Annotated in this window: 100 protein-coding genes and 1 tRNA gene (2 of these 101 cut by a window edge); 44 read left to right on the top strand and 57 right to left on the bottom strand. The window is 60.6% G+C overall.

All coding sequences use genetic code 11. From position 1 onward, the window contains the following. On the top strand, window positions 1-184 hold the final stretch of the coding sequence (gene purU / locus E3Z29_RS29035; protein WP_027610664.1) for a formyltetrahydrofolate deformylase. Its footprint begins 674 nt before the window's first position; 184 of the gene's 858 nt are visible here — the last part of the coding sequence; the start codon falls outside the window, past its left edge; it ends in the stop codon at window positions 182-184. A 204-nt stretch (window positions 185-388) separates the two neighbouring features. After that, window positions 389-1,588 carry a formaldehyde dehydrogenase, glutathione-independent gene (gene fdhA, locus E3Z29_RS29030; RefSeq protein WP_027610665.1) on the top strand — a complete coding sequence of 400 codons (1,200 nt, stop codon included), beginning with the start codon at window positions 389-391 and terminating at the stop codon, window positions 1,586-1,588. 216 nt (window positions 1,589-1,804) lie between these two features. On the opposite strand, the gene E3Z29_RS29025 is transcribed toward fdhA, so the two are convergent. Further along, entirely contained in the window at window positions 1,805-2,479 is a 675-nt protein-coding gene (locus tag E3Z29_RS29025) for an anti-sigma factor domain-containing protein (protein WP_098965968.1), read from the bottom strand. Further along, a complete protein-coding gene (locus tag E3Z29_RS29020; RefSeq protein WP_134787504.1) occupies window positions 2,476-3,111 on the bottom strand; it encodes an RNA polymerase sigma factor in 636 nt (211 codons plus the stop codon). The genes E3Z29_RS29025 and E3Z29_RS29020 overlap by 4 nt, the downstream gene beginning before the upstream one ends. 148 nt (window positions 3,112-3,259) lie before the next feature. On the opposite strand from E3Z29_RS29020, the gene E3Z29_RS29015 reads away from it, so the two are divergent. Beyond that, window positions 3,260-3,817: a DUF2780 domain-containing protein gene (locus E3Z29_RS29015; protein WP_134787503.1), complete on the top strand. Its 558-nt coding sequence runs from the start codon at window positions 3,260-3,262 to the stop codon at window positions 3,815-3,817. A 1-nt stretch (window position 3,818) separates the two neighbouring features. On the opposite strand, the gene E3Z29_RS29010 is transcribed toward E3Z29_RS29015, so the two are convergent. Continuing rightward, window positions 3,819-4,706, bottom strand: a complete 888-nt coding sequence (locus E3Z29_RS29010; protein ID WP_134787502.1) for an acyltransferase — start codon at window positions 4,704-4,706, stop codon at window positions 3,819-3,821. Between the two features lie 309 nt (window positions 4,707-5,015). Between E3Z29_RS29010 and E3Z29_RS29005 the strand changes: the two genes are divergently transcribed. The 4 genes from E3Z29_RS29005 (at window position 5,016) to creD (ending at window position 9,260) form a co-directional block, all read left to right on the top strand. Continuing rightward, window positions 5,016-5,519 (top strand): ATP-dependent zinc protease, encoded by a 504-nt coding sequence (locus E3Z29_RS29005; protein ID WP_007962587.1) that lies wholly within the window; start codon window positions 5,016-5,018, stop codon window positions 5,517-5,519. A gap of 68 nt (window positions 5,520-5,587) precedes the next feature. Beyond that, window positions 5,588-6,268, top strand: a complete 681-nt coding sequence (creB, locus tag E3Z29_RS29000) for a two-component system response regulator CreB (protein WP_134787501.1) — start codon at window positions 5,588-5,590, stop codon at window positions 6,266-6,268. Next, window positions 6,268-7,686, top strand: a complete 1,419-nt coding sequence (gene creC, locus E3Z29_RS28995) for a two-component system sensor histidine kinase CreC (protein ID WP_134787500.1) — start codon at window positions 6,268-6,270, stop codon at window positions 7,684-7,686. The genes creB and creC overlap by 1 nt, the downstream gene beginning before the upstream one ends. Window positions 7,687-7,889: 203 nt before the next feature. Then, window positions 7,890-9,260, top strand: coding sequence for a cell envelope integrity protein CreD (gene creD, locus E3Z29_RS28990; protein ID WP_134787499.1), 1,371 nt, complete (start codon window positions 7,890-7,892; stop codon window positions 9,258-9,260). Window positions 9,261-9,432: 172 nt separating this feature from the next. Here creD and E3Z29_RS28980 read toward each other — a convergent pair whose 3' ends face one another. From E3Z29_RS28980 to E3Z29_RS28945, 8 genes are all read right to left on the bottom strand, one after another. After that, window positions 9,433-10,062 carry a glutathione S-transferase gene (locus tag E3Z29_RS28980; protein WP_098965955.1) on the bottom strand — a complete coding sequence of 210 codons (630 nt, stop codon included), beginning with the start codon at window positions 10,060-10,062 and terminating at the stop codon, window positions 9,433-9,435. A 193-nt stretch (window positions 10,063-10,255) separates the two neighbouring features. Then, window positions 10,256-10,435, bottom strand: coding sequence for a hypothetical protein (locus tag E3Z29_RS28975; RefSeq protein WP_098965951.1), 180 nt, complete (start codon window positions 10,433-10,435; stop codon window positions 10,256-10,258). After that, a complete protein-coding gene (locus E3Z29_RS28970; protein ID WP_134787497.1) occupies window positions 10,432-11,556 on the bottom strand; it encodes a PepSY domain-containing protein in 1,125 nt (374 codons plus the stop codon). Before E3Z29_RS28970 ends, E3Z29_RS28975 begins: the two co-directional genes overlap by 4 nt. A gap of 74 nt (window positions 11,557-11,630) precedes the next feature. Continuing rightward, on the bottom strand, window positions 11,631-14,069 hold the full coding sequence (locus tag E3Z29_RS28965) for a TonB-dependent siderophore receptor (protein ID WP_134787496.1): 2,439 nt from the start codon (window positions 14,067-14,069) through the stop codon (window positions 11,631-11,633). Between the two features lie 217 nt (window positions 14,070-14,286). Further along, the gene (locus E3Z29_RS28960) at window positions 14,287-15,258 is read right to left on the bottom strand and encodes a FecR domain-containing protein (protein ID WP_134787495.1); all 972 of its coding nucleotides are present in this window, start codon (window positions 15,256-15,258) and stop codon (window positions 14,287-14,289) included. Further along, a complete protein-coding gene (locus E3Z29_RS28955; protein ID WP_134787494.1) occupies window positions 15,255-15,773 on the bottom strand; it encodes an RNA polymerase sigma factor in 519 nt (172 codons plus the stop codon). The genes E3Z29_RS28960 and E3Z29_RS28955 overlap by 4 nt, the downstream gene beginning before the upstream one ends. 288 nt (window positions 15,774-16,061) lie before the next feature. Beyond that, window positions 16,062-16,769, bottom strand: coding sequence for a PolC-type DNA polymerase III (locus E3Z29_RS28950; protein WP_098965946.1), 708 nt, complete (start codon window positions 16,767-16,769; stop codon window positions 16,062-16,064). Further along, the gene (locus tag E3Z29_RS28945) at window positions 16,766-18,700 is read right to left on the bottom strand and encodes a putative nucleotidyltransferase substrate binding domain-containing protein (RefSeq protein WP_305955829.1); all 1,935 of its coding nucleotides are present in this window, start codon (window positions 18,698-18,700) and stop codon (window positions 16,766-16,768) included. The genes E3Z29_RS28950 and E3Z29_RS28945 overlap by 4 nt, the downstream gene beginning before the upstream one ends. A 260-nt stretch (window positions 18,701-18,960) precedes the next feature. On the opposite strand from E3Z29_RS28945, the gene E3Z29_RS28940 reads away from it, so the two are divergent. Next, window positions 18,961-19,407, top strand: coding sequence for a response regulator (locus E3Z29_RS28940; protein WP_096797572.1), 447 nt, complete (start codon window positions 18,961-18,963; stop codon window positions 19,405-19,407). 198 nt (window positions 19,408-19,605) lie between these two features. Here E3Z29_RS28940 and E3Z29_RS28930 read toward each other — a convergent pair whose 3' ends face one another. Next, a complete protein-coding gene (locus E3Z29_RS28930; RefSeq protein WP_003228921.1) occupies window positions 19,606-21,783 on the bottom strand; it encodes a malate synthase G in 2,178 nt (725 codons plus the stop codon). 648 nt (window positions 21,784-22,431) lie between these two features. Here E3Z29_RS28930 and E3Z29_RS28925 point away from each other — a divergent pair. Continuing rightward, window positions 22,432-22,950: a glycine cleavage system protein R gene (locus E3Z29_RS28925; protein ID WP_134787492.1), complete on the top strand. Its 519-nt coding sequence runs from the start codon at window positions 22,432-22,434 to the stop codon at window positions 22,948-22,950. A 223-nt stretch (window positions 22,951-23,173) separates the two neighbouring features. Here the strand turns inward: E3Z29_RS28925 and rarD are convergent, their stop codons facing one another. The 5 genes from rarD to E3Z29_RS28900 all read right to left on the bottom strand — a co-directional run bounded on the left by rarD (window position 23,174) and on the right by E3Z29_RS28900 (window position 29,098). Then, window positions 23,174-24,061: an EamA family transporter RarD gene (rarD, locus tag E3Z29_RS28920; protein ID WP_095137447.1), complete on the bottom strand. Its 888-nt coding sequence runs from the start codon at window positions 24,059-24,061 to the stop codon at window positions 23,174-23,176. A 194-nt stretch (window positions 24,062-24,255) separates the two neighbouring features. Next, window positions 24,256-25,230 carry a serine/threonine protein kinase gene (locus tag E3Z29_RS28915; protein WP_027610685.1) on the bottom strand — a complete coding sequence of 325 codons (975 nt, stop codon included), beginning with the start codon at window positions 25,228-25,230 and terminating at the stop codon, window positions 24,256-24,258. A 209-nt stretch (window positions 25,231-25,439) separates the two neighbouring features. After that, window positions 25,440-27,341, bottom strand: a complete 1,902-nt coding sequence (locus E3Z29_RS28910) for a PhoX family phosphatase (protein WP_134787491.1) — start codon at window positions 27,339-27,341, stop codon at window positions 25,440-25,442. A gap of 70 nt (window positions 27,342-27,411) precedes the next feature. After that, window positions 27,412-28,176, bottom strand: a complete 765-nt coding sequence (locus E3Z29_RS28905) for a TOBE domain-containing protein (RefSeq protein ID WP_134787490.1) — start codon at window positions 28,174-28,176, stop codon at window positions 27,412-27,414. Between the two features lie 187 nt (window positions 28,177-28,363). Further along, window positions 28,364-29,098, bottom strand: coding sequence for a ComF family protein (locus E3Z29_RS28900; RefSeq protein ID WP_098965939.1), 735 nt, complete (start codon window positions 29,096-29,098; stop codon window positions 28,364-28,366). A gap of 91 nt (window positions 29,099-29,189) precedes the next feature. On the opposite strand from E3Z29_RS28900, the gene bioB reads away from it, so the two are divergent. From bioB to E3Z29_RS28850, 9 genes are all read left to right on the top strand, one after another. Then, window positions 29,190-30,245 (top strand): biotin synthase BioB, encoded by a 1,056-nt coding sequence (bioB, locus tag E3Z29_RS28895; RefSeq protein ID WP_095137442.1) that lies wholly within the window; start codon window positions 29,190-29,192, stop codon window positions 30,243-30,245. 159 nt (window positions 30,246-30,404) lie between these two features. Beyond that, window positions 30,405-31,583, top strand: a complete 1,179-nt coding sequence (gene bioF, locus E3Z29_RS28885) for an 8-amino-7-oxononanoate synthase (RefSeq protein ID WP_134787488.1) — start codon at window positions 30,405-30,407, stop codon at window positions 31,581-31,583. Then, on the top strand, window positions 31,576-32,307 hold the full coding sequence (locus E3Z29_RS28880; RefSeq protein WP_134787487.1) for an alpha/beta fold hydrolase: 732 nt from the start codon (window positions 31,576-31,578) through the stop codon (window positions 32,305-32,307). The genes bioF and E3Z29_RS28880 overlap by 8 nt, the downstream gene beginning before the upstream one ends. Further along, the gene (bioC, locus tag E3Z29_RS28875; protein ID WP_134787486.1) at window positions 32,300-33,112 is read left to right on the top strand and encodes a malonyl-ACP O-methyltransferase BioC; all 813 of its coding nucleotides are present in this window, start codon (window positions 32,300-32,302) and stop codon (window positions 33,110-33,112) included. The genes E3Z29_RS28880 and bioC overlap by 8 nt, the downstream gene beginning before the upstream one ends. Continuing rightward, window positions 33,109-33,789, top strand: coding sequence for a dethiobiotin synthase (bioD, locus tag E3Z29_RS28870; RefSeq protein WP_098965936.1), 681 nt, complete (start codon window positions 33,109-33,111; stop codon window positions 33,787-33,789). Before bioC ends, bioD begins: the two co-directional genes overlap by 4 nt. Before the next feature lie 109 nt (window positions 33,790-33,898). Continuing rightward, a complete protein-coding gene (locus E3Z29_RS28865) occupies window positions 33,899-34,195 on the top strand; it encodes a pyrroloquinoline quinone biosynthesis protein PqqE (RefSeq protein WP_134787485.1) in 297 nt (98 codons plus the stop codon). 276 nt (window positions 34,196-34,471) lie between these two features. Continuing rightward, window positions 34,472-36,280 carry a phenylacyl-CoA dehydrogenase gene (locus E3Z29_RS28860; RefSeq protein WP_134787484.1) on the top strand — a complete coding sequence of 603 codons (1,809 nt, stop codon included), beginning with the start codon at window positions 34,472-34,474 and terminating at the stop codon, window positions 36,278-36,280. A 193-nt stretch (window positions 36,281-36,473) separates the two neighbouring features. Further along, window positions 36,474-37,763 carry a GGDEF domain-containing protein gene (locus E3Z29_RS28855; RefSeq protein WP_134787483.1) on the top strand — a complete coding sequence of 430 codons (1,290 nt, stop codon included), beginning with the start codon at window positions 36,474-36,476 and terminating at the stop codon, window positions 37,761-37,763. Between the two features lie 189 nt (window positions 37,764-37,952). Continuing rightward, window positions 37,953-39,731 carry an acyl-CoA dehydrogenase C-terminal domain-containing protein gene (locus E3Z29_RS28850; protein WP_134787482.1) on the top strand — a complete coding sequence of 593 codons (1,779 nt, stop codon included), beginning with the start codon at window positions 37,953-37,955 and terminating at the stop codon, window positions 39,729-39,731. Window positions 39,732-39,957: 226 nt separating this feature from the next. Here the strand turns inward: E3Z29_RS28850 and E3Z29_RS28845 are convergent, their stop codons facing one another. Next, window positions 39,958-40,887 carry a LysR family transcriptional regulator gene (locus E3Z29_RS28845; RefSeq protein WP_096796669.1) on the bottom strand — a complete coding sequence of 310 codons (930 nt, stop codon included), beginning with the start codon at window positions 40,885-40,887 and terminating at the stop codon, window positions 39,958-39,960. A 169-nt stretch (window positions 40,888-41,056) separates the two neighbouring features. Between E3Z29_RS28845 and E3Z29_RS28840 the strand changes: the two genes are divergently transcribed. Together E3Z29_RS28840 and E3Z29_RS28835 are read left to right on the top strand one after the other, a co-directional pair. Then, the gene (locus E3Z29_RS28840; RefSeq protein WP_134787481.1) at window positions 41,057-42,340 is read left to right on the top strand and encodes an aspartate aminotransferase family protein; all 1,284 of its coding nucleotides are present in this window, start codon (window positions 41,057-41,059) and stop codon (window positions 42,338-42,340) included. Between the two features lie 196 nt (window positions 42,341-42,536). Beyond that, window positions 42,537-42,695: a YqaE/Pmp3 family membrane protein gene (locus E3Z29_RS28835; protein WP_003228885.1), complete on the top strand. Its 159-nt coding sequence runs from the start codon at window positions 42,537-42,539 to the stop codon at window positions 42,693-42,695. Window positions 42,696-42,831: 136 nt separating this feature from the next. Here the strand turns inward: E3Z29_RS28835 and E3Z29_RS28830 are convergent, their stop codons facing one another. The 16 genes from E3Z29_RS28830 to rpsU form a co-directional block, all read right to left on the bottom strand. Beyond that, on the bottom strand, window positions 42,832-44,643 hold the full coding sequence (locus tag E3Z29_RS28830) for a S9 family peptidase (RefSeq protein ID WP_134787480.1): 1,812 nt from the start codon (window positions 44,641-44,643) through the stop codon (window positions 42,832-42,834). After that, complete coding sequence (pqqE, locus tag E3Z29_RS28825) at window positions 44,609-45,781, bottom strand: pyrroloquinoline quinone biosynthesis protein PqqE (RefSeq protein WP_134787479.1); 1,173 nt, start codon at window positions 45,779-45,781, stop codon at window positions 44,609-44,611. The genes E3Z29_RS28830 and pqqE overlap by 35 nt, the downstream gene beginning before the upstream one ends. Further along, a complete protein-coding gene (gene pqqD / locus E3Z29_RS28820; protein ID WP_003228880.1) occupies window positions 45,753-46,028 on the bottom strand; it encodes a pyrroloquinoline quinone biosynthesis peptide chaperone PqqD in 276 nt (91 codons plus the stop codon). Before pqqD ends, pqqE begins: the two co-directional genes overlap by 29 nt. Beyond that, entirely contained in the window at window positions 46,025-46,777 is a 753-nt protein-coding gene (gene pqqC, locus E3Z29_RS28815; protein ID WP_096796665.1) for a pyrroloquinoline-quinone synthase PqqC, read from the bottom strand. Before pqqC ends, pqqD begins: the two co-directional genes overlap by 4 nt. A gap of 136 nt (window positions 46,778-46,913) precedes the next feature. After that, complete coding sequence (gene pqqB / locus E3Z29_RS28810) at window positions 46,914-47,825, bottom strand: pyrroloquinoline quinone biosynthesis protein PqqB (protein WP_134787478.1); 912 nt, start codon at window positions 47,823-47,825, stop codon at window positions 46,914-46,916. A gap of 81 nt (window positions 47,826-47,906) precedes the next feature. Further along, window positions 47,907-47,981 carry a pyrroloquinoline quinone precursor peptide PqqA gene (gene pqqA / locus E3Z29_RS28805; protein WP_003422658.1) on the bottom strand — a complete coding sequence of 25 codons (75 nt, stop codon included), beginning with the start codon at window positions 47,979-47,981 and terminating at the stop codon, window positions 47,907-47,909. Window positions 47,982-48,139: 158 nt separating this feature from the next. Then, a complete protein-coding gene (pqqF, locus tag E3Z29_RS28800) occupies window positions 48,140-50,557 on the bottom strand; it encodes a pyrroloquinoline quinone biosynthesis protein PqqF (RefSeq protein ID WP_134787477.1) in 2,418 nt (805 codons plus the stop codon). A 48-nt stretch (window positions 50,558-50,605) separates the two neighbouring features. Further along, on the bottom strand, window positions 50,606-51,400 hold the full coding sequence (locus E3Z29_RS28795; protein WP_134787476.1) for a carbon-nitrogen hydrolase family protein: 795 nt from the start codon (window positions 51,398-51,400) through the stop codon (window positions 50,606-50,608). A 12-nt stretch (window positions 51,401-51,412) separates the two neighbouring features. Next, window positions 51,413-53,095: an NAD(P)/FAD-dependent oxidoreductase gene (locus tag E3Z29_RS28790; RefSeq protein ID WP_098965925.1), complete on the bottom strand. Its 1,683-nt coding sequence runs from the start codon at window positions 53,093-53,095 to the stop codon at window positions 51,413-51,415. A gap of 207 nt (window positions 53,096-53,302) precedes the next feature. Then, window positions 53,303-53,764, bottom strand: a complete 462-nt coding sequence (locus tag E3Z29_RS28785; protein ID WP_025108603.1) for an Lrp/AsnC family transcriptional regulator — start codon at window positions 53,762-53,764, stop codon at window positions 53,303-53,305. Between the two features lie 157 nt (window positions 53,765-53,921). After that, entirely contained in the window at window positions 53,922-54,662 is a 741-nt protein-coding gene (locus E3Z29_RS28780) for a hypothetical protein (RefSeq protein ID WP_134787475.1), read from the bottom strand. Between the two features lie 138 nt (window positions 54,663-54,800). After that, window positions 54,801-54,877: transfer RNA gene (locus E3Z29_RS28775), tRNA-Ile, on the bottom strand. A gap of 15 nt (window positions 54,878-54,892) precedes the next feature. Further along, a complete protein-coding gene (locus tag E3Z29_RS28770) occupies window positions 54,893-58,639 on the bottom strand; it encodes a bifunctional diguanylate cyclase/phosphodiesterase (RefSeq protein ID WP_134787474.1) in 3,747 nt (1,248 codons plus the stop codon). A gap of 126 nt (window positions 58,640-58,765) precedes the next feature. Next, window positions 58,766-60,613, bottom strand: coding sequence for an RNA polymerase sigma factor RpoD (gene rpoD / locus E3Z29_RS28765; RefSeq protein ID WP_027610709.1), 1,848 nt, complete (start codon window positions 60,611-60,613; stop codon window positions 58,766-58,768). Between the two features lie 67 nt (window positions 60,614-60,680). Continuing rightward, window positions 60,681-62,645, bottom strand: coding sequence for a DNA primase (dnaG, locus tag E3Z29_RS28760; protein WP_134787473.1), 1,965 nt, complete (start codon window positions 62,643-62,645; stop codon window positions 60,681-60,683). Between the two features lie 481 nt (window positions 62,646-63,126). After that, window positions 63,127-63,342, bottom strand: coding sequence for a 30S ribosomal protein S21 (gene rpsU / locus E3Z29_RS28755; RefSeq protein ID WP_002551877.1), 216 nt, complete (start codon window positions 63,340-63,342; stop codon window positions 63,127-63,129). A 199-nt stretch (window positions 63,343-63,541) separates the two neighbouring features. Here rpsU and tsaD point away from each other — a divergent pair, with 199 nt between their 5' ends. Further along, entirely contained in the window at window positions 63,542-64,567 is a 1,026-nt protein-coding gene (gene tsaD / locus E3Z29_RS28750) for a tRNA (adenosine(37)-N6)-threonylcarbamoyltransferase complex transferase subunit TsaD (RefSeq protein WP_027610710.1), read from the top strand. Window positions 64,568-64,602: 35 nt separating this feature from the next. On the opposite strand, the gene plsY is transcribed toward tsaD, so the two are convergent. Further along, the gene (plsY, locus tag E3Z29_RS28745) at window positions 64,603-65,172 is read right to left on the bottom strand and encodes a glycerol-3-phosphate 1-O-acyltransferase PlsY (protein WP_027610711.1); all 570 of its coding nucleotides are present in this window, start codon (window positions 65,170-65,172) and stop codon (window positions 64,603-64,605) included. Window positions 65,173-65,246: 74 nt separating this feature from the next. Here plsY and folB point away from each other — a divergent pair, with 74 nt between their 5' ends. Together folB and folK are read left to right on the top strand one after the other, a co-directional pair. After that, window positions 65,247-65,603 carry a dihydroneopterin aldolase gene (gene folB / locus E3Z29_RS28740; protein WP_003228857.1) on the top strand — a complete coding sequence of 119 codons (357 nt, stop codon included), beginning with the start codon at window positions 65,247-65,249 and terminating at the stop codon, window positions 65,601-65,603. Then, on the top strand, window positions 65,594-66,112 hold the full coding sequence (gene folK / locus E3Z29_RS28735) for a 2-amino-4-hydroxy-6-hydroxymethyldihydropteridine diphosphokinase (RefSeq protein ID WP_134787472.1): 519 nt from the start codon (window positions 65,594-65,596) through the stop codon (window positions 66,110-66,112). The genes folB and folK overlap by 10 nt, the downstream gene beginning before the upstream one ends. An 84-nt stretch (window positions 66,113-66,196) precedes the next feature. Here the strand turns inward: folK and E3Z29_RS28730 are convergent, their stop codons facing one another. The 11 genes from E3Z29_RS28730 to E3Z29_RS28680 form a co-directional block, all read right to left on the bottom strand. After that, window positions 66,197-67,426: a multifunctional CCA addition/repair protein gene (locus E3Z29_RS28730; protein ID WP_134787471.1), complete on the bottom strand. Its 1,230-nt coding sequence runs from the start codon at window positions 67,424-67,426 to the stop codon at window positions 66,197-66,199. 64 nt (window positions 67,427-67,490) lie between these two features. Continuing rightward, on the bottom strand, window positions 67,491-69,053 hold the full coding sequence (locus E3Z29_RS28725; protein ID WP_027610714.1) for a SpoVR family protein: 1,563 nt from the start codon (window positions 69,051-69,053) through the stop codon (window positions 67,491-67,493). Then, on the bottom strand, window positions 69,050-70,321 hold the full coding sequence (locus tag E3Z29_RS28720) for a YeaH/YhbH family protein (protein WP_003228849.1): 1,272 nt from the start codon (window positions 70,319-70,321) through the stop codon (window positions 69,050-69,052). The genes E3Z29_RS28725 and E3Z29_RS28720 overlap by 4 nt, the downstream gene beginning before the upstream one ends. Before the next feature lie 107 nt (window positions 70,322-70,428). Next, window positions 70,429-72,351: a PrkA family serine protein kinase gene (locus E3Z29_RS28715; protein ID WP_003228848.1), complete on the bottom strand. Its 1,923-nt coding sequence runs from the start codon at window positions 72,349-72,351 to the stop codon at window positions 70,429-70,431. Between the two features lie 294 nt (window positions 72,352-72,645). Then, window positions 72,646-72,975 (bottom strand): thiosulfate sulfurtransferase GlpE, encoded by a 330-nt coding sequence (gene glpE / locus E3Z29_RS28710; protein ID WP_098965914.1) that lies wholly within the window; start codon window positions 72,973-72,975, stop codon window positions 72,646-72,648. 33 nt (window positions 72,976-73,008) lie between these two features. Continuing rightward, on the bottom strand, window positions 73,009-73,890 hold the full coding sequence (locus E3Z29_RS28705) for a symmetrical bis(5'-nucleosyl)-tetraphosphatase (protein WP_027610716.1): 882 nt from the start codon (window positions 73,888-73,890) through the stop codon (window positions 73,009-73,011). Continuing rightward, on the bottom strand, window positions 73,890-74,270 hold the full coding sequence (gene apaG, locus E3Z29_RS28700) for a Co2+/Mg2+ efflux protein ApaG (protein WP_134787470.1): 381 nt from the start codon (window positions 74,268-74,270) through the stop codon (window positions 73,890-73,892). The genes E3Z29_RS28705 and apaG overlap by 1 nt, the downstream gene beginning before the upstream one ends. Window positions 74,271-74,384: 114 nt before the next feature. Next, entirely contained in the window at window positions 74,385-75,203 is an 819-nt protein-coding gene (rsmA, locus tag E3Z29_RS28695) for a 16S rRNA (adenine(1518)-N(6)/adenine(1519)-N(6))-dimethyltransferase RsmA (protein ID WP_027610718.1), read from the bottom strand. Next, window positions 75,200-76,189: a 4-hydroxythreonine-4-phosphate dehydrogenase PdxA gene (gene pdxA / locus E3Z29_RS28690; protein ID WP_103368682.1), complete on the bottom strand. Its 990-nt coding sequence runs from the start codon at window positions 76,187-76,189 to the stop codon at window positions 75,200-75,202. Before pdxA ends, rsmA begins: the two co-directional genes overlap by 4 nt. Next, window positions 76,186-77,502 carry a peptidylprolyl isomerase gene (locus tag E3Z29_RS28685; RefSeq protein ID WP_134787469.1) on the bottom strand — a complete coding sequence of 439 codons (1,317 nt, stop codon included), beginning with the start codon at window positions 77,500-77,502 and terminating at the stop codon, window positions 76,186-76,188. Before E3Z29_RS28685 ends, pdxA begins: the two co-directional genes overlap by 4 nt. Further along, entirely contained in the window at window positions 77,483-80,284 is a 2,802-nt protein-coding gene (locus tag E3Z29_RS28680; RefSeq protein WP_134787468.1) for an LPS-assembly protein LptD, read from the bottom strand. The genes E3Z29_RS28685 and E3Z29_RS28680 overlap by 20 nt, the downstream gene beginning before the upstream one ends. 130 nt (window positions 80,285-80,414) lie before the next feature. On the opposite strand from E3Z29_RS28680, the gene E3Z29_RS28675 reads away from it, so the two are divergent. From E3Z29_RS28675 to E3Z29_RS28665, 3 genes are read left to right on the top strand one after another with little or no spacing between them, the layout of a single operon-like run. Further along, window positions 80,415-81,434 carry an aminoglycoside phosphotransferase family protein gene (locus tag E3Z29_RS28675; protein WP_134787467.1) on the top strand — a complete coding sequence of 340 codons (1,020 nt, stop codon included), beginning with the start codon at window positions 80,415-80,417 and terminating at the stop codon, window positions 81,432-81,434. After that, window positions 81,431-82,102, top strand: coding sequence for an N-acetylmuramate alpha-1-phosphate uridylyltransferase MurU (gene murU / locus E3Z29_RS28670; RefSeq protein WP_027610723.1), 672 nt, complete (start codon window positions 81,431-81,433; stop codon window positions 82,100-82,102). Before E3Z29_RS28675 ends, murU begins: the two co-directional genes overlap by 4 nt. A gap of 1 nt (window position 82,103) precedes the next feature. After that, on the top strand, window positions 82,104-82,871 hold the full coding sequence (locus E3Z29_RS28665) for a TerB family tellurite resistance protein (RefSeq protein ID WP_027610724.1): 768 nt from the start codon (window positions 82,104-82,106) through the stop codon (window positions 82,869-82,871). A 130-nt stretch (window positions 82,872-83,001) separates the two neighbouring features. Here E3Z29_RS28665 and E3Z29_RS28660 read toward each other — a convergent pair whose 3' ends face one another. Continuing rightward, window positions 83,002-83,991 (bottom strand): alpha/beta hydrolase family protein, encoded by a 990-nt coding sequence (locus E3Z29_RS28660; RefSeq protein ID WP_134787466.1) that lies wholly within the window; start codon window positions 83,989-83,991, stop codon window positions 83,002-83,004. A gap of 74 nt (window positions 83,992-84,065) precedes the next feature. Between E3Z29_RS28660 and E3Z29_RS28655 the strand changes: the two genes are divergently transcribed. The 10 genes from E3Z29_RS28655 (at window position 84,066) to trpE (ending at window position 96,635) form a co-directional block, all read left to right on the top strand. Continuing rightward, window positions 84,066-86,462 carry a PAS domain S-box protein gene (locus tag E3Z29_RS28655; RefSeq protein WP_134787465.1) on the top strand — a complete coding sequence of 799 codons (2,397 nt, stop codon included), beginning with the start codon at window positions 84,066-84,068 and terminating at the stop codon, window positions 86,460-86,462. 85 nt (window positions 86,463-86,547) lie between these two features. Further along, on the top strand, window positions 86,548-87,177 hold the full coding sequence (locus E3Z29_RS28650; RefSeq protein WP_003228820.1) for a response regulator transcription factor: 630 nt from the start codon (window positions 86,548-86,550) through the stop codon (window positions 87,175-87,177). A 349-nt stretch (window positions 87,178-87,526) separates the two neighbouring features. Continuing rightward, a complete protein-coding gene (locus tag E3Z29_RS28645; RefSeq protein ID WP_007966453.1) occupies window positions 87,527-88,651 on the top strand; it encodes an ABC transporter ATP-binding protein in 1,125 nt (374 codons plus the stop codon). A gap of 48 nt (window positions 88,652-88,699) precedes the next feature. Beyond that, window positions 88,700-89,743, top strand: a complete 1,044-nt coding sequence (locus E3Z29_RS28640) for an ABC transporter substrate-binding protein (protein ID WP_027610727.1) — start codon at window positions 88,700-88,702, stop codon at window positions 89,741-89,743. A gap of 258 nt (window positions 89,744-90,001) precedes the next feature. Further along, window positions 90,002-91,249, top strand: a complete 1,248-nt coding sequence (locus E3Z29_RS28635; protein ID WP_098965898.1) for an ABC transporter permease — start codon at window positions 90,002-90,004, stop codon at window positions 91,247-91,249. A gap of 12 nt (window positions 91,250-91,261) precedes the next feature. After that, window positions 91,262-92,086, top strand: a complete 825-nt coding sequence (locus E3Z29_RS28630) for an ABC transporter permease (RefSeq protein WP_041070101.1) — start codon at window positions 91,262-91,264, stop codon at window positions 92,084-92,086. 277 nt (window positions 92,087-92,363) lie between these two features. Further along, a complete protein-coding gene (locus E3Z29_RS28625; RefSeq protein ID WP_134787464.1) occupies window positions 92,364-93,512 on the top strand; it encodes an iron-containing alcohol dehydrogenase in 1,149 nt (382 codons plus the stop codon). Between the two features lie 80 nt (window positions 93,513-93,592). Then, entirely contained in the window at window positions 93,593-94,267 is a 675-nt protein-coding gene (gene rpe, locus E3Z29_RS28620; protein ID WP_003228808.1) for a ribulose-phosphate 3-epimerase, read from the top strand. Next, entirely contained in the window at window positions 94,264-95,082 is an 819-nt protein-coding gene (locus E3Z29_RS28615; RefSeq protein WP_095137402.1) for a phosphoglycolate phosphatase, read from the top strand. Before rpe ends, E3Z29_RS28615 begins: the two co-directional genes overlap by 4 nt. Window positions 95,083-95,153: 71 nt before the next feature. Continuing rightward, window positions 95,154-96,635, top strand: a complete 1,482-nt coding sequence (trpE, locus tag E3Z29_RS28610) for an anthranilate synthase component I (protein ID WP_098965895.1) — start codon at window positions 95,154-95,156, stop codon at window positions 96,633-96,635. Window positions 96,636-96,808: 173 nt separating this feature from the next. On the opposite strand, the gene estP is transcribed toward trpE, so the two are convergent. Next, window positions 96,809-98,719, bottom strand: a complete 1,911-nt coding sequence (gene estP / locus E3Z29_RS28600) for an esterase EstP (protein WP_134787463.1) — start codon at window positions 98,717-98,719, stop codon at window positions 96,809-96,811. A 407-nt stretch (window positions 98,720-99,126) separates the two neighbouring features. Between estP and E3Z29_RS28595 the strand changes: the two genes are divergently transcribed. The 4 genes from E3Z29_RS28595 to E3Z29_RS28580 all read left to right on the top strand — a co-directional run bounded on the left by E3Z29_RS28595 (window position 99,127) and on the right by E3Z29_RS28580 (window position 102,451). Beyond that, window positions 99,127-99,720, top strand: a complete 594-nt coding sequence (locus E3Z29_RS28595) for an aminodeoxychorismate/anthranilate synthase component II (protein ID WP_047596412.1) — start codon at window positions 99,127-99,129, stop codon at window positions 99,718-99,720. 9 nt (window positions 99,721-99,729) lie between these two features. Beyond that, window positions 99,730-100,779, top strand: coding sequence for an anthranilate phosphoribosyltransferase (gene trpD / locus E3Z29_RS28590; RefSeq protein WP_003228800.1), 1,050 nt, complete (start codon window positions 99,730-99,732; stop codon window positions 100,777-100,779). After that, window positions 100,776-101,612, top strand: a complete 837-nt coding sequence (gene trpC / locus E3Z29_RS28585; protein WP_134787462.1) for an indole-3-glycerol phosphate synthase TrpC — start codon at window positions 100,776-100,778, stop codon at window positions 101,610-101,612. The genes trpD and trpC overlap by 4 nt, the downstream gene beginning before the upstream one ends. A gap of 137 nt (window positions 101,613-101,749) precedes the next feature. After that, window positions 101,750-102,451, top strand: a complete 702-nt coding sequence (locus E3Z29_RS28580) for a lipoate--protein ligase family protein (RefSeq protein WP_134787461.1) — start codon at window positions 101,750-101,752, stop codon at window positions 102,449-102,451. Between the two features lie 10 nt (window positions 102,452-102,461). On the opposite strand, the gene crp is transcribed toward E3Z29_RS28580, so the two are convergent. Next, window positions 102,462-103,106: a cAMP-activated global transcriptional regulator CRP gene (crp, locus tag E3Z29_RS28575; protein WP_007966430.1), complete on the bottom strand. Its 645-nt coding sequence runs from the start codon at window positions 103,104-103,106 to the stop codon at window positions 102,462-102,464. 239 nt (window positions 103,107-103,345) lie between these two features. Between crp and E3Z29_RS28570 the strand changes: the two genes are divergently transcribed. Next, a complete protein-coding gene (locus tag E3Z29_RS28570) occupies window positions 103,346-103,768 on the top strand; it encodes an OsmC family protein (protein ID WP_003228794.1) in 423 nt (140 codons plus the stop codon). 237 nt (window positions 103,769-104,005) lie between these two features. Beyond that, window positions 104,006-104,800 (top strand): adenosylmethionine decarboxylase, encoded by a 795-nt coding sequence (gene speD / locus E3Z29_RS28565; RefSeq protein WP_027610737.1) that lies wholly within the window; start codon window positions 104,006-104,008, stop codon window positions 104,798-104,800. Between the two features lie 116 nt (window positions 104,801-104,916). Here the strand turns inward: speD and coq7 are convergent, their stop codons facing one another. From coq7 to hemJ, 6 genes are all read right to left on the bottom strand, one after another. Then, window positions 104,917-105,564 carry a 2-polyprenyl-3-methyl-6-methoxy-1,4-benzoquinone monooxygenase gene (gene coq7, locus E3Z29_RS28560; RefSeq protein WP_027610738.1) on the bottom strand — a complete coding sequence of 216 codons (648 nt, stop codon included), beginning with the start codon at window positions 105,562-105,564 and terminating at the stop codon, window positions 104,917-104,919. A gap of 196 nt (window positions 105,565-105,760) precedes the next feature. Further along, window positions 105,761-106,099: a histidine triad nucleotide-binding protein gene (locus E3Z29_RS28555; protein ID WP_003228789.1), complete on the bottom strand. Its 339-nt coding sequence runs from the start codon at window positions 106,097-106,099 to the stop codon at window positions 105,761-105,763. Between the two features lie 80 nt (window positions 106,100-106,179). Continuing rightward, a complete protein-coding gene (locus E3Z29_RS28550; protein WP_064589476.1) occupies window positions 106,180-106,968 on the bottom strand; it encodes an SDR family oxidoreductase in 789 nt (262 codons plus the stop codon). A gap of 61 nt (window positions 106,969-107,029) precedes the next feature. Continuing rightward, window positions 107,030-107,980, bottom strand: a complete 951-nt coding sequence (locus E3Z29_RS28545; RefSeq protein ID WP_134787460.1) for a DUF805 domain-containing protein — start codon at window positions 107,978-107,980, stop codon at window positions 107,030-107,032. 79 nt (window positions 107,981-108,059) lie between these two features. Further along, window positions 108,060-109,028: a nitronate monooxygenase family protein gene (locus tag E3Z29_RS28540; protein WP_134787459.1), complete on the bottom strand. Its 969-nt coding sequence runs from the start codon at window positions 109,026-109,028 to the stop codon at window positions 108,060-108,062. A 34-nt stretch (window positions 109,029-109,062) separates the two neighbouring features. Next, window positions 109,063-109,491 (bottom strand): protoporphyrinogen oxidase HemJ, encoded by a 429-nt coding sequence (gene hemJ / locus E3Z29_RS28535; protein ID WP_027610742.1) that lies wholly within the window; start codon window positions 109,489-109,491, stop codon window positions 109,063-109,065. Window positions 109,492-109,626: 135 nt separating this feature from the next. Between hemJ and argC the strand changes: the two genes are divergently transcribed. Both argC and erpA read left to right on the top strand, forming a co-directional pair. Then, window positions 109,627-110,661, top strand: a complete 1,035-nt coding sequence (argC, locus tag E3Z29_RS28530; RefSeq protein ID WP_134787458.1) for an N-acetyl-gamma-glutamyl-phosphate reductase — start codon at window positions 109,627-109,629, stop codon at window positions 110,659-110,661. 168 nt (window positions 110,662-110,829) lie between these two features. Beyond that, complete coding sequence (gene erpA, locus E3Z29_RS28525) at window positions 110,830-111,180, top strand: iron-sulfur cluster insertion protein ErpA (protein WP_003228776.1); 351 nt, start codon at window positions 110,830-110,832, stop codon at window positions 111,178-111,180. A gap of 75 nt (window positions 111,181-111,255) precedes the next feature. Here erpA and E3Z29_RS28520 read toward each other — a convergent pair whose 3' ends face one another. Together E3Z29_RS28520 and E3Z29_RS28515 are read right to left on the bottom strand one after the other, a co-directional pair. Next, window positions 111,256-112,347 carry an anhydro-N-acetylmuramic acid kinase gene (locus E3Z29_RS28520; RefSeq protein ID WP_134787457.1) on the bottom strand — a complete coding sequence of 364 codons (1,092 nt, stop codon included), beginning with the start codon at window positions 112,345-112,347 and terminating at the stop codon, window positions 111,256-111,258. Between the two features lie 3 nt (window positions 112,348-112,350). Next, window positions 112,351-113,704 carry the 3' portion of a peptidoglycan DD-metalloendopeptidase family protein gene (locus E3Z29_RS28515; RefSeq protein ID WP_134787456.1) on the bottom strand. 71 nt of this gene lie beyond the right edge of the window, so only the last 1,354 of its 1,425 coding nucleotides appear in the window; its start codon lies beyond the right edge, outside the window; its stop codon occupies window positions 112,351-112,353.

Raw genomic sequence — 113,704 nt, 5'->3', positions numbered from 1 at the left:
CAACAACGACCTCGATGAAGGGCCGATCATTGCCCAGGGCGTCGAGGCGGTGGATCACAGTCATTACCCGGAGGATCTGATTGCCAAAGGGCGGGATATCGAGGGCCTGACCCTGGCCCGGGCCGTGGGTTATCACATCGAAAGAAGGGTGTTTTTGAACGCCAATCGCACGGTCGTTCTTTAGATCGCTTTCGCGAGCAAGCCCGCTCCCACAAGGGATTTGTGTCGAAACACAGGTCTCTGTCACACCCAAGATCAACTGTGGGAGCGGGCTTGCTCGCGAAGAGGCCATAACAGGCAACACAACAATCAGCATCTGTACCCGAGCACTTAACGCGCTGCCTGCCTGGGCAACGCAGTTCCATAAAAACAACAGCGAGGTGAAAGCATGTCTGGCAATCGTGGTGTGGTGTATCTCGGCGCTGGCAAGGTCGAAGTACAGAAAATCGACTATCCGAAAATGCAGGACCCGCGTGGCAGGAAGATCGAGCACGGGGTGATTCTGCGTGTGGTGTCCACCAACATCTGTGGCTCCGACCAGCACATGGTGCGCGGCCGGACCACGGCGCAGACCGGTCTGGTGCTGGGCCACGAAATCACCGGCGAAGTGATCGAAAAGGGTTCCGACGTCGAGAATCTGAAGATCGGCGATCTGGTCTCCGTACCGTTCAACGTGGCTTGCGGGCGCTGCCGTTCCTGCAAGGAGCAACACACCGGCGTCTGCCTGACCGTAAACCCGGCCCGTGCCGGCGGTGCCTACGGTTATGTCGACATGGGCGACTGGACCGGCGGCCAGGCCGAATACGTGCTGGTGCCTTACGCTGACTTCAACCTGCTGAAACTGCCGGATCGCGACAAGGCCATGGAGAAAATCCGCGACCTGACCTGCCTCTCCGACATCCTCCCGACCGGTTATCACGGCGCAGTGACGGCGGGCGTTGGCCCGGGCAGCACCGTTTACATCGCCGGCGCCGGCCCGGTCGGTCTGGCCGCTGCAGCCTCGGCGCGTCTGCTGGGGGCGGCGGTGGTGATCATCGGCGACGTCAACACCATCCGCCTGGCGCACGCCAAGGCTCAGGGTTTTGAAGTGGTCGACCTGTCCAAGGACACGCCGCTGCACGAACAGATCGCCGCACTGCTGGGCGAGCCGGAAGTCGATTGCGCGGTGGATTGCGTGGGCTTCGAAGCGCGCGGCCACGGGCATGACGGGGTGAAAGCCGAAGCACCGGCCACTGTGCTCAACTCGCTGATGGGCGTGGTGCGTGTAGCCGGCAAGATCGGTATTCCGGGCCTGTACGTGACCGAAGATCCGGGCGCGGTCGATGCCGCCGCGAAAATGGGCAGCCTGAGCATCCGCTTCGGTTTGGGCTGGGCCAAATCCCACAGCTTCCACACCGGTCAGACCCCGGTGATGAAGTACAACCGCCAACTGATGCAGGCGATCATGTGGGACCGCATCAACATCGCCGAAGTGGTCGGCGTGCAGGTCATCAGCCTCGATCAGGCGCCGGAAGGTTACGGCGAGTTCGATGCCGGTGTGCCGAAGAAGTTTGTGATCGATCCGCATCGGTTGTTCAGTGCGGCGTAAGTTTCAGGCAATGCAAAACGGCGACCTCAAGGTCGCCGTTTTTTATGGGGATGAGCACGAAACCTGTGGCGAGGGAGCTTGCTCCCGCTCGGCGGCGAAGCCGTCGTAAAATCCACACATGCGGCGTCTCAGGAAAATTACCCACACAAGATTTGAGCCGCTTCGCAGCCCAGCGGGAGCAAGCTCCCTCGCCACAAAAGGTTTGTGGTGCCAGAGTCAGAGAGCCGCTAACGCGCCTTGGTAAAGCACTGGCCCCGTCGGTTGCCCGGTCGGCGAACCACCTTTCGGTTCCAGACTCACCGCCAGCGCAATCGGCTGGCCGATCAAGACTTTCTGCGCCGCGCTCAGTTCAACCTTGCCTTTGCCGCCTGCAGGAATCACCCCCAGCGAAATCGGCTTGCCGTCCGCCGGTATCGCCCACAGTTCCAGGCTGCGATCTGGCCCGACTGCCGCCAATGTCAGCGGTTCGACTTGCAGATAATCCGCATGCGCCTCGACCTTCAGTGCCGGCTGCGTGTCGGCGCTCAGCAAGGTGGCGCGGTAGCGGGCGTCGTCGCGGTTGTACAGCGAGCCGAGGAATACCAGGACCACGATCGAGCAGAGTGCGGCGGTAACCCGCAGCCAGTTCCAGAACGGACGTTTTTCCGGGACGTGCAGTACTTGCGGCTCGATCCGCGCGGTGATGCCTTGCCACACCCGATCTGGCACCGGTTGCTCCGGCAGCGTTTCGGTAAGGCTGGCGAGGCTCTCCTGCCACTGCGCCAACTCGGTTCGCAGTGCTGCGTCATCCAGCAGCAATTGTTCAAAGCGCCGACGCGCCGCCGACGACATCAGGCCAATGGCGTAATCGGCAGCGAGGGCGCGGCGCAAGGCGGGGGTCTGGTAGTTCATGATTCAAGGCACCTGCGCAGACGCTCCATGCCGCGACGAATCCACGACTTCACCGAGCCCAGCGGTGCCGCCAGGTGTTCGGCGAGTTCCGAGCAGGAAAGGCCCTGGAAGTAGGCGACGCTGATCGACTGGCGCTGCATGCCGTCAAGGGTGTCCAGGCAGCGATGCAGCGCGCTGGCTTCGCGGCTGCTGTTCAACAGGTCGTGGGCTGAAGGGCCATCGTCCGGCAGGGTGTCCTGTTCGAAGTCGGTCAGCGGCCGTTCGCGCTGCTTGCGTAATTGGTCGATGGCCTGATGGCGGGTGATGTTGATCATCCAGGTCAGCGGCGCCGACAAGTGGGCTTCGTAGCGCGAGGCGTTATTCCAGATGCGCACGAAGCTTTCCTGCAGCACGTCCTCGGCCAGATCCGCCCGGCCCATGAAGCGCAGGGCCACGCCGTGCAGGCGTGGGCCAACGCTGCGATAGAGCGTTTCGAATGCACCGCGGTCGCCCAGTGAGCACTGGGCCAACAGCTGGCGCAACTGATCGGGGTCGGCGATGGAAATGACGGCTCTCCAGGCAATGGGCGGGCGACGAGGGCGCTGCTCGGGCTGTTCACAGGCTAGTTCAGCGACGGCGCTTGTGCCATTCATCTCGGGTTATCCGCGGTTTCACGTTTTATATACGTGGCTATGCTGAAAATGGATGCGTCGGCGAGGAACATGCTGGCTGAAACCCGGTCAAACCGGCAGTTTTGCCGCTCATAGACGGGCGGTTACCACAGCGCAAGAGGATGTCTGAATGAAGATTTCACGCGGTATTGCCTTGGCTTCACTGATGACCCTTGCAGCGAGCCCGGTGTTTGCCGGCTTCAGTCTGGACGACGTGACCAAAGCGGCTGCAAGCATGCAGGGTGGCAACGCTGCCACCGCCGCCGCGCCGACCTCGGAAACCGCCGGTTTGCTGCAAGCCGTTACCGGTCTCGGTGTTACGCCTCAGCAAGCCGTCGGTGGCACCAGCGCCATGCTCGGCCTGGCCAAGAATCAGTTGAGCAGCACCGATTATTCGCAGCTGGCCAAAGAAGTGCCTGGCATCGACAAGCTGTCGGGCGGCGCTGGCAACCTGGCGGCGCTGAGTGGTTTGCTGGGTTCGTCGGGCAAGTCGGCCGGGCTGGAAAACGCGCTGGGCAACGTCAAGGACACCAACGACCTGAACAATGCCTTCGGTGCGTTGGGCATGGACTGCGGCATGGTCGGCCAGTTTGCCCCGGTGTTGCTCAAGTACCTGGGTGATCAGGGCGTCGGCGGCCCGCTGCTGCAGAGTCTGGGCAGCATCTGGGGCGCCGGCACCGGTAGCTGATTCAGCCGCGCTCGCCGCGCAGTTCGCTGATGCGCTGATCCTTCTCGGTCCAGAGGTGGTTGACCCAGTTCTGGACCTGCTGGCGAAACTGCGGATCGTTCTCGTAATCGCCCTGCGACAGTGCCGGGTCGAGTTCGCGGGTCTGGATGTCGACGATCACCCGCGGCACGCTGCCGCTGATCAGATCCCAGAACCCCGGAATGTTCTCCTGTGGATAAACCACGGTCACGTCGAGCAATGCATCCAGCTGCTCCCCCATCGCCGCCAGCACAAACGCCACGCCACCGGCCTTGGGTTTGAGCAGATGCTTGAACGGTGACTGCTGCTGCGCGCTTTTCGCCGCGGTGTAGCGGGTGCCTTCCAGATAATTCACCACCGTCACCGGCTGGCGTTTGAACAGCTCGCAGGCCTGCTTGGTGATTTCCAGATCCTTGCCCGCCAACTCCGGGTGCTTGGCGAGGAACGCCTTGCTGTAGCGCTTCATGAACGGGTAATCCAGCGCCCACCACGCCAGACCGAGGAACGGTACCCAGATCAGCTCTTTCTTGAGGAAGAACTTGAAGAACGGCGTGCGCCGGTTGAGGGTCTGGATCAGCGCCGGAATGTCGACCCACGACTGGTGGTTGCTGACCACCAGGTACGAGGTGTCACCACGCAGGTCTGCGCCGCCGCGAATATCCCATTGGGTGGGGATGCACAGGCGAAAGATCAGCTTGTCGATTTCGGCCCAGGTCTCGGCAATCCACATCACCGCCCACGAGGCGTAATCGCGCCAGCGCCCGGGCGCGATCAGCTTGAGCAGGGCAAAGACCAGCAACGGCCCGATCAGGATCAGGGTGTTGAGCAACAGCAGCAGGGTGACGAAACAGCCGGTGAGCAGGCGGCGCATAAGCAACTCTATGAAGGCGGATGGGCGCGCCATGATAAGTGGCTTCGGGCGACAGGCCAAATCGATGGTGACGAATGTTTCACTTTTGGCTGGCTATGCTGGAGCTGATTACCGTGTTGGCAGGGCTGGCCTCTTCGCGAGCAAGCCCGCTCCCACAGTGGATCTTCAGTGTGCATGCCATCTCCAACAGATCCCGGATCCCCTGTGGGAGCGGGCTTGCTCGCGAAGGCGGACTCAAGCGAACCAATTGCTCGCCGGCTGTCTAAAATCTCGCGTCTGACGCCCTCATTTTCCAAGGAAGCCCTCTACGTGAAATCCCTCCTTGCACTTTTTGCCCTCGTCGCCCTGCCGGTCATGGCCGCCGAGCCGACCCTGTACGGGCGTTACGAATACATCGCGCTGCCGGAAATCGGTGGTGAGGTGCTCAAGGCCAAGATGGACACCGGCGCGCTGACCGCCTCGCTGTCGGCCAAGGACATCGAGACCTTCACCCGCGACGGCGAGAACTGGGTGCGTTTCCGCCTCGGCACCAAGGATGCCAGCAACAAGGTCTACGAACACAAGGTCGCGCGGATCAGCAAGATCAAGAGCCGCTCGGATGAAGAGGACGAGGGTGACAGCACTGAAGTCGCCAAGCGCCCTGTGGTCGATCTGGAACTGTGCCTGGGCAACGTCAAGCGTACCGTTGAGGTCAACCTGACCGACCGCAGCAACTTCAACTACCCGCTGCTGATCGGTGCCAAGGCCCTGCGCGAGTTCGGCGCGGCAGTGAACCCGGCGCGGCGTTTCACCGCCGACAAGCCGGACTGCTAAGTGGTCTCATTGACGTAACGTCAGGCTTGGGGCACCGTTCGCGCACTTAACCCATGGGCTCGGACGCCATGCCTCATATCCTGATTGTCGAAGACGAAGCGGCGATTGCCGACACGCTGATTTTTGCCCTGCAGGGCGAGGGGTTCGCCACCACGTGGCTGAGCCTCGGCGCGGCGGCGCTGGAGTTTCAACGGCAGACCCCGGCTGACTTGATCATTCTCGATATCGGCCTGCCGGACATCAGCGGTTTCGAAACCTGCAAACAGCTGCGGCGCTTCAGTGAAGTGCCGGTGCTGTTCCTCAGTGCCCGGGACGCCGAGATCGATCGGGTGGTGGGGCTGGAGATCGGCGCCGACGATTACGTGGTCAAGCCGTTCAGCCCGCGTGAGGTTGCGGCGCGGGTACGGGCGATTCTCAAGCGCATGGTGCCGCGTCCTGCGGTTGAAGCGTCCTCGGCGCTGTTTCGCATCGATGCCGAGCGTGTGCAGATCGTCTATCGGGGACAGCCGTTGAGCCTGACCCGTCATGAGTTTCGCCTGTTGCAATGCCTGCTCGAACAACCGCAGCGGGTGTTCAGCCGCGAGCAATTGCTCGATGCGCTGGGGGTTGCCGCCGACGCCGGCTACGAGCGCAGCATCGACAGCCACATCAAAAGCGTGCGCGCCAAATTGCGCCTGGTGCGGGCCGATGCCGAGCCGATCCAGACCCATCGCGGCCTCGGTTACAGCTACAGCCCGGGGCACAGCTGATGTCGTTGGGGCTGCGGATTTTTCTGGTGTATGTGCTGTTTATCGGCCTGACCGGTTACTTCGTGCTCAACACGGTGATGGAAGAAATCCGCCCGGGCGTGCGCCAGTCCACCGAAGAAACCCTGGTCGACACCGCCAACCTGATGGCGGAAATTCTCCGTGATGATTTCAAGGCCGGCACGCTCAGCGAGAACCGCTGGCCCGAATTGTTGCGGGCCTACGGCGAGCGTCAACCACAGGCGACGATCTGGGGTTTGCCGAAAAACCAGGTCAACCACCGCATCTACGTCACCGACGCCAAAGGCATCGTGGTGCTGGATTCCAGCGGCGTGGCGGTCGGTCAGGATTACTCGCGCTGGAACGACGTCTACCTGACTTTGCGTGGTGAGTACGGCGCTCGTTCGAGCCGCAGCGATCCGAATGATGCGAACTCCTCGGTGATGCACGTCGGTGCGCCGATCCGCGACAACGGCCGGATCATCGGCGTGGTTACCGTGGCCAAACCCAACAGCTCATTGCAGCCTTATGTCGATCGCACTGAGCGGCGTTTGCTGTTTTACGGTGCCGGGCTGATCGGCCTCGGTCTGCTGTTCGGCGCTTTGCTGTCGTGGTGGCTGAGCCGCGCGCTGCACCGTTTGACCGGGTATGCGCAGGCGGTGAGCGAAGGCCGGCGAGTGGAAGTGCCGCATTACCGTGGCGGCGAACTGGAACAACTGGCCACAGCGGTGGAGCAGATGCGCACCCAGCTCGAAGGCAAGGCTTACGTCGAGCGCTACGTGCACACCCTGACCCATGAATTGAAGAGTCCGCTGGCGGCGATTCGCGGTGCCGCGGAATTGCTGCAGGATGAGATGCCAGCGATTCAGCGCCTGCGCTTTGTCGGCAACATCGACAGCGAAAGCGCACGGATGCAGCAGTTGATCGAGCGGCTGTTGAATCTGGCGCAAGTCGAGCAGCGTCAGGGGCTTGAGGAACGGGTGGCGGTGCCGCTGGCAGGACTGGTTGACGAATTGTTGCAGGCGCAGGCGGCGCGGATCGAGGGGCGGCGGCTCACGGTCGAGCAGACGATTGCACCAGATCTGCTGCTGATCGGCGAGCCGTTTCTGTTGCGTCAGGCCCTGGGCAACTTGCTGGAGAATGCGCTGGATTTCACCCCGGTCGCCGGGCTGCTGCGCTTCAGTGCCGAGCGCGTAGGGGAGCAGGTCGAGTTGCGCTTGTTCAACGAAGCAGCGGCGATTCCCGATTACGCCTTGCCACGCCTGAGCGAGCGGTTTTATTCGCTGCCGCGCCCGGACAGTGGGCGCAAGAGCACTGGACTGGGGCTAAACTTTGTTGAGGAAGTGGTGAAGTTGCATGGTGGGTCGATGCATATCCGCAACGTCGAGAGCGGTGTGGAAGTGACATTGCGCTTGTCCTGAAACCGAGTCGCTGCCTTCGCGAGCAAGCCCGCTCCCACAGGGGGGGGTGTTGAAACACAGGTCTCGGTCACACCAAAGATCAACTGTGGGAGCGGGCTTGCTCGCGAAGGGGCCGGTGCAGTCTCCACACAATCTCCATATTCCCCCCACATTCCCCTCATACATCAACAGCAGACTCTGCCCATCCAAACAGGGAGAGTCCCATGAACAAGAATCTGACCATCAAGCTCGGGGCGATTGCCCTGCTGATCCTGCTGTTGCTGATACCGCTGCTGATGATTGACGGCATCATCGATGATCGCCAGCAACTGCGCGACGGCGTGCTCGAAGACATCGCCCGCAGCTCCAGCTACAGCCAGCAACTGAGCGGGCCGGTGATGGTGGTGCCGTATCGCAAAGTGGTGCGCACCTGGAAGACCAACGAGAAAACCAGTCAGCGCTACGAAGAACTGGGCGAAGAGCGTGGTCGGCTGTACTTTCTGCCGGAACGTTTCGAGCTCGACGGCCAAGTGCAGACCGAGCTGCGCAATCGCGGTATTTACGAGGCGCGACTGTTCCATGCCGACAATCGCATCAACGGGCATTTCTCGTTGCCGGCGCAATTGGGGATCAAGGAAGACTTTGCCGATTACCAGTTCGATGCGCCGTTTCTGGCGGTGGGCATCAGCGATATTCGCGGCATCGAAAACGCCCTGAAACTGGAACTCGATGGCCAGCGCTTGGACTTCGTACCAGGTACCCAAGTCGGCTGGCTCGGCGAAGGCGTGCGGGTGACGTTGCCGGCGCTGGATACCCGCAACGCCACGGAGCTGGCCTTCGGTTTCGACCTGCGTCTGCAAGGTACCGGTTCGTTGCAGGTGTTGCCGGTGGGCAAAAGCAGTCACGTCAGTCTTGCTGCCAACTGGCCGCACCCCAGTTTTGTCGGCAACTTCCTGCCGGGCAAACGCGAGATCAGCGACCAGGGTTTCAGCGCTGATTGGCAGACCACGTTTTTCTCCACCAACCTGCAAGAAGCCATGAGCCGTTGCGTGATGGGCAATGACTGCGAGGCGTTCAACGGGCGCAGCTTCGGCGTGAGTTTCATCGATCCGGTGGATCAGTACCTGAAGAGTGATCGGGCGATCAAATATGCGCTGTTGTTCATCGTCCTGACGTTCGCCGGTTTCTTCCTGTTCGAAGTGCTCAAAAGTCTAGCGGTGCACCCGGTGCAATACGCATTGGTCGGGGTGGCGCTGGCGTTCTTCTATCTGTTGCTGCTGTCGTTGTCGGAGCACATCGGCTTTGCCCTGGCGTATCTGCTGTCGGCTAGTGGCTGTGTGCTGTTGATCGGGTTTTATGTTTGCCACGTGCTGCACAGCGTGCGCCACGGCCTGAGTTTTTCTGCGGGATTGGCGGCGTTGTATGGCCTGCTGTATGGCTTGCTCAGCGCTGAGGACTACGCGCTGCTGATGGGGTCGCTGCTGCTGTTCGGCTTGCTCGGGGTGTTCATGGTGCTGACGCGCAAACTCGACTGGTATGGGATCGGGCAGAAACCGGCCAGGCCGCTGGAGTTTGATGTGGGGGCGATGCAATGAGCGGGTTGCGGGAGGATCAGCGCTGGAAGGAAGAGTTGGTGACGCGGATTGTCGGGTTTCTGCCTGTGGAAACGAAGTGGTGCCTTCGCGAGCAAGCCCGCTCCCACAGGAGTACGCATTCCAATGTGGGAGCGGGCTTGCTCGCGAAGAGGGCGGAACAGGCGCCGCAGCCTTAAGGCTTGGGCATCGTGGCAACCATGGACGGTCGCTGGCTCACGTCGAAATACCAGTTGGCCAGTTGCGGATTGGCGCTGCGCCAGTCCAGATCCGGATGACGCAGATCGATGTAACCCAGTGCACAAGCGACGCTGATCGCCGCCACGTCGAAATGGCTGGTCAGCTCGGCGATGGCGTCACTTTCCAGATAGGCCAGGGCGCGACGAATCTTCTCGCGCTGGGCGTCGAGCCATTCGTCCCAGTGCTTTTCCGGGGCGCGCAGCACCAGTTCGTAACGCACCATCACCGAGGCGTCCATGATCCCGTCGGCCAGCGAGGCCAGGGTCAGACGCCGCCAACGGGCCGCTCCTTCGCGAGGGATCAGCGGATTGCCGACGTGTTGCTGGTCGAGGTATTCGAGGATCACGCGGCTGTCATGAATCACGCTACCGTCCGCCAGACGCAGCGCCGGGATCTTGCCCAGCGGGTTGTCGGCGTTGAGCGCGGTGTCCGGGCTGACCGGAGTGAGGACGCAGTCTTGCAGGGCGACGCGATCCTGCTGGTCGGTCTCGTGCAACAGCACCATCACTTTGCGCACGAACGGGGAGAGCGTGTTGTGAAACAGGGTCATGCTGGGGGCGGACATTGGCAAACCTCGGTGGTCATCGAAGAGCAGGAGATTAGCCTAGTCAGATACAGAACGGCTGGCGAGGGATTTGCTGGTGTTCATCCGGCCGCCTTCGCGAGCAAGCCCGCTCCCACACTGGATCTGTTTCGTTCACAAATCCCCTGTGGGAGCGGGCTTGCTCGCGAAGAGGCCCTGTCAGGCAGCACAAAAATCACTCGCGCGGCAGCAAGCCTCTTATGGCCAGAAATGCGGGAACACCCAGCCCGACCCAACTCAACGCATCCCAGATCCCGTCCCCCAGCAACGCCGAAAACAACCCCGCCGCACTCAGCAGCGCAATCACCAGCGGCGTGCTGAACACTTTCCAGAAACTCGACTGACGCGGCTTCATGCAGCAGCCTCCCGCGGCAACGGTTTCGCCGCTTTACGCCGCACCACCCACAGATACACGCCGCTGCCGAGGACGATGATGGTCAGCACGTCGAGGGTTGCCCAGAGGATCTTCATCGGCATGCCGCCGTAGTCGCCGAAGTGCAGCGGCTGGGACATGCCCATGGCGTCCATGTACCACGGGCGCTCGGCCACAGCGGTGACCTGTAGGGTGCTGGCGTCGATCAGCACCGGCGTCAGCAGGTGCGAGGTCAGGTGCGTGCCGCCCTTCATGAAGACTGAATAATGATGCTCGCTGGAAAACCGCGTGCCGGGGAAAGCGATGAAGTCCGGGTTCATGCCCGGCGCCACGTCCCGGGCGATGTCGAGCAGGCGGGTGGCCGGTGCCAGTCGGGTCAGCGGCGGGGCATCGCGGTAGGGCGCGACCATGGCGCTCAGCGTGTCGTTGCGCCACGCGGCGATGAGCAGATCGGCACAGGCACTGATCACGCCGGTGACACCGACCACCAGCGCCCAGGTCAGGGTAACGACGCCGATCAGGTTGTGCAGGTCGAGCCAGCGCAGGCGGGTGGACTTGTCCTGACGCACTGTGCCGAACTGCAAGCGGCGCATGAATGGCAGGTACAGCACTGTGCCCGAGACAATTGCGACCACGAACAGCACGCCCATGAACGCCAGCAGCAGTTTGCCCGGCAACCCGGCGAACATGTCGACGTGCAGGCGCAAGATGAACAGCATCAGCCCGCCATTGGCCGACGGGGTTTCCAACGCTTCACCGGTGCGCGCATCGAGCATGAAGGTGTGCGACGAGTTCGGTTCGGTGCCGGCGGTTTTCGCCATGATCGTCAGCACGGCGTTCGGTTCGTCGTCTTCGAAACCGAAGTACTGCACCACTTCACCTGGGCGATGTTTTTCTGCGGCCTCGACCAGTTGCGCCAGGTTCAGGCGCGGCGTGTCGACCGGCATCTCGCGCACTTGCGGTGCATCGCCGAGCAGGTGCTCGATTTCGTGATGAAAGATCAGCGGCAGACCGGTCAATGCCAACAGCAGCAGAAACACGGTGCAGATCAGGCTGGTCCAGGTGTGGATGAACGACCAGCGGCGAATTGTTTTACTTTTCATTTCATGACCTTCAAAAACACCGAAGCCGTCCACGGGGGACGGCCTGGTGACAGAACCTGGTTCAGCTCACGCGCTTACCACTTGTAAGTGGCGCTGGCGATGACGCTGCGCTGGTCACCGTAGTAGCAGTAGTAGCCGTCGCAGGTGGAGATGTAGTCCTTGTCGAACAGGTTGGTGGCGTTGACCGCGACCGATGCACCTTTGAGGCTGTTGTCCAGGCGACCGAGGTCGTAATGCACCGAGGCGTCGAACACGGTGTAGGCGTCCGCTTTGCCCAGCCAGGTGTTGGCCTTGTCGCCGTAAGTGTTGCCGGTGTAACGCACGCCACCGCCGATGCCGAAACCGTCGAGTACGCCGCTGTGCCAGGTGTAGTCGGTCCACAGCGAAGCTTGCTGGTTAGGCATCAGTTGCAGGCGATTGCCCTTGTCCACGCCTTTCTGCACTTCGGACTTGGCCAGGGTGTAGGCGGCGATGACTTTCAGGTTATCGGTGACGTCGGAAACCGCTTCCAGCTCCAGGCCTTTGACCTTCACTTCACCGGTCTGGCTGGTGATGGTCACGTTGTTGACGATGCTGTTGACCGCGACGTTCTTCTGGGTCAGGTCATACACCGCAGCGCTCAGCAGAGTCTTGCTGCCCGGCGGCTGGTACTTGATGCCCAGTTCCCATTGCTTGCCTTCGGTCGGCTTGAGCGAACCGGTGGAGGTGGCATCGGCGCCGCTGGTTGGCTGGAAGGATTCGGCGTACGACAGGTACGGCACGAAGCCCGAGTCGAACACGTAGCTGAGCGCCGCGTTGCCACTGAACGCCTTGTCGCGCTGGGTGTTGGTGGCGTCGCCCTTGTTGATGAACTGCGTGCCGGTGTGCACCCAGTCTTCACGCCCGCCGAGGGTCAGGCGCCACTGGTCGAGGGCCATCTGGTCCTGTACGTACAGGCCGGTCTGGTAGGTCTTCTGGTCATAGTCATAGAACGCCGAAGAGCGTGCTGGACGGGTGATCGGCTGACCGTAGATCGGGTTGTTGACGTTAATGTCCGGCGCGGTGCCGAAGATCGACGTGTAGTTGGTGTTGCTGCGCTGGTGATCCAGACCGAGCAACAGCGTATGGCGGATGTCGCCAGTGGCGAAGTCGGCCTGGAAGTTGTTGTCCACGGCGAACTGGCTGATGTCTTCATCAACGTTGGTGGTGCCGCGACCGACATTGCCCTGAGCATCCACGGTGAAGCCGGCGAACGATGGGTTGTAACTGTTGACGGTCACGGTCTGGAACGACAGATCCGACTTGGTGTAGCGCAGGTTCTGCTTGAACTGCCAGACGTCGTTGAGGCGATGCTCGAAGGCATAACCGAGCGCGTAGTAGGTGCGGTCGTAGAAGTCGTAGTCCGGATCACCGAGGTTCTTGTGATGGGAAATCTTGCCGAACGGCATGTCGATCTTGGTGCCCTGAATCGGGTAGAACTGGCTGGTGACACCGGTATCGTCGCGGGTGAACTGGGTCAGCAGGGTGAATTTGGTGTCGTCATCGATGTTCCAGGTCAGGCTCGGCGCGATGTTGTAGCGCTTGTTCTCGATGTGATCGATCTGCGTGTCGCTGTCGCGCACTACACCGCTGATGCCGTAGAGAAACTGGCCGGCGTCGTCGATCTTGCCGGTGCTGGCGAAGTTGATCTGGCGATGGTTGTCGCTGCCGTACTGCAACTGGATTTCGCTGCTGGCTTCCGCGCTCGGGCGCCGGCTGACCATGTCCAGCAGACCGCCCGGCGGCGTCTGGCCGTAGACGGAAGAGGCCGGGCCGCGCAGCAGCGCGAGGCGGTCGAGGTTCCAGGTTTCAGGCTTTGGGTTGGCGTATACGCCCTTGGGCAGCGGCAGGCCGTCGAGGAACTGAGTCGGCTCGAAACCGCGCACCCGTAGCCAGTCGATACGGGTGTCGCTGCCGTAGCTGCTGGCGGTGATGCCCGGCATGTAGCGTACGGCGTCATCGAGGCTGTGCACGCTGCGGTCGTCCATTTGCTGACGGGTGGCGACCGAGATCGAGCGCGGTGCTTCGACCAGCGCGGTGTCGGTCTTGGTGCCGGCGGCGGTGCGGGTGGCGGTGTAGCCTTCGACCGGGCCCCAGGCCGTTTCCAGATTTTCCACGCCGATCACTGCGGTTTCCGGCAGCGCCAATGTCCCTTCCGGCACTGCAACCAGAGTGTAGGTGCCGGTACTGCTTTGTTCCAGTTGCAGACCGGTGCCTTGCAGCGCCGCGCGCAGAGCACCGGCGGCGTCGTACTGACCGCTGACCGGCGCAGAGGTCTTGCCGGCGGCCAGCGACGGATTCAGCGACAACGCGAGGCCGCCCTGGCTGGCGATCTGGTTCAGCGTGGTCGACAGCGGCGCCGCTGGCAGGTTGTAGGCACGCACGCTGGAGGCCTGTTCAGCAGCGAGCAACGGGCTGCTGAGCAGCGGCGCGCTGAGGGCAATGGCGATGGCCAACAGACTGGGGCGCAACAAGGTGTCTAGCGAACGGGACATGCGAAGGCTCCTGAATGGAAATATTTCTCAATTGCCTGTGTGCCGGACGAGAATTGAAAAGTGATAGGGCTGGATGAAAATAATTTCGATTAACTGGGAGTGGGGCGGCCGATTCGGAATTTTCGAGTGCTGCGGGTGGCCCTATCGCGAGCAGGCTCACTCCTACAGGGGGAACGCATTCCTGCTCGCGATAGCTATTTCCCTGACAACGAATTTTTTAAGGCTTGGTATCAGCCTTCGCCACCGTGACCCAATACGGCGTGTGCTGCTCGATCTGCACCGGCAGGGTCGGCAGCAGCGCACTCAAGGCCTTGTCGGTGTCGTGCAGCGGGAAGCTGCCGGTGATGCGCAGGTCAGCGATTTCCGGCGCCACGCCCAGATGCCCTCGGCGATAACGCGCCAGTTCATGCACCAGGTCTTCCAGTCGCGCGTTGTCCACCACCAGCATGCCGCGGGTCCAGGCATCGGCGCCGGGCGTGAGCGCGGCGACCGTGTCGAGGCCGTCATTGCGGATCAGCACTTGCTGGCCTTCGCGCAGGATCCGCTCTTCAGGATGGCTTTGCGGATGCGCCGCCACCGCCGATTGCAGAACGCTCAGGCGCGTACCTTGGTCTTCACGCTTGACCAGAAACCGTGTGCCCAATGCGCGCATGCTGCCTTCGCGGGTTTCGACGATGAACGGCCGCGCATCGCCGTGACCGGTCTCGACCATGACCTCGCCTTCCTGCAATACGATCAGCCGCTGCCTGGCATCGAAACGCACATCCACCGCGCTGTGGGTGTTGAGGTTGAGCACGGTGCCATCGGCCAGGCGCACCGTGCGCTGCTCACCGGTGGCGGTGCGTTGATCGGCGAGCCAGTAATCCAGCGGCAAGTAGCGATCCCCGGCAAACAACGCCAGACCGACGAGCGCCACCACGCTGGCCAATCCGCTGCCGAGCTTGCGCACGCGCCGCCGAATGCCTTCGCGCGATTGCAGCAAGGCTGCGCGGGCCGGGCCGTTGGCGACGCTGAAGCGCTGATCGAGCATGCCCAACTGCCGCCAGGCGCGGGCGTGTTCTTCATTCGCTGCATGCCATTTGGCGAACTCCTCGCGCTCCAGCGGACTGCCGGAATCCAGCGACAACTGCCAGGCAATCGCCGCATCCAGCACCTGCGCGGAGACCGGTTTGGAGCTGGCCGGACTCATGTCGACTCACCGTACAGGGCGATGTAGCACTGGCGGATGCCCTGCGTGAGGTACTGCCGCACACGCGGCACGGAGACGCCAAGCTTCGCGGCGATTTCAGCATGGCCGAGGCCGTCGAGGCGGTTATAAAGGAAGGCGGCGCGGGCCTTGGTCGACAGCTTGCCGAGCAGGCGGTCGATAGCCTTGAGGTCTTCGAGGATCAGTTGCTGCTCTTCGACCGACGGTTGTTCGCCTTCGGGGATCAGCATCAATTCAGTGAGGTAGGCCTGCTCCAGTGCGGCGCGGCGGAAGTAGTCGAACAGCAGGCCCTTGGCAATCGCCACTAGAAACGCCCGGGGTTCGCGCGGCGTCAGCAGTTGCTCGCGACCGAGCAAACGCACGAAGGTGTCCTGGCTCAGGTCTTCGGCTCGTTGCGGGCAAGCCACATTGCGCCGCAACCAGCTCAGCAGCCAACCGCGATGGTCGCGATACAACGCACCGACGAGTTCACTGTGAGGGCTTGGGACTGACGACACCAGACGCACCGATTGGGAAATGTTAACCAACGAGAATTGTTCGCGATTCTCGCAGAGGTGGGAATGGTTAGCAATTGGCCACTGGTCGGGTGGGTGCACAAGAGCTGCCCCTCACCCTAACCCTCTCCCGGGGGAGAGGGGACCGATCAGGGAATATTCTGGAGCTGCACCGACCGGAAAGTGCTTTGCTGAATCCATAATCGATCTGGTTTTTCAGGTCGATGTATAACGCAAGACAATAAGGTCAGCTCCCTCTCCCTTTGGGAGAGGGTTGGGGTGAGGGGGCTTTTAGAAGGACGGCGCCTGCTGACGACGTTTCCACTGACTCAAACGCTGCTGCAGGTTCAACGGACTATGAATCTGCTGCTGCCGCGCCCGGCTGAACAGGATCAGCGCCAGCTCCGCCGTCGCCAGTGCATCGGCACTCGCGTTGTGCCGCTCGAACACCTCAAGCTTGAACCAGTCGATCCATTCATCCAGGCCGGCCTCGCGGATATTCGCCTGCGGACACAGCAGCGGCGCCATGTCCGCGACATCCAGAAACACATTCTGCAGCTTGTAGCCCAGGTGTTCCCGCAGCGCGCGCCCAAGCATGTGCTGATCGAAGGGCGCATGAAACGCCAGCACCGGGCTGTCACCGATAAATTCCATAAGCTCCAGCAACGCCTCGGCCGGGTCGCTGCCGGCGGCAATCGCGTTCGGCCCCAGGCCATGGATCAACACGCTCGGGCTGAGCTTCAGCTCCCGACATTGCAGAGTGCGCTCGAACTGCTGACTGAAGTCGATCGCGCCGTCTTCGATGACCACCGCGCCGATCGACAGCACGCGATCCTTGTTCAGGTTCAGCCCGGTAGTTTCCAGATCGAGCACCACCCAGCGCTGCTCGCGCAGGCTGTATTCTTTCAGTTCGCTGATCGCCGGCAACGTCGCCAGACGTTGTTGCAGGTCTGCCGACAGCAGTGGGCTGGCCGGCCGCAGCCACGAAAACAGGCTCATAGCTGATACCGCAAGGCCAGGCTGCTTTGCAGGCGCTGGGCCTGGCGCAGGGATTCGCGCAGGATGCGCCGATCCAGATGATTGAGGCTGTCGGGATCGACCCGGTTCGACCAGGGCAGATTCTCACGGCTCTGGATCTGGTGTTGCTGCATGCGCGTCTGCTGGATGAAGTGGTAAGCCTCTTCATACGCGGCGCCATCGAGACGTTCGATGACCTCTTTTTCGACCAGCTGACGCAAGCGCTCCAGTGTGTTGTTGGTTTCGATGCCATGCGCCAGCGCCAACAGGCGTGCGCCGTCGACGAAGGGCGTCAGGCCCTGAACCTTGAGGTCGAGGGTGGCTTTCTCGCCGTTTTTGCGCGCCAGCACAAACTCGCGGAAACGCCCCACCGGCGGACGATTGCGCAGCGCGTTCTCGGCCATCATGCGCTGGAACAAACGGTTGTCGCCGACCTGATCGAGAATCCCCCGGCGCAGTTGTGCGCAGCCTTTCTCGTCGCCCCAGACCACCCGCAGGTCGAAATAGATACTCGAACCAAGCAGGTTCTCCGGCGTCGCCTCGCGGATGAACGCCGCAAAGCGCCGCGCCCATTCTGCTCGGGACAGGCACAGCTCAGGGTTGCCGGCCATGATGTTGCCCTTGCACAGGCTGAAGCCGCACTGCGCCAGGCTCTGGTTGATCTGTTGGGCCAGTGGCAGCAGCTTGCCGCGAATCTCCGCCGCGTGTGCAGCGTCCCGCGCTTCGAACAGAATGCCGTTGTCCTGATCGGTGTGCAGCGTCTGTTCGCGCCGGCCTTCGCTGCCGAAGCACAACCAACTGAACGGCACGCCGGGGTCACCTTTTTCGGCGAGGGTCAGTTCGATCACCCGGCACACGGTGTGGTCGTTGAGCAGGGTGATGATGTGGGTGATCTGCGTCGAAGACGCACCGTGAGCGAGCATGCGTTCGACCAGTTGGCCGATCTCGCCGCGCAGGCTCACCAGTTGTTCGATGCGCTGGGCACTGCGGATGGTTCGGGCCAAGTGCACCAGATCGACCCGTTGCAGCGAGAACAGATCGCGCTCGGAAACCACGCCGCACAGGCGCTGATCCTTGACCAGACAGACGTGGGCGATGTGCCGTTCGGTCATGGCAATCGCCGCGTCGAAGGCGCTGTGATCCGGCGACAGAAAGAACGGCGAACAGGTCATGTGGCGCTCGATGGTTTCGCTGAAATCACCGCTGCCATTGGCGACCACTTCGCGCAGATCACGCAAGGTGAAAATCCCCAGCGGCGCCTTGTGTTCATCCACCGCGACGATGCTGCCGACCTGTTGCTCGTGCATCAGCTTCACCGCTTCGCGCAACGGCGTGTCGGGGCTGCAAGTCACCGGATGGCGCATCGCCATTTCGCCGAGGCGGGTGTTCAGCGAGTACTGGGTGCCGAGGGTTTCCACGGCTTTCTGCTGGACTTGCTGGTTGACCTGATCGAGCAGGCTGCTGACCCCGCGCAAAGCGAAATCGCGGAAGCTGTTGGACAGGGCGAACAGTTTGATGAACGCCGGTTTGTTCAGTTGCAGGCAGAAGGTGTCTTCGCTGGCCAGATGTTCGGTACGGGTCGCCCGTTCGCCAATCAGCGCGGCCAGCGGGAAGCATTCGCCGGTGGTGATCTCGAAGGTGGTTTCGGTGCCAGGCCGGGTGATGTGCTGGCGTTCGCCGACCACGCGACCCTGTTTGACGATGTAGAAATATTCGACCGGCCCGTCGGCGGGCTTGATGATGCTTTCGCCTTGGCCATAGAAGCGCAGCTGACATTGTTCCACCAGAAAAGCCAGGTGGGCGTGTTCCATCTGATTGAAGGGCGGGAAGCGCTGGAGGAATTGCAGGGTGCCCTGAATGTTCTGCAACACCGCGGTTTTCCCTGCCTGGGTGAAGGCGTCCGCTTTACTCATAACCATTACCGCAGTCTTTTTTGAATTGTTGTTGTCGGATCGTTGCAGCCATGGGTCGGCCCCTGCGCGCGGGGTGCCCATTGGACGTAAGTCTAGGTTTGAGCTGCCGTTCGGCACATTTGGGAAGTGCCCTACAAAAACAGTCGGAAATTCCCCCGCCAGCCACTTGGAAAAAAATCCGACGAAGTGCACATTGAAGCTCTGCTTAGCGATGTCTGACGACTGTGCCAGGTGACTGAATTGAAAACGTAGAGAATGCCATGTCCGACCACGATATTTTGAGCGACGCCGAGCGTGAAGCGCTCAGTGCTGTAATGCTCGAACCCGATCTGCCGCCGCAGCGTGTACTGATCGTCGATGACGACAAGGACGCCCGGGAGCTGTTGTCGGAGATACTCGCGTTGGATGGCATTCGTTGCATGACCGCGGCCAGCGGTGAAACCGCGCTGAAGATGCTCGACGAAAAACCTTCGATCGGGCTGGTGATCACTGATTTGCGTATGGGCAATGTCGGTGGGCTGGATTTGATTCGGCAGGTGCGTGAGTCGGAGCGGGCGGCGTTGCCGATCATCATTGTTTCGGGCGATGCCGATGTGAAAGACGCCATCGCCGCGATGCACCTGAGCGTGGTGGACTTTCTGCTCAAGCCGATTGATACGGTGAAGTTGCTGGGCCTGGTCAAACACGAATTGGGCATTGAGCCCTGACTCTCAGGCAACACTGCCCCCCTGTGGGAGCGGGCTTGCTCGCGAATGCGTCCTTTCTGTCGAAATTAATGTTGAATGTGAGTCCGTCTTCGCGAGCAAGCCCGCTCCCACAAGGGATCTCCAGTGGTCCGGAGATTTTTATAGGCCAACAAAAAAGCCCTGATCTCTCGACCAGGGCTTTTTCACATCAGCGCAAATTTACAGGCCGTTGGCTTTCTTGAACTCGCGACGACGACGGTGCAGTACCGGCTCGGTGTAGCCGTTCGGCTGTTTGGTGCCTTCGATCACCAGTTCGACTGCCGCCTGGAAGGCGATGTTGCTGTCGAAGTTCGGTGCCAGCGGACGGTACAGCGGGTCGTTGGCGTTTTGCCGATCGACCACTGGCGCCATGCGCTTGAGGCTTTCCATCACTTGCGCTTCGGTGACGATACCGTGCCGCAGCCAGTTGGCGATGTGCTGGCTGGAGATGCGCAGCGTCGCACGGTCTTCCATCAGGCCGACGTCATTGATGTCCGGCACTTTCGAACAACCCACGCCCTGGTCGATCCAGCGCACTACGTAACCGAGAATGCCCTGAGCGTTATTGTCCAGTTCGTTCTTGATCTGCTCCGGGGTCCAGCTCGGGTTGACTGCCAGCGGGATGGTCAGGATGTCGTCTACCGAAGCACGGGCACGCTTGGCCAGTTCGGCCTGGCGGGCGAACACGTCAACCTTGTGGTAGTGCAGCGCGTGCAGCGCAGCAGCGGTCGGCGACGGTACCCAGGCGGTGTTGGCGCCGGCCAGCGGGTGAGCGATTTTCTGTTCGAGCATCGCCGCCATCAGGTCGGGCATCGCCCACATGCCTTTACCGATTTGCGCACGACCTTGCAGGCCGGTGCTCAGACCGATATCGACGTTCCAGTTTTCGTAGGCGCCGATCCACTTCTCGGCCTTCATGTCGGCCTTGCGCACCATCGGGCCGGCTTCCATGGAGGTGTGGATTTCGTCGCCGGTACGGTCGAGGAAACCGGTGTTGATGAACACCACGCGCTCGCTGGCAGCCTTGATGCAGGCTTTGAGGTTGACCGTGGTGCGGCGCTCCTCGTCCATGATCCCGACTTTCAGGGTGTTGCGCTTGAGGCCCAGCACATCTTCGATGCGACCGAACAACTCGTTGGTGAACGCCGCTTCTTCCGGGCCGTGCATCTTCGGTTTGACGATGTAGACCGAGCCGGTGCGAGTGTTCTTGCGCGAGGTGTTGCCGTTGAGGTTGTGCATCGCCGCCAGACAGGTCACTAAACCGTCGAGTATGCCTTCCGGCACTTCGTTGCCGTCCTTGTCCAGGATCGCGTCGATGGTCATCAGGTGACCGACGTTACGCACGAACAGCAGCGAGCGACCGTGCAGGGTCAGTTCACTGCCATCGACCTTGGTGTAGGTGCGATCCGGGTTCATGGTGCGGGTGAAGGTCTGGCCGCCCTTGGCGACTTCTTCGGACAGGTCGCCCTTCATCAGGCCGAGCCAGTTGCGGTAGATCACCACTTTGTCGTCGGCATCGACGGCAGCCACGGAGTCTTCGCAGTCCATGATGGTGGTCAGTGCCGCTTCCATCAGGATGTCTTTGACGCCGGCGGCATCGGTCTGGCCGACCGGGGTGCTGGCGTCGATCTGGATTTCGAAATGCAGGCCGTGGTTCTTCAGCAGGATCGCGATCGGGGCATTGGCATCGCCCTGGAAGCCGATCAGCTGTGCATCGTTGCGCAGGCCAGTGTTGCTGCCGCCCTTGAGGGTGACCAGCAGTTTGCCGTCAACGATCTTGTAAGCCGTCGAATCGACGTGGGAACCGGCGGCCAGGGGCGCCGCTTCGTCGAGGAACGCACGGGCGAAGGCGATGACTTTATCGCCACGCACCTTGTTGTAGCCTTTGCCTTTTTCCGCGCCACCGTCTTCGCTGATCGCGTCGGTGCCGTAGAGGGCGTCGTACAGCGAACCCCAGCGGGCGTTCGAGGCGTTGAGGGCGAAGCGGGCGTTCATCACCGGCACCACGAGTTGCGGGCCGGCGGTACGGGCGATTTCATCATCGACGTTTTGCGTCGTTGCCTGGAAATCAGCCGCTTCTGGCAGCAGATAACCGATTTCTTGCAGGAAGGCTTTGTAAGCCACGGCGTCGTGCGCCTGGCCGGCATGTTCCTGGTGCCAGGCATCAAGGCGAGCCTGGAAGTCATCGCGTTTGGCGAGTAGGGCTTTGTTCTTCGGCGCCAGGTCATGAATGACCTTGTCGGCACCTTCCCAGAATTTTTCGGCGGTGAGGCCGGTACCGGGAATGGCTTCGTTGTTCACGAAGTCGAACAGGACTTTGGCGACCTGCAGGCCACCGACTTGAACGTGTTCAGTCATTGCTTGCCTCACTCTGCTCAGCTATTTCGCTTTTCAGCTCTTCAATTTTGACAATGAAGCCTCTGGCCATTTAAACCACAAACCTTCCGACCAGTACATGCCATTGCTGGCGGCTGGGCTGGGACCAATCAACGGCTTGGGGGCCTTGCTGACGGGGCTTTCAGGGTTGCGAACATGCCTTGGGCAGACATCGATCCAGCGTTATGTAGTGCGCGCCGAGGCATACTACATGATGCGTTGCGCTTGTGAAAATCAGACTAATAACGTCGTTCTGCGACCTCATGACGCATTGCGGTCACGTCGCGGAACGGGATGTTCTCAAAAAACCATCGGATTGTTCCAGCTAAATATAAAAAGTTGTACACATAAATCCTTTCTGCCTGCTATGGCATCCCCCTGCGGTGCACACTCTGTGGCGAGGGGATTTATCCCCGATGGGTGGCGAAGCCGCCCCCTGCGCGCTGACAGGTAGACCGAGCTGACAGGGTTTACGGCTGCTGCGCAACCGATCGGGGATAAATCCCCTCGCCACAGGTTGCATCCAAAACCAAGACACAGGTCACTCGCACAAATTGCTGCCCGGGCTGAATCAAACCCCTTGCCTATACTTGCCTTTCTATAACAAAAGTCATGACAAGAGGGCGCGCCATGGACCATCTCGTACTCACTGTGTTTGCTCCGGACAAGCCCGGGCAGGTCGAGCGCATCGCCCAATGCATCGCCGAGCACGGCGGCAACTGGCTGGAAAGCCGCATGTCACGGATGGCCGGGCAGTTCGCCGGGATTCTGCGAGTGGGCGTACCGGCGGAGGCTTACGACGAATTAGTCGATTCCCTACAAGCACTGTCGGCCCAAGGCATTCGCGTGCTGATCGCGGAGAGTGGTATCGAGCAGTCCTGCACCTGGAAACCGATCGCCATGGAGTTGGTGGGCAATGACCGCCCGGGCATCGTGCGCGACATCACCCGGTTGCTCAGCGAGCAGGGGGTGAACCTCGAACGGCTGGTGACCGAAGTGCGCCCGGCACCGATGAGCAGCGAGTCGTTATTCCACGCCGAAGCAATTCTCGCGGTGCCGCTGACCCTGTCGCTGGATGTGCTGCAATCGCGCCTGGAAACCCTGGCCGATGATCTGATGGTCGAACTGGTGTTACGCACAGACGTTTAAGCGACGCCAGGGTTATCCAGTTTTAACGTGCACCTGCCTGTGGATAACCTGTAGAGACCGGGCGCTACGCCACGCCAGCCGTGGCTTGCCGGGAACTGATCAAAAAACCGCCAGCATTCAGTGACTTGCGCACAAACGGCGGGGATCACGCTGTGGATAACCTTGGGAAGGAACGTTGCAGGCCACGAGAACCGTGGCCTGCGAAGCTTTGTGCGTTTTTTGATCAGCTGCGCCGACGCAAACTGATCACCGCATCGACGCTGTAAACGGCCAGACCGGCCCAGATGAAGATGAACGCGATCAGCGTGCTCGACGACAGGTGCTCACCAAACAGCAGTACAGCCTGCAGCAGCACCAGGGTTGGCGCCGTGTACTGGAGGAAGCCGATGGTGGTGTAGGGCAGATGACGGGTAGCGGCGTTGAAGCATACCAGCGGGATGAGCGTCACCGGCCCCGCCGCGACCAGCCACCATGCTTGGGAGGTGGTCCAGAACTCGGGTTGTGCGCTGGTGGCGGTCTGATTGAACAGCAGCCAGGCCACGGCGATCGGCACCAGCATCCAGGTTTCCACCACCAGCCCCGGCAAGGCCTTGACCGGCGCCTGTTTGCGGATCAGACCGTAAAAACCGAAGGTCAGCGCCAGCACCAGCGATACCCACGGCAGACTGCCGACCTGCCACACCTGCTGCGCCACGCCGACGGCCGCCAGGCCCACCGCGATCCACTGCATGCGCCGCAGGCGTTCGCCGAGAATCAACATTCCCAGCAACACGTTGACCAGCGGGTTGATGTAGTAACCGAGGCTCGCCTCGAGCATGCGCCCGTTGTTCACCGACCACACGTAGGTCAGCCAGTTGGCCGCGATCAGGGTGCCGCTCAGGGCCAGAATCGCCAGGCGCTTGGGGTTGTCGAGCAACTCGCGCAACCAGCCCGGATGCTTCCACACCATCAGCAACAGCGCACCGAACAGTGCCGACCACAACACGCGGTGAATGATGATCTCGACAGCGGGGACTTCAGCGATGGCTTTGAAGTAGATCGGGAACAGGCCCCAGATGATGTAGGCACTCAGGCCCAGAATGTACCCGCGACGCGGGTTGGCGGCTTGCATGCAGAATCCTTGCTTAGGCAGCTGACAAAGCAGGGATTGTAAGGAGATTTGTTGGCAAATGAGTTTTGAATTTGTGAATACTGGCCAAATGTGGGAGCGGGCTTGCTCGCGAATGCGGTGTCTCAGCAGCAGAATAATTGCCTGACACACCGCCTTCGGGAGCAAGCCCCCTCCCACAAAGGTTTTGTGGTGAATCAGAAGAGTTTCAGTGGCTCTTCATTCAGCGCCGACAGCTGTTCACGCAACGCCAGCACCTGATCGCCCCAATACCGTTCCGTACCAAACCAAGGAAAGCTGTGCGGGAACGCCGGGTCGTCCCAGCGTCGTGCCAGCCAGGCGCTGTAGTGCATCAGGCGCAGGGCGCGCAGCGGTTCGATCAGCGCCAGTTCACGGGGATCGAAGTCGTGGAATTCGTTGTAGCCGTCCATCAGTTCCGACAGTTGCCCGAGGCATTCCTGACGGTCGCCGGCGAGCATCATCCAGATGTCCTGCACGGCCGGGCCCATGCGGCAGTCGTCGAGGTCGACAATGTGGAACATTTCATCGCGGCACATCATGTTGCCGGGGTGGCAGTCGCCGTGCATGCGGATGTTCTGGTGCGGCGTGGCGGCGTAGACGTCTTCGACCCGCTTGAGCAAGTCGCGGGCCACAGACTCGTAGGCTGGCAGCAGGCTCTTGGGGATGAAGTTGCCTTCAAGCAACGTCGCCAGCGAGGCATGGCCGAAGTTCTGTACGCCCAGTGCTTCACGGTGTTCGAACGGCTTGGTCGCGCCGACCGCATGAATACGCCCGAGCAACTGGCCGAGACGATACAACTGATCGAGATTGCCCGGCTCCGGCGCACGGCCGCCGCGACGCGGAAACAGGGTGAAACGGAAACCGGCGTGTTCGTGCAGGGTCTGGCCGTTGTGGATCAGCGGCGCCACCACCGGGATTTCGACGTCGGCCAGTTCGAAGGTGAACTGGTGTTCTTCGAGGATGGCTTCGTTGGTCCAGCGTTGCGGACGGTAGAACTTGGCGATCAGCGGTTCGGAGTCTTCGATACCGACCTGATAGACGCGGTTTTCGTAGCTGTTGAGCGCCAGAATGCGTGCGTCACTGAGAAACCCGATGCTTTCGACGGCATCGAGCACGAGATCGGGTGTGAGGGTTTCAAACGGGTGGGCCATGCTGACTCCTGCGCGCAGCAGGCTGCCGCGTCCGGCCCAGCATGGTAGCGCAGACTGTGGAGGTTGAGGGTTTTGCCTTGAATAGTGGGCTGCCTGGAAGGGCCTCTTCGGGAGCAAGCCCCCTCCCACAGTAGATCTCCGGTGTGCCGACCATCTCATGCACTCAGCCGATCCAGTGTGGGAGCGGGCTTGCTCGCGAAAGCGATTTATCAGGCGCCGACGATCCCGCCATCCTCACGGGTAATCGCCATCACCGATGAACGCGGCTTGCCATTCGGCAGATGCTCGGGGAAGGTCGAACCGCCGTTCTCGCCAGGATGCTGAATCCCGACAAACAGGGTTTTCTGGTCCGGCGAGAAGCTGATCCCTGTCACTTCGCAACCAATCGGCCCGACCATGAACCGGCGAATCTCGCCGGTCTTCGGATCGGCGCAGAGCATCTGGTTGTTGCCCATCCCGGCAAAGTCCCCGGCGTTGCTCGAGTCGCCGTCAGTCAGAATCCACAAGCGCCCGGCCTTGTCGAAGCCCAAACCGTCTGGGCTGTTGAACATGTTCTGCGGGGTGATGTTCGACGAGCCGCCCTTCGGCGTGCCGGCATGCACACCCGGATTGCCGGCGACCACAAACAGATCCCAGGCAAACGTCTTCGACGCGTGATCGTCGCGGTCGGTGCGCCAGCGCAGGATCTGCCCGTAGACGTTCTTCGCGCGCGGGTTCGGCCCGCCCACCGGCTGCCCGTCTTCGCCGCGCTTGGCGTTGTTGGTCAGGGTGCAATAAACCTGGCCGTCCTTCGGGCTGACCACGATCCATTCCGGGCGGTCCATGCGCGTGGCGCCGACCACACTGGCGGCGAGGCGGGCGTGGATCAGCACTTCGGCCTGATCGGCGAAACCGCTGCTGGCGTCGATGCCGTTCTTGCCGTGGGTCAGTTCGATCCACTGGCCTTGGCCTTTTGGGTGATCCGGGTTGCCGTCGCCCGCGTCGAACTTGGCCACATACAGCGTGCCGTGGTCGAGGATGTCGCGGTTGGCTTTCGCATTGCGATGGTTGATGCGGTCGCGGCTGACGAACTTGTAGATGAACTCGCCACGCTCGTCGTCGCCCATGTACACCACGGCGCGACCGTCATCGGTCTCGGCGAGGGCGGCGTTTTCATGCTTGAAGCGACCCAGCGCCGTACGCTTGACTGGGGTCGATTGCGGATCGAACGGATCGATCTCGACCACCCAGCCGTGACGGTTGAGTTCGTTGGGGTTCTTGGCCATGTCGAAGCGCGGGTCGAACGGGTGCCAGTTGATTTCGCGACTGGCGGCCGACACGCCGTAGCGCTTTTGTGCCGGGTCGAACTGCTGCTGAGCGTTGCTGCTGCCGAAGCAGTCGGTGAAGTTCTCTTCGCAGGTCAGGTAGGTGCCCCACGGCGTCTTGCCGTTGGCGCAGTTCTGGAAGGTGCCGAGGACTTTCTTGCCGTGCTTGTCGGCGGCCGTCTTCATCAGCTCATGACCGGCCGCCGGGCCACTGATGCGCAGCGGCGAGTTGCCGTGGATGCGGCGGTTGTAGCGCGAGCCCTGGACGAACTGCCATTGGCCGTTCCTGCGCTGCACTTCGATCACCGACACGCCTTCACAGGCCAGCGCCTTGCGCACGTCTTCGGCCGACTGCGGCGTGCCGCCGTGCGGGTAGAGGTAGCGGTAATTGGTGTATTCGTTGTTGATCGCCATCAACGCACGGTTTCGGTCGTCGGGGAATTCGAACAGGCTCATGCCGTCGTTGTTATCGCCGAATTGCACTTCCTGGGCGGCAGCGGTGCCATTGCCGCTCGGGTCGAACGCCGGGCCGTTCTTGTGCAATGGCTGACCCCAATTGATCAGCACCGAGGACTTGTAGCCCTTGGGCAGGCTGATGACGTCGGTGGTCGCGGCGGGAATGCTCTCGAAACCGAGCAGGCGGCTGTTGCCGGCGCTGATGCTGGTGGCCAGCGCGCTGCGGCTCAGCAGGTTACCGCCGAGGAACATGGCGGCGCCGCACAGTGCCCCGGCGCTGATGAAACCGCGACGGCTGAGGCCGACCATTTTTTCCAGATCAGTCGATTGGTTTTCTTCTAATAGGCTCACATCAGGCTCCCTGCTTGGTTTTGGCAGCCACCTTAATGAGCGTCGATTACGCTTTCGTTGCAGCGCCTGATTACAGCGGCGTGCCGATCAGTACGTTGGACGGCGAGAACTGCACCTGCACCGGTTGCTCGACACTCAGCCCGCGGGTGCGAAGCTGCAGCGGCTCCGCCAGAGCGCAGAGCGTCTGGCCGTTGGGCAGGGCGATGCGCACTTCGCTGGGGCCGTCCTCGGCATCGAGAATGGCTTCGATAGTGCCTTGCAGAAGATTGTGTCCAGATGTTGCAACTTGCTCCGGGGCCAGCAGTTCAAGCCAGCCAGCCTTGATCAGTGCCACCACTTCGGTACCCGGATGCAGTTCCAGGTGCACGGCGCTGTCGTGGGTGATCTGCGCGTTGATCCACAGGCCTTCGGCCAGTTCGAGGCGGATCAGGTCATTGCGGCCCTGACCTTCGATGGCCACGACTTTGCCGTGCAGCTGGTTGCGCGCGCTGGTTCTGAGCATCAATCGCCCGAGCAGATCCAGATCGCTGGCGTCCTCAGCGGCCTCCAGCACTTGTGCCTGCAAGGCCTGCAGTTTTTGATAAAGGCGCAACACCCGTTCGCCTTCGCTGGACAACCTGGCGCCGCCGCCGCCCTTGCCGCCGACCGCGCGCTCCACCAGCGGTTTCTGCGCCAGGTTATTCAGCTCATCGATCGCATCCCACGCCGCTTTGTAACTGAGCCCGGCGCTTTTCGCGGCGCGGGTGATCGAGCCCTGTTCGGCAATGTGTTGCAGCAGGGCGATGCGCTGCGGACGGCGGACGATGTGCTGGGACAACAGGGTGGGCAGGGACATTGGTGGGGGCTTTTTCACAGTGGCGGTGGAGAGTGAAGTTGGCGGCTTGCGACGCATCAGTCAAGCCAAACACAGTGCCCTTGTAGGAGTGAGCCTGCTCGCGATGGCGGTGGAACAGTCAGCATCAATGTTGGCAGTGATTGCGCTATCGCGAGCAGGCTCACTCCTACAAGGGATTGTGTCGGTTTCAGCTTCCGGGTTTTGGCGTGCGCGCCAGGCAATACACGTCAACTCTCGACGCCCCTGCATCCCGCAGCAGTCGCGCCAGTGCCTGGGCCGTGGCGCCGGTGGTCAGCACGTCATCGATCAATGCGAAGTGCCGACCTTTCACCTTTGCGTCAGGGGTCAGGGCGAAGGCGTGACGCAAATTGCGCTTGCGCGCCTTGGCGTCGAGGTCCTGTTGGGCGCTGGTGTCGTGGATCCGCCGTAGAGCATGTTCCTCAAAAGGCAGATCCAGCTGTTGGCTTAACCATCGCCCCAGCATTGCCGCTTGATTGAACCCGCGTTGACGCAGACGTCTCCCCGCCAACGGCACCGGCAACAACACATCGGGCCGCGGCAAACCTTCATCGAAGCGATGTTGCAGGTATTGTCCGGCAACGTCGGCGAGCAGGTGACCAAACGGCCATTTCGCGTTGTGTTTAAAACGCGTAATCAAACTGTCCACCGGGAAGTCATAGCGCCATGGCACCACCACCTGTTCGAACGCCGGCGGCTCTAGCAGGCACCCGCCGCAGGTCAGGCCAGCGCTGGGCAGCGGCAAGGCGCAGGTCTGGCAATGGTCGCCGAGCCAGGGCAGATCGGTTTCGCAGGCGACGCAGATTGGCACTTCTGCTTCTGCGGGTTCATCGCACAACAAACAGATTTGTACGTTTTTTAAACAGATGTAAACCTGTGCTTCGTCTCGTGGTTGACAGCGCATGACTCTTCCTTAAATATGCCGAACATCCGTGTCGCGCCTGTGGGTATTCCGTTCCCGCAGCCGCCAGCCAAGCATAACCAAGGAACTGCCCATGAGCGCCAGCACCTCTGCCACCCTGCGTCACGACTGGTCTTTAGCCGAAGTCAAAGCGCTCTTCGTACAGCCATTCAACGACTTGCTGTTCCAGGCGCAGACGGTGCACCGTGCCCATTTCAACGCCAACCGGGTGCAGGTTTCCACGCTGCTGTCGATCAAGACCGGCGCCTGCCCGGAAGACTGCAAGTACTGCCCGCAGTCCGGTCACTACAACACCGGCCTGGAAAAAGAAAAGCTGATGGAAGTGCAGAAAGTCCTCGAAGAGGCTGCCCGCGCCAAGGCCATCGGCTCGACCCGTTTCTGCATGGGGGCCGCGTGGAAGCACCCGTCGGCCAAAGACATGCCGTATGTGCTGAAGATGGTCGAAGGCGTGAAAGCCATGGGCCTGGAAACCTGCATGACCCTCGGTCGTCTCGATCAGGAACAGACCGAAGCGCTGGCCAAGGCTGGCCTCGATTACTACAACCACAACCTCGACACCTCGCCGGAGTTCTACGGCAGCATCATCACCACCCGCACCTACAGCGAACGCTTGCAGACGCTGGCCTACGTGCGTGAGTCGGGAATGAAGATCTGCTCCGGCGGCATTCTTGGCATGGGCGAGTCGCTGGACGACCGCGCCAACCTGTTGATCCAGTTGGCCAACCTGCCGGAGCATCCGGAGTCGGTGCCGATCAACATGCTGGTGAAAGTCGCCGGCACGCCGCTGGAAAACGCCGAAGACATCGACCCGTTCGACTTCATCCGCATGCTCGCTGTCGCGCGCATCCTCATGCCGCAATCCCACGTACGCCTGTCCGCCGGCCGCGAAGCGATGAACGAGCAGATGCAGGCGTTGGCGTTCTTCGCCGGTGCCAACTCGATTTTCTACGGCGACAAACTGCTGACCACCGCCAACCCGCAGGCCGACAAGGACATGCAACTGTTCGCGCGTCTGGGCATTCAACCGGAAGCGCGCGAAGAGCATGCCGATGAAGTGCATCAGGCCGCGATCGAGCAGGCGCTGGTGGAGCAGAAGAGCAGCGAGCAGTTCTATAACGCGGCGGTCTAAACCTGCGCGGATTTCTCTGAAGGAATGCAAAACCCCTGTGGGAGCGGGCTTGCTCGCGAAAGCGTCAGTGCAGTCGACATTAACGTTGAATGTCAGACCGCCTTCGCGAGCAAGCCCGCTCCCACAGGGAATCTGTGTCACTTGAAAGTCGAGGCCTGCATGTCTTTCGATCTCGCCGCACGCCTTGCTGCCCGCCGTGCCGAAAATCTCTACCGCCAGCGTCCGTTGCTCGAGTCCCCGCAAGGGCCTGAAGTGGTGGTCGACGGCCAGCCGTTGCTGGCGTTCTGTAACAACGACTACCTCGGACTGGCCAATCACCCGCAGGTGATCGAAGCCTGGCGCGCCGGTGCCGAGCGCTGGGGCGTCGGTGGCGGAGCGTCGCATCTGGTGATCGGCCACAGCGGCCCGCATCACGCACTGGAAGAAGCCCTCGCCGATCTCACCGGCCGGCCGCGTGCGTTGCTGTTCACCACCGGCTACATGGCCAATCTCGGCGCGGTCACGGCGCTGGTCGGGCAGGGCGATACGGTGCTGGAAGATCGCCTCAATCACGCCTCGTTGCTGGATGCCGGTCTGTTGTCCGGCGCGCGTTTCAATCGTTATCTGCACAACGACGCCGACAGCCTGGCCAAGCGCCTGGAGAAAGCCACCGGCAACACGCTGGTGGTCACCGACGGCGTGTTCAGCATGGACGGCGATCTCGCCGATCTGCCGGCGCTGGCCCGCGAGGCCAAGGCCAAGGGCGCGTGGCTGATGGTTGATGATGCCCATGGCTTCGGCCCGCTCGGTGCCAATGGCGGCGGGATCGTCGAGCATTTCGGTTTGAGTCAGGACGATGTGCCGGTGTTGGTTGGCACCCTCGGCAAGGCGTTCGGTACGGCGGGTGCTTTCGTCGCCGGCAGTGAAGAGCTGATCGAAAGCCTGATCCAGTTCGCCCGGCCCTACATCTACACCACCAGCCAGCCACCGGCGCTGGCCTGTGCGACGCTGAAAAGTCTGGAATTACTGCGCAGCGAGCATTGGCGGCGTGAGCACCTTAACCTGCTGATCCGCCAATTTCGTCGAGGGGCCGAGCAGATCGGTCTGCAGCTGATGGACAGCTTCACCCCGATCCAGCCGATCCTGATCGGCGATGCCGGTCGAGCCGTGCGCCTGTCGCAGATGCTGCGCGAACGCGGCTTGATGGTCACGGCAATCCGTCCGCCTACCGTCCCGGCAGGAAGTGCACGCCTGCGCGTGACCCTGACCGCCGCTCACAGCGAGGCGCAGGTGCAGCTATTGTTAGAAGGACTGGCCGATTGCTTTGCCCAACTGCCGCCGGAGCCAAGCCATGCGTGATCGCCTGATTCTGCTGCCCGGCTGGGGCCTCGGCGTTTCGCCGCTGGAGCCCTTGGCCGCGGCATTGCAAGGGCTCGACGAGCATCTGCATGTCGAGATCGAGCCGTTGCCGGAGCTGGACTCCAGCGACTTGCAGGACTGGCTCGACGAACTCGATGAACGTATTCCTCAAGACGTGTGGCTGGGCGGTTGGTCGCTGGGCGGCATGCTTGCCTCTGAATTGGCAGCACGGCGCGGCGAGCGTTGCTGCGGTCTGCTGACGCTGGCGAGCAATCCTTCATTTGTCGCCCATGAGCATTGGCCGAGTGCGATGCCGGGCGAGACGTTCGATGCATTTCTCGCCAGTTGCCAGACCGACCCGCGGATGACCCTCAAACGGTTCTCGTTGTTGTGTGCCCAGGGCGCGCAAGACCCGCGCGGCATGTCGCGGCTGATGCTCGGCGGTGCGCCGAATGCGGCGGCCGAGATCTTGATGGCCGGGCTGGAATTGCTCGCACAGCTGGATACCCGGGAAGCGTTGCAGGCGTTTCGCGGCCCACAGTTGCACTTGTTCGCCGGTCAGGACGGCCTGGTGCCGGCAGAAGCGGCGGGGGCGTTGTTTGCGCTGTTGCCGGATATCGAAATTGGTCTGATCGAACAGGCCAGTCATGCGTTTCTTCTGGAAGACCCCCATGGCGTGGCGGGTGCGATCCAGGCTTTTCTACACGAGTGCGGTGATGACTGATTTGTCTCTTGTTGCGCTGCCCGGCGGCTTGCCTGACAAGCGCCAGGTCGCGGCCTCTTTCTCCCGTGCGGCGGCCAGCTACGACAGCGTTGCCGAGTTGCAGCGCGACGTCGGTTCACAGTTGCTGCAGCGTTTGCCGGCAAGTTTACTGCCGTCAACCTGGCTGGATCTGGGCTGCGGCACCGGTTACTTCACTCGTGCACTGGCCGAGCGATTTGTCGACGGTCAGGGTCTGGCACTGGATATCGCCGAGGGCATGCTCAACCACGCACGGCCATTGGGCGGTGCGCAGCATTTCATCGCGGGTGATGCTGAGTGTCTGCCGTTGCAGGATTCGATGTGTGAGCTGATTTTTTCCAGCCTCGCGGTGCAGTGGTGCGCGGACTTCGAATCGGTGCTCAGTGAGGCTTTTCGCGTACTGAAACCCGGTGGGATTTTTGCGTTTGCTAGTCTTTGTGTAGGGACGTTGTACGAGTTGCGCGACAGTTGGCGGCAGGTCGATGGTCTGGTGCACGTCAACCGCTTCCGCGAATTCGCCCGGTATGAGCAGTTGTGTGCCGCCAGTGGCTTGCGTACGGTGAGTCTGCAGAATCAGGCGCATGTGTTGCACTACCCGGATGTGCGCAGCCTGACTCACGAACTCAAGGCACTCGGCGCGCATAATCTGAACCCTGGCCGGCCGGGTGGCTTGACCGGGCGCGCGCGGATTCTCGGCTTGATCGAGGCTTACGAGCAGTTCCGTGAGGCGCAGGGATTGCCGGCGACTTACCAGGTGGTCTACGCCGTGTTGGAGAAACCCTTATGAGCGCAGCCTATTTCATCACCGGGACTGACACCGATGTCGGCAAGACCACCGTGGCTGCCGGGTTGCTGCATGCTGCGCGCTCGGCAGGGCTGAGTACGGCGGCGGGGAAACCGGTGGCTTCGGGTTGCGAGGTAACGCCCAAGGGTTTGCGGAATGCCGATGCGCTGGCGCTGCTGGCGGAATGTTCGGTGCCGTTGACTTATCAACAGGTCAATCCGGTGGCATTCGAGCCGGCCATCGCGCCGCATCTGGCCGCGCGTGAGGCCGGTGTCGCGCTGACCGTGCAATCGCTGCTGGCGCCGATGCGCGAAATCCTGGCGCTGAATGCCGATTTCACGTTGATCGAAGGGGCGGGTGGCTGGCGGGTGCCGTTGGCCGATCAGGACAATCTGTCGGATCTGGCCATCGCGTTGAAGCTGCCGGTGATTCTGGTGGTGGGTGTGCGCCTGGGCTGCATCAGCCATGCGTTGCTGACGGCCGAGGCAATTGCTCGCGATGGCCTGCAACTGGCGGGTTGGGTGGCGAATATCATTGATCCGAAAACCTCGCGGCTGGAGGAGAATCTGGCGACGCTGGCCGAGCGGATTCCCGCGCCTTGTCTGGGGCGGGTACCGAAACTGAAGTCGCTTAGCGCCGAGGCGGTGGCTGATCATCTGCAACTCGATCTGCTGGATTAATGTTTTTGGCTATGACAAGGCACTGTGCTATCAGTATTTTTGACGGGTGTTTTTCTGGCGCCTCTGCTTCAATGGCAGTCATTGATCCTTCCCAAGGATGAGAACTCCCATGGAAATCTCCGGTAACACAGCTTTTTATGCGGGTTTGAGCACGATTCAGACCGGTCAGAACCGTGTCGATCAGGCGGCCAGCCAGATCGCCAACAACACCATCGAGCGTTCGGTCACCAGCCAGTCTTCCGAGGCGCAGGTCGATCATCTGCGCGGTATCGACCGCAGTCAGCAAATGGATCCGGGCAGCGCCATGGCCGAAATGGCCCAGGGCAAGTTTCAGGTAGAGCTGGGCACCAAGGTCGCCAAGGCTTCCGATGAAATGCTCGGTACGATCATCGATACGTTTGCCTGAATTTTCGCGCCTCCTGCCTGCTGAACGCCGCGCCTCGTCGCGGCGTTTTTCGTTGTAAGTCCTTCTCCCTCAACTAATCTTTTTTCATTGCCCGTGGCGCTTTGCAGTCCATGGCGGTTTGCCGTGTCCGGCATTTGAAAAAAGTCATGACGAACGGCAAAAGATCGACGCTTGACAAGATTTCGGCGTAAACGTATGTTTCAAACAACTGTTTGACCGTCACAACAAATCAACGCGGTCGTTCATTCCCGGTTACATCAGCAGAGGTTTATCGCTATGCCTGACTACAAGGCCCCCTTGCGTGATATTCGCTTCGTTCGTGACGAACTGCTCGGCTACGAAGCGCACTATCAGAGCCTTCCAGCTTGCTCCGAAGCAACGCCGGACATGGTTGACGCCATTCTTGAAGAAGGCGCCAAGTTTTGTGAGCAGGTACTGGCACCGCTGAACCGCGTGGGCGACCTCGAAGGCTGCACCTGGAGCGAGTCCGGTGTGAAAACCCCGACTGGCTTTAAAGAGGCCTACAAGCAATTCGTCGAAGGCGGCTGGCCAAGTCTGGCGCACGACGTCGAGCACGGCGGTCAAGGCCTTCCAGAGTCGCTGGGTCTGGCCGTAAGCGAAATGGTCGGTGAAGCCAACTGGTCGTGGGGCATGTACCCAGGCCTGTCCCACGGCGCGATGAACACCATCTCCGAGCACGGCACCCCTGAGCAGCAAGAAGCCTATTTGACCAAACTGGTTTCCGGCGAGTGGACCGGCACCATGTGCCTGACCGAACCGCACTGCGGCACCGACCTGGGCATGCTGCGCACCAAGGCCGAGCCTCAGGCCGATGGTTCCTACAAGGTTTCCGGGACCAAGATCTTCATCTCGGCCGGTGAACACGACATGGCCGACAACATCGTCCACATCGTACTGGCCCGCCTGCCGGACGCTCCGGCTGGCACCAAAGGCATTTCCCTGTTCATCGTTCCAAAATTCCTGCCGAACGCCGATGGCACCCTCGGTGCGCGCAACGCAGTGAGCTGCGGTTCGCTGGAACACAAGATGGGCATCCACGGCAACGCCACCTGCGTGATGAACTTCGACGGTGCCACCGGTTTCCTGATCGGCCCGGCGAACAAAGGCCTGAACTGCATGTTCACTTTCATGAACACCGCACGTCTGGGTACCGCGCTGCAAGGTCTGGCCCACGCCGAAATCGGCTTCCAGGGTGGCCTGAAATACGCTCGCGATCGTCTGCAAATGCGCTCCCTGACTGGCCCGAAAGCGCCGGACAAGGCCGCTGACCCGATCATCGTGCACCCTGACGTACGTCGCATGCTGTTGACCATGAAGGCCTTCGCCGAAGGCAATCGCGCGATGGTGTACTACTTCACTGCCAAGCAGGTCGACATCGTCAAATACGGCGTCGACGAAGAAGAGAAGAAGAAAGCCGACGCACTGCTGGCGTTCATGACGCCGATCGCCAAGGCGTTCATGACCGAAGTCGGTTTCGAAGCCGCCAACCACGGCGTGCAGATCTACGGTGGCCACGGCTTCATCGCCGAGTGGGGCATGGAGCAGAACGTTCGCGACAGCCGCATTTCGATGCTGTACGAAGGCACCACCGGTATCCAGGCACTCGACCTGCTGGGCCGTAAAGTGCTGATGACTCAAGGCGAGGCCCTGAAAGGCTTCACCAAGATCGTCCACAAGTTCTGCCAGAACAACGAAGGCAACGAAGCCGTCAAAGAGTTCGTCGCACCGCTGGCTGCACTGAACAAGGAATGGGGCGAGCTGACCATGAAGGTCGGTATGGCTGCCATGAAAGATCGCGAAGAAGTCGGCGCGGCCTCCGTGGACTACCTGATGTATTCCGGTTACGCCTGCCTGGCCTACTTCTGGGCCGACATGGCACGTCTGGCCGCCGAGAAGCTGGCAGAAGGCACCGGCGACGCTGCGTTCTACACCGCCAAGCTGCAAACCGCGCGCTTCTACTTCCAGCGCATCCTGCCACGTACCCGTACCCACGTGGCCACCATGCTGTCGGGCGCCAACAACCTGATGGACATGAAAGAAGAAGACTTCGCACTGGGCTACTAAGCCTCAACGCGGTCTGACGAAAACCGTTGCTCCCTCGGGGGGCAGCGGTTTTTTTGTTGCTGAATCGCTCAGCAACCCGGGTTTTCTGCCGTTAAAGAGACTGCGTGTGATCTGGATCACATTGTGTGTGCTTAACTGGCCACATTGCAGGCACAATGCCATCTCTTTGATATGACGGGTCGGAGCTTTACCCTTGCCGCGTTCTTCTGCTGTACGTTTCAGCCATTTCCTACCTTCACTGCTGTTGTTGCTCGCGGGGTTGGCGGCTGCGTACGTCAAAGACCTCAACGTATTCTTCACTTCGCTGTTCAACGTGTTGCCGACCCTGGTGCTGCTGTTGGGCGGCGCTTACTGTGCGGTTTACCGACGTCAGCGCGAGCTGTTTCTGATGCTCACGGTGTACATCGCCTACTTTTTGCTCGACACCCAGACCGACTATTACCGCGACAATGGCAAAGTGCGCGAAGACGCCGCCGTGGTGTTTCACCTGGTCTGTCTGCTGTTGCCGTTGCTGTTCGGGCTGTTCGCGGCGTGGCAGGAACGCACGCATCTGTTCCAGGACATGGTCGCGCGGTTCGCCGTGTTGCTGGCCTTTGGTAGCGTTGCTCTAGGCCTTGAACAGAGTTATCCGCAGGCGCTGCTGATGTGGCTCTCGGAAATCCGCTGGCCGGCGCTGCACGGCGCCTGGATGAGCCTGATCCAGATGTCCTATCCGGTATTCCTCTCGGCGTTCCTGTTGCTGGCCTGGCAATACTGGCGCAATCCGCGTCCACTGCACGCGGCGCAATTGGTCGGCCTGCTCGGGGTGTTCTGGATGCTGCCGAAAACCTTCATCCTGCCGTTCACCCTGAACATCATGTGCAGTCAGGTGATGCTGATGATTGCCGCTGCCGTGGCGCATGAGGCCTATCAAATGGCCTTCCGCGATGAACTCACCGGTCTGCCGGGGCGTCGTGCGCTCAATGAACGGATGCAGCGCCTGGGGCGCAACTATGTGCTGGCGATGAGCGACGTCGATCACTTCAAGAAATTCAACGACACCCACGGTCACGACGTCGGTGACCAAGTGCTACGGCTGGTCGCCAGCAAGCTGTCGAAAATCAGCGGTGGCGGTAGGGCATATCGCTATGGTGGTGAGGAATTCGCCTTGGTGTTTGCGGGCAAAACCCTCGAGGAGTGCATGCCGCACCTGGAGGTGATTCGCGAGTCGATTGCCTCCTACAACATCCAGTTGCGCAACCAGGAGAGCCGTCCGCAGGACGATCAGCAAGGGCGCCAGCGTCGTAGCGGCAGCGGTGCTTCCAGTGTGTCGGTCACGGTCAGTATCGGTGTCGCCGAGCGTGTCGAGCAACGGACGCCGGAAGAAGTCCTCAAGTCCGCCGACCAGGCGTTATACAGCGCCAAGGGCGCCGGGCGTAACTGCGTCATGGCGTTCGGACAGAATCGTCGCGGCGCGGTGCGCATGGACAGCGCCGCTAGCTGACTCAAGCCACGCGTCATCACTCAAAAGCCCGCTGATTGCGGGCTTTGTTTTATCTCTGAATGCCAGTGACCAAAATTAACAAATCAGTCACCGGTTGACCCTATGTGTCGCAAAAGTTGTTGAGGTACACTCGGCCTCAACGAAAACACTCTTCCACGAATCACCTGTTTAGATCTTGCGAGGTTTGCCATGGCTGACTACAAAGCGCCGCTGCGCGATATGCGCTTCGTCCTCAATGAAGTATTCGAAGTCGCCAAACTCTGGGCCGAACTGCCGGCCTTGGCCGAGACTGTCGATGCAGAAACCGTAGAAGCCATTCTCGAAGAAGCCGGCAAGGTCACCAGCAAAAGCATCGCGCCACTGAGCCGTGCGGCCGACGAAGAAGGCTGCCACTGGAAGGACGGTGCCGTCAGCACCCCGGCCGGTTTCCCACAGGCCTATCAGACTTACGCTGAAGGCGGCTGGGTCGGTGTCGGTGGCGATCCGGCCTACGGCGGCATGGGCATGCCCAAGGCCGTTTCGGCTCAAGTAGAAGAGATGGTCAACTCCGCCAGCCTGTCGTTCGGCCTGTACCCGATGCTGACCGCCGGCGCCTGCCTGTCGATCAACGCCCACGCCAGCGAAGAGCTGAAGGCCGCTTACCTGCCGAACATGTACGCCGGGATCTGGGCCGGTTCCATGTGCCTGACCGAGCCGCACGCCGGCACCGACCTGGGCATCATCCGCACCAAGGCCGAACCGCAGGCCGACGGTTCCTACAAGGTCAGCGGCACCAAGATCTTCATCACCGGCGGTGAGCACGACCTGACCGAGAACATCATCCACCTGGTGCTGGCGAAACTGCCGGACGCACCTGCTGGCCCGAAAGGCATTTCGCTGTTCCTGGTGCCGAAGTTTATGGTCAATGCCGATGGCAGCTTGGGCGCGCGCAACCCGGCGAACTGCGGTTCGATCGAACACAAGATGGGCATCCAGGCATCCGCGACCTGCGTGATGAACTTCGACGAAGCTGTGGGCTATCTGGTCGGCGAGCCGAACAAGGGCCTGGCGGCGATGTTCACCATGATGAACTACGAGCGTCTGGGCGTCGGTATTCAAGGTCTGGCCAGCGGTGAGCGTTCCTATCAGAACGCCGTCGAATATGCGCGCGATCGTCTGCAGAGCCGTTCGCCGACCGGCGCGCAGAACAAGGACAAGGTTGCCGACCCGATCATCGTTCACCCGGACGTGCGTCGCATGCTGCTGACCATGAAAGCCTCGAACGAGGGCGGTCGCGCCTTCTCCACGTACGTGGCGATGCAACTCGACACCGCCAAGTTCAGCGAAGACTCGACCACTCGCAAGCGCGCAGAAGACCTGGTCGCACTGTTGACTCCGGTGGCCAAGGCATTCCTCACCGACCTGGGCCTGGAAACCACCGTGCACGGCCAGCAGATTTTCGGCGGCCACGGCTACATCCGCGAGTGGGGCCAGGAGCAACTGGTGCGTGACGTGCGCATCACCCAGATCTACGAAGGTACCAACGGCATTCAGGCACTGGACCTGGTCGGGCGCAAGATCGTCGGCAGCGGCGGCGCGTTCTACAAGCTGTTCGCTGACGAGATCCGCCACTTCACCGCGACCGCCAGCGCTGACCTCGGCGAATTCACCAAGCCGCTGAACGATGCCGTCAGTACCCTCGACGAGCTGACGGCGTGGCTGCTGGATCGGGCGAAAACCAATCCGAACGAAATCGGCGCGGCCTCGGTCGAATATCTGCAAGCGTTTGGCTACACCGCTTATGCCTACATGTGGGCACTGATGGCGAAAGCCGCGCTAGGCAAAGAAGCCCAGGAGGATTTCTACGCCAGCAAGCTGGGTACCGCACGCTTCTATTTCGCCCGTCTGCTGCCGCGTATCCACTCGCTGAGCGCGTCGGTGAAGGCGGGTAGCGAGTCGCTGTTCCTGCTGAATGCTGAGCAGTTCTGATGATGTAACGTCATGTAAGCATTCTCTTACATGACGTGCTGCTGTTCTCCCATAGGCGAAGATTGGATCCACAGCTAATCTACAACTCATGGACGTCGCGCAGGAAGCGCAAAGCAACAACACGGACACGTAGGATTCTGCCAGGGTGGCGGAGTGAAATGGATGTCAGGGAAACAGTCTGCAAAGCCCCGCTTCGGCGGGGTTTTCTTTTGCCTGAAGAAAAGTATCAGGCCAGCGGATCCAGTGGCGGCGCGGCTTTCAGCGGTTTGTCTTCACGCTGAATCACTTCTTCCAGCAATGTGCGCAGTAACGCCAAAGACGCCTGCTGGCGTTGCACATCGCGGCACACCAGCCCAACCTTCAGCGGCACCCGTGGTTCGCTCAACGGCTTCCACAACAGATCCTCATCGTCGTATTCCTTCTGTGAACGCCCGGGCAGCACCGTCGCCAGTTTGGTGTGCGGCAGACTGTCGAGAATCCCCAGCATATTGTTCAGCTCGGCCTGTACTTGCGGGCGCCTACCCAGGCTGGTCAACTGAGCCTGCCAGATCTGCCGGATCTGAAACTCTTCGCCCAGCAGCAACATCGGCAATTCCGCTGCCTGCCGCATCGAGACCTTCTTGAATTCACGTAGTGGATGATCCGCCGGGATGACCAGCGTCAGTTCGTCCTCGTACAGCATCACGCCATGCAGCCCCGGTTGGCGCGGCGGCAGGTAGCTGATGCCGATGTCCAGTGAGCCGTTGAGCAAACGGCGCTCGATCTCCAGCCCCGTCAGTTCATAGATCTGCACCACAAGATGCGGCTGCGCCTTGCGCACCCGTTCGAGCATTTGCGGCACAAGGCTGGTGTGCACGGTTTGCAGTACGCCGATCGCCAGCGTGCGCAAGGCCTGCCCCTTGAAGTTGCCCAGCGCTTCCCGCGCCCGCTGCAAACCGTCGAGCAGCGGCACGGCGTGGTTGTACAGCGTGTGCGCGGCAAGGGTCGGCAACAGGCGTTTGCTGCTGCGTTCGAACAGCGTGACGTCGAGGTTCTGTTCGAGCTGGCGAATCTGCTGCGACAGCGCCGGTTGCGAAATCGACAGGCGTTCGGCGGCCCGACCGACATGGCCCTCTTCGTAGACCGCGACGAAATAACGCAGTTGTTTGAAATCCATAAGTAATACTTATCGAAAATGCTGGTAAATCGAAATGGCCCGAAGCCGTCAGTGAGCCTAGTCTAACCGCAATCACAAGGCTTACAGGGCCAGAGAGCGCGATGAATAGCGTTTGCTTCGACAATGTTTGCATAGGCGGTTCAAAAAACCTCAAGCGAGGTTTTTTGCAATGAATCTGTTCAGTCTGCGGCGTCAGGCGCCGAGTCTCGATGACCTCGCTTTCGAGGCCGGTCCACCCCAGGCAGGCGATAGCCTGAATGCCGAGCGACTGATGCCCAGCGTCGAGCGACCGGCGCAGGTCTTCGTGCGTGGCCAGGGATCCTGGTTGTGGGACAGCAACGACCGCGCTTATCTCGACTTCTCCCAGGCCGGCGGCGCCAACAGCCTCGGCCACAGCCCTTCGGCGCTGGTCAAAGCCATCGCCAGTCAGGCCCAGGCGCTGATCAATCCCGGTTTCAATCTGCACAACCGCGGCATGCTCAGCCTTGCCGAACGCCTGTGCGCCAGCACCTCCAGCGATCAGGCTTACCTGCTCAACAGCGGCAGCGAGGCCTGTGAGGCAGCGATCAAACTGGCGCGCAAATGGGGCCAACTGCATCGTGGCGGCGCCTCGCGGATCATTGTTGCGAAGCAGGGGTGCCATGGCCGCAGCCTGGCAACGATTTCCGCGTCGGACAGTTGCAACCTGCACAACCGCTTCGCACCGTTGCTGCCGGGTTTCGATCTGGTGCCGTTCAACGATTTGCCGGCGCTGCATGCGGCTGTCGATGCGCAAACCGTGGCGATCATGCTCGAACCGATCCAGAGCGATGCCGGGGTGATTCCGGCCACCGAGCATTACCTCAAAGGCGTCGAGCGTCTGTGCCGAGAATTGGGCATTTTGCTGATCCTCGACGAAGTGCAGACCGGCATCGGGCGCTGCGGCACATTGCTCGCTGAACAGTTCTACGGCGTGCGCGCCGATATCGTTGTGCTCGGCAAAGGCCTCGGCGGCGGTGTTCCTCTGGCGGCGTTATTGGCCCGTGGCAAGGCCTGCTGTTTTGACGCCGGTGAACTGGGCGGCACTCATCACGGCAACGCGCTGATGACAGCGGCCGGTCTGGTGGTGCTTGATAGCGTGCAGGATCGGGTATTTCTCGAGCAGGTCAAAGACCTCGGCCAGCACCTGCGCGAAGGTCTAGCTCGATTGGCACACCGCTACGGGCATGGCGAACTGCGTGGTCAAGGTCTGTTCTGGGGATTGAGCCTGTCAGAGGATTCCGCTGATGCCGTAGTCAATGCCGCCTTGCACGAAGGCCTGCTGCTCAACGCGCCGCAAGCCAACTGCCTGCGTTTCACCCCGGCACTCAGCGTCAGCAAGGCCAACATCGACGAAATGCTCCTTCGCCTGGCCCGCGCCTTCTCGCGAGTGCGTACCGCGCAACTGCAATGCCGCAAAGGGATTGCCGTCTGAGCTGAAGTTTCCTACCCGATTTGAAGAACCGTCTCGCGGTATAACGCACGCCCCACGCCTGATTCTTTTGGCGTGGGGCGTTTTTTTGTGCCCGATGGTGGCGATCAAATGGCGTTTGCACTGAACCCTGAAGAACGGCGCAGGTCGATTAGCTTGTATGGCTCATGTGAGCCAACCCCCATTCAGGAGCTGACCCATGGACTTCATTCGTATCATCATCGCTATTCTGTTGCCGCCACTGGGTGTGTTTCTGCAGGTCGGGTTCGGCGGGGCGTTCTGGCTGAACATTCTGCTGACGCTGTGCGGTTACATTCCGGGGATCGTGCATGCGGTGTACATCATCGCCAAGCGCTGAGTTCAGCGGCACCAGATAGATAGCTTTCGCGAGCAGGCTCGCTCCCACAGGGGATTTGTGTTGTGAACACGGTCAACTGTAGGAGTGAGCCTGCTCGCGATAGGGGCACCGCTATTTTGAAATGTAAATGCGGCGCTTAGTCCGCCAACCCCATCACCCGCCGATAAAACTTCCACTCCTGCTCCAGCGCATGCGCTTGATTCACCGCGCGGCGAAAGCCATGGCGCTCCTCGGCGTAGTAATGCGCCTCGACCGGGATGCCGTTTTGCTCCAGCGCCGCGACCATGTCGCGGGTCTGTTGCGGCACCACCACCGCATCCAGTTCACCCTGGAAGAAAATCACCGGCACACGGATGTTGCTCGCATGCAGTAGCGGCGTGCGGGCGGCGTAGCGCTCGGCATCCTGTCCGGGATCGCCGATCAGCCAGTCGAGATAATCACCTTCAAACTTGTGGGTCGCCCGGGCGAGTGCCACCGGGTCGCTGACGCCATAGAGGCTGGCGCCCGCGCGGAACACCTGCTGAAACGCCAACGCGCATAACGTGGTGTAACCCCCGGCACTGCCTCCGCGAATAAAGGCGCGTGCTCCGTCGATCAGACCTTGTTCGGCCAGATATTCCACCACCGCGCAAGCATCCTCGACATCCACCTCACCCCAACTCAGATGCAACGCCTGACGGTATTCGCGGCCATAGCCGCTGCTGCCGCGATAGTTGAGATCGGCGACGGCGAAGCCGCGTTGCGTCCAGTACTGAATGCGCGGGTCGAGCATCGGATAACAGGCCGAGGTCGGGCCACCGTGGATGAATACCACCAGTGGCGGCTGGGCATCGTCGTTCATCGCCGGATAAAAGAACCCGTGAGCCTCACCGCTGCCGCTCGGGTAGCGCAAGGTCTGCGGACGGCTGATGCGCTCAGCCGGCAGAGGTGCAACACCACCGGCCAGCACTTGCACCGAGCGGGTCGTGCGATCGATGGCGATCACCGCCGAGGGGCTGATCGGCGAGGCGGCAATGCAGTAGATGAATTGCTGATCCAGCGCCAGATGCCGGAAGCGGCTGTAATTGCCGGTGAAGTCTTCACCGTTGAGCGCCAGGCGACCAAAACCACCTTCGCTCCAACTCGCCAGAAACGAATCGCCCACCGGCAACCAGGTGCTGCCACCCAATTGCCACGGGGCGGGCGCATGATCGGCCTCGGCGCAGGGCAGTCGCTGCAAACCGTCGGACGTTTCGCCCCACGGCTGCCAGAAACCGCCGCGATCAGTCAGGCACAACAAGCGTCCTTTCGCGTCGAACCGCGGTTGCTGGATCGACTCTTCAAGGTCAGCCCCCGCCACGCAACGCGGTGCGCCAAAACCACCCTCAGCCAGACGCTCGGCCACCATCAATCGCGTGGATGTCCAAGGCTGATGCGGCCGACTCCACTCGATCCAGGCCAATCGCGAACCGTCCGGGCTGATCACCGGTGCTGCATAAAAATCCGCACCTTCAGCCAGCAAATGCCGGGTGCCGTCGGCCAGATCAATAGCTACCAGCCGATGCTGGTCGCGCAGTTCCTCGACCGCCAGCACTTGGCCGAAAGCAAAATGCAGATCGCCATAACGACACTCGCCAGAAGTCAGCACCTCGGGCGCGCCATCCAGCGCCTGCCGATACAACTGCTGATCCGCCTCATTGACGAAAACCACCCCGTCCGGCGTCAGACAAAACGCGCCACCGCCATATTCGTACACCCGGCTACGCACGCTGAAGCCATCCGGCGTCAGACATTTCGCCGTGCCGTCTCGCCACTGCCAGATTCGGCACGCGGCGTCTTGCGGGCGATATTCATTCCAGAACAAACCGTGGGCGCCGAGTTGCAGCTCGGCGAAATCCATTCCGGCGGCGACGGCTTGGGCGGCGCTGAAAGGCTCAGCCCTTGGCGATGAGGCGTGAGTTTCGTTCATTACGGAAGGCCAGTTGTTCGATGGTCTGGGTGGCGGTCTCGGCTTCTTCGCGGGCCTTGAGAATCACGCCGTGATGTTCGGACTTGCTGCACACCGGGTCGGCATTGCTCGCGTCCCCCGTGAGCATGAACGCCTGACAGCGGCAGCCGCCGAAGTCCTGTTCCTTCTCGTCGCAGGAGCGGCATGGCTCGGGCATCCAGTCGTAACCGCGAAAGCGGTTGAAGCCGAACGAGTCGTACCAGATATGCTGCATGCTGTGGTCGCGCACGTTGGGAAATTGTACCGGCAGCTGTCGGGCGCCATGACAGGGCAGGGCAGTGCCGTCCGGGGTAACCGTCAGAAAGATGCTGCCCCAGCCGTTCATGCAGGCTTTCGGGCGTTCTTCGTAGTAGTCCGGGGTGACGAAAATCAGCTTGCACGGATGCCCTTCGGCTTCCAGTTTGGCGCGGTATTCGTTGGTGATGCGTTCGGCGCGCACCAGTTGCTCTTTGGTCGGCAACAGGCCGACACGGTTGAGCTGTGCCCAGCCGTAGAACTGGCAGGTGGCGAGTTCGACGAAGTCCGCTTCGAGCGCAATACACAGCTCGATGATGCGGTCGATCTTGTCGATGTTGTGCCGATGGGTGACGAAGTTCAGCACCATCGGATAGCCGTGGGCCTTCACCGCACGAGCCATTTCCAGCTTCTGCGCGAAGGCCTTTTTCGAACCGGCGAGCAGGTTGTTCACTTGCTCGTCGCTGGCCTGAAAACTGATCTGGATGTGATCGAGACCAGCCTTTTTGAAGTCGCTGATTTTCTGCTCGGTCAGGCCGATGCCGGAAGTGATCAGGTTGGTGTAGAAACCCAACTGCCGCGCTTCATGGATCAGCTCGGCGAGGTCTTGACGTACCAGCGGTTCGCCACCGGAAAAGCCCAGTTGCGCCGCGCCCATCTCCCGCGCTTCGCGGAAGACCTTGATCCACTGCTCGGTGCTCAGCTCTTTGCCCTGCTCGGCGAAATCCAGCGGATTGGAGCAGTACGGGCATTGCAGCGGGCAGCGGTAAGTCAGCTCGGCGAGCAGCCACAGCGGCAGGCCGACTTCAGGTTTAGGCGGTACTTGCACCGATGCCTCAGGCAAGTTCGATCCAGTGCTGCGCACGGGCAACCTCCATGAATTGCTCGATGTCTTCACCGAGCTCAGGCACGCCGGGGAACTGCTCGTCGAGTTTGGCGATGATCGCCGCGACATCGCGTTCACCGTCGATCAAACCGCCGATCAGCGCGGCGCTGTCGTTGAGCTTGATCATGCCCTCGGGGTAGAGCAGCACGTGACCTTTTTGCGCCGGTTCGTACTGGAAACGGTAGCCGGGACGCCAGGTCGGGATCTTGCTGCGATCAAAACTCATAGGGTGATTCCTTTGTGCCAGACCCGCTGCTCGGTGACGCTGTGATACGGCGGGCGGTTCAGTTCGTAAGCCATGCTCATGGCATCGAGCATGCTCCAAAGAATGTCCAGTTTGAACTGGAGAATTTCCAGCATGCGCTCCTGACCCTCGCGGGTCTTGTAGTGCTCGAGCGTGATCGCCAGACCGTGCTCGACATCGCGCCGCGCTTGACCCAGGCGAGTGCGGAAATATTCGTAACCGGCCGGGTCGATCCACGGGTAATGCTGCGGCCAGCTGTCGAGACGCGACTGGTGGATCTGCGGCGCGAACAGTTCGGTCAGCGAGCTGCTGGCGGCTTCCTGCCAACTGGCGCGGCGGGCGAAGTTGACGTAGGCATCGACGGCGAAACGCACGCCGGGCAGCACCAGTTCCTGGGAGCGCAGCTGATCCGGGTCGAGGCCGACCGCCTGACCGAGACGCAGCCAGGCTTCAATGCCACCGTCTTCACCGGGGGCGCCGTCGTGGTCGAGCAGGCGTTGAATCCACTCGCGACGGATCTCGCGATCCGGGCAATTAGCGAGGATCGCCGCGTCTTTCAGGGGGATGTTCACCTGATAGTAGAAGCGGTTGGCGACCCAGCCCTGAATCTGCTCGCGGGTGGCCCGGCCTTCGTACATCGCCACGTGATACGGGTGGTAGATGTGGTAGTAGGCGCCTTTGGCGCGCAGGGCGGCTTCGAATTCGCTGGGGGACAGCGGGGTGTCGGTCATTGCGGTTCTCCGGGGAACAACCGTTGGAATACTGGGTGTCTGTTCGGACGTCTTCGCGAGCAAGCTCGCTCCCACAGGGTTTGTGAACGCCACAGATCCAATGTGGGAGCGAGCTTGCTCGCGAAGAGGCCGGTCGCTACAGCACAATACTCATGCCGTCATAGGCCACTTCAACATTACGCCGCGCCAGCTCCGCGCGCTCCGGCGAATCTTCATCGAGAATCGGGTTGGTGTTGTTGATGTGGATAAGCACCTTGCGCTGCTCAGGCAATTGCTCCAGCACTTCGAGCATGCCGCCGGGGCCGTTCTGCGCCAGGTGGCCCATCTCGCGACCGGTGCGGGTGCCGACGCCACGGCGCTGCATTTCATCGTCATCCCACAGCGTTCCGTCCACCAGCAGGCAATCACTTCCGGCCATGATTTCCTGCAGCGGTGCGTCGACCTTGCCCAGCCCCGGTGCATAGAACAGTTTGCCGCCGGTGTTCATGTCTTCGACGATCAGGCCGATGTTGTCGCCCGGGTGCGGGTCGAAACGGTGCGGCGAATACGGTGGCGCGGCGCTGCGCAACGGCAGCGGGGTGAAGCGCAGGTTCGGGCAGGCAGCGACAGTGAAGCTCTGGTCGAGCTCGATGCGATTCCAGCTCAAACCGCCGTTCCAGTGGGTAAGCATCTTGAACAGCGGGAAACCGGTGCTCAAATCTTCTTGAACCATGTCCGTGCACCAGACCTGATGCGGGCAGCCTTCGCGCAGGCTGAGCAGGCCGGTGGTGTGGTCGATCTGGCTGTCCATCAGGATGATCGCGCTGATGCCGGTGTCGCGCAGTGCACGGCCCGGTTGCATCGGGGCGAAGCTCTGCAGTTGCGCGCGGATGTCCGGCGAAGCATTGCACAGCACCCAGTTCACGCCATCATCGGAAATCGCGATGGACGATTGGGTGCGGGCCTTGGCATTCAGGCTGCCGTCGCGAAAGCCTGCGCAATTGACGCAGTTGCAGTTCCACTGCGGAAATCCGCCACCGGCGGCCGAACCCAGAATCTGGACGAACATGAACGCTCCCATCTTTCAACGCTGAAAATAAAACGCCCCGGCGAGCCGAGGCGTTGCACTGCAAGTCTGCGTAGGCAGAACTCAGCGGCTGGCGAAGTACATGGTGACTTCGAAGCCGATACGCAGGTCGGTGTAAGCCGGTTTTGTCCAGGACATAAGGTGACTCCTCATTGGGTGGGTGGGATAGCGCTGTCCATAGTTATAGTCCATGGCCGCGCCGGGATGTTCCAAATAGTTAGGCTGCTATGTTACTCAAAATTTCAACGGTATTGCCCGTGAATCTTTGAGAAAGCTCCTTGCAGCCTTGGTAATGATCATTTTGTCGCTTGCCACGGCGCGCCGGGTGACGATGCGCTGGCCAGGCAGCGCCAGCCGCCCTTGGCGTTGAGCAACCGCTGCGCTGCCTCCAGCAATGTTGAGCGTTTCAGTTGACCAATGGCTGTGTGCAGTTGCGCCAGATAATCCGACGAGTGGCCGGCGAGCTTGGCCTGCCACAGCAGCTCGGCGGCGTCCTTGTCGGACAGATGATTCTCAGCGAACTGATCTGCGAGTGACTGGCGCTGCTCGTTGAAGCGCTCTTCATCGAGGTTTTCGATCAGCGCAGGAATGCCCTCGAGGAACTGCTGGATATGGCCGAGCAGCTCAACTGGCGCAGTATTCGGCGACTGCACACCGAACAGCAATCCACTCTGGCCATGCATCTGTCGCAAGGCGCTGAACACTGCGTAGCCCAATTGCAATTCGACTCGCAGGCGTTGATAGAACGGTGTCTGACACAGCTGCGCGAGCAAGCGCCAGGCGGCTTCGTCGGCGATCTCGCGACTGGCGCTCGGGCAGAACATTAGCAAAGCATGTTCGCTGGACGCGGTGTCGATGTGGCTCCACAGATGTTGCGTATTGATCGTCGGCGCTGCCGGCAATTGATTGTCCGGTGTGCCGGGGATGCGGCTCAGGGCCAGGCCCATGGCCGATTGCGTCTGTGTGTTGAGGCCAAGGGCCAGTCCGTCCCAGCGCGAAGTTGTCCACAGCTGTTTGACGTCGTGCGACTCGACGGCCGATGACAGACAATATTCAGGCAACGCCTTGAGCAACTGGCGGATCGGTATCAACGGTGTTTCTGCCTCTGCGCTCGCTGAATCGGCGTCAATTTGCGTCAGACATTTCAGCGCGTGCTCCAGGACACTGGGCATCGGCTCCTGCAAGCCCGTCAGTTTCAGCAGCCACTGAGTGCCGGTGGCACTGAACGCCAACTCGACGCCGGCCTGCCGCGCGTCTTCCTGCGTTTCCCGCAGACTGCGTCGCAGCTTGCCTTGCAGATCTGTGCCGGCCGCCGCCTGCGTTTGCCAACGCAAGTAAATCGCGCCGTGGTCGCTATGATCCGGCAACGCCTGGCTGAACTGCATCGGCGAACGCTCACGCCGACCGCGCGAGCGATCCTGAGCGAAAGTCCGCAAGCCACGATGGGCGCTGGTCTGGCCGCGAATCAGGCCGGCGTTGGCCAGAGGCTCGTTGGAGCCTAGAAAAGGATTGGCGGCAGGCAGGTGCCAATGGTCGCTGAAGTTATCCACAACGCCGATGTCGCGCAGGATCTGTTTGAGCGCAACCACGCCGTTTTCCGACAGACCGTTTTCGTGTTGTTCACTGTCGAGCCGCGCCAGTTGCAGGGCGCCGCTGATTTGCTGCTGACGCTCAAGCAGCTTGGTGTATTCCTTGCGCAACGCTGCCCAGTCCTGTTGCGCGGCAAAGAAGCTCAACCAGTCCAGAAACTGTTCACGAATGACGCTGAAGGATTCGGCGGGGGCGGTGAATTGCAGATGTAGCAGCGCTTGCCCGGCGAACTGATACAGCGGCACGGCTTTCAAACCGTCCGCGAGGCGTTGTTGCTGCAAATGGGCGAGCAGCCCGCCGGGCTTGGCGCTGTTCAGCCAATGGCAGAGAAACGCCAGCGCTTCGGCGGACGAGTCGGGCAGCGCTTCGAAAGCGAACAACAGATTGCCGCTTCGCTCGCCGACCTGTTGATAACTTTTTACCGCCAATGGCAGCGGCGCTGCTTGCTCGACCTTATCCCCAACAGGCAGCACGGCGGCGAACTGCTGCGCCAGTACGCGCAATTCCTCGATGCTCTGCGGCCCGACCAGGCTCAGCGTCATTTGTCCGGTGCGATAAAACTGCCGGTGGAAATCTTTCAGCGCCTGTTGAAACGCTGGTAACTCAACTTTCAGGCTGTCGCGATTTCCCGCATGAAACCCGCGCAGCGGATGTGTGGCCGGCAATCCCTCGTACAGCGCCAGTTCCTGCTGAGCCGTGGGATCTTGCGACCACGCGACAAATTCTGCGTCCAGCACTTCGCGTTCGCGCAACTGATCGTGCGGATTCATACGCGGCTGGGCGAGCATGTCTGACAGGCGCTCGAGCCCGGCACTGAAGGCCGAGGTCGGCAGTTCGAAGAAAAAGTCGGTGGTGCGTTCACGGGTACTGGCATTCACTTGGCCACCGTGACTTTGCACGTAGGCCATCAGCGCCTGACTCGCAGGAAAACGCTCAGTGCCGAGAAACAGCAAATGCTCAAGAAAATGCGCCAGCCCCGGCCACTCCAGTGGCACATCATGGCTACCGGCCGCCACCCGCAACGCAGCGGCGCTGCGCTTCAAGCCGGGCACCTGACGCAGGGTCACGCGCAAGCCGTTTGGCAGGGTTTCAGTGTGGGGGCGGGGGTGAGTCGGCGCAGGCATGGGCACTTCCAGAACAGTGAAGTGCCAATGCTAGCGGATTGGGTGGGGTCAGCGCTTGTTCAACGCATGGTAAAGCTCGGGACGACGGTCGTTGAGGTAGCGATTGGCGGCGCGGGAATCGGCTATCAACTGTCGATCCAGCTCACCGACGATCAACGCTTCATCAAGTCCGGCCTGGGCGATACGGCTGCCGTCCGGCGCGGCGATGCTGCTTTGTCCGCAATAGTGGATCTCGCCTTCCTGCCCGCAATAATTGGCGTACGCCACGTAACACTGGTTTTCGAAGGCACGGGAACGCACGGTAACGTCAGCGACGAAATCGAACGGAATCATGTTTGCCGTCGGCACCAGAATCAGCTCGGCACCGGCCAAGGCCAGACGTCGCGCGTTCTCCGGAAACTCCAGGTCGTAGCAGATCAGAAAGCCGAGCTTCCAGCCGTTGAGTTCAACCACCGGAAAATCATCTTCGCCGGGGCTGAACATCGATCGATCGAGATCGCCGAACAGATGGGTCTTGCGGTAATTGCACAGGCGCTCGCCGTGCGCGTCGATCAACTGCACGGCGTTGTAGATCTGCCCGTCGGCCGTGCGCTCGGGGTATCCGTAAGCGATCGCCAGCCCGGCGGCTTTGGCGATTCGACCGATCTGTTGCGCCCATTCACCGTTGTAGACCTCGGCCAGCGTACTGACTGCCTCGGCGCCGATGTTGTAGCCGGTCAGGAACATCTCCGGCAGCACCAGCAGGTCCGCACCCTTGGCCTCCATCGCCAGTTGCTGCAGGCGATGCAAATTGGCGGCGGGTTCCAGGGGCAGCGGTGGACATTGGTAAAGGGCTACACGCATCGGGGATTCCTCTTACTCGGGCAGGGCGATAGGGCCGATGTCTTTGAACACATCACCCGGGCCCGGGTTCTCTTTATGTGTCGAACCGCCGAAGTGTTTCATGATGCCCCACACCGCGTTGAGTGAAGTTTGCACCGCGCCTTCGACCCACGCCGGGGTCCACGACACGTCGTCACCGGCGATGAAAATCCCCCGCTGCTCCGCCGGCATGTCGTCCTGCATGAAGTGCGCGTACATGCGCTGGTTGTAGCGATAGTGGCCGGGCAGGGCGCCTTTGAATGCGCCGAGGAAGTACGGGTCGGCTTCCCACGACACGGTGATCGGATCGCCGATGATCCGCGCGGCGATATCGACTTTCGGGTAGATCTTCTTCAGCGCGTTCAACGCCAGCTCTACGCGTTTTTCCACCGGGTGCGGCAGCATCTTCAGCGCGTCGCTCATCCACGAGTAGGACAGGCAGATCACCCCCGGCTTGTCGTCACCGTTGTCGAACAGATAGGTGCCGCGGGTCAGGCGATCGGTGAGGGTCATGCTCATCAGGTCGCGGCCGGTTTCTGGATCCTTGTCCTTCCAGAATGGCCGGTCGACCATCACGAAGGTCTTCGACGATTGCATGTAGCGCGTGCGGTCCAGCGCCATCCACATCTTCTGCGAGAACAGGGTTTCGTCGCATTCGATCTGGGTGGTCAGCAGCCAGCTCTGACAGGTGGTCAGCACGGCAGCGTATTCGCGGGTGTCGCCGTTGTTGTCGGTGACGGCAAAGCGGCCATCCGGGGCGTGAGCGATTTTCTTCACGCCGGAACGTGGCGCGCCACGGTGCAGGGATTTCAGGCTGGTGCCTTCCGGCCAGTGCACGCAGCGCTCCGGCACATGCCGCCAGATGCCTTGCGGCACTTGTTCCACACCGCCAACCACCAGATGCTGGTGATCGTCGCAGTTGGTCATCACCACGCGGAAGATTTCCAGCATCGAATTGGGGAAGTCCGAGTCCCAGCCGCCGGTACCGAAGCCGACCTGACCGAACACTTCGCGGTGATGGAATGACAGTTTGGCGAAGGCTTTGGAAGTGGCCACGAAGTCGTAGAACGTGCGGTCGTCCCACAGCGGAACGAGTTTATTCCACAGTTCTTTGAGGCGTGGTACGTCGCGCTCACGGATCGCTTGCTGGATATCAGCGAACTGCGAGCCAGCCTCCAGTGCATCCGCCCAGGCGTCAGCCACTTCCTGGAACAGTGCAGGAAGATCCTTCAGGCTTTGTGCGTAATGGGTTTTGCCTTCGAGATCGATCACTGTGCTGCCGGAGGCCGGTGTCAGCGGGTTCGGGAAAGGTTTGGTCTCGAGACCGAGCTTGTCGACGTAGTGATAAAACGCAGTTGAGGACACCGGGAAACGCATGCCACCCAGTTCCGCGACGATGCCGTCGGTGCCGTTGAACGCTTGCGAACGCAGGCGGCCACCCAGTTTCGAGGCCTCGTACACCACCGGTTTCAAGCCGAGCTTCATCAGTTCGTAGGCGGCCACCAGACCCGCGATACCGGCGCCGACAATCGCCACTTCAGCGCCGTGATGGTGTTCAGGAATGCTGCCGAGACCGGCCGGGTGTTCGATCCAGTCGTCGAAGGCGAACGGAAAGTCCGGGCCGAAAATGGTGACGGGTTTCTTACCGTCTGCAGGATGGCGATTGTTCTTGTTCATGGCTGACCTTGCTGGCGACCCGACGCAGGATGCGCGTCTGAGTATAGGAAAAGATGCCAGCCATTCTAGGGAGCGTAGAACACGTTAATAAGACGCAAAGTGTCGTCGTTTTGCCAGTTAATTGATCAATATGACGATTAATGACTGCATTCCGACCAAATGTAGGAGTGAGCCTGCTCGCGATGAGGCCATCAAGCTCACCAGCGCTCAAACCGGCTGCCCCCGATCAATCTTGCTGCTCAAAATGATCGAAGTCGTGGTCTTCTCAACCCCATCCACCCCGCCAATCTGATCCAGCAACTGATCCAGTTGCTCCGGCGAGTCGGTGCGCAACCACGCCACATAATCAAATTCGCCACTCACCGCGCACAACTGCTGCACCTGCGCCATCGCGCTCAACCGGCGCAATACCTCTTTGCCGGAACGCGGCTGCACCTTGATCCCGACATACGCCTGCAACCCGCCATCGACCACGCGCTGCCCCAAACGTACGCCATAACCGGTGATCACCTTGGCCTTTTCCAGACGCGCCAGTCGCGACGTCACTGTGGTGCGCGCAATGCCCAATTGGCGGGCAAGCATGGCCACGCTCTCGCGAGCGTTGATTTGCAGGGCGGCGATTAGCTGCCGGTCGATTTCATCGAGCACGGGCGGGCGGATGTCGGGCAAGGAAGGCTCCATAGGGCGCGGATCTTGGAGCGAGCATGTTACAGGCTCAACCGACGAGACGCTTGTGGGCGGTAATCGAATGATTGGCCAACGGGGCGCGAAGAGTGGACAGAAAAATCCGCGTAATTGCGCGGATTTTTATGCGTTGGATTGACCGTTATCTGGCCATTCTGCGTAAGGCTTGATCGATAAGTTCGATCTGGAAGCGGTATCGGAGATTTACGCGTTTGAGCAATACCGCTCCTATTGAAAGACCGAGTACCAAGGCAATGATCATCAATAAGGCGCTATCACCCCAGTTTCCGCTCACAGGTCCGGCCAACAAGGTCTTACTGATCCAGGGGAAACCGCCGAATTTTTCCGCGCAGACGTAGGCCGTTCCCAGCAGAGCAAGGGCTGCAGCTTTTTCTCCAAAAAACAGGGCGACACGCGCTTCTGCTCGATTGATTCTGAGTTCGAGCCAATACTTTGCATCTAGAAGTGCCACTTCCGAATGAGGTTCAAGTGAATCTACCAACGCATTCTCGTGTCTGACATCGGCAATCATGCTTTTCAAGGTGATGGTCTCCCATCGGAAAAGCGCGTAGACCAGTGCCGCCATGGGTGTAAGCAGTGACAGCAAAGTAGATATTGTCGAGAAGAACACAAGATAGAGAGCCAGATATTTGGCCTCTTCCGGCAACGGAGTCTGCGACGTATGCCAGTAGGCCATGCAGGCCGCGACGGCCATCCCGGCACCGCCGAGAATGAGACACCAATTGGCAAATTTCTCCGCATTCACTTCGAGTCTGCTACGCCGTGCAGATGCCTTCAGGGGTCTGCATGTACTCAAGTGTTCAAGAACTTTGATGGTATCGTCGATGTGTATTTCTGGAAGTTCCTTTTCCATTACGCTCATTGCATGCTCCGTTGCGATTTGATTTTACGTATGACCCGCAGGCACCACTCACATCCAGGTGGATGGGGTCGACTGAGTGGCTGACGAGACACAAAAACAAAAAAGGCCTATGCCATCAAGCATAAGCCTTTGTATGTTTGGTGGGCCCACACGGACTTGAACCGTGGACCAAAGGATTATGAGTCCTCTGCTCTAACCAACTGAGCTATAGGCCCTCAGTAGGCCGCGGATTATAGCGACGGTTTGGCGGCTGTGCTATCCGAATAATCCGATACGGTTACACGAAGAAACGTTGCGGCGAATTCTTCCGGGGGCAGCGGCAGGCTGACGATGTAGCCCTGGATCTGTTCGCAACCTTCGGCGGCGAGGAATTGTTGCTGGGCCTGGGTTTCGACGCCTTCGGCGATCACGGTGAATTGCATGCTCCGGCCCAGAGCGATGATCGCGCGGACAATCGCCGCGTCGTGCGGGTCATCGGGCAGTCCGCGAACAAAGGACTGGTCGATTTTGAGGATGTCCAGCGGCAGGCGTTTGAGGTAACTGAGCGAAGAATAACCGGTGCCGAAGTCGTCGATCGCCAGTTGTACGCCCAAGTGTTTGAGCTGGTGCAGCACCGCCAGTGCTTCTTCGGCCTGGCTCATGATGAAGTTTTCGGTAATTTCCAGTTGCAGTAAATCCGGCTGCAGACGGTTGTCCCTGAGCAGTTGTTCGATGCGCCCGAGCAGATTCGGCTGGCGCAGTTGCGCGCCGGCCAGGTTGACCGACAGCGGGCCAAGGCTGTCGTAGATCTGATTCCACTCGAACATCTGCCGACAGGCGGTTTCGAGCACCCAATCACCTATCTGCAGGATCATGCCGTTCTCTTCGGCCAGTGGAATGAAGTGCTCCGGCGGCACTTCCCCGAAGGTCGGGTGACGCCAGCGAATCAGTGCTTCGGCGCCGACCAGGCGATGGTCGTCGAGGCTGATTTTCGGTTGGTAGTAGAGGAACAACTCTTCGCGCTCGATGGCCCGGCGCAGTTCGTGCTCCAGTGCCACGCGCTCGCTGGCCTGGGCAGTGAGGTCGCGGGTGTAGCTTTCGACGCGGTTGCGGCCCTTGGCCTTGGAGCGGTACATCGCCGCGTCGGCGTTTTTCACCAAGGTGGCGACATCGCAGCCATCCCGTGGATAGAGGCTGGTGCCGATGCTGGCGCTGATGAAGAACTCGTGCTCACCGGCCTGAAACGGTGCGCCAAAGCAGTTGAGCAGTTTGAATGCGATGTTGTCGGCATCGCTGGCTTGTTGCAGACCCGGCAGCAGAATGATGAATTCATCACCGCCCAGTCGTGCGACGGTGTCGATATCACGCAGTTGTTCTTTCAAACGCACGGCAATGCCTTTGAGCAGCAGATCGCCAACCGGGTGGCCGAGGCTGTCGTTGATGTGTTTGAAGCGGTCGAGATCGAGGAACAGCACCGCGCCCTGACCACCGTTTTCCTGCTGACTGTTCAGCGCGGTGAGCAGGCGACTTTCAAACAGGGTGCGATTCGGCAGGCCGGTGAGCGGGTCATGGTGCGCCTGATAATCGAGCTTGGCCTGTGCGTGTTTGAGGCTGGAGATATCGGCGAACACCGCAACAAAGTGGGTGATGAACTTGTCGCGGTTGCGTACGGCGCTGATGGTCAGCCAGCTCGGATACAACTCGCCGTTCTTGCGCCGGTTGGAAATCTCGCCCTGCCAGTGTCCCTCAGCAGTCAACTGGTGCCACATTGCCGCGTAAAACGCGCTGTCATGCAGTCCCGAGGCGAGCAGGCGCGGGGTGTGGCCGAGGGCTTCGCTTTCGCTGTAGCCGGTGATTTCGGTGAACGCACGGTTCACCGCGCTGATGTGCTGCTGGGTGTCGGTGATCAACACGCCTTCGCCGGTGCTCTCGAATACGGTGGCCGCCTGCTGCAGTTTTTCCTGCATCAAATGGCGCTCGGTGATGTCCCGGGCAATGGTCAACATGCAATCTTCTTCGCCGATCGGCAGAGGACGGCTGGACACTTCGCACAGACGGATCTGCCCGTCGCTGCGGCGGATATGGCAGGTGAAATCGCGTACGAAGCCGTCGCGGTGCAGCAGGTCGAGCATCTGCTTGCGTTCGTTGAGATTGACCCAGATCCCCAGATCCAGCGCCGAGCGATCCACCGACATCGCGCTGTTGAACCCGGTGATGCGACTGAAACCCTCGTTGACCTCCAACAGCAAGCCATCGCTCTGACGCGACAGCAGCAAGCCGTCCGGCGAGGCGTGAAAGGCCTTGGCGAACTTCTCTTCGGAGGTTTGCAGTTGCTGCTGGGTTTCCTTGAGCTGGGTGATGTCGCGCACGACCACCACCAGCGCCGGAGTGGTGTCGAGGTCGAAGGGCTCGGCGGAGATCAGACCGGTGAACACCTGGCCATTGTTGCGGCGAAAGGGCATCTCCAGGTTGCGGATACTGCCAGCCTGCAAGCGCTGTAACAGCCCGGGCCCGACCCCGGGGATGCCCCAGATGTTGAGTTCGGTGGCGGTCTGGCCGACGACGTCCTTGGCCTTGAGGCCGATCTGTTCTTCAAAGGCTTCGTTGACCTCCAGCAGACAGCCGTCGGACAACCGCGCGATCACGAGGATATCCGGGCATTGCTGGAACACCGACGCGAACTTCTGCTCCGAAAGCCGCAGCGCCTCCTCAGTGCGCTTGGTTTCGCTGATGTCGATCATCAGCCCGCGCATCACAGGCTCATGGCCATGTTCAATCAGACTGACAATGTCACGCACCCACAGGCAGCGCCCGTCAGCGGTGATCACCCGATAGTCGAGGGTGTGATCGCGTCCGTCGCGTACCGCCTCATCGCAAATGGCCTGGGCGCGGGTCAGGTCGGCGGGGTGAATGATGTTGCGCCAGAAGCCCGGAATCAGCCAGTGCGCCTGTGGATAACCGAGCAGATCTTCGGCATGGGGCGACACATAGCTGTAGGTGAAGTCGCTCATGCGCGCTTCCCAGGCGATGGCCGAAAGGCTCTCGACCAATCCGCGGTAATGATATTCGCTGCTGCGCAATTCCTGTTCTAGGTCGACGCGGCGGGCGATTTCCGAACTCAAGCGGCGATTGATGCGAATGACCACCGCCAGAATGCTGACCAGCAGCAACAGGCCCGGAAGGCCATAGATCAGCAGGTCTGACCAGAATGTCCGATGGTCCAGAACATTGCCGACCCAGTGCTCCTGAATGCTGCTGATTTCCTCGGGACTCATGTCCGCCAGGACTTTGTCGAGAATGCCCACCAGCATTTTGTTATCGCGGGGTACGCCCATGGCCAACTGATAGCGATACGGGGTTTCGCCGCTCACGTATAAACCGTCGAGCTTGAGCTGGCGCAGGCTCCAGACGCTGGAGGCAAGGTCGCCGACCACGGCGTCTACCTCATCGGTAGCCAGAGCCTGCAAGGCCGAGCTGACATTGGGCATGGCCACCAGATTCAGGTCGGGATGGTGGGTGCGCAGGAGTTCGTGGGGGGCGTAGTTCTCCACCACGGCGATCTTCAGACCGTACAGGTCCTCGATTTTGCGCGGCTGAGCGCCGCCGATGTGGGCGAGGATCACGATCGGGAAATCGAGGTAGGGGCGGGTAAACGACAGATAGCTCTGGCGCTCCGGCGTGGACATGATCCCTGGCAGCAGGTCGATCTTGCCGGTTTTCACCTGCGCCAGCACTTCGGTCCAGCTTGATGGCTCGACCGGATTGAGTTTGATCGACAGGCGCTGGCGGATCACGTCGATATAGTCGGCGGCCAGGCCTTGATAGCGATTCTGTTCATCGCGGAACTCGAACGGCGGCCACGATGCATCTACACCCAGGCGCAAGTCCGGGTGAGCCGCCAGCCAGCTACGTTCTTCATCGGTCAGAGTCAGCGCGTCAGCCGTTGCGGTCCAGATCATCAGTGACAGCAAGAAAAGCACGGGCGCCAGTCTGGGCATAACCGTCTCGTTATGGCACGGGATTCATTGTTTCGAGTGTAGACGGGGTATGCCGGGGAGGGGCGGTGCGAGGGATTTAATCTGCCGCATAAACAAAACCCCCGGCCTGGGCCGGGGGGTCTGGTATCACTCGTCGAGGAAGGAGCGCAGATGCTCGCTTCGCGTCGGGTGGCGCAGCTTGCGCAGCGCCTTGGCTTCGATCTGACGGATCCGCTCACGCGTTACGTCAAACTGTTTGCCCACTTCTTCGAGTGTGTGGTCGGTGTTCATGTCGATACCGAAGCGCATGCGCAGGACCTTGGCTTCACGGGCAGTGAGGCCGGACAGCACTTCGCGGGTCGCTTCTTTCAGGCTTTCAACGGTTGCAACATCGATTGGCGACTGCATGGTCGAGTCTTCGATGAAGTCACCCAGATGAGAGTCTTCGTCATCACCGATCGGGGTTTCCATGGAGATCGGCTCTTTAGCGATCTTCAATACCTTGCGGATCTTGTCCTCAGGCATTTCCATGCGTTCGCCCAGCTCTTCCGGGGTCGGTTCGCGACCCATTTCCTGCAGCATCTGGCGGGAAATGCGGTTGAGCTTGTTGATCGTCTCGATCATGTGCACCGGAATACGGATGGTGCGGGCCTGGTCGGCGATCGAGCGAGTGATCGCCTGACGGATCCACCAGGTGGCATAAGTCGAGAACTTGTAACCACGACGGTATTCGAACTTGTCCACCGCTTTCATCAGACCGATGTTGCCTTCCTGGATCAGATCGAGGAATTGCAGGCCGCGGTTGGTGTACTTCTTGGCGATCGAGATCACCAGACGCAAGTTGGCTTCAACCATCTCTTTCTTCGCGCGGCGGGCCTTGGCCTCACCGATCGACATGCGACGGTTGATGTCCTTGATTTCGGCGATGGTCAGACCGGTCTCGGTTTCCAGCGCGATCAGTTTCTGCTGGCAACGGATGATGTCCGGCTGTACGCGACCAATGGCTTCGGCGTATTTGCTCTTGCCTTTGGCCAGGGCGTCGGACCAGCTTTCGTCGACTTCATTGCCCGGGAACTGACGCAGGAAATCTGCGCGTGGCATACGTGCATCACGTACACACAGTTGCATGATCGCGCGCTCTTGCTGACGCAGACGATCCAGGGCGCTGCGAACACGCTCGACCAGGGCTTCGAATTGCTTCGGCACCAGTTTGATCGGCATGAACAGCTCAGCCAGGGCCAGCAACTCGGCAATCGCTGCCTTGTTGTGACGACCGTGCTTTTTCAGGGCCTTGCGGGTGATTTCCATCTGATCGGACACAGCGCCAAAACGCTGGGCCGCGATGACCGGATCCGGACCGCTTTCGGCTTCTTCTTCGTCATCCGAAGATTCGGCGTCATCGTCGTCGGTATCGTCGTCAGCCTTGGCGGCTTTCGCGTCGATCGGCGGCGGCACTTCGGCGGCCGGCGGCGCAATGCCGTCGTCCGGGTCGATGTAACCGCTCAGAACGTCGGACAGGCGACCACCCTCGGTGGTGACGCGAGTGTACTCGGAGAGAATGTGGTCAACCGTGCCAGGGAAGTGCGCGATCGCGCTCATCACTTCACGGATGCCTTCTTCGATACGTTTGGCGATTTCGATTTCGCCTTCACGAGTCAGAAGCTCGACCGTACCCATTTCACGCATGTACATGCGCACCGGGTCAGTGGTGCGACCGATATCGGTCTCCACCGCTGCCAACGCAGCGGCTGCTTCTTCCGCAGCGGCCTCGTCGGTATCGGCGTCGGCCAACATAAGGGCGTCCGCATCCGGAGCACTCTCGTGTACGGGGATCCCCATGTCGTTAATCATGCGGATGATGTCTTCCACCTGCTCCGGATCTGAAATATCCTCGGGCAGGTGGTCGTTGACCTCGGCGTAAGTCAGATACTTCTGCTCACGACCCAGTTTGATCAACTCAATAATACGAGACTGCTGTTGCGCTTTTCCGGACATAACACCCTATCCACTGAAGGTCTTGGCGGGCAAAAAACAAGCCGAGGATTATACCTGAGCTATGACCTCACGCGCCAGTTGAGGTCGGGTTTGATGCGGAAACATTGCGACTTAAAAGGTCGCGCAGTTGATTTTTCTCTTCGGCGCTCAGTTCGCTTTGACGCGCTTTCCTGAGCAACTGTTCCAGATTTCGCTCGCGTTGGCGGGCTGACAAGCTAGTAATGGTGTCGAAAAACTGTTGTTCAAGGTTTTCTCCGTCAATCAGCCACTCCTTTTCCGCCAGCGCTTTCAACAAGCGACCCTGTTCAGTGCCGTGCCATCGCGCGATCAACTGAAATGAGTTTAGCTTGGGATTCTTCTGTACGGCTTCGAGCAGCGCCACAAGCAACTGTGCGTTGGTCTGATTTTCGTCCGCAATGTGCCCGGCGTCCTCGACGCGCTCGGCCAGTTGCGGGTGATGCAGCAATGTTCGCAGCGCGGTCAGGGTCGGTGATTCGACGCCAATCGGCGTGCGCGGGCGTTGTTGATCGCGATCGCCGCCACGCTTGCCGTTCTTGTCCCAGGGTTTCTTGTCCCATTTCTTGCCGCCGGCGCCGGGTTTCTTCGGCGTCCACTCCTGCTGCGGCACATACATGTCTTGTGCCTGCGGCTGATGGTAGTCGCTGTAATCCGGCATTGCGTCGTAATCGATGCCCGGATCGTAGGCGGGCGGCGCTTCCTGCGGCGCGCTTTGCGCCAGCTGGCTGACGGTTTCGCTGCTCAGACCGGTAATTTCGCTCAAGCGCTGGCGCATCAGGATGCGCAGGTTGGCGCCCGGCACTTTGTCGATCAGCGGCGCGGCGAGGGTGGCCATATGGGCCTTGCCTTCGAGCGAGCGCGGATCGGCTTCCTCGGTCAGTTGCTGGAAGAAATAATCGGCCAGCGGCTGCGCATGTTGGTTGATGCGGGCCTTGAAGGCATCAGTGCCTTCGGCGCGAACCAGGGTGTCCGGGTCTTCGCCTTCGGGCAAAAACAGAAAGCGCGCGCGGCGCCCGTCCTGCAGGCACGGCAATGTTGCTTCCAGTGCGCGCCACGCGGCGTTGCGGCCGGCCTGGTCACCGTCGAAGCAGAACAAAACGTTCGGCACTACCCGAAACAGACGCTTGAGGTGTTCTTCGCTGGTTGCAGTGCCCAGGGTCGCGACGGCATTGCGCAAACCTTGCTGGGCGAGGGCGATGACGTCCATGTAACCCTCGACGACGATGATTTCGTCGAGGTTGCGGTTGTTCTTGCGTGCTTCATAGAGGCCGTAGAGCTCCTGGCCTTTATGAAAGACCGGGGTTTCCGGCGAGTTCAGGTATTTCGGCTTGTCGTCGCCGAGTACCCGGCCACCGAAAGCGATGATGCGGCCGCGGGTATCGCGGATCGGGAACATCACGCGATCGCGGAAGCGGTCATAGCGTTTGCCGGTTTCGGCGTTCTCGATCAGCAGTCCGGCGTCGATCATGGCCTTCTGCTGCAAAGTGTCGCTGCTCAAATGCTTGAACAAGTTGTCCCAGCCCGGCGGCGCGAAGCCGAGACCGAAGTCCCGGGCGATCTCGCCGGTCAGTCCGCGGCCCTTGAGATAATCCACCGCAGCCTTGCGCGCCGGATGACTCTTGAGCGCCTGGCGGTAGAAATCGGCGGCGGCGGTGAGCAGCGGGTACAGCGGCGAATCGGTTGGCTGCCGCGGTTTGTGCGGGCGGCCACTTTCTTCGCGGGGGATTTCCATGCCGGCGGCTTTGGCCAGGTCCTCAACCGCCTGGGGGAAATCCAGGTTGTCGTGGTCCATGAGAAAGCCGAGGGCGTTGCCACCGGCGCCGCAACCGAAGCAGTAATAGAACTGCTTGTCCGGGCTGACGCTGAACGATGGGGTTTTCTCTTTATGGAACGGGCAGCAGGCGGTGTAGTTCTTGCCGGCCTTTTTCAGTTGCACGCGCGAGCCGACCACGTCGACGATGTCGGTGCGGTTCAGGAGGTCGTCAATAAAGCTCTGGGGAATCAGCCCGGCCATGGCGTTCTCGTCTGCGCTGTAATGAGTCCGATGCGAAGGGCGGCCGGACGCAGGTCTTGAGTGAGGCGCACAAAATGGGCGGCTCGACCGGGTTCGGTTGCGTGATCGCTGTCGGGAAGTGTATCTGCCGAAAAACCACTGACGTTAGTACTCATCAGTTTTCGACTATTTGAAAGTGTTGCGCTGAATCCGCTGACGGCCGATAAATGGCCCCGGATAGCTCAATAAAACGGGCACGCATGCAGGTGCCTTGGGCTGATCGTCGTAAGAGGAATCAGTGGGTGTGCTCGTCAGTAGCCTTGAAAGGCTCGTCAGAAAAGACGTGCACCGCTGGCAAAAGAGCCAGGTCTGACGCGTGAAGCAGATTTGTCTCGGTCGCGTGTGCGGCTTCGACGGTGAAGCATCAAGCGTTTTACGCAAATGCCATTAGCCCGGCTGAGGGCCGGGCTTAGGCAAGAAGCTTGCTACGATCGTCTGTGTATTAGTACAGACGAACGGCGCGGCGCTGTTCGCGCTGAACTTTCTTGGCGTGACGCTTAACAGCGGCTGCTGCTTTGCGCTTACGCTCAGAAGTTGGCTTCTCGTAAAATTCGCGGCTACGAACTTCAGCCAGTACACCGGCTTTTTCGCAGGAGCGCTTGAAACGACGCAGAGCTACGTCGAAGGGTTCGTTCTCTTTAACTTTGACGGCTGGCATCCAGAGCTACCTTCATTCATTACCGGGGTCAACATCCTCGCGGCAAAAGAGCACTTGAAGACGTCGGTTTTTAAGGGTTGCGGATGTTAACCCCTCATCGCTCGGAATGCAAAGCCTCTGATCGAAAACCGCTAGTCGGGGCATCGCATGGCGACTATTATGCGCGCCTTCGAATTCAGCCTAAACAAGGCGCAAACCCATGCTAGTACTGGGATTAGAAACCTCCTGCGACGAAACCGGCGTCGCATTATACGACAGTGAACGCGGCCTGCTGGCCGACGCGCTGTTCAGCCAGATCGACCTGCACCGCGTCTATGGCGGCGTGGTGCCGGAGCTGGCCTCGCGTGACCATGTCAAACGCATGCTGCCCTTGATTCGTCAGGTGTTGGCCGAGGCTGACTGCGTGCCGACCGAGATTGATGCGATCGCCTACACCGCGGGCCCGGGCCTGGTCGGGGCGTTGCTGGTGGGTGCCTCGTGCGCTCAGGCGCTGGCGTTTGCCTGGGGCATTCCCGCACTCGGTGTGCACCATATGGAAGGCCACTTGCTGGCGCCTATGCTGGAGCCAAAACCGCCGGAATTCCCGTTCGTCGCTTTGTTGGTTTCCGGGGGGCATACGCAGCTGGTTCAAGTCGATGGCATTGGCCAATACAGCCTGCTCGGCGAGACCCTCGACGATGCCGCCGGCGAAGCGTTCGACAAAACCGCGAAAATGATGGGCCTCAATTATCCGGGCGGGCCGGAAATCGCCAAGCTGGCCGAGAAGGGCGTCGTAGGACGTTTCACCTTCCCGCGTCCGATGTGTGATCGCCCGGGCCTGGATTTCAGCTTCAGCGGCTTGAAGACCTTTGCCCTCAACACCTGGCAGCAATGCGTCAACGCCGGGGACGACAGCGAGCAAGCCCGTTGCGACATCGCGCTGGCGTTCCAGCAGGCCGTGGTGGAGACTTTGACCATCAAGTGCAAGCGCGCCCTGAAACACGCGGGCATGAAGCGTCTGGTGATCGCTGGCGGCGTCAGCGCCAACAAGGCCTTGCGCGCTTCGCTGGAAAAGATGCTCGGCGACATGCAGGGCGATGTGTTCTACGCCCGCCCGGAGTTCTGCACCGACAATGGCGCGATGATCGCGTTTGCCGGTTGTCAGCGTTTGCAGGCCGGTCAGCAGGAAAGTCTGGCGATCAGCGTGCAGGCGCGCTGGCCGATGGAGCAGTTGTCGGCACTGTGATTGGCGGTGCGATTGGCGGTGTGGCTGAGCGGTATTTAAAAATGCCGTTCGCGCCCGGCAAACAGGTCGCGTAGATTGCCGCGGTGGCGCCAGACGATCAGCAATGTCAACGCGCTCATCGGCAGCAGCGCTTCCGGTTCTTGCCACGCGAGTAAGGGCAAGGTCAGGGGCGTGGCGATCAACGCCGCCAGCGAGCTGGTACGGGTCAGGTAGAACGTCAGCAGCCAGGCGCACACCGCCAGCAGCGCGGCGGGTGGATACAGGCCCAACAGCATGCCGGCGGCCGTGGCGACGCCTTTGCCGCCGCGAAAACGGAAATACAGCGGGAACAGGTGACCGATCACGGCGCACACGCCGATCCAGGCCTGATCCTGCAACGAAAGGCCAGCGGCCGCTGCGATCAGCACCGGTACCAGGCCTTTGCACAGATCACCGAGCAGGGTCAGGATCGCCAGTTTGCGACCGACCAGGCGCAGCATGTTGGTGGCGCCGGCATTACCCGAGCCACTCATTCGCGGATCCGGGTTTCCGGTCAGGCGGCTGAGCAAAATGGCGAAGGACAGAGAGCCGAGCAGGTAGGCGAGAGTCGCCAGTAACCAAAACATGCTAACTATTCCGGGCGAGGACGCCCTGATTCTAACGGCGCATTGCGCCCTTGTCGTGCAGCGGAGAAAAGTGCTTGGACAGAGTGTTTATCGAGGGCCTGGAAGTCGACACCGTGATCGGTGCTTACGACTGGGAGCGCGGCATTCGACAGTGCCTGCGTCTTGATCTGAGCTTCGCCTGGGACAATCGCCCGGCCGCCGCCGGTGACGACCTGACCCTGGCGCTCGATTACGCCAGCGTTTCCACGCGCATCCAGGCGTTTGCCGAGCAATCCCAATATCAACTGGTCGAGACCTTTGCCGAGCGCTTGGTCGAAGTGCTGATGGCCGAATTCAAGATCACCTGGGTTCGTCTGAAACTGACCAAGCCGGGCGCCGTGCCGGCCGCCAAGGGTGGCGTGGGTGTGGAGATCGAGCGCGGATGTCGCTGACTCAGGTGTACCTCGGGCTCGGTAGCAATATCGAGCGCGAAACCCATTTGCGCGCCGGGCTCGACGCTTTGGCGACGTTTCTGGTGGATATCCGCTGTTCGGCGGTGTTCGAGAGTCAGCCGGTGGGGATCAAGAGCGGGCCTTTCTTCAACTTCGTGGTCTCGGCGTTTACCGATCTGCCCTTGATGGAGCTGGATCGGCGCCTGAAATTCATCGAAGCCGATAACGGTCGCTATGCGCCGGATCGCAAGGGGCTGCCGCTGGATATCGACGTGCTGTTATACGGCGATCTGACCGGTAACTTCGACGGCTTGATTCTGCCGCGTGCCGAAATCCTGAAAAACGCCTTTGTGCTGTGGCCGCTGTCGCTGATTGCGCCGGATCGGGTGCATCCAGGTGTGGGGAAAAGTTTCGCGACGTTGTGGGCCGAGGCGCAGATTGATCAGGTGTTGGCGCCGGTGGGGTTTGAATGGCGAGACGAGCAGCTCACGCCTTCGGATTTGCGTTGATCTGACGGACGCCTTCGCGAGCAAGCCCGCTCCCACAGGGGGAATGCACTCCAAATGTGGGAGCGGGCTTGCTCGCGAAGCTTTTCAGGCTGACGCCTCGTCTTTGTAGGCTTTTAGCGCCTTCAGTCGTTCTCGCTTCAGCGCTTCGCCCAGTTCCGGGCCTTTGAATCCCTTCTCCAGCAACGGCTGCACCGCGACTTCCCGCGCAGCCTGGGCAGCGCCGCGTAAATAATCGCCCTGTGGATAACTTCTCTGCTCCAGCCCTTTACGGCCTCGGGCGTCCATTTCGCATGCGCCGATAAACTCTTCAAACCGCTGCGGTCGTCGATACACATCAAAGCTCTGCAACAGCTCCAGCAATGTTGAGGCCTTCAATTCCAGCGCCCGGTGACAGTGGGTGTGGTACTTGCCGACAAGCAAGGCCAACTCCTGACAATCCTTCGGTGCCTTGAAGCGTTCGTTCACCGCTTTGATCAGCTTCAACCCAGTGTGTTCATGGGCGATATGTCGTGGCCACTCTTCTTCCGGCGTCAGGCCTTTGCCGAGGTCATGCAGCAGGCAAGCCCAGCGTACCGTCAGCGGTTGTTTGTGCAGCGCTGATTGCTCCAGAACGCTGAGAGTGTGCAGGCCGGTGTCGATTTCCGGGTGATGCACTTCCGGTTGTGGCACGCCAAACAGCGCGTCGACTTCCGGCATCAGTTCTTTCAGTGCGCCGCAATCGCGCAGCACCTGGATGAATACCTGCGGCTGATCTTCCATCAGTGCGCGGGAGATTTCTTTCCAGCTGCGTTCGGCGGTCAGCGCCTGCAGTTCGCCGGACTCGCTGAGCTGGCGCATCAGTTCCAGTGTTTCTGGTGCGACAGTGAAGCCAAGACTGGCATAACGGGCAGCAAAGCGCGCAACGCGCAGCACGCGGAGCGGATCTTCGGCGAATGCGGGGGAAACGTGGCGCAGGATCCGCGCTTCGAGGTCGCGTTGCCCATGATATGGATCGGTGAGATTTTGCTGGTCGTCCTCGGCCATTGCATTGATGGTCAGGTCGCGGCGGATCAGGTCTTCTTCCAGAGTGACTTCGGGGCTTGCGTGAAAAGTGAACCCGCCATAACCGCGACCGCTTTTGCGTTCGGTGCGGGCAAGGGCGTATTCCTCGCCGGTTTTCGGGTGAAGGAATACCGGAAAATCCGCACCCACGGGGCGAAAGCCCTGGGCGAGCATTTCCTCAGTGGTCGCGCCCACCACCACCCGATCAACGTCGGTGACCGGTATACCCAGCAAGCGATCGCGTACCGCACCGCCAACCTTGAAAATCTGCATAAAAAACCTCCGTTAGCCCGACAGGATAACCCTTGTGTCGGACTTTCGGAGGTCAGAACCGCATCTAGAGATGAATCACGGCCAGGTCGAGTCGACCGTAATCACCCTCGCTGTGTTCACTTCGCGGCGGTACGTGGTGAGTTTTCATGATCTGGTCGCCCTGCAGGGTTTCCAGGTGAATGTCGAAGCCCCACAACCGGTGCAGATGTTTCAGTACCTCGTCGGTGGAGTCGCCCAAGGGTTTGCGGTCATGTTGCTGGTGACGCAGGGTCAGCGAGCGGTCGCCGCGGCGGTCGATGCTGTAGATCTGCACGTTCGGTTCGCGGTTACCGAGGTTGTACTGCGCGGCCAGGGTTTCGCGGATGATCCGGTAACCGGTTTCGTCGTGGATCGCCGGGACCAGCAAATCGTCCTTCTGGTCGTCATCGAGGATGCTGAAGAGCTTCAGGTCGCGGATCACTTTCGGTGACAGGTACTGGAGGATGAAGCTCTCATCCTTGAAACTGCTCATGGCGAATTTGATGCTCGACAGCCAGTCGGAACCGGCGATGTCCGGAAACCAGCGCCGGTCTTCCTCGGTGGGGTTTTCGCACATGCGGCGGATGTCGCGATACATCGCAAAACCCAATGCGTAGGGGTTGATCCCGTTGTAGTAAGGGCTGTCGAAGCCTGGCTGGAACACCACGCTGGTGTGCGAGGTGAGGAATTCCATCATGAACCCGTCAGTCACCAGGCCCTCGTCGTACAGGTCGTTCATCAGGGTGTAGTGCCAGAAGGTGGCCCAGCCCTCGTTCATCACCTGAGTCTGACGCTGTGGATAAAAATACTGGGCGATCTTGCGCACGATCCGCACGATCTCCCGTTGCCACGGCTCCAGCAACGGCGCGTGCTTCTCGATGAAATACAGGATGTTTTCCTGCGGCTCGGCCGGGAACCGGGCGTTGTCCTTGTCGCTGTACTTGTCCGCGCCTTTGGGGATGGTGCGCCACAGATCGTTGATCTGCTTCTGCAAGTGCTCTTCGCGATCCTTCTGCCGCCGGCGTTCTTCCTCGGCGGAAATCGGGTAGGGACGCTTGTAGCGATCGACCCCGTAATTCATCAGCGCATGGCAGGAGTCGAGCAGGTCCTCCACCGCATCGATACCGTGGCGCTCCTCGCATTGCATGATGTACTGCTTGGCGAACACCAGGTAATCGATGATCGAACTGGCATCGGTCCAGGTGCGGAACAGGTAATTGCCCTTGAAGAAACTGTTATGGCCATAGCACGCGTGTGCCACCACCAGCGCCTGCATGCAGATGGTGTTTTCTTCCATCAGATAGGCAATGCACGGATCCGAGTTGATCACGATCTCGTAGGCCAGCCCCATCTGGCCGCGGCTGTAGGATTTCTCGGTGCTGAGGAAGTGTTTGCCGTAGGACCAGTGGTGATAGCCCAGTGGCATGCCGACCGAGGCATAGGCGTCCATCATCTGTTCGGCGGTGATCACTTCGATCTGGTTGGGATAGGTGTCCAGGGCATAGCCGGCCGCAATCCGGGCGATTTCGCGGTCGTAGGCCTGGATCAGCTCGAACGTCCATTCGGAGCCGGTGGAAATGGGTTGGCGTTTCTGCTCTTTGGCGGTCATGTCACTAACCTGCGCTGGAAGAGTTCACGGAAGACCGGATAGATATCCCCGGCCGAGACCAGTTGCTGCTGGGCAAACGTGTCGGAAAAGGCTTCGGCGATGCGTTCGTATTCGTACCAGAGGGCCTGGTGTTCGCGCGGGGTGATCTCCACATAAGTGTAGTACTGCACAAACGGCATGATCTGATTGATCAGGATGTCGCGGCAGATCGGCGAGTCATCGTTCCAGTTGTCGCCGTCGGAAGCCTGCGCGGCGTAGATGTTCCATTCGTTGCTCGGGTAGCGCTCGGCCATGATCTCCTGCATCAGCTTCAGGGCGCTGGAGACGATGGTGCCGCCGGTTTCCCGCGAGTAGAAGAACTCTTCCTCGTCCACTTCCCGGGCGCTGGTGTGATGGCGGATGAACACTACGTCGATCTTGTCGTAGTTCCGCTTGAGGAACAGGTACAGCAGGATGAAAAAGCGTTTGGCGATGTCCTTGGTCGCCTGGGTCATCGAGCCGGACACGTCCATCAGGCAGAACATCACCGCTTTCGAGCTGGGGTTGGGTTGCTTGATCAGCAGGTTGTATTTCAAGTCGAAAGTATCGAGGAACGGCACGCGGTGAATGCGCGCGCTGAGTTTCTCGATTTCCGCTTCGAGTTCCTGAATATCGCCGAAGTTGTCCGGCTCTTCGCGCTTTAATCGCGCCAGTTCCTCTTTGGCCTCGCGCAGTTTGGCACGGCTGCTGCCGGACAGCGCAATGCGCCGGGCGTGGGCCGAGCGCAGGGTGCGGATGATATTGATCCGCGACGGGTTGCCTTCGTTACTGATCCCCGCGCGCACGGTCTTGAAGGTGTCGGTACCACTGAGGTTGCGCTTGACCAGATTCGGCAGTTCAAGGTCCTCGAACATGAACTCGAGGAATTCTTCCTGGGTGATCTGGAAAACGAATTCGTCCATGCCCTCGCCGGAATTGCCAGCCTTGCCGGGACCGCGTCCACCGCCGCCCCCCGGAGGCCTGGCGATGTGTTCGCCGGCAGTGAATTCCTTGTTGCCGGGATGAACCACGGTCTGCTTGCCGCCGCGACCGTGGTGAAGCACCGGTTCGTCGATATCGCGACCGGGAATGCTGATCTGTTCGCCGTGTTCCATGTCAGTGATGGAACGGCGGCTGACTGCCTCTTCGACAGCCTTCTTGATGTGATCACGGTAACGCCGCAGGAAGCGCTGGCGGTTCACCGTGCTCTTGTTCTTGCCATTGAGACGTCGGTCGATCACATAGCTCATACGTGGCCCTCCGGGCAGCTTCAAGTTGTGAGCTGCGAGCCGCAAGTAGAAGCACAGCGTTCACATGCTTTTTTCTTGCAGCTCGTAGCTTGAAGCTTGTAGCTGTTTTACTGCGATTTCCGGACCCGTAGGTACCATTCGGACAGAAGTCTTACCTGTTTGTCGGTGTAGCCGCGTTCGACCATTCGAGTAACGAAGTCGTTGTGTTTCTGTTGATCCTCTTTGCTCGCCTTGGCATTGAAGCTGATGACTGGCAGCAGGTCTTCGGTGTTCGAGAACATTTTCTTCTCGATGACCACCCGCAGTTTCTCGTAGCTGAGCCAGGTCGGGTTCTTGCCGTTGTTGTTGGCTCGGGCGCGCAACACGAAGTTGACGATTTCGTTGCGGAAATCCTTCGGATTGCTGATGCCCGCCGGTTTCTCGATTTTCTCCAGTTCTTCGTTCAGGGCGACACGGTTGAGAATCTCGCCGGTTTCCGGATCGCGGTATTCCTGATCCTGGATCCAGAAGTCCGCATACAGCACATAGCGGTCGAAGATGTTCTGCCCGTACTCGCTGTAAGACTCCAGATAAGCGGTCTGGATCTCCTTGCCGATGAATTCGATATAACGCGGCGCCAGGTATTCCTTGAGGTAGCGCAGGTAGCGTTCGCGGGTCTCGGCCTGGAACTGTTCCTGCTCGATCTGTTGTTCCAGTACATACAACAGGTGCACCGGGTTGGCGGCGATTTCATGCGGATCGAAGTTGAACACCTTGGACAGAATCTTGAACGCGAAGCGGGTCGAGAGACCGTTCATGCCTTCGTCGACGCCCGCCGAATCGCGGTATTCCTGGATCGACTTGGCCTTCGGATCGGTATCCTTGAGATTTTCCCCGTCGTAGACGCGCATCTTCGAGTAGATGTTGGAGTTTTCCGGTTCCTTGAGGCGCGACAGCACGGTGAACTGCGCCAGCATCTTCAGGGTGTCGGGGGCGCAGTGTGCTTTGGCCAGCGAACTGTTGAACAGCAATTTGTCGTAAATCTTCACCTCGTCACTGACCCGCAGGCAGTACGGCACTTTGACGATGTAGATCCGGTCGATGAACGCTTCGTTGTTCTTGTTGTTGCGGAAGGTGTGCCACTCCGATTCGTTGGAGTGCGCGAGCAGGATCCCGGTGAACGGAATCGCCCCCAGCCCTTCGGTACTGTTGTAGTTGCCTTCCTGCGTGGCGGTCAGCAATGGGTGCAGCACCTTGATCGGTGCCTTGAACATTTCGACGAATTCCATCAGGCCCTGGTTGGCCCGGCACAGCGCACCGGAGTAGCTGTAGGCGTCGGCGTCGTTCTGTGGGTATTCCTCGAGTTTGCGGATGTCGACCTTACCGACCAGCGCCGAGATGTCCTGGTTGTTCTCGTCACCCGGTTCGGTCTTGGCCACGGCGATCTGGTTGAGGATCGACGGATACAGTTTGACCACACGGAACTGGCTGATGTCGCCACCGAATTCGGCCAGGCGTTTGGTCGCCCACGGCGACATGATGGTGTTCAGGTAGCGCCGCGGGATGCCGAAGTCTTCCTCGAGGATCGCGCCATCTTCGGTGGCGTTGAACAGACCCAGCGGGGATTCGAATACCGGCGAGCCCTTGATCGCGTAGAAGGGCACTTTTTCCATCAGCTGTTTCAGCTTCTCGGCCAGGGACGATTTACCGCCACCGACGGGGCCGAGCAGGTAGAGGATCTGTTTCTTCTCTTCCAGGCCTTGGGCGGCATGGCGGAAATACGAGACGATCTGGTCGATGCATTCTTCCATCCCGTGGAAGTCTTCAAAGGCCGGATAGCGACGAATCACCTTGTTGGAGAAGATCCGCGACAGCCGCGAGTTGGTCGACGTGTCGAGCAGCTCGGGTTCGCCGATGGCCATCAATAGACGCTCGGCGGCGGAAACGTAAGCGCTGCGGTCCTTTTTGCACAGCTCCAGGTACTCCTGCAGCGAGAGTTCTTCCTGGCGTGTGGACTCGAAGCGTTGTTGGAAGTGGCTAAAGATACTCATGACGTCACCTCGCTCGATACGTGGAGCCGACGCCGGATCACTCAGTCGATGCTGGCAAGCAGCCGTGGTGGCTGCCTGTTTACCCCCCAGAACACTTTCGCGGTCGACAACCTTGAAAGTCACTCCCGATGACCCGTGCGCCGGTGTACCGGCTCTCCCCTGTTTTGGATGGCCTGGGCTTAAGGATAGTTGGGAATTCGGGAGGTAAAGGCGAGATACGTAATTAGTTGTGGCAGACCGTTCGTCTGCCCCGCGCAGGCCCACGGCAGCCGGGGCCTGCACGTGACAAAAAAATTATTCGGCGGCGCCTTGCGCGGTTTCCGACGGATAAGTCGTACGCCACAACTCAAAGCCACCGTCCATGCTGTAGACGTCGGAGAAACCCTGACTGATCAGGTAGGCGGCCGCGCCCTGGCTGGAATTGCCGTGGTAGCAGACGACAACGGTCGGTGCATCGAGGTCGGCGCCTTGAATGAAGGCGTGCAGCGAGTGGTTGTCCAGATGCTTCGAACCGCTGATATGCAGGGCGGCAAAAGTTGCAGGATCACGGACATCGACCACGACTGCGCCTTGCTCACGCAGGGCATGGGCCTGTTCCGGGGGGATTCGTTTGAATTCGCTCATGGCGGGTTCCTGTAGCTCGGCAGAGTGCGCAGTCTAACGCGGGGCGCTGACTGGCGGAGTTTCGGGGATAAGTGGTGCGACTGATGGCGCAAGCCCGCCGTGTTCATCGCATTTGCATGACACGCGCTCGCCGCTGTCGACGTTCATCAGGGTCAGGCTGCCGCCCCAGACACAACCGGTGTCCAGTGCCGAGATGCCCGGTTCACGGACATCGCCTTCCAGCGCGGCCCAGTGGCCGAAAATGATGCGCAGACCGCGGGTCTTGCGCTCTTTGTGCTGGAACCATGGCTTATAGCCCGGCGGGGCAGTATCCAGGCCTTCCTTGCTCTTGAGGTCGAGCTTGCCCTCGGCGGTGCAGAAGCGCATGCGGGTGAAATAGTTAGTGATGACGCGCAGGCGGGTCACGCCCGTGAGCTCGCTGTCCCATTTTGCCGGCTCATTGCCGTACATGCCGTCCAGGTAAAGCGGAAACAGGTTGTCGTCACGCAGTGCCGCTTCGGCCTCGGCCGCGTACTTCAGGGCCTTGCGCAAGGACCACTGCGGTGGGATGCCTGCGTGCACCATGGCTACTTCGCGTTGTTCGTCGTAGTGCATGAGTTTCTGCTGGCGCAGCCACTCGAGCAGATCGGCTGCGTCGGGGGCTTCAATGATCTCGCGCAGGGTATCGGACTTCTTCAGGCGCTCAATGTTGTTGGCCGCAGCGAGCAGGTGCAGGTCATGGTTACCCAGTACGCAAACCAGCGAATCGCGCATGCCGTAGAGAAAACGCAGGGTCTCCAGCGATTGCGGGCCGCGGTTGACCAGGTCGCCGACCAGCCACAGCCGATCGAGCTTCGGGTCGAAAGCCACTTGCTTGAGCAGACATTTGAGCGGTTCGAGGCAGCCTTGCAGGTCGCCGACGGCGTACGTCGTCATCAGTGCAAGGCTCCGGGTACAGCGAGGCGGAAAGGCTTGATGATCGCGTCGAAATGCTTGCCGTCGTCGGCGACCATTTCATAAGAGCCCTGCATGGTGCCGACCTTGGTGGTCATCACTGTGCCGCTGCTGTAAGTGTGGCTCTTGCCTGTGTCGATCAGCGGTTGCTGGCCGACGACACCGGCGCCGCGCACTTCTTCGACATGCCCGTCACCGTCGGTGATCACCCAATGCCGCGACAACAGCTTGGCCGGGAGCGCGCCATTGTTTTGCACGGTGATGGTGTAGGCGAAGGCGAAGCGGTTGTGCTCGGGTTGCGATTGGTCTGCCAGGTAGCGGGTAACGACACTGACGTCGACCTGATAACGAGAATCGGACATGCAAAAGGGCCTTAAGCAAAGCGGAACGCGAGGCGTAGCTGATGGGGAATCAGTCTAGGCAAGTATCGGGCAGTAAACCAGAGTGGCGTCCTGCCCGATAGCGTACATCGCCAGTCAGTCGGCGGCGGGGGCGGCAGGAACCTGCTCGGCGAGCTTGTCGGCCAGGCGCACGAATGCGGCCAGGTCCAGTTGCTCGGGGCGCAGGCTGCCATCGACACCGGCGGCTTCGATCTCGGCAGCGGTCATCAATTGCTTGAGGGTGTTGCGCAGGGTCTTGCGACGCTGGTTGAAGGCTTCGCGAACGACACGCTCGAGCAGGCGATGATCCTTGGCCGGGTGCGGCAGTACCGCATGCGGCACCAGGCGGACGATGGCCGAGTCGACCTTTGGCGGCGGGTTGAAAGCGCCCGGGCCGACGTTGAACAGGTGTTCCACACGGCAGTGATACTGAACCATGATCGACAGACGACCCCAGTCCCCGCCACCCGGGCCTGCGGCCAGGCGCTCGACCACTTCCTTCTGCAGCATGAAGTGCATGTCGCGAATGATGCCGGCGTTGTTCAGCAGGTGGAAAATCAGCGGTGTGGAGATGTTGTACGGCAGGTTGCCGACCACGCGCAGGCTGTTCGGCGCAGCGTTGAGGGTGTTGAAGTCGAACTTCAGCGCATCGCCCTGATGCAGGTTGAAGTTGCTCTTGCCGGCAAACTGCTGGTTGAGGATCGGGATCAGGTCCTTGTCCAGTTCCACCACGTCGAGCTGCGCACCGGAGTTGAGCAGGCCAGCGGTCAGCGCGCCCTGGCCCGGGCCGATTTCCAGCATGCGGTCGCCGGATTTGGCGCTGATGGAGCGCAGGATGCGGTCGATGACGCCGGCATCGTGCAGGAAGTTCTGGCCAAAGCGTTTGCGCGCCTTGTGTTGGTATTGCTCGGTCATAAACGGGTCTCGGCCATCTGGTAGGCGGTTTCCAGGGCGACCTGCAGGCTGCCGGTGTCGATCTTGCCGCTGCCGGCCAGATCCAGGGCGGTGCCGTGATCGACCGAGGTGCGGATGATCGGCAGGCCAAGGGTAATGTTGACTGCGGCGCCGAAGCCTTTGTACTTCAGCACGGGCAGGCCCTGGTCGTGGTACATCGCCAGCACTGCGTCGCAGTGCTCCAGATATTTGGGGGTAAACAGAGTGTCGGCAGGCAGCGGGCCACGAAGGTCCATGCCCTCGCCGCGCAGGCGCTCTAAGGTAGGTTCGATGATGTCGATTTCTTCATGGCCCAGGTGTCCGCCTTCACCGGCGTGCGGGTTGAGCCCGCAGACCAGGATGCGTGGCCGGGCGATGCCGAATTTGTCTTGCAGCTCGGCGTGCAGAATCCGCGTGACCCGTTCCAGCCGTTCCGGCGTGATCGCATCGGCGATCTCGCGCAGGGGCAGGTGAGTGGTGACCAGTGCCACGCGCAAGCCGCGGGTGGCGAGCATCATGACCACTTGTGCGGTATGAGTCAGGTCAGCGAGAAATTCTGTGTGCCCGGAGAACGGGATGCCGGATTCATTGATCACGCCTTTATGTACAGGGGCGGTGATCATCCCGGCGAAGTCGCCGTTCAGGCAGCCGTTGCCGGCGCGGGTCAGGGTTTCCAGAACGAAGGCAGCGTTGGCCTTGTCCAGTTGCCCGGCAACCACGGGAGCGCTCAGCGGAGTGTCCCAGACGTACAGGCTACCGGCGGGTGCCGGCATATCCGGCCATTGGCCGGGTGCCACCTCCCGCAAAGAGACGGCCAGCCCCAGCTGCGCGGCCCGCTCGGTGAGCAGGTCGCGGCTGGTGATGGCAATCAGGGGGTGTGGCTGGGCTTGCGAGGCGAGCAGCAGGCACAGGTCGGGACCGATGCCGGCTGGTTCGCCGGGTGTCAGCGCGAAACGCTTGGGTTTCACTGCGCTGCCTGGTCTGCACCAGGGAGTTTGATTTCTACGTAGGCTTCTTCACGAATCTGACGCAGCCAGTTCTGCAGCTCTTCATCGTACTTTTTGTTACGCAGAACGGTCATCGCTTGTTGCTCGCGGGCCTGTGCGGTGCTGTCGGTGGCGCGGCGGCCAAGGACTTCCAGTACGTGCCAGCCGTACTGGGTCTGGAACGGCTTGGACAGCTGACCTTGTGGGGTCTTGGCCATCACTTCGCGGAATTCCGGTACCAGTGCGTTCGGGTCGATCCAGTTCAGGTCGCCACCGTTGAGTGCCGAACCCGGGTCTTCGGAGTAGTTCTTCGCCAGTTCAGCGAAGTCTTCACCGGCCAGGATGCGCTCGTACAGCGACTGCACCAGGGCCTTGGTCTTGGCTTCGTCACGGATCGGGCTTGGCTTGACCAGGATGTGGCGCACATGCACCTCATCACGCATCTGCGCTTCGCCACCACGTTTGGCCAGCAACTTGAGGATGATGAAACCACCCGGGGTACGTGCAGGCTGAGTGATGTCGCCAACGGCCATGCTGCTCAGCTCACGATCGAACGGCGGTGGCAGTTGCGCAGCTTTACGCCAGCCCATGTCGCCGCCTTCCAGGGCGTTGTCGCTGCCGGATTTGGCAACGGCCATCTGACCGAAGTCAGCGCCTTGCTTGAGCTTCTGGTAAACGTCCATCGCCTGACGGTAAGCGCTCTGAATCGCATCAGAGTTGGCGCTTTCCGGCGTCGGGATCAGGATGTTGGCCAGGTGCAATTCTTCGGACAGCTGCATCTTGCCCAGGTCGGAGGCGAGGAAGTTCTTCACTTCCTGCTCGGAGACCTGGATGCGCTCTGCCACACGACGCTGACGCACACGGCTGATGATCATCTCGCGCTTGATCTGGTCACGGGCGTCGTCATAGGACAAACCGTCGTGTGCCAGGGCGGCGCGGAATTGATCCACGGTCATGTTGTTGCGCTGGGCAATCGTACCGACCGCCTGGTTCAGTTCTTCATCGGTAATGCGGATGCCGGAACGCTCGCCGATCTGCAGTTGCAGGTTTTCGACGATCAGGCGCTCGAGCACCTGCTGATCCAGCACGCCGGGCGGCGGCATGCCGCCGCCACGCTTGGCGATGGTCTGCTGAACTTCGTGGACGCGCTGGTCCAGTTGGCTCTGCATGACCACGTCGTTATCAACGATCGCGACCACTTTATCGATGGACTGTACTGCGGCGTTGGCCGCAGTACCCAGGAACAGCGCGCCCAGCAGCAGCGGGCGCAGAGAATCAGAAAGCTTGGTCTTCACGTTGACGATAACCTTGGATGCCTTTGTCGAGGAAGCTCTCTACCTTGGCGCCAGTCAGGCCGCCGAGTCCCTTCAGAACAATTTGGAGGAAGACGCCGTGGTCGCCTTTTTCGTTTTGCGGAGCTTCCTGACTGAATTCGTCGTAGGAAACCCAGTAACGGTTGATCAGGCGCAGTTTCCAGCAGCAGTTGTCGTATTCGAAACCACCGAAGGCTTCCAGCGTACGGTTGCGGTTGTAGTCGTACTGCCAGCGGCTGATCGCGCTCCACTGCGGAACGATCGGCCAGATGACCGAGAAGTCATGCTGCTGGATCTTGTAGTAGTCCTTCACGTAGCCAGGTTGGCCCGGCGTGCCGTAGTCGCCGCCGCCCACAGCCCACTTGCCGGTGTTCTGGTCGTAACGGATCTGGTCGTTGCGATAGCGATAACCGACGTTGACCACCTTGTTCGGGTTGTCTTCAGGCTGGTAATGGAACATCGCGCTGCCGGAACGCGGGCTGCGGCTGTCCGGATCCCAGTTGTAGTCGGCCGTGGTGCGCCAATCGCGGTTCCAGCGGTATTCGTATTCCAGCGCGTATGGCGATACGTCGGACTGGGCATCTTTACGGTCGTTGAACGCGATGCCTGGCAGTTGAACTTCGCGATCCTTGAAGTAGTAAGCCTGGCCTACGCTGATGCGCTGACGCTCGAAACCGTTGTCTTCGATCCAGCGGCTGGTCACGCCCAGCGACAGCTTGTTCTCGTCGCCGACACGGTCGGAGCCAGAGAAGCGGTTGTCACGGAACAGTGACGCGTAGTTGAAGGTGTATTCACTGGTGTCGAATACCGGAATGTCTTCCTGATCAACCTTGGGTACATACAGGTAGAACAGACGCGGTTCCAGAGTCTGGCGATAGTTCTTGCCGAAGTACGACGTGTTGCGGTCGAAGTACAGGCCGCTGTCGACGCTGGCGATCGGTACGCCACGGTTCTGGTTGCTGTCAAACTTGCCATTGAGCTTCTGCTGCTCAGGAGTCATCGCATCGATCTGCGACTTACCGGTGCCGTCCAGATCCAACTGGTATTGGGTGTACTGGTACTTGAGCGATGGCTTCAGGAAGCCATAGGTCCAGTTCATCGGCAGGCTGACACAAGGCTTCAGGTTCAGACGGTCGCCGTTGGCGCGGGCCAGGCCAGTAACGTTATTGTCGAGGCGTGGTTCGACAGTAGTCCCGTCTTCGTTGGTGAACGTGCCATTTTTCAGATCACGATCAAACCGCACAATCTCGGTCTCGTAATCGAAATTCAACCCTTCCGGGTGATACGGAAGTTGACCATTGAAGGTGATCTGCGGCAGACGGTCATACGGAGTGATGTTCGATACGGTCGCCAGCTGGTAAGCCTGAGCGTTCAACCGCGCGGTATAGCTGTCGCCACGATAGGTGACCGAACCTTGCTGGTTCACGAAGTCAGCACTCTTCACACCGATCTGATCAGTGGTCAGGTCCTGGAAGTAGTACGGATCGCTGATCTTGGTGTAGTCGACCTGAGTCATCACGCGGGAGTCGAGACCACCCTTGTGCTGCCAGTTGTACATGTAGCGATTCTTTTCGTAGTCGGTCTGTTTGCTGCGATCGGTATCTTCGTCGTTCAGATACGCCGCACCGAACTGGCCTTCGCTGGACTTGGTCAGGTAACGGAATTCGCCTTCGACCAGCATGCCGCGTTTGCTCATGTAACGCGGGTACAACGTGGCATCGTAGTTCGGCGCCAGGTTGAAGTAGTACGGGGTCACCAGCATGAAGCCGGTATCGCTGCCGGTGCCGATGGTCGGCGGCAGGAAGCCCGATTGACGACGGTCGTCGATCGGGAAGTAGATGTACGGCGTGTACAGGATCGGAATGTCCTTGACCCACAGTGTCACGTTGGTCGCGGTACCGAAGCCGGTGGCAGGGTTCAGGGTGATGTTGTTGCCCTTGAGCTGCCAGGCGTTGCTGTTCGGTTCGCACGTGGTGTACGTGCCGTCCTTCAAGCGGATGATCGCGTTTTCGGCACGCTTGGCGTACAGCGCGTTACCGCGGATGCGCGATTTGTGCATCACGTATTCGGCGTTGTCGACCTTGGCTTCACCGGTGTCGAGCTGCACATCGGCATGGTCGCCGACGATCAGTGCGCCGTTGTCGCGAATGCGCACGTCGCCATTGAGTTCGGCGCGGCTCTCGGCCTGATACAGGCTGGCCTCGTCGGACTCGACCTGCATGCTGCCCTGACGCAGGACCACGTCGCCGGCCAGCGTACCCACCTGATCTTCGGTGTTGTAGCGCGAGGCCTTGGCGCCGATAAAGGTCGGTGCGTCACTTTTATTCGTCTTGTCATTCATGCCAGGACGAATCGGTTCGATATAGGAACCAGAGCAGTAAGGACCGGTCTCGGCCAATTGGGCGGCGGTGAGCTTCTCGCGCGGAACCCAGTCGAGGTGACTGTAGTCTTCGCTACGGGATTTCAGACCGCGGCCCTTGGCTTCGGTGACCAGCACAGGCTTGGCGCCGGTGTCGGATGTGGAACCGTTCTGGGTCGGGGCTTCGCCGGCGGCGCTGACAGCGCTGCCGTCATGCACCGGACGCGGCGGCAATGCAGCTGCCGGCGTCTTGGGCGCACACGCCCAGCCACCCGTTGCCGAGACGGCGCAGTCATACTGCTCGGCGGCAACAACGAATTGACTGGCCAGAGGTTGCATAGCCAGCAGACTGCCGGTTACCAACAACGGAAATTTTTTACGAAACGCGGGGGATTTCAATGCCATCTTATTAGTCCGGGCTTCCTGCGTGCCATCTGCCCGCGGTGTGGGCCGCACGCCTCTCGATGGTCTGAAAAAGATGCTGGATAATAAAGCATGACCCGCTTGACGGCTAGCGCCGTCGGAGACCCTTGCAATGCCTGACCAAGATGTACGCTTGCAACACCTGAAAGTTTGGCTCGATGAGCAGTTGGCAATCCTGTTTGCAGATCAGGGCTGGGGCGCCGTGCCCCCGGCCACGTTGACCGCGGCCAGCAGCGACGCGAGTTTCCGCCGGTATTTCCGCTGGGAAGGCGCGGGTCGCAGTTTCGTCGTGATGGACGCGCCACCGCCCCAGGAAAACTGCAAACCGTTCGTGGATATCGCCTTTTTGCTGGCGAAATCCGGAATTAACGTGCCGAAAATTTATGCAGAAGACCTCGAACGCGGATTTCTTTTGCTCAATGATCTGGGCAACAAGACCTATCTGGACGTAATCGACAGCGAAAATGCCGACGCTTTGTTCAGCGATGCCCTGCAGGCGCTGTTGGCTTTTCAGCAATTGCCGATGGTTGCACCGCTGCCGAGTTACGACGTGGCACTGCTGCGCCGCGAGCTGGAACTGTTCCCGGAGTGGTACGTGAAACGCGAACTCGGCATCGAGTTCGACGCGGCACAGCAGCAACAATGGCAAGCCGTCAGCGATCTGCTGATCGACAGTGCCCTGGCCCAGCCGAAATTGCTGGTGCACCGCGACTACATGCCGCGCAACCTGATGCTCAGCGAGCCGAATCCCGGCGTACTGGACTTTCAGGATGCGGTCTACGGCCCGGTCACCTACGACGTGACCTGCCTGTTCAAGGACGCCTTCCTCAGTTGGCCTGAAGAGCGCGTGCGTGGCTGGCTGGAAAGCTACTGGCAGCAAGCCTCGGCGCTGGACATCCCGGTGCAAGCGGATTTCGAAGACTTCCTGCGTGCCAGCGACCTGATGGGCGTACAACGCCACCTGAAAGTCATCGGCATCTTCGCCCGCATCTGCCATCGCGATGGCAAGCCGCGCTACCTGGCCGACGTGCCGCGTTTCTTCGCCTATATAGAAGCGGTGCTTGCGCGTCGTCCTGAACTGGCGGATCTGCAGGCGTTGCTCGCCAGTCTGCGTGGCGGAGCGACTGCATGAAGGCGATGATTCTGGCGGCAGGCAAGGGCGAGCGCATGCGCCCGCTGACCCTGACCACCCCCAAGCCGCTGGTGCGTGCCGGCGGCGTGCCGTTGATCGAATATCACCTGCGCGCGCTGGCGGCGGCTGGTTTCAGCGAGATCGTGATCAACCATGCCTGGCTCGGTCAGCAAATCGAAGATTACCTGGGCGACGGTTCGCAGTTCGGTGTGAGCATCCAGTACTCGCCGGAAGGTGAGCCGCTGGAAACCGGCGGCGGCATTTTCCGCGCCTTGCCGTTGCTCGGTGACGATGCGTTTCTGGTGGTCAACGGTGACATCTGGACCGATTACGACTTCAGCGTGCTGCATCAACCGATCAACGGTCTGGCACATCTCGTACTGGCGGACAACCCGGCTCATCATCCGACGGGCGATTTCACCCTGACTGACGGCCGGGTACAGGATGGCCAGCAAGGCGCGCAAACCCTGACCTACAGCGGCATCGCCGTGCTCCATCCGCAGTTGTTCGATGGCTGCGCGGACGGCGCATTCAAGCTCGCACCGTTGCTGCGCAAAGCCATGGCTGACGGACAGGTCAGCGGTGAGCGTCTGAAAGGTCACTGGGTGGATGTCGGTACGCATGAGCGTCTGGCCGAAGCTGAAGCATTGATAGAAGCGAGTCGTTGATATGTTGTGGCCAGGGACTCTGATTGGAGCCGGAGCGGGTTTTGCGATTGCCAGCATTCCGGGGGCCATGCTTGGGGCATTGTTGGGGCAGGCGCTGGATCGGCGCCTGCACCTGCAAAGCTGGGGGCACTTGCGGGAAAAGCTCGGCGGGCGGCCGATGTTGCGCAACGACGAATTGCTGTTCGTGTTGCTCGGGCGTCTGGCCAAAAGTGACGGGCGAGTGACGGACGGTCATATCCAGCAGGCGCGCCATGAAATGAACGCCCTGGAAATGAGCGAGCCGGCACGGCGGCGGGCGATTGCTGCGTTCAATCGCGGCAAGTCCGGCGGCGACCGCCTGCGCGGTTATCTGCGCCGCCTGAGTGCTCAGCCGCATGCCGCCGAGGGCGTGTTGCGCGCCTGCTGGCGGATGGTCTGGGCCGACGGTCGCGCGGGCGTGAGTGAGCGTGAATTGTTGGCGCAGTGGGGCAAGTGGCTGGGTTGGACAACCCACCAGATTCAGGCGCTGGCCAATGATTACGAGCCCAATAAACGGCCGATTGTCAGTGCGGCGGTGAGTTATCAGGAAGCGATGCGCCTGCTCGGGGTGTCGGCGACCAGCGAGCCGGCGCAGATCAAGCGCGCCTATCGCCGGCTGCTCAGTCGTCATCACCCGGACAAGATCGCCGGCAGCGGCGCGACGCCGGAGCAGGTGCGTGACGCGACCGAGAAAACCCGCGAGCTGCACAACGCGTTTACCCTGATTCGGGCGCGGCGGGATTTTCGCTGATCGTTAGAGGTGAGTTGTTGATGAGGGCCTCTTCGCGAGCAAGCCCGCTCCCACATTGATCGCATTCCTACAGATGGAATGCATTCAAATGTGGGAGCGGGCTTGCTCGCGAATGGGGCCACTCGATCTATCAGTCAGTCTTCTGCGGATTCAACCAGCCACGCACCCGCCGGAATATTTGTTCCTGCTCAGCCTTTTTATCCGGCAACGCCTTGAGCGCCACCTGGCTGAAGGTAGAAGTCTTCAGGCGCTTGCTGGCCTGCAGGCGCTCGAGCGCCGCGTTGCGATCCAGCGCCTTGTCCATGTAGAAAATGTCGGCGGTCGGCAACTTCAGGGTCGGTGTCAGCTCGGCCAATTGTGGCTTGGCCTTGCTCGGCGTTTGCGCATCGACCATCACCAGTTTCTCGACCTGGGAACTCTGCCGCTCGCTGAGAAAGCGCGCTGCCCAGTACGCGCCCGTGCCGTGACCGAGGACCACGACCCGGCGTGCGCTTTGCTGCTCGGCGTAGGCGATCGCCGCATCGATCCGCGCAAAGATCCGCTCGGCATCCGCCTTGGATTGTTCTTCAGTTGTTTCGGCGACCACCTGATCCGCCACTTCCGCTTCACCGCCCGCCGCCTGTTCGATCGGTTGCGCAGTGGTGGAATCCTTGCTGCCACTTTCCGGGGCTTTCGGCGCGGCGGCGGGCGCAATCACCCGCGGTGCAATGACATCGCTTTGCAGATCCGGCAGGGTGATACTCAGGCTGCTCCACTCGACATCGGGCAATTTGCTGCGCAGTGGGCCGATCACTTGCGGCCAGTCAGCGGTTTCGCCGGCGCCGGGGACGATAATCACCGCACCTTTGGGCTCGGCAGTGTTGGCCGGTTTCCACAGGGCGAGGAAAGTATCGGCGCCGGCCTGCAATTGCTGCTGTTCTTGTGCCGGGACTTTGCGTTCGAGTGCTGCGGCTTCTTCCTGACTACGCTCAAGCAGTGGCTGGCGTTCGGCCGGTTTTTCGGCGGCCGGTTGCTCGGCGGTGGAGGCGGGCGCCGGATCGGCGGCTTCGACGGAAAACGCACAAGGCAGGATCAGCGACAGGCACAATGCTGGCATTGCCAGGCGGTAGACAGAGGGCATCGGTTATTCCAGGCCAGAAAAGTATCCCGGCAGCCTAATGGGTTGGTCAGAATTTGTCAGTGTACGAGACTTCAATGATGCGTTTTTGCTGCCTGTGGGTTATCGGCTGGTTGTGTTTTCCCTTGATGGGCTGGGCGGCGTCTGCGCCGGCGGCGCACGCGGCGCTGTTGACGCCCGGCGAGCAGCAATGGCTGGCGCAGCACCGAGAGCTGCGCGTCGGTCTGGTGTTGCAGGCACCGTACGCGCAGTACGACCGGCGTCTGCAGCGCTTGTCCGGGGCCAATGTCGAATTGATGAAGTCACTGGCCAAAACCCTGAACGTCGAGCTGAGCTGGCGCAATTTTCAGGACCTGGCGCAACTGGAAGACGCCGCCCGCGAAGGCGAAATCGACATCGCCCCGGGCCTGACTCAGACCCCGGGTGCGCTGCGCCTGTGGCTGTTTTCCGATCCTTACATGCGTGTGCCGCAACTGGTGGTCAGCGACCAGAAGAGCGGCGGCGTGGTCGAGCTGGAAAAGCTCGACAGCCTGTCCCGCGTCGCGGTGCGCATGCCCAGCGTCACCGCCGATTATTTGCGCAGCAATTACCCGCACCTGAATCTGCAAGGCGTGCCGCTGGAGCGTCAGGCGCTGCAACTGTTGTTGACTCAACAAGCGTCCTACGCCGTGATAGATGAAGCACAACTTGGGCGGTTGTCCGCCGAACCCGAGTTCGCCGGGTTGGTGGTGGTCGGCGATATCGGCTTGCCGCAGCTGTTGCGGGTTGCCACGCGGCGCGACTGGCCGCAATTGGCCGGGATCATCGAAAGCGCCTTGCGAGCGATCCCGGCCAAGGATTTGGAGCGCCTGCACAACCAATGGCTGCAACCCAAGTACCCACGGCTGACGGAATCGCCGGGGTTCTGGCAGAACCTCAGTCTGCTGTTCGCGGTGTTGCTGCTCAGTTGCCTGGCCATCGTGGTCTGGCAACGACGCCAGCAACACAGCCTCGAACAGCGTCTGCTGGCTGCACGTGAAGACATCGCCCTGCGCGCGGCCAGCGAAGAAGCCTTGCGCCTGACCCAGTTTTCCATCGATCAAAGCACCGTCGGCATTCTCTGGGTCAACTGGGATAGCCATGTGCGCTATGCCAACCGCGCGGCGGAACACATGCTCGGTTATCCACAGGGCGCGCTGATCGAGCGGCCGCTGATCGACTTCGAACCCGGTCTGCACATGGATCGCTGGCTCAACCTGTGGAAACGCGCGCGGGCCAGTGAAGAAGGGCCGCTGAGCTTTGAAACCAGTTGCGTGCGCGCCGATGGCGGCATCCTGCCGGCGGACGTCTCGCTGAGTTTTCTGCGTTTTCGCGACAGCGAGTATCTGGTGGTTTATCTCACCGACGTCACCGAGCGCCGCCGCGCCCTGGCCGCGTTGCAGGAAAGTGAAGCGCGCCTGCAAGGCATCGCCGCCAACGTTCCGGGGCTGGTGTTCCGCCTGGAGCGGGCGCCGGTGACCGGTCAGATCGATTTCGCCTACATCAGCGAGGGCAGCGAGAGTCTGGTCGGCTACGCGCCAGCCGCCATCGCCCATCGCGACATGGGCTTGCGCAGTCTGGTGCACCCGGACGACAGGGCCAGTTATCACCAGACCCAGGATCAAGCGCTGGACACTGACAGTGACTGGTCGTGGCAGGGTCGCATCCTCACCCGTCAGGGCGAGCAGCGCTGGGCCGAGATCAAGGCAATCACCCGACAGCTGGAGGATGGCGCCTATGTCTGGGACGGCATCGTCTGGGACATCAGCGAAAGCAAGCGCATCGAGCTGGAGCTGGCCGCCTCCCGCGAGCAACTGCGCGAATTGTCGGCGCACCTGGAAAGCGTGCGCGAAGAAGAAAAGGCACGCATCGCCCGAGAAGTGCACGATGAGCTGGGGCAGATGCTCACGGTGCTGAAGCTGGAAACCTCGATGTGCGAACTGGCCTATGCGCAACTCGACCCGGGGCTCCACGAGCGCTTGAACAGCATGAAGCGCCTGATCGCCCAGTTGTTCCAGCTGGTGCGTGATGTGGCGACGGCGTTGCGCCCGCCGATTCTCGATGCCGGGATTGCTTCAGCGATCGAATGGCAGGCGCGGCGCTTCGAGGCGCGTACGCAGATTCCGTGTCTGGTGCAGGTGCCGGACAATCTGCCGGCGCTCAGCGATGCCAAGGCGATTGGCCTGTTCCGCATCCTGCAGGAGGCGCTGACCAACGTCATGCGCCATGCTCAGGCGCATACTGTGGAGCTGACACTGGCGCTGGAAGGCGATGAGTTGTGTCTGACGGTCAGCGACGATGGCGTAGGCTTTGTCGCTGCGGCGGATCGGCCGACGTCCTTTGGTTTGGTCGGTATGCGCGAGCGGGTTTTGATCATGGGCGGGCGGCTGGTACTGGAGAGTGAGCCGGGGAAGGGCACCAGTCTGCATGTGTGGGTGCCGGTGAATGAGGTTTGAAGGTTTGTGGTGTTTGCGCTGACGCTATCGCGAGCAGGCTCGCTCCCACAGGGTTTGGTGTGTACCTGAAATCTGGAGAAAAAATTTGATCCGTGTACTGGTAGCCGAAGACCACACCATCGTCCGTGAAGGCATCAAGCAATTGATCGGCCTGGCCAAGGATCTGCAAGTGGTGGGGGAAGCGAGCAATGGCGAGCAGTTGCTCGAAACCCTACGCAGCGTGCCGTGTGAAGTGGTGTTGCTGGACATCTCGATGCCTGGCGTCAATGGGTTGGAGGCGATTCCGCGGATTCGCGCGCTGAACAATCCACCCGCGATTCTGGTGCTGTCGATGCACGACGAGGCGCAAATGGCCGCCCGTGCGCTCAAGGTTGGCGCCGCCGGCTATGCGACCAAGGACAGCGATCCGGCGCTATTGCTGACGGCGATTCGCAAAGTGGCGGCCGGCGGGCGCTACATCGACCCGGAACTGGCCGACCGGATGGTCTTCGAAGTCGGCCTGACCGACACGCGTCCGTTGCATTCGCTGCTGTCCGAGCGTGAGTTCTCGGTGTTCGAGCGCCTGGCCCAGGGCGCCAACGTCAACGACATCGCCCAGCAACTGGCGCTGAGCAGCAAGACCATCAGCACCCACAAGGCGCGGCTGATGCAGAAGCTCAACATCACCTCGCTGGCCGAGCTGGTCAAATACGCGATGGAGCACAAACTCCTCTGAGAACACCGTATTTCTAATGTGGGAGCGGGCTTGCTCGCGAATGCGGTGGGTCATCCAATCATTCATTGACTGACATACCGCATTCGCGAGCAAGCCCGCTCCCACAGGGAATCTCCATCTGGCCTGCCATTGTGGGCATATCCATTAGCGACAGGCGCTTTTGCTTGTTCTTGCGGCTCGCAGCATGGCGCTCGTCGCTCGCTTGCCAAAATGCGCCATCCTTGTAGGGCAATCCCTACCCCCAACCTTCCATCCGGCTGAGGCGATTCTCTCCTGCGCCCCGATTTGCGTGGCTGGCGCCAGCCACTAGGCTTAATCCACAGCAGTTACCAATAACAAAGGTGTGGGTATGAGCCAGGTCGATTCAAACGCAGGGGCCAGTGACGTGCTGGTCAGCTTTCGTGGAGTGCAGAAGAGCTACGACGGCGAGAACCTGATCGTCAAAGACCTCAACCTGGACATTCGCAAAGGCGAGTTCCTGACCCTGCTCGGGCCGTCCGGCTCGGGCAAGACCACCAGTCTGATGATGCTCGCCGGGTTCGAAACCCCGACCGCTGGCGAAATCCTCCTGGCCGGCCGTGCAATCAACAACGTGCCGCCGCACAAGCGTGACATCGGCATGGTGTTCCAGAACTACGCGCTGTTCCCGCACATGACCGTGGCCGAGAACCTGGCCTTTCCGCTGACCGTACGTGGCCTGAACAAGAGCGACGTCAGCGACAAGGTCAAGAAGGTCCTGAGCATGGTCCAGCTTGACGCGTTCGCTTCGCGCTATCCGGCACAACTCTCCGGCGGTCAGCAGCAGCGTGTGGCGCTGGCGCGGGCGCTGGTGTTCGAACCGCAACTGGTGCTGATGGACGAACCGCTGGGCGCACTCGACAAGCAACTGCGCGAACACATGCAGATGGAGATCAAGCACCTGCACCAGCGCCTCGGCGTGACCGTGGTCTACGTGACCCACGACCAGGGTGAAGCGCTGACCATGTCCGACCGCGTCGCCGTGTTCCATCAGGGCGAGATCCAGCAGATCGCCCCGCCGCGTACCCTCTACGAAGAACCGAAAAACACTTTCGTCGCCAACTTCATCGGCGAGAACAACCGCCTCAACGGCCGACTGCTCAGCCAGAGCGGCGAGCGTTGCGTGGTCGAGTTGGGTCGCGGCGAGAAGGTCGAGGCGCTGGCGGTCAACGTCGGCCAGACCGGCGAACCGGTGACCCTGTCGATCCGTCCCGAGCGCGTCAGCCTCAACGGTTCGAGCGACCAATGCGTCAACCGCTTCTCAGGGAGGGTGGCGGAATTCATCTATCTGGGCGACCACGTCCGGGTGCGCCTGGAAGTCTGCGGCAAGACCGACTTCTTCGTGAAACAGCCGATTGCCGAGCTCGATCCAGCGCTCGCGGTCGGCGACGTGGTTCCGCTTGGCTGGCAGGTCGAGCACGTTCGCGCACTCGATCCTCTTCTAGAGGCGCACTAAGCGCCCCGGCAATACCAACACCAACCCTGCACGTGGAGAGAACAATAAATGTTGAGATCCCTGAAGTTCACCGCCCTGACCCTGGGCCTGATGGGTGCGGCCAGCGCTATGGCCGCCGGTCCCGATCTGACTGTGGTGTCGTTTGGCGGGGCGAACAAGGCGGCGCAAGTCAAAGCCTTCTACGCACCGTGGGAAGCGGCGGGCAACGGCAAGATCGTTGCCGGCGAGTACAACGGCGAAATGGCCAAGGTCAAAGCCATGGTCGACACCAAGAGCGTGTCGTGGGATCTGGTGGAAGTTGAATCGCCAGAGCTGTCCCGTGGTTGCGATGAAGACATGTTCGAACAGCTCGACCCGGCACTGTTCGGCAAGACCGAAGACTACGTCAAAGGTGCGATTCAGCCGTGCGGCGTGGGCTTCTTCGTCTGGTCGACCGTGCTCGCGTACAACGCCGACAAGCTGAAAACCGCGCCAACCAGTTGGGCCGATTTCTGGGACACCAAGAAATTCCCGGGCAAGCGTGGCCTGCGCAAAGGCGCCAAGTACACCCTGGAATTCGCGCTGATGGCCGACGGTGTTGCACCGAAGGACGTTTATAAAGAGCTGGCGAGCAAGGGAGGGCAGGATCGCGCGTTCAAGAAACTCGATGAACTCAAGCCGAGCATTCAGTGGTGGGAAGCCGGCGCGCAACCACCGCAATACCTTGCTTCCGGTGACGTGGTCATGAGCTCGGCCTACAACGGTCGCATCGCCGCCGTGCAGAAAGAATCCAACCTGAAAGTGGTGTGGAATGGCGGCATCTACGACTTCGATGCGTGGGCCATCCCGAAAGGTCTGGACGCCAAGCGCGCCGAAGCGGCGAAGAAATTCATCGCCTACTCGGTTCAGCCGCAGCAACAGAAGACCTACTCGGAAAACATCGCCTACGGCCCGGCCAACACTCAAGCCGTACCGCTGCTGAGCAAGGACGTGCTGAAAGACATGCCGACCACCCCGGAAAACATCGCCAACCAGGTGCAGATCGACGTCAGCTTCTGGGCTGACAACGGCGAGCAACTGGAGCAGCGCTTCAATTCCTGGGCTGCGAAATAACCACAGTCTGAAGGAAGACTTTGTGGCGAAGGAGCTTGTGTGGTGAGGGGATTTATCCCCGATGGGTTGCGAAGCAGCCCCCGAAGCCATACCCGCTCGGTGTGTCAGATAAACCGGATTCTCAGGTTTTACGACTGCTGCGCAGCCGATCGGGGATAAATCCCCTCGCCACAAAAACTCCTCTGAGACCTGTGGTGTTTCAACACAACAGAGGTGGTTCGCCACCTCTGTAACGATCAAAGATTTGCGGAGTACGTCATGGCCATCGCCGTTCCCCTGAACGAGGGCGCCAGCCCCACCTTGAAGCAGAAGCTCAAGCGCGCCGAGCGGGTCAACCGCTGGAAGGCTCAGGCGTTGATTGCGCCGCTGGTGCTGTTTCTGTTGCTGGTGTTTCTGGTGCCGATCGTGGCGCTGCTCTACAAAAGCGTCGGCAACCCGGAAGTGGTCGGCGGCATGCCGCGCACCGTGGCGGCCATCGCCAGTTGGGACGGCCGTGGCCTGCCCGCTGAACCGGTGTACAAAGCGGCCGGCGAAGATCTCGCCGAAGCCCGCAAAAACCAGACGCTGGGCGATCTGTCCAAGCGCTTGAACATGGAGTTGGCCGGCTATCGCAGCCTGCTGACCAAAACTGCCCGGGCGCTGCCCTTCGCCAGCGAACCGGCCTCCTATAAAGAAGCCCTCGAAGCGCTCGATGAGCGTTGGGGCGATCCGGCCTACTGGCAAGCGGTCAAACGCAACACCAGCAGCATCACGCCTTACTACCTGCTGGCGGCGGTGGATCACCGTATCGATGATCTCGGCGAACTGGCCCCGGCCACCCCGGATCAGGCGATCTACCTCGACATCTTCGCCCGCACGTTCTGGATGGGCCTGATCATCACCGTGATCTGTCTGTTCCTCGCCTATCCACTGGCCTACCTGCTGGCGAACCTGCCATCACGGCAGAGCAACCTGCTGATGATTCTGGTGCTGCTGCCGTTCTGGACCTCGATTCTGGTGCGGGTCGCGGCGTGGATCGTGTTGCTGCAATCGGGCGGGCTGATCAACAGCGCACTAATGGCGATGGGCATCATTGATAAGCCGCTGGAGCTGGTGTTCAACCGCACCGGGGTCTACATCTCGATGGTGCACATTCTGCTGCCGTTCATGATTCTGCCGATCTACAGCGTGATGAAAGGCATCTCGCCAACCTACATGCGCGCCGCCATCTCGTTGGGCTGCCATCCGTTCGCCAGTTTCTGGCGGGTGTATTTCCCGCAGACTTATGCCGGCGTCGGTGCCGGTTGCCTGTTGGTGTTCATCCTCGCCATCGGCTACTACATCACCCCGGCGCTGCTCGGCAGCCCGAACGATCAGATGGTCAGTTACTTCGTCGCGTTCTACACCAACACCAGCATCAACTGGGGCATGGCCACTGCACTGGGCGGCCTGTTGCTGCTGGCGACCGTGGTGCTTTATCTGATCTACAGCTGGCTGGTGGGCGCCAGTCGCCTGCGCCTGAGCTAAGGGGAATTTGAAATGCTGAGTCCTTACATGTCGCCCATCGAACGGGTGTGGTTCTACAGCTTGCGGATCCTCTGTGGCCTGATCCTGCTGTTCCTGATTCTGCCGGTACTGGTGATCGTGCCGCTGTCGTTCAACTCCGGCAGTTTTCTGGTGTACCCACTGCAGGGCTTCTCCCTGCACTGGTATCAGGACTTCTTCGCCTCGGCGGAATGGATGCGCTCGCTGAAGAACAGCATCATCGTCGCTCCTGCGGCGACCGTGCTGGCGATGGTCTTCGGCACCCTGGCCGCCATTGGCCTGACCCGTGGCGATTTCCCCGGTAAGGCGCTGGTGATGGCGCTGGTGATTTCGCCGATGGTGGTGCCGGTGGTGATCATTGGTGTGGCGAGTTATCTGTTCTTCGCGCCGCTGGGTCTGGGCAACAGCTTCTTCTCGCTGATCGTGGTGCACGCAGTGCTGGGTGTGCCGTTCGTGATCATCACCGTGTCGGCGACGTTGCAGGGGTTCAACCACAATCTGGTGCGGGCGGCGGCCAGCCTTGGCGCTTCGCCATTGACCACGTTCCGTCGGGTGACCCTGCCGTTAATTGCGCCGGGGGTGATTTCCGGGGCGCTGTTTGCCTTTGCCACTTCGTTCGATGAAGTAGTGGTGACGCTGTTCCTCGCCGGCCCCGAGCAAGCGACCTTGCCACGGCAGATGTTCAGCGGGATCCGCGAGAACCTCAGCCCGACGATTGCGGCGGCGGCCACCTTGCTGATCGCTTTTTCGGTGATTTTGTTACTGACGCTGGAATGGCTGCGTGGCCGTAGCGAGAAACTGCGTACCGCGCAGGTCTGACGCCCAGATCAAAAGCCACCCCCTCACCCCAGCCCTCTCCCCCAAGGGGGCGAGGGGGAAAGGGAGCAGATCTTCATGCTGTTCAGAATATGAGTTCGACTCGGTATTGCACGTCGATGGACTTCGAGAGTGCAGCTCGGTCAGTCCCCTCTTCCTCCGGGAGAGGGTTAGGGTGAGGGGCTTTTGCTCTTGATTATTCACCAACTGAATACCAGACAACCCCAAACCCTCAGCTACGCTTGTGCTCAGCTCCCACATCTATAAGAGGCTGCGCACGATGAGTCTGTCCCAGTTCAAAATTGCTCACAAACTGATCACCGGCGCCGGGGCCATCGAGCAACTGGCGGCGGAGCTCACGCGGCTGGATATCGACAACCCGCTGATCGTCACCGACGCCGCGCTGGTCAAGTCCGGCACCGTGGAGCTGGCGCTGTGCCAATTGGGCGGGCGCGAGTACGAGATTTTTGATCGGGTGCTGCCGGACCCGGAAATCGCCATCGTCGAAGATTGCATGCGCGTGTATCGCGAGGGCGGGCATGACGGCTTGATCGGTCTCGGTGGCGGCAGTGCCATCGACATCGCCAAGAGTGTCGCCGCGTATGCCGGATACCACGGCGCGCTGGAAGACCTGTTCGGCGTCGATCAGGTGCCGCGCAAAGGCCCGCCGCTGATCGCCATCCCGACCACCGCCGGCACCGGCTCGGAAGTGACTAACGTCGCCATCCTCTCCGACAAGGTCGCGCAACTGAAGAAAGGCATCGTCAGCGACTACCTGTTGCCGGACGTGGCGCTGGTCAGCCCGCAAATGACCCTGACCTGCCCGCGCAGCGTCACCGCCGCCAGTGGCGTCGATGCGCTGGTGCATGCCATCGAATCCTATCTGTCGGTCAACGCTTCGCCGATCACCGACTCGCTGGCGCTCGGCGCAATCAGGTTGATTGCCCGGTCGCTGCCCAAGGCCTACGCCAATGGCGCCAATCTGCAAGCCCGGGAAGACATGGCCACCGCCAGCCTGATGGCCGGCATGGCGTTCGGCAATGCCGGAGTCGGCGCGGTGCATGCGTTGGCCTATCCGTTGGGCGGGCGCTTCAACATCGCCCATGGCGTCAGTAACGCGTTGTTGCTGCCGTATGTCATGACCTGGAACAAGATGGCCTGCGTCGAGCGCATGCAGGATATCGCCGAAGCCATGGGTGTGAAGACCGTTCATCTGAGCGCCACCGAGGCGGCGGACAAAGCCGTGCAGGCAATGACCGAACTGTGCGCGGCGGTGGAAATTCCGGCCGGGCTGCGCAGTTTTGGCGTTCCGCAAGAGGCGATCCCGGCCATGGCCGTGGAGGCCGCGGGAATCGAGCGTTTGATGCGCAACAACCCGCGCAAGCTCAGCGCTGCGGATATCGAGAAGATCTACCGGGCGGCGTACTGATCATCGCGGTCACGGTGCGCGCACGGAAACTTGAGGTATACAATGCGCGCCATCGTGATTTAGCTCAGAAAAGGTGCGTCATGCAGCCCTTCGTAATTGCTCCGTCGATTCTCTCCGCCGACTTCGCCCGCCTCGGCGAGGAAGTGGACAACGTTCTGGCCGCCGGTGCCGACTTCGTTCACTTCGATGTCATGGACAACCACTACGTGCCGAACCTGACCATCGGCCCGATGGTTTGCGCGGCCCTGCGCAAGTACGGCATCACTGCGCCGATCGACGCACACCTGATGGTCAGCCCGGTGGATCGCATTGTCGGCGACTTCATTGAGGCCGGCGCCACTTACATCACCTTCCACCCGGAAGCCACGCTGCACGTCGATCGTTCGCTGCAACTGATCCGTGAAGGCGGCTGCAAATCCGGTCTGGTGTTCAACCCGGCGACCCCGCTGGACGTGCTCAAGTACGTGATCGACAAGGTCGACATGGTCTTGCTGATGAGCGTCAACCCGGGCTTCGGCGGGCAGAAGTTCATTCCTGGCACCCTCGACAAACTGCGCGAAGCGCGGGCGATCATCGATGCCTCGGGCCGTGACATTCGTCTGGAAATCGACGGCGGCGTCAACGTCAACAACATCCGTGAAATCGCGGCCGCTGGCGCTGACACCTTTGTGGCCGGCTCGGCAATCTTCAATGCGCCGAACTATCAGGAAGTCATCGACAAGATGCGTTCCGAACTGGCGCTGGCGCGCCCATGAGCGGTTTTGAGCAGCTGTTCCCGGGGCAACTGCCACGGTTGGTGATGTTCGATCTGGATGGCACGTTGATCGACTCGGTTCCCGACCTGGCGGCGGCGGTGGACACCATGCTGCTCTCCCTCGGCCGCAAGCCTGCCGGTATCGAGGCGGTACGCGAGTGGGTCGGCAATGGCGCACCGGTGCTGGTGCGCCGGGCGCTGGCCGGTGGCATCGATCATTCGGCGGTGGATGACGTCGAGGCCGAGCACGCGCTGGAAGTATTCATGGAAGCCTATGGCGCGAGCCACGAGTTGACCGTGGTCTATCCCGGCGTACGCGACACTCTCAAATGGCTGCACAAACAGGGCGTGGCCATGGCATTGATCACCAACAAGCCGGAGCGTTTTGTCGCGCCGCTGCTGGATCAGATGAAGATCGGCCGCTACTTCAAGTGGATCATCGGCGGCGACACCCTGCCGCAAAAGAAACCCGACCCGGCGGCACTGTTCTTCGTGATGAAGATGGCCAACATCCCGGCCTCGCAATCGCTGTTCGTCGGCGATTCGCGCAGCGACGTGCTGGCGGCGAAAGCGGCGGGGGTCAAGTGCGTGGCGCTGAGCTACGGCTACAACCACGGTCGACCGATTGCCGAGGAATCCCCGGCACTGGTGATCGACGATCTGCGCAAGCTAATTCCCGGTTGCCTCGGTACAGCCGCTGAGATAACGTTGCCCGACGCTGCTCAATCCCATTCTGGAAACGCCATCGTGGTGGTCACCCGCAAACTCTGGATGAAAGTCATCAAGGCCCTGGCCCGCTGGCGTTGGCGCGCCTGACTGATGCCTGGCCGGCTTGCCGGCGCGTTTGCACACCTGACTGATTTGCCCCTCACACCACGAGGCACCCCATGATCCGCGAAGAATTCCTGCGCCTGGCCGCTGATGGCTACAACCGCATTCCGTTGGCCTGCGAAACCCTGGCCGACTTCGACACCCCGCTGTCGATCTACCTGAAACTGGCCGACCAGCCCAACTCCTACCTGCTCGAATCGGTGCAGGGCGGCGAGAAATGGGGCCGTTACTCGATCATCGGCCTGCCGTGCCGCACCGTACTGCGAGTGCACGACCATCACGTGAGCATCACTGTCGACGGCGTCGAGACCGAAAGCCATGACGTCGAAGACCCGCTGGCCTTCGTCGAAACCTTCAAGGCCCGCTACAACGTGCCGACCATTGCCGGTCTGCCGCGTTTCAACGGTGGCCTGGTCGGTTACTTCGGTTATGACTGTGTGCGTTATGTCGAGAAACGTCTGGGCAAATGCCCGAACCCGGATCCACTGGGCGTACCGGACATTCTGCTGATGGTCTCTGATGCGGTGGTGGTGTTCGACAACCTCGCCGGCAAGATGCACGCGATTGTTCTGGCCGACCCGGCGCAAGCCGATGCTTACGAGCAAGGCCAAGCGCAATTGCAGGCACTGCTGGAGAAACTGCGCCAGCCGATCACCCCGCGCCGTGGCCTGGATTTCAGCAAGCAACAAGCGGCTGATCCGCTGTTCCGCTCCAGTTTCACCCAGAGCGACTACGAAAAAGCCGTCGACACCATCAAGGAATACATCCTCGCGGGCGATTGCATGCAGGTCGTGCCATCGCAGCGCATGTCGATCGACTTCAAGGCGGCGCCGATCGATCTGTATCGTGCCCTGCGTTGCTTCAACCCGACGCCGTACATGTACTTCTTCAACTTCGGCGACTTCCACGTCGTCGGCAGTTCGCCGGAAGTGCTGGTGCGGGTCGAAGACAATTTGATCACCGTGCGCCCGATTGCCGGCACTCGTCCACGCGGAGCTACCGAAGAGGCGGATCTGGCGCTGGAAGAAGACCTGCTGTCGGACGACAAGGAGATTGCCGAGCACTTGATGCTGATCGATCTGGGTCGTAACGACACGGGCCGGGTTTCGGAAATCGGTTCGGTGAAGCTCACCGAGAAAATGGTCATCGAGCGTTATTCCAACGTGATGCACATCGTCTCCAACGTCACCGGCCAATTGAAGGCCGGGCTGACCGCGATGGACGCGCTGCGGGCGATTCTGCCGGCGGGCACCTTGTCTGGCGCACCGAAGATCCGCGCGATGGAAATCATCGACGAACTGGAACCGGTCAAGCGTGGCGTGTATGGCGGTGCGGTCGGTTACTTCGCCTGGAACGGTAATATGGACACCGCGATTGCGATTCGTACCGCGGTGATCAAGAACGGCGAACTGCACGTGCAGGCCGGTGGTGGCATCGTCGCCGACTCGGTGCCGGCGCTGGAGTGGGAAGAAACCCTGAACAAGCGCCGCGCGATGTTCCGCGCCGTGGCCCTGGCTGAGCAGACCCCGGAAAGCTGAGTCCACACAATCCCCCTGTGGGAGCGGGCTTGCTCGCGAATACGGGCTGGCATTCAAAATTGATGTCGGCTGATACACCGCTTTCGCGAGCAAGCCCGCTCCCACATTGTGTTGTGATCAGCCATAAAAAAACGCGGCGCCTGTGAGGGCGCCGCGTTTTTTATGCCAGCAGATCAGAAATCGAGACTGACCCCGACGTTCACCCCCTGCTGGGTAAAGTCATCATCCTTGCGCACGTTGTAGCTGGCGCGCAACGCCAAATCCTGCGTGAGCTTATGGCTCACGCCCAGGTTCAGGCGATTGAGGTTGGTCTGCGGCTCGTAGCCTTCGAGCGTGAAACGGTTGCCCGGCAGGCTGTTGAGGTTGATGGTCAGATCCTGGCGGTCGTCGTTGTACTCACGTTCGTGAGCGAACTCACCGAACACTTCAGTCTGCGCGGTGATCTGGTACTTGCCCTGGATACCCACGCCCAGACGCCGCGAGTTGCGCGACTGGTCATCGAAGGTCAGCGCTGTGGAATCCGCGCCTTTTTCCGAGTAGCCATCGACTTCGGTCTTGCCAAAGTCGGCGCTGACGAACGGCGACAGGTGCCACGGGCTGCTGGCCTGCTGCGCGATGTCGTAGCCGAGGCGGCCGCTGATCGCCAGCACGTAACCGTCGGTATCGCCTTTCTCTCCGCGCTCGTTGACCCCAAGCTGGAATTTACGCTTGAGGCTGTCGTAGTCGAGTTTGCCGGCGGTCATCGCCAGATCGCCCCACCAGCGGTTTTGCTGATACTGGGCGAACGCGGTGCCCATGTAGGAGTTGAGTTTGTATTCCGAGTCGGCGTCGCCGGCTTCGAGTTTCTGGTTATAGAAACCTGCGGCCAAACCGACGCGCCAGGCTTCGTTGACGCGATAGCTGCCGCCGATGTTCAGGTTGTAGCCGTTGCCGTCGGCACTGGCGGCGCTGTGTTGGCCGTCGAAGTCCTGATGTTGACCGCCGCCGGCAACGATGGCGCGCCATTGGCCCACGGCTTGCCAGTTTTCCCAATCGGCCAGCCATTGATTGCGCAGTTCATCCTGATGCGCGCGCAACGAACCCTGGGCCATTTCCGGCAGCAGGGTCAGCTCCCAAGGGGCGGCGAGCAGCGAGTAGGCGTAGTCGGCAATCAAGCGCTGGCCGGCTTCGGTCGGGTGCACTGCGTCGTTGTAGATCAGCTTGGTCGGATCCGGCGTAGCGCTGTTGATGCCGTATCGGGCGTTCTCGGTGCAACTGTTGCCGCTGAAGCAGGTGGCCGTCAGGTTCTGGTCGGTCGCGAGGCCGAACTGCGCCGGGTTGGCGAACGCTTCTTTGAGCAGCACCGGGATGTTCAGCGGGATGATTTCGGCGTTGATGCCCTGCAACTGCTTGACCAGCTCGGTGTTGAACTGGGCGCTGAGCTGCGAGGTGAAACCCTGCAGCGGCGAGCCGTTGATGGCCGGGGTCAGGCCGATGTCCGGCAGCAGCCAGACCATGATGTATTTGGCGCCGGCGCCTTGCAGCGTGCGGGCGCTGTCGGCCAGGCGATCGGCTGCGGCGCTGGCCTGATCGAGACTGAGTACGCGGCCTTGAAGGAAATCGTTGCCGCCCCCCGACAGGTAATACAGCGCGTTCGGGTCGGCACGGAAGCCGTTCGACGGCAGGTAACCGCTGCGGGTGCGTTCGCCGGTGGCGGACTGGGTGGTGATCGAGTCGAGGATCTGGTCGGTACGGTAACCGCCCACCGCCCAGTTGTTGCCATCGGCCAGACCTTCACCGGCGCGCACGGCCGAGGACGAGGAGGCGGTCTGGTCGGGGTTGAAACCCAGTTTGCCGCCGATGATCTGGGTGGCGTTGAGGTCACGGTTTTCTCCGGTGCCGTCCTTGTACAGCGGGCCGGTGCGGTTGGTGTAGCGTTGCGTGGCGCCGGCCGGGCCGCCGCTGTCCTTGAAGGTCCCGGCATCGTTCAGGCTGTCGCCGAAGACGATGAAGTTGGAGTAGGGCGCGGGTGCTGCGTACGCCTGGGCGCAAGCCATGGCGAGCAGGCAACCGGCGAGCGGTACAAACAACGTCTGTTTGATCATGAGCAAGTCCGTTTATTTATTGTTGTAGGTGAACGAAACGACAGTACCAAAAACTCCCGGCGTTTTGCCATCGGTCGCGAAGCCTCCCTTAGTTTTGTCCCCCGTCAGCCCCGCCATATTGCACGCTCCGTCCAGCTAAGTTACTGTGCCGGAACGTATGAACGAGACCTTCCCCGTGTTGATCGTCAGCAAACTTCTGGATCAAGTCATCAAGGCACACGCCCGTTGGCGTTGGCGCGCCTGAATCTTTTCTGCCGGCCCGGCCGGATCTGTATCGCTTTGCCTTCCTTACCCGTTTGAAATGCCGCTGTGCCGACGCCACCTGCGCGTCCGACATCGTGCAGCGCCCTGCGGGCAAGTCATTCGAAGGCTGTCTTCAAGTCAGAATTCAAGAGGTTCGAAACGCCATGTTGCTGATGATCGACAACTACGACTCCTTTACTTACAACGTTGTGCAGTACCTCGGCGAGCTGGGTGCCGAGGTCAAAGTCGTGCGCAACGACGAACTGACCGTCGCCGAAATCGAAGCGCTCAACCCCGAGCGCATCGTGGTCTCGCCAGGCCCGTGCACGCCGACCGAAGCCGGCATTTCCATCGAAGCCATCAAGCATTTCGCCGGCAAATTGCCGATCCTCGGCGTCTGCCTCGGCCATCAATCGATTGGCCAAGCGTTCGGCGGCGATGTCGTGCGTGCCCGTCAGGTGATGCACGGTAAGACTAGTCCGGTATTCCACGAGGACAAGGGCGTTTTCGCCGGTCTGAATCATCCGCTGACGGTTACCCGCTACCACTCGCTGATCGTCAAGCACGATACTTTGCCCGAGTGCCTGGAGCTGACCGCGTGGACCCAGCACGACGACGGCTCGGTCGACGAAATCATGGGCCTGCGGCACAAGACCCTGAACATTGAGGGCGTGCAGTTCCACCCTGAGTCGATCCTGACCGAGCAGGGCCATGAACTGTTTGCCAACTTCCTCAAACAAACCGGCGGCACGCGCTAAGGACTTCCCATGAATATCAAGACAGCCCTGAGCCGTATCGTCGAACACCTCGACCTCAGCACCGAAGAAATGCGCGACGTGATGCGCGAAATCATGACCGGTCAATGCACCGAGGCGCAGATCGGCGCATTCATGATGGCCATGCGCATGAAGAGCGAGAGCATCGATGAAATCGTCGGCGCCGTTTCGGTGATGCGTGAGCTGGCCGATCAGGTCGAACTCAAGACCCTCGACGGCGTGGTCGATGTGGTCGGCACTGGCGGTGACGGTGCGAACATTTTCAACGTGTCGACGGCGTCCGCGTTTGTCGTCGCGGCAGCCGGTTGTACCGTGGCCAAGCACGGCAACCGCGCGGTATCGGGCAAGAGCGGCAGCGCCGACTTGCTCGAAGCAGCCGGCATCTACCTGAACCTGACGCCGGTACAGGTCGCCCGTTGCATCGACAACGTCGGCATCGGTTTCATGTTTGCCCAGACTCATCACAAAGCCATGAAGTACGCCGCTGGCCCGCGTCGCGATCTCGGCCTGCGTACGCTGTTCAACATGCTCGGCCCGCTTACGAATCCGGCCGGTGTCAAACATCAGGTGGTGGGCGTGTTTACCCCTGCGCTGTGCCGGCCGTTGGCCGAAGTCTTGCAGCGCCTGGGTAGCAAACATGTGCTGGTGGTGCATTCGAAGGACGGTCTGGACGAGTTCAGTCTTGCCGCGCCTACCTTTGTCGCTGAACTGAAGAACAACGAGATCACTGAGTATTGGGTCGAGCCGGAAGATCTGGGCATGAAGAGCCAGAGCCTGCACGGTCTGTCGGTCGAAGGCCCGGAAGCGTCGTTGGCGCTGATTCGCGATGCGCTGGGCAAGCGCAAGACCGAGAACGGCCAGAAGGCTGCCGAAATGATTGTGCTCAATGCCGGTGCGGCGCTGTACGCGGCTGACCTGGCGACCAGTCTCAAAGAAGGCGTGGCGCTTGCGCACGATGCTCTGCACACCGGTCTTGCTCGGGAAAAACTCGAGGAGTTGGGTGCCTTTACCGCGGTATTCAAAGTGGAGAATGAGGGATGAGTGTACCGACGGTTCTGGAAAACATTCTGGCGCGCAAAGTCCAGGAAGTCGCCGAGCGTAGCGCTCGCGTCAGCCTGAGCGAGCTGGAAAGTCTGGCCAAGGCGGCCGATGCACCCCGTGGTTTTGCCCAGGCATTGCTGGCGCAGGCCAAGAAGAAGCAGCCGGCGGTGATCGCCGAAATCAAAAAGGCTTCGCCGAGCAAAGGCGTGATCCGCGAGAACTTCGTGCCTGCCGACATTGCCAAGAGCTATGAGAAGGGTGGTGCGACCTGTCTGTCCGTACTGACCGATATCGACTACTTCCAGGGCGCTGATGTCTACCTGCAACAGGCCCGCGCCGCGTGCAAACTGCCTGTAATTCGCAAGGACTTCATGATCGATCCGTACCAGATCGTCGAAGCCCGCGCGCTGGGCGCCGACTGCGTGCTGTTGATCGTCTCCGCACTGGACGACGTGAAAATGGCTGAGCTGGCCTCGGTCGCCAAAGGCGTGGGTCTCGATGTGCTGGTGGAAGTGCACGATGGCGATGAGCTGGACCGCGCACTGAAAACCCTCGACACGCCGCTGGTCGGGGTCAACAACCGTAACCTGCACACCTTCGACGTCAGCCTGGAAACCACCCTCGACCTGCTGCCGCGCATCCCGCGTGATCGCCTGGTGATCACCGAGAGCGGCATTCTCAACCGTGCCGATGTCGAGCTGATGGAAATCAGCGACGTTTATGCGTTCCTGGTGGGCGAAGCGTTCATGCGCGCGGAAAGCCCGGGCACCGAACTGCAGCGCCTGTTCTTCCCGGAGCGTGGCGTTCCGGTCAGTGGTTCGACTCTCGACTGATTGCCGTTAGACCGAGTCGACCCCTTCGCGAGCAAGCCCGCTCCCACATTTGGAATGCATTTCCCCCTGTGGGAGCGGGCTTGCTCGCGAAAGGGCCTTCAAATTTCCCGAAGATTTACGATCTGCCGGAGTTCTCCATGTCGCTGCCAACCCCCCTGACCATCGAAGCCGGCCTCAAGGCCGAACAAGACTTGTTGGCCTCGATCTGCGCCGGCGACGCCGAATTCGGCCTGCTGTTCTGGCAACCCAGTGATCGCGCCTTGGTCATGCCGCGCCGGCTCAATCGTCTACCCGGTTTTGACCACGCCTGCGAAGTCTCCGCTGCTGCCGGCTGGCCAGTCTTGCTGCGGGAAACCGGCGGTGAACCGGTCCCGCAATCCGCTTCAACCATCAACATCGCATTGGTTTACGCCCCGCCCCGCAGCGAGGGCGATCTGAACCGCATCGAAACCGGTTACCGGCGCCTGTGTGATCCGATCTGTGAATTGCTCGATGAGTTGGGTGGTGTGTCGTCGTTGGGCGAAATCGACGGCGCGTTCTGCGACGGTCGTTTCAACGTCAATCTCGACGGCCGCAAGATGGTCGGCACCGCTCAGCGCTGGCGCCAGAGTCAGGGCGGGCAGCGTCCGGTGGGGCTGGTGCACGGGGCGATGCTGATGGATAACGAGCGCGAGTCGATGGTTGCAGCGGTCAATCGCTTCAACGAGGCTTGCGGTCTGGAGCAGCGGGTGCGCGCCGAAAGCCACATCGCCCTGCATGAGAAGTTCGTCGCGCCAACGGCTTTGGCGCGTCTGGATGAGCTGTTTCGTCTGATGCTGGCGCAGGTCTACAGCGCCTGATTTTGTGCGCTTAGCGCGTGCCGAAGACCACCATGGTCTTGCCTTTCACATCGACCAGGTTGCGTTCTTCAAGATCCTTGAGCACGCGACCGACCATCTCCCGCGAACAACCGACAATCCGGCCGATTTCCTGACGGGTCACCTTGATCTGCATGCCGTCCGGGTGGGTCATCGCGTCGGGCTGCTTACACAGCTCCAGCAGGCAGCGGGCCACGCGACCGGTAACGTCGAAGAACGCCAGGTCGCCGACCTTGCGCGTGGTATTGCGCAGACGTTGGGCGATTTGTCCGCTGAGGACGTAAAGAATGTCTGGATCCTGCTGCGACAGTTCGCGGAACTTCACGTAGCTGATTTCGGCGATTTCGCATTCGACCTTGGCCCGCACCCATGCGCTGCGTTGCTGTTCCTGGCCAGCCTGTTCGAACAGACCCAGCTCGCCGAAGAAGTCCCCGGCGTTGAGGTAGGCGATGATCATTTCGCGGCCGTCGTCATCTTCGATCAAGATGGTGACCGAACCTTTGATGATGAAGTACAGCGTGTCCGAGCGATCGCCGGCGCAGATGATGTTGCTCTTGGCCGCATGGCGACGGCGCTGGCAATGCATCAACAGCTTGTCGAGGTTCTTGATTTTGGGTGTGGGGGTAATAGCAACCATGGTTGTATCCCGAAAAGACTGCACGGTGATGTTTGATTTTTTTATGAGGCGTTGAAGGCGGTCGCTACACAGGCTGACAATTGGCGCCAGCGAATTGGCGCCAGCTTACCAGACACTTCGTCGAAAATTCGAGAAATTACCTACGCAGCTGAGGCATCCGTCCTAGGAACGCCGGGCGCTGCCAGAGCAAAGGCCTGTGCTAAGCTGGCGACCCTTTTTTCTACAGTGGAGTCTTGGCGATGAAGGCACGCATCCAATGGGCTGGCGAAGCCATGTTCCTCGGCGAATCCGGTAGCGGACATGTTGTGGTCATGGACGGACCGCCGGACGCCGGTGGTCGTAATCTGGGTGTTCGCCCGATGGAAATGCTCCTGCTGGGCGTTGGCGGTTGCAGCAACTTCGACGTGGTCAGCATCCTGAAGAAGTCGCGTCAGGCGGTTGAAAGCTGCGAAGCGTTCCTCGAAGCCGAGCGCGCGACCGAAGATCCGAAGGTGTTCACCAAGATCCACATGCACTTCGTGGTCAAGGGCCGTGGCCTGAAAGAAGCCCAGGTCAAGCGCGCCATCGAACTGTCTGCCGAGAAGTATTGCTCGGCCTCGATCATGCTCGGCGCGGCCGGCGTGGCGATCACTCACGATTATGAAATCGTCGAGCTCGGTTGAATCGACATTCAACTATCATAAAAGCAGTGCAGACTCTGGCGATCCCTCGCTGACGTCTGCATAATGCGCCACTTTTTTCAGGGCAGTGATCGGTCAACCGACGGATCGTCCGCCTGAACAGATAACCAAAATCGCCATCGCGAAGAGGTGTTAACCGTCCTACGCAGGTGCGTTGTTCGCACTTGACGGGCATGCTTGATCACGCGGCTGCGCCGCATACATAGAGAGTTTTTAACGGTGAAAAGCAAACTCAAGCTCCACGGGTTCAATAACCTGACAAAGACCTTGAGCTTCAACATCTATGACATCTGCTACGCGGAAACCCCGCAAGACCAGCAGGCTTACGTCGAGTACATCAATCAAGAGTACAACGCCGAACGCCTGACGCAGATCCTCACGGAAGTTGTCGAAATCATTGGTGCCAACATTCTGAACATCGCGAGTCAGAACTATGAGCCTCAGGGTGCCAGCGTCACGATTCTGATCTCGGAAGAGCCGGTGACCCCGACTGACAGCCAGATCGAAGAGTCCCCGGGTCCATTGCCCGAAATCATCCTTGCCCACCTCGACAAGAGTCACATCACGGTGCATACCTATCCGGAAATCCATCCGGACGCCGGTATTGCGACGTTCCGTGTGGACATTGATGTGTCGACCTGTGGTGTCATTTCACCGCTTAAAGCACTCAACTTCCTCATTCACCAGTTCGATTCGGACATCGTGACTGTGGATTACCGTGTGCGCGGCTTCACCCGTGACGTTGAAGGCAACAAGCACTTCATCGACCACGAGATCAACTCGATCCAGAACTACCTTTCCGAAGACACTCGCGACGCGTACCAGATGACCGACGTGAACGTGTACCAGGAAAACCTGTTCCACACCAAAATGCTGCTGAAGAACTTCGAACTGGATAACTACCTGTTCGGCGACGCCACCAGCAACCTGTCCTCCGAGCAGCGTGCTCAGGTGACCGAGCGTGTGAAACACGAAATGCTGGAAATCTTCTACGCGCGCAACATGCCGGCGTAAGATTCCCGGGCACAAAAAAGGCGACTACCGTGCGGTAGTCGCCTTTTTTATTACCGAAACAGAACCCTGTGGGAGCGAGCTTGCTCGCGAAGGGGCCCTGCCAGACAACACTGAAGTCAGATCCTGTAGGTACTCTTGGTCATCACCTTCGCCAACAGACTCATCCCGAACTTCACCGGCGCCGGAAAACGGAAACCACCCGCATCCAGTGCACTCTCCGCATGATGCTCTTCATCAATGCGCATCTGTTCCAGAATCGCCCGGGACTTTTCGTCCTCGGCCGGCAATTGTTCCAGGTGCTCGTTCAAGTGTTTGCACACCTGATGCTCGGTGGCCGCGACGAAGCCAAGGCTGACCTTGTCACTGATCAGACCAGCTACAGCGCCGATGCCGAACGACATTCCATAGAACAGCGGATTGAGCACGCTGGTATGGCTGCCCAGTTGATGGATGCGCTGTTCGCACCACACCAGGTGATCGATTTCTTCTTCGGCGGCGTGCTCCATGGCAGCACGCACCTGCGGCAACTTGGCGGTCAGCGCCTGCCCCTGATACAGCGCCTGGGCGCAGACTTCACCGGTGTGGTTGATGCGCATCAGGCCGGCGACGTGGCGGGTGTCTTCATCGCTCATCTGCACATCCGGCTGCACGATGGCAGGCGACGGACGGTACGGCTGGCCGCTGAAAGGCAGCAGGGTCCGCATCGCGGCGTCGGCTTGCAGCAGAAGACGGTCAATCGGCGAGTAGTGACGTTGGGTAGTCATGCTGACCTCCGGGAAAAATCTCGACCGTCAGTTTAACCGAATCGGCCGGGGAAGGTTTGCGCTGGGTCATTTGCCACGCGGTCATGCTTTTGGTGGGAGCGGGCTTGCTCGCGAAGGCGTCGGCACCTTCAGAATATCAATGTCAGACACTCCGCTTTCGCGAGCAAGCCCGCTCCTACAGGGCGGATGCAGTGAATCAGCCCGGCGGCCAGTTCATCTGGCGCTGACCAAGTACGTGCATATGAATGTGATAGACGGTCTGCCCACCCTTCTCATTGCAGTTCATCACCACCCGGAAGCCTTCTTCGCAGCCCAGCTCCAGCGCCAGCCGCTGAGCAGTAAACAGAATGTGCCCGGCCAATGCCTTGTCGTCTTCGGTCAGGTCATTGAGGGTGCGCACCGGTTTCTTCGGGATGACCAGAAAATGCACCGGTGCCTGAGGGGCGATGTCGTGGAACGCCAGAACCTGGTCGTCCTCGTAGATGATCTTGGCCGGAATCTCCCGGTTGATGATCTTGGTGAACAGAGTATCCACTGCTGTTTTCTCCGTGGTGTGGGCTGGCCTGAGTGTACTCATGGGAAATGACCCCGCCCAGTGTTTTGCCGTAGGACAGTTCAGCGCGGGCAGTAAGCCTTGTTGACCATGCCGACGATAGTGCGATTGAGCCAGCGCGAACCAAGGCGCGGCAGGAAGGCGAACCAGCGGTTGCGCCGTCCCGGAATGATGATTGCGCGGTTTTTCTCCAGCGCACGCACGGTGTACAGCGCGACTTCCTCGGGACTCATCAGCAGCTTGCTGTCTTTGAGTTTGTCGTCGTTGAGCTGCGCGGTACGGAAAAACGCGGTGCGGGTCGGGCCGGGGCAGAGCACCGACACCTTGACCGCGCTCTGCTTGAGTTCAACCCGCAGGGCTTCGGAGAAGTGCAAGACGTAAGCCTTGCTGGCGTAGTAGGTGCTCATCCACGGACCGGGATTGAACGCCGCCACCGAGGCCACGTTGAGAATCTGCCCGCCGCCCTGCAGTGCCATGCTGTTGCCGATGGCGTGGCACAGGCGGGTAAGGGCGAGGATGTTCACTTCGATCAGGTCCTGCTCGGTCATCCAGTCCTGAGCCAGAAACGGGCCGCAGGTGCCGATGCCGGCGCAGTTGACCAACAGGTCGATCTGTCGATCGCCTTCTTCCAGCTCCAGCAGGAAACCGGACAGGCGCAACGGCTCGCCGAGGTCGCAGGCACGGAACAAGACTTCCACGCCAAAGCGCTGGGTCAGTTCGATCGCGATACTTTCCAGCTGATCACGCTGGCGGGCCACCAGAATCAGGCTGCGGCCGCGCCGGGCCAGCGCTTCGGCCATGGCCAGGCCGATGCCGCTGGAAGCGCCAGTGATCAGAGCGTAACGGGTCATGCAATTCTCCATCGCAACAGCTCCGCGCCAGCGACGCAGGTGTCACGGCGGGGAGCGTTGTTCATTCTTTCGCAGAGTCTACAGGGGCCGGGGCCGCTTCGGCTGCATCATCCACCGAATTCGCCGCGGGTGCGGTCTCGACCTCGACTTCATCGGTGGTGACCGAGCCGCTTTCATAGCTGCTCTCGAGGTTGCTTTCGTATTCCTGCTGAATGGCCGAGATGCCGCCCAGCATGCCGCCGGCAAATACCAGTGCAAAGAACACGATCCACAGCGAGCACAACACCTTGACCGCGGTGCTGTTGGGTGGCGGTGGCGGGCCGTAACGGTTGGCGCCGGTGTTGCCCGGCACGACCATGATCACCAGCGGGAAGAAGCTGCCCACGAACGGCACCAGGTTCAGCAGCCAGAGCCAGCCGGACCAGCCGATATCGTGCAGGCGCTGTACGCTGAACAGAATGCTGACAATGATGAAGCCGAGGAACAGGAAGAACGCGAATATCCCGCCAATGATCAGGCCGGTGGTGGAGTCGCCACTGACCAGTCCGAGAGCGAGCAGGGCGAATATGCCCACGATCGGCAGGGTCACCAGGCTCAGTACCATCGTCCAGGCCAGAAACCGCAGGCGACCGATCCGGCCTTCGACGCTGAAGGGCTTGAGCACTGCGAATGCTGGCAGGTTTTCGCCGACATTGGCCCGAGGTGGCGCATAGGGTGATGCGGGTTCGTTGAAAGTCGCCGGTTGTTCATGCACGTCCGACAGACTCAGTTCGATCGCCGTTTCGCTTTCGATCCGTGCATCGATCCCGGTCTTGCTCAGTGCTTGCAGATAAGTCTGCGCATCGCTGTGGGTCAGGTCGCGTTTGAGGGCGACGGTGCTGCCGTTGAACAGGCGCTCGATGGCGGCAACATCGCTTTTGAACAGGGCCGCCAGATTGAGCTTGGCGGTGGTGAGATCGACGCCGGGCTGCAGAGCACCGTCGAAAACGATCTTGTAACGAGGTTCGCTCATGGTCGGGGCATCCTTGTCGCGAATCAATTGAAAGTCAGCAAGTGTAAGGCCAGTCGGTCGATCACTGGCCTGATTTTTCTCAGCGCGGCCAGCGTTTGGGCAATTGCGCCGCGCGTTCCTGCGCCTGACGATATTCCGCGTCGAGCCGGGCGATCAACTGGTCGACGCTCGGCAGGTCGTCGATCTGGCCTACGCCCTGGCCGGCCGACCACACGGTCTTCCAGGCCTTGGCTTCATCGTTGATCGGTTTGAGCTTGTCACCGAAATTGACTTCGCCCTTGCCTTGCGGCGCGGCCATGTCGAAACCCGCCGCCTCCAGGCTCTGGCGCATGAAGCTGGCCGGTACTCCGGAGACTGCAGGAGTATGAATGATGTCCGCCGCCTTGGCCGTCAGCAGCATGTCCTTATAGGCGTCAGGCGCATGACTTTCGGTGGTGCCGATAAATCGCGTACCGAAGTAGGCCAAATCCGCGCCGAGCAGCTGTGCGGCCAAAATCTCATGGCCGTGGTTAAGACATCCGGCAAGCAACAGGGTTTTATCGAAGAATTCACGGATCTCGGCGATCAGTGCAAACGGACTCCAGGTGCCGGCATGGCCGCCGGCGCCTGCCGCAACCGCGATCAACCCGTCGACTCCGGCTTCGGCGGCTTTTTCGGCATGCCGGCGCGTTGTCACGTCGTGGAACACCAGGCCGCCATAGCTGTGCACGGCATCGACCAGTTCCTTCACCGCGCCGAGGCTGGTGATGACAATCGGCACCTTGTGCTCGACGCAGATGTTCAGATCCGCCTGCAAGCGCGGGTTGCTGTTGTGCACGATCAGGTTCACCGCATACGGCGCCGGGTTGTCCAGTGTCGCCAGGCCCGCTTCAATCTCCTCCAGCCAGGCCTTGAAGCCGCTGCTTTCACGCTGGTTCAGCGCCGGGAAGCTGCCAACCACGCCGTTACGGCAGCAGGCGAGCACCAGCTCCGGGTTGGAGATCAGGAACATCGGCGCCGCCACTATCGGCAAGCGCAGACGTTGTTCGAGCAAAGCGGGCAGCGACATTGGAAATCCCCCGAGGTGTGATGCTGTTATGAAGTTAGAACGGCTTGACCACGACCAGAATTACGATAGCCAGCAATATCAGAACCGGCACTTCATTGAACCAGCGATAAAAGACATGGCTGCGGGTGTTCTCGCCACGGGCGAAGCGTTTTACCTGCGCGCCGCACATGTGGTGGTAGCCGATCAGCAGCACCACCAGGGTCAGCTTGGCGTGAATCCAGCCGCCCATGCTGAAGATGCCCGGATTGAGGTAGATGAGCCAGCCGCCGAAAATCAGCGTGGCGATCATCGCCGGGCCCATGATGCCGCGATACAGCTTGCGCTCCATGAGGCTGAAGCGTTCCTTGCTGATCGCGTCTTCACTTTGCGCGTGATAAACGAACAGCCGCGGCAGGTAGAACAGCCCGGCAAACCAGCACACGACGCTGACGATGTGAAACGCTTTGATCCATAGATAGAGCATTTTTGGTTATTCCCAGGTTCACGGTAGCCGGGATAGTAGAGGCTTGAGCGTCCGCACGTCACCTTGATGGTTGTCGCAGGGGCGCGCGGCCCCTATTATCGACGGCTTTCCAGTGGGTTCGTTGAGGGCAGGTTTATGGTCAAGGTCGGTATCGTCGGCGGCACGGGTTACACCGGTGTCGAACTGCTGCGTCTGTTGGCACAGCATCCGCAGGCAGAAGTGGTGGTAATCACTTCCCGATCCGAGGCCGGTCTGGCCGTGGCTGACATGTACCCGAACCTGCGCGGCCACTACGACGGTCTGGCGTTCAGCGTGCCGGACATCAAAACCCTGGGTGCGTGCGACGTTGTGTTTTTCGCCACGCCGCACGGCGTTGCCCATGCGTTGGCCGGTGAACTGCTGGCGGCGGGCACCAAGGTTATCGACCTGTCCGCGGACTTCCGTCTGCAGGACGCTGAAGAATGGGCCAAATGGTACGGACAGCCACACGGTGCGCCGGCGTTGCTGGACGAGGCGGTCTACGGCCTGCCGGAAGTCAATCGCGAGCAGATCAAGAAGGCTCGTCTGATCGCCGTTCCCGGCTGCTATCCAACCGCTACGCAGTTGGGTTTCCTGCCGCTGCTTGAAGCGGGTCTGGCTGATACTTCGCGTCTGATCGCCGACTGCAAATCCGGCGTCAGCGGTGCCGGTCGCGGTGCTTCTATAGGCTCGCTGTATTCCGAGACGTCGGAAAGCATGAAGGCTTATGCGGTGAAAGGTCACCGTCATCTGCCGGAAATTCGCCAGGGTCTGCGTCGCGCTGCCGGTAAGGATGTCGGTCTGACCTTCGTCCCGCACCTGACCCCGATGATTCGTGGCATTCATTCCACGCTCTACGCGACCGTGGTTGATCGTTCGGTGGATCTGCAGGCACTGTTCGAAAAGCGTTATGCCAACGAGCCGTTCGTCGACGTGATGCCGGCCGGCAGCCACCCGGAAACTCGCAGCGTGCGTGGCGCCAACGTCTGCCGCATTGCTGTGCATCGTCCGCAGGATGGTGATCTGGTGGTGGTGCTGTCGGTGATCGACAACCTGGTCAAAGGCGCGTCGGGTCAGGCGGTGCAGAACATGAACATCCTGTTCGGCCTGGATGAGCGCTTCGGTCTGTCCCACGCCGGTATGCTGCCGTAACACGTTCGGCAACACAGCAAAAAGGCCCGTCAAACGGGCCTTTTTGCATTCTGGGCAGTTGGTCGGGTTTATTGATATACCGTAACAATAGTTGACCGATTTTCTAGGACAAGCGGATAATGCGCGTCATCACGCATTATGGCGGCGTAACGCCGGGAGATAGTCAGCATGAGCGTCGAATCCTTCACCCCCACGGCTTTGCAATTCACCCAAGGTGCTGCGCACAAGGTGAAGAGCCTGGTCGATGAAGAGGGGAATGATCGCTTGAAGCTGCGCGTATTCGTTACGGGCGGCGGTTGTTCGGGGTTTCAGTACGGCTTCACCTTCGATGAAGATGTGGCCGAGGACGACACCATCGTCGAGCGCGAAGGCGTGAGTCTGGTGGTCGATCCGATGAGTTTCCAGTACTTGGCGGGTGCCGAAGTGGACTATCAGGAAGGTCTGGAAGGTTCGCGCTTCGTGATCAAGAACCCGAACGCCACCACGACCTGTGGTTGCGGCTCTTCGTTCTCGATCTGATCGCACCTCGCTGCGCACAACAAAACGCCGCAGAGCCTTACGGTTCTGCGGCGTTTTTTGTTGCTGGCGTTTTATTCAGTTGGGATAGATGGCGCCGAGTACCCGCAGGCCTTTGGCGCCGGTGACGCTCGGGCGATTGGCGGCAATGCCTTCGAGGCAGCAATGGGCCAGCCAGGCGAAGGCCATTGCCTCGACCCAGTCCGGATCGACGCCGTGAGTGGCGGTGCTGGCGACGGTGGCGTTAGGCAGCAGGTCGGCAAGACGTTTCATCAGCGTAGCGTTGTGAGCGCCGCCGCCGCAGACCAACATTTCCCGCGTATCGGATTGAGCGCTTTGCAGCGACTCGACGATGGTCTGCGCCGTCAGTTCGAGCAGCGTTGCCTGAACGTTTTCAGCAGCGAAGCTCGGCAAACTTGAGAGGTGGTGCTCCAGCCACGGCAGGTTGAACACTTCCCGGCCAGTGCTCTTCGGGCCTTTGGTCACGAAGAACGGGTCGCCGAGCAGAGCTTTCAGCAAGACTGGCTCGACCGTGCCGGTGGCTGCCCACTGGCCGTTGCGATCATAGTTCTCGCCGCGTTGCTGATGAATCCAGGCATCCATCAGCACATTCCCAGGGCCGCAGTCGAAACCGGCTACAGGCCTGGTCGGTTCTATCAGACTGAGATTGCTGAAACCGCCGACATTCAGGACTGCGCGGTTGCCGTTACGCTCTTCGAACAAAGCCTCATGGAAGGCTGGTACCAGCGGCGCACCCTGACCGCCAGCAGCCACGTCGCGGCTGCGGAAGTCGCTAACCACGGTGATGCCGGTCAGCTCGGTCAGTAGTGCGGGATTGCCGATCTGCACTGTGAAGCCACGAGCGGGCTCATGGCGAATGGTCTGGCCATGGCTGCCGATTGCACGAATGGCTTCAGGCTTCAGTTGCTGCTGATCGAGGAGGGTATGGATGCCCTGGGCCGCTAGTTTTACCCAGTGCTGCTGGGCGATCGCCGAGCGGGCAATCTCGTCAGGGCCGCTGGCGCACAAGCCAAGCAGCTCGGCGCGCAGGGTTTCAGGCATGGGGATGTAATGCGTGGCGATCAGTTTGATCGCCGAGGTCTGCTCGATCAGGGCGATGTCCAGCCCATCGAGACTGGTGCCGGACATCACGCCGAAATAAAGAGCCATGGCTTAGCGCTTGCTCGAAGCCAGCATGGTGGCCTTCTCTTGATCCATGCGCGCCATCAGCGGCTGGCTCTGCGCAAGGAAACGTGCGCGCTCGGACTTGGCGATCGGATCTGCCATCGGCAGCTTCTGGCCCAGCGGGTCGACGTGAACGCCGTTGACCTGGAACTCATAGTGCAAGTGCGGTCCAGTGGACAGGCCGGTGGTACCAATGTAACCGATCACTTGGCCCTGCTTGACGCTGCCGCCGGTTTTCACGCCTTTGGCGAAGCCTTGCATGTGGCCATACAGCGTGCGGTAGGTGTTGCCGTGCTGGATGATCACCGTGTTGCCGTAGCCACCGCGGCGACCAGCCAGCAGCACTTTACCGTCACCGGCAGCCTTGATTGGCGTACCGCGTGGCGCTGCGTAATCGACGCCTTTGTGGGCGCGGATCTTGTTGAGGATCGGGTGTTTGCGGCCCATGGAGAATTTCGAACTGATGCGGGCGAAGTCCACCGGGGTACGGATGAACGCCTTACGCATGCTGTTGCCATCAGCGGTGTAATAGCTGCTGTTGCCTTGTTTGTTGGTGTAACGCACGGCGGTGTAGGTCTTGCCGCGGTTGGTGAAGCGTGCAGACAGAATCGGGCCGGTGCCCACTGCCTTGCCGTTGACCACTTTCTGCTCGTAGATCACGTCGAATTCGTCACCTTGACGGATGTCCTGAGCGAAGTCGACGTCGTAGCCGAAGACGCTGGCCATATCCATCGTCAGGCTGTGGGACAGGCCTGCGCGGGCAGCGGATTGTGACAGGGAGCTATTGATCACGCCGTGCACGTAAGCCGTGCGAACGGTCGGCTTGGCTGTTACGCGGTTGAATGCGTAGCCCTTGTCATTCTTGGTCAGGGTAATGGTTTCGACATCGCTGACCTTGCTGTGCAGGCTGGTCAGTTGGCCTTGCGGGTTCAGTTCGAACTCCAGCTTCTGGCCGTGCTTGAGCTGGCTGAACTGTTTGGCTTGTTTGTCGCTGGCCAGCACTTCGTGCACAGCAGCGGCTGGCAGACCGACTTTCTCGAACAATGTAGAGAGCGTATCGCCTTTGGATACGACGACTTCGCGGTGCCCCGGGGCTTTTGGTTTCTCTGCAGCCGGAGTTGGGGCAGGTGCGGCTTCAGCGGTTTTCGGGGTTTCTTCGGTGCTGTTTTCGATCTGGGCGAAAGGTGAGGCTGCTGGCTCATTTGTGGCTTGAATCGCGTCAGCAGCGTCTTGATCTTGTGTCAGTTGTTCAGCAGGACTTTCCAGTTCCAGGCTCAGGGTCGTCTTTTTGGCTTCAACATCACTGGAAGGAAATACCAGGAGCGCCAGACTGAGAAGGGCG

It is taken from the genome of Pseudomonas sp. S150 (assembly GCF_004526365.1).
In the GTDB taxonomy this organism is placed as follows: Bacteria; Pseudomonadota; Gammaproteobacteria; order Pseudomonadales; family Pseudomonadaceae; genus Aquipseudomonas; species Aquipseudomonas putida_A.
This window is presented reverse-complemented; position numbering and strand designations above follow the sequence as displayed.

What these genes read in the sequence shown, in the direction of transcription:
- E3Z29_RS28880 (WP_134787487.1), top strand. Translation starts at nt 31,576, where the DNA reads ATGCGTGATCGCCTGATTCTGCTGCCCGGCTGGGGCCTCGGCGTTTCG.
- E3Z29_RS28635 (WP_098965898.1), top strand. Translation starts at nt 90,002, where the DNA reads ATGGCCATCGCCGTTCCCCTGAACGAGGGCGCCAGCCCCACCTTGAAG.
- E3Z29_RS28980 (WP_098965955.1), bottom strand. Translation starts at nt 10,062, where the DNA reads ATGTCCGCCCCCAGCATGACCCTGTTTCACAACACGCTCTCCCCGTTC.
- E3Z29_RS28725 (WP_027610714.1), bottom strand. Translation starts at nt 69,053, where the DNA reads ATGACCGCCAAAGAGCAGAAACGCCAACCCATTTCCACCGGCTCCGAA.
- rsmA (WP_027610718.1), bottom strand. Translation starts at nt 75,203, where the DNA reads ATGACCGAGCAATACCAACACAAGGCGCGCAAACGCTTTGGCCAGAAC.
- E3Z29_RS29025 (WP_098965968.1), bottom strand. Translation starts at nt 2,479, where the DNA reads ATGAACTACCAGACCCCCGCCTTGCGCCGCGCCCTCGCTGCCGATTAC.
- E3Z29_RS28640 (WP_027610727.1), top strand. Translation starts at nt 88,700, where the DNA reads ATGTTGAGATCCCTGAAGTTCACCGCCCTGACCCTGGGCCTGATGGGT.
- pqqB (WP_134787478.1), bottom strand. Translation starts at nt 47,825, where the DNA reads ATGTTCGTCCAGATTCTGGGTTCGGCCGCCGGTGGCGGATTTCCGCAG.
- rpoD (WP_027610709.1), bottom strand. Translation starts at nt 60,613, where the DNA reads ATGTCCGGAAAAGCGCAACAGCAGTCTCGTATTATTGAGTTGATCAAA.
- hemJ (WP_027610742.1), bottom strand. Translation starts at nt 109,491, where the DNA reads ATGCTCTATCTATGGATCAAAGCGTTTCACATCGTCAGCGTCGTGTGC.
- E3Z29_RS28780 (WP_134787475.1), bottom strand. Translation starts at nt 54,662, where the DNA reads ATGAGCGTAATGGAAAAGGAACTTCCAGAAATACACATCGACGATACC.
- E3Z29_RS28630 (WP_041070101.1), top strand. Translation starts at nt 91,262, where the DNA reads ATGCTGAGTCCTTACATGTCGCCCATCGAACGGGTGTGGTTCTACAGC.
- pqqF (WP_134787477.1), bottom strand. Translation starts at nt 50,557, where the DNA reads ATGCCTGCGCCGACTCACCCCCGCCCCCACACTGAAACCCTGCCAAAC.
- estP (WP_134787463.1), bottom strand. Translation starts at nt 98,719, where the DNA reads ATGATCAAACAGACGTTGTTTGTACCGCTCGCCGGTTGCCTGCTCGCC.
- murU (WP_027610723.1), top strand. Translation starts at nt 81,431, where the DNA reads ATGAAGGCGATGATTCTGGCGGCAGGCAAGGGCGAGCGCATGCGCCCG.
- E3Z29_RS28900 (WP_098965939.1), bottom strand. Translation starts at nt 29,098, where the DNA reads ATGCGCTGTCAACCACGAGACGAAGCACAGGTTTACATCTGTTTAAAA.
- plsY (WP_027610711.1), bottom strand. Translation starts at nt 65,172, where the DNA reads ATGTTTTGGTTACTGGCGACTCTCGCCTACCTGCTCGGCTCTCTGTCC.
- E3Z29_RS28580 (WP_134787461.1), top strand. Translation starts at nt 101,750, where the DNA reads ATGTCGCTGCCAACCCCCCTGACCATCGAAGCCGGCCTCAAGGCCGAA.
- trpD (WP_003228800.1), top strand. Translation starts at nt 99,730, where the DNA reads ATGAATATCAAGACAGCCCTGAGCCGTATCGTCGAACACCTCGACCTC.
- E3Z29_RS28645 (WP_007966453.1), top strand. Translation starts at nt 87,527, where the DNA reads ATGAGCCAGGTCGATTCAAACGCAGGGGCCAGTGACGTGCTGGTCAGC.
- E3Z29_RS28970 (WP_134787497.1), bottom strand. Translation starts at nt 11,556, where the DNA reads ATGAAAAGTAAAACAATTCGCCGCTGGTCGTTCATCCACACCTGGACC.
- glpE (WP_098965914.1), bottom strand. Translation starts at nt 72,975, where the DNA reads ATGAGCGAATTCAAACGAATCCCCCCGGAACAGGCCCATGCCCTGCGT.
- E3Z29_RS28660 (WP_134787466.1), bottom strand. Translation starts at nt 83,991, where the DNA reads ATGCCCTCTGTCTACCGCCTGGCAATGCCAGCATTGTGCCTGTCGCTG.
- E3Z29_RS28675 (WP_134787467.1), top strand. Translation starts at nt 80,415, where the DNA reads ATGCCTGACCAAGATGTACGCTTGCAACACCTGAAAGTTTGGCTCGAT.
- E3Z29_RS28915 (WP_027610685.1), bottom strand. Translation starts at nt 25,230, where the DNA reads ATGGCCCACCCGTTTGAAACCCTCACACCCGATCTCGTGCTCGATGCC.
- bioB (WP_095137442.1), top strand. Translation starts at nt 29,190, where the DNA reads ATGAGCGCCAGCACCTCTGCCACCCTGCGTCACGACTGGTCTTTAGCC.
- E3Z29_RS28665 (WP_027610724.1), top strand. Translation starts at nt 82,104, where the DNA reads ATGTTGTGGCCAGGGACTCTGATTGGAGCCGGAGCGGGTTTTGCGATT.
- E3Z29_RS28905 (WP_134787490.1), bottom strand. Translation starts at nt 28,176, where the DNA reads ATGTCCCTGCCCACCCTGTTGTCCCAGCACATCGTCCGCCGTCCGCAG.
- E3Z29_RS28715 (WP_003228848.1), bottom strand. Translation starts at nt 72,351, where the DNA reads ATGAGTATCTTTAGCCACTTCCAACAACGCTTCGAGTCCACACGCCAG.
- E3Z29_RS28830 (WP_134787480.1), bottom strand. Translation starts at nt 44,643, where the DNA reads ATGAACGAAACTCACGCCTCATCGCCAAGGGCTGAGCCTTTCAGCGCC.
- E3Z29_RS28545 (WP_134787460.1), bottom strand. Translation starts at nt 107,980, where the DNA reads ATGAGCGAACCTCGTTACAAGATCGTTTTCGACGGTGCTCTGCAGCCC.
- E3Z29_RS28570 (WP_003228794.1), top strand. Translation starts at nt 103,346, where the DNA reads ATGAAGGCACGCATCCAATGGGCTGGCGAAGCCATGTTCCTCGGCGAA.
- erpA (WP_003228776.1), top strand. Translation starts at nt 110,830, where the DNA reads ATGAGCGTCGAATCCTTCACCCCCACGGCTTTGCAATTCACCCAAGGT.
- E3Z29_RS28520 (WP_134787457.1), bottom strand. Translation starts at nt 112,347, where the DNA reads ATGGCTCTTTATTTCGGCGTGATGTCCGGCACCAGTCTCGATGGGCTG.
- E3Z29_RS28940 (WP_096797572.1), top strand. Translation starts at nt 18,961, where the DNA reads ATGTCCGACCACGATATTTTGAGCGACGCCGAGCGTGAAGCGCTCAGT.
- E3Z29_RS28615 (WP_095137402.1), top strand. Translation starts at nt 94,264, where the DNA reads ATGAGCGGTTTTGAGCAGCTGTTCCCGGGGCAACTGCCACGGTTGGTG.
- pqqD (WP_003228880.1), bottom strand. Translation starts at nt 46,028, where the DNA reads ATGAGTTTTGATCGCAGCAAGATCCCGACCTGGCGTCCCGGCTACCGT.
- E3Z29_RS29010 (WP_134787502.1), bottom strand. Translation starts at nt 4,706, where the DNA reads ATGCGCCGCCTGCTCACCGGCTGTTTCGTCACCCTGCTGCTGTTGCTC.
- E3Z29_RS29015 (WP_134787503.1), top strand. Translation starts at nt 3,260, where the DNA reads ATGAAGATTTCACGCGGTATTGCCTTGGCTTCACTGATGACCCTTGCA.
- creC (WP_134787500.1), top strand. Translation starts at nt 6,268, where the DNA reads ATGTCGTTGGGGCTGCGGATTTTTCTGGTGTATGTGCTGTTTATCGGC.
- E3Z29_RS28730 (WP_134787471.1), bottom strand. Translation starts at nt 67,426, where the DNA reads ATGCAGATTTTCAAGGTTGGCGGTGCGGTACGCGATCGCTTGCTGGGT.
- E3Z29_RS28945 (WP_305955829.1), bottom strand. Translation starts at nt 18,700, where the DNA reads ATGAGTAAAGCGGACGCCTTCACCCAGGCAGGGAAAACCGCGGTGTTG.
- E3Z29_RS28950 (WP_098965946.1), bottom strand. Translation starts at nt 16,769, where the DNA reads ATGAGCCTGTTTTCGTGGCTGCGGCCGGCCAGCCCACTGCTGTCGGCA.
- rpsU (WP_002551877.1), bottom strand. Translation starts at nt 63,342, where the DNA reads ATGCCAGCCGTCAAAGTTAAAGAGAACGAACCCTTCGACGTAGCTCTG.
- E3Z29_RS28705 (WP_027610716.1), bottom strand. Translation starts at nt 73,890, where the DNA reads ATGACGACGTACGCCGTCGGCGACCTGCAAGGCTGCCTCGAACCGCTC.
- creB (WP_134787501.1), top strand. Translation starts at nt 5,588, where the DNA reads ATGCCTCATATCCTGATTGTCGAAGACGAAGCGGCGATTGCCGACACG.
- trpC (WP_134787462.1), top strand. Translation starts at nt 100,776, where the DNA reads ATGAGTGTACCGACGGTTCTGGAAAACATTCTGGCGCGCAAAGTCCAG.
- E3Z29_RS28720 (WP_003228849.1), bottom strand. Translation starts at nt 70,321, where the DNA reads ATGAGCTATGTGATCGACCGACGTCTCAATGGCAAGAACAAGAGCACG.
- apaG (WP_134787470.1), bottom strand. Translation starts at nt 74,270, where the DNA reads ATGTCCGATTCTCGTTATCAGGTCGACGTCAGTGTCGTTACCCGCTAC.
- E3Z29_RS28840 (WP_134787481.1), top strand. Translation starts at nt 41,057, where the DNA reads ATGAATCTGTTCAGTCTGCGGCGTCAGGCGCCGAGTCTCGATGACCTC.
- E3Z29_RS28975 (WP_098965951.1), bottom strand. Translation starts at nt 10,435, where the DNA reads ATGAAGCCGCGTCAGTCGAGTTTCTGGAAAGTGTTCAGCACGCCGCTG.
- E3Z29_RS28860 (WP_134787484.1), top strand. Translation starts at nt 34,472, where the DNA reads ATGCCTGACTACAAGGCCCCCTTGCGTGATATTCGCTTCGTTCGTGAC.
- E3Z29_RS28680 (WP_134787468.1), bottom strand. Translation starts at nt 80,284, where the DNA reads ATGGCATTGAAATCCCCCGCGTTTCGTAAAAAATTTCCGTTGTTGGTA.
- pqqC (WP_096796665.1), bottom strand. Translation starts at nt 46,777, where the DNA reads ATGACCGACACCCCGCTGTCCCCCAGCGAATTCGAAGCCGCCCTGCGC.
- coq7 (WP_027610738.1), bottom strand. Translation starts at nt 105,564, where the DNA reads ATGACTACCCAACGTCACTACTCGCCGATTGACCGTCTTCTGCTGCAA.
- tsaD (WP_027610710.1), top strand. Translation starts at nt 63,542, where the DNA reads ATGCTAGTACTGGGATTAGAAACCTCCTGCGACGAAACCGGCGTCGCA.
- crp (WP_007966430.1), bottom strand. Translation starts at nt 103,106, where the DNA reads ATGGTTGCTATTACCCCCACACCCAAAATCAAGAACCTCGACAAGCTG.
- trpE (WP_098965895.1), top strand. Translation starts at nt 95,154, where the DNA reads ATGATCCGCGAAGAATTCCTGCGCCTGGCCGCTGATGGCTACAACCGC.
- fdhA (WP_027610665.1), top strand. Translation starts at nt 389, where the DNA reads ATGTCTGGCAATCGTGGTGTGGTGTATCTCGGCGCTGGCAAGGTCGAA.
- E3Z29_RS29020 (WP_134787504.1), bottom strand. Translation starts at nt 3,111, where the DNA reads ATGAATGGCACAAGCGCCGTCGCTGAACTAGCCTGTGAACAGCCCGAG.
- E3Z29_RS28770 (WP_134787474.1), bottom strand. Translation starts at nt 58,639, where the DNA reads ATGCCCAGACTGGCGCCCGTGCTTTTCTTGCTGTCACTGATGATCTGG.
- E3Z29_RS28540 (WP_134787459.1), bottom strand. Translation starts at nt 109,028, where the DNA reads ATGTCGCTGCCCGCTTTGCTCGAACAACGTCTGCGCTTGCCGATAGTG.
- E3Z29_RS28925 (WP_134787492.1), top strand. Translation starts at nt 22,432, where the DNA reads ATGGACCATCTCGTACTCACTGTGTTTGCTCCGGACAAGCCCGGGCAG.
- folK (WP_134787472.1), top strand. Translation starts at nt 65,594, where the DNA reads ATGTCGCTGACTCAGGTGTACCTCGGGCTCGGTAGCAATATCGAGCGC.
- E3Z29_RS28850 (WP_134787482.1), top strand. Translation starts at nt 37,953, where the DNA reads ATGGCTGACTACAAAGCGCCGCTGCGCGATATGCGCTTCGTCCTCAAT.
- argC (WP_134787458.1), top strand. Translation starts at nt 109,627, where the DNA reads ATGGTCAAGGTCGGTATCGTCGGCGGCACGGGTTACACCGGTGTCGAA.
- E3Z29_RS28845 (WP_096796669.1), bottom strand. Translation starts at nt 40,887, where the DNA reads ATGGATTTCAAACAACTGCGTTATTTCGTCGCGGTCTACGAAGAGGGC.
- bioD (WP_098965936.1), top strand. Translation starts at nt 33,109, where the DNA reads ATGAGCGCAGCCTATTTCATCACCGGGACTGACACCGATGTCGGCAAG.
- E3Z29_RS28865 (WP_134787485.1), top strand. Translation starts at nt 33,899, where the DNA reads ATGGAAATCTCCGGTAACACAGCTTTTTATGCGGGTTTGAGCACGATT.
- E3Z29_RS28795 (WP_134787476.1), bottom strand. Translation starts at nt 51,400, where the DNA reads ATGCGTGTAGCCCTTTACCAATGTCCACCGCTGCCCCTGGAACCCGCC.
- dnaG (WP_134787473.1), bottom strand. Translation starts at nt 62,645, where the DNA reads ATGGCCGGGCTGATTCCCCAGAGCTTTATTGACGACCTCCTGAACCGC.
- E3Z29_RS28625 (WP_134787464.1), top strand. Translation starts at nt 92,364, where the DNA reads ATGAGTCTGTCCCAGTTCAAAATTGCTCACAAACTGATCACCGGCGCC.
- rpe (WP_003228808.1), top strand. Translation starts at nt 93,593, where the DNA reads ATGCAGCCCTTCGTAATTGCTCCGTCGATTCTCTCCGCCGACTTCGCC.
- creD (WP_134787499.1), top strand. Translation starts at nt 7,890, where the DNA reads ATGAACAAGAATCTGACCATCAAGCTCGGGGCGATTGCCCTGCTGATC.
- E3Z29_RS28835 (WP_003228885.1), top strand. Translation starts at nt 42,537, where the DNA reads ATGGACTTCATTCGTATCATCATCGCTATTCTGTTGCCGCCACTGGGT.
- bioC (WP_134787486.1), top strand. Translation starts at nt 32,300, where the DNA reads ATGACTGATTTGTCTCTTGTTGCGCTGCCCGGCGGCTTGCCTGACAAG.
- bioF (WP_134787488.1), top strand. Translation starts at nt 30,405, where the DNA reads ATGTCTTTCGATCTCGCCGCACGCCTTGCTGCCCGCCGTGCCGAAAAT.
- E3Z29_RS28965 (WP_134787496.1), bottom strand. Translation starts at nt 14,069, where the DNA reads ATGTCCCGTTCGCTAGACACCTTGTTGCGCCCCAGTCTGTTGGCCATC.
- E3Z29_RS28960 (WP_134787495.1), bottom strand. Translation starts at nt 15,258, where the DNA reads ATGAGTCCGGCCAGCTCCAAACCGGTCTCCGCGCAGGTGCTGGATGCG.
- E3Z29_RS28930 (WP_003228921.1), bottom strand. Translation starts at nt 21,783, where the DNA reads ATGACTGAACACGTTCAAGTCGGTGGCCTGCAGGTCGCCAAAGTCCTG.
- E3Z29_RS28595 (WP_047596412.1), top strand. Translation starts at nt 99,127, where the DNA reads ATGTTGCTGATGATCGACAACTACGACTCCTTTACTTACAACGTTGTG.
- E3Z29_RS28550 (WP_064589476.1), bottom strand. Translation starts at nt 106,968, where the DNA reads ATGACCCGTTACGCTCTGATCACTGGCGCTTCCAGCGGCATCGGCCTG.
- E3Z29_RS28655 (WP_134787465.1), top strand. Translation starts at nt 84,066, where the DNA reads ATGATGCGTTTTTGCTGCCTGTGGGTTATCGGCTGGTTGTGTTTTCCC.
- rarD (WP_095137447.1), bottom strand. Translation starts at nt 24,061, where the DNA reads ATGCAAGCCGCCAACCCGCGTCGCGGGTACATTCTGGGCCTGAGTGCC.
- E3Z29_RS28790 (WP_098965925.1), bottom strand. Translation starts at nt 53,095, where the DNA reads ATGAACAAGAACAATCGCCATCCTGCAGACGGTAAGAAACCCGTCACC.